Raw genomic sequence first — 115343 nt, 5'->3', positions numbered from 1 at the left:
TGTCTTTCATCTGGCTTCTTCCCATTGCTTGGGTAGTTCTGACCAGTTTTCGCGGTGAAGGAACAGCTTATGTAACCTATTTTATCCCTAAAACATGGACAATTGATAATTATGTTAAACTCTTTACCAATTCTTCCTTCCCTTATGGACGTTGGTTTTTAAACACATTTGTCGTAGCAACTGCTTCTTGTATTTTATCAACCTTCATTACGGTTGCCATGGCCTATTCACTCAGCCGTATCAAATTCAAACATCGCAACGGCTTATTAAAATTAGCCTTGGTGCTTAATATGTTTCCGGGTTTTATGAGCATGATTGCTGTTTATTATATCCTAAAAGCGCTCAATTTGACACAGACCCTGACATCTCTCGTGCTTGTTTATTCGGCGGGGGCTGCTCTGACCTTTTATATCGCCAAGGGGTTCTTTGACACGATTCCCTATTCACTTGATGAATCTGCCATGATTGACGGAGCAACACGCATGGATATTTTCTTCAAAATTACCCTGCCACTCTCTAAACCAATCATTGTCTATACAGCACTTCTAGCTTTCATTGGACCTTGGATTGACTTTATCTTTGCACAGGTCATTCTGGGAGATGCGACAAGCAAGTACACCGTAGCTATCGGACTCTTCTCTATGCTGCAGCCTGACACCATCAACAACTGGTTTATGACTTTTGCAGCCGGTTCTGTCTTGATTGCTATTCCAATTACTCTGCTCTTTATCTTCATGCAAAAATATTATGTTGAAGGTATCACTGGCGGATCCGTCAAATAGAATTAATAAGGAAATATTGTTATGACAACGTTGAAACTTGATAAGATTTATAAAAAATATCCAAACAGCAATCATTATTCAGTTGAGGATTTTAGCCTTGACATTAAAGATAAGGAATTCATCGTCTTTGTCGGTCCTTCCGGCTGCGGCAAATCAACCACACTTCGAATGATTGCAGGTCTTGAAGACATTACAGAAGGAAAGTTCTATATCGATGACAAGCTCATGAATGATGAGGCGCCTAAAGACCGTGATATTGCCATGGTTTTCCAAAATTATGCCCTTTATCCTCATATGACAGTTTATGAAAATATGGCCTTTGGACTGAAACTGCGCAAATACAAAAAAGACGAGATTGATAAGCGCGTGCGCGAAGCCGCTCAAATTCTTGGACTAAGTGAATTTCTTGACCGTAAACCTGCCGATCTCTCGGGCGGGCAGCGTCAGCGGGTAGCCATGGGGCGGGCAATTGTTCGCGATGCCAAAGTCTTCTTAATGGATGAACCGCTCAGCAACCTCGATGCTAAACTGCGGGTTTCTATGAGAGCAGAAATTGCTAAAATTCACCAACGTATCGGCGCTACAACCATCTACGTAACTCATGACCAGACCGAAGCTATGACTCTAGCAGATCGCATTGTCATCATGAGTGCCACTCCTAACCCCGATAAAAGCGGTTCTATCGGCAGAATTGAACAAATCGGAACACCACAGGAGCTCTACAATGAACCGGCCAACAAATTCGTAGCCGGCTTCATCGGCAGCCCGGCCATGAATTTCTTCGAAGTAAAAGTTGAAAAAGACCGACTGATCGGTCAAGACGGCCTCAGCCTTGCCCTTCCTCAGGGGCAGAAAAAAATCCTTGAAAGTCAAGGCTATCTTGGTAAAACAGTTATCTTTGGCATTCGCCCGGAAGATATTTCCGGTCAGCAGATTGTTCATGACACCTTTCCAAATGCTAATGTTACAGCTGATGTTCTGGTATCAGAACTTCTGGGCAGTGAAACCATGCTTTATGTGAAATTCGGCAATACTGAATTCACTTCCCGTGTTGATGCCAGAGACAGCTACAATCCAGGTGACAAGGTGACATTGACCTTTAATGTCGCTAAAGGCCACTTCTTTGATACGGAAACTTCAGAACGAATCCATACTTAAACAATTCAAAATAGCTTAACAGTTATAAAAGCAGGATAAAACTTGGGAGATAATCCCAAACTTTATCCTGCTTTTTGCCTATCATATTTTTAATACACAGGCTGACTTCTCATCCTGTTAAAAGAGGGGGTAAAGCCCCTTCTCAAAACCTGTCCTATCAGCACTGCGGGTCCTGTTTGTATTAACCAGTACTGCCTTTTATTCTTCTACAATTTTGATGTCTGCCCCCAGATGGGTTAACTTTTCAATAATATCAGAATAGCCTCTCAGAATAAATTCAATATTGGAAATCACCGTTTGTCCCTTGGCAATAAGACCGGCCGTCACCAGAGCAGCACCCGCGCGCAGGTCAGTCGCCTTCACCGGAGCTCCCGTTAATTCATTGGGGCCTTCGTAAACAATCTGGCCGCCCAAGACAGAAATACGAGCTCCCATTCGTGCCAGTTCCGCAACATGATTGACACGTTTTTCATAGATTGTGTCCCGAATTTTACCGCGGCCGTGAGCCTTTAATAAGAGAGGCGTAATGGGCTGCTGCAGATCGGTTGCAAAGCCAGGGTAAGGAGATGTTTTAAGCGACACAGCTTTCAGTTCTCCCTGTTTTTCCACAAAGATACTGTCTTCTTCGATGGTCATGCGCACGCCCATTTCTTCCAGCTTTGAAATAAAGCTCTCCAAATGTTCGTACAAAACATTAGTAATTTTGACCCCCTCGCCGATAGCAGCTGCCATAGCAATGTAAGTCCCTGCTTCAATGCGGTCAGGAATAACCTGATGGCGGGTGCCATGAAGGCTCTCAACGCCTTCAATAGTGATAATATCAGTCCCTGCACCGCGGATATGTGCTCCCATATTGTTTAAAAGGGTCGCAATATCAATGATTTCCGGTTCCCGCGCAGCATTTTCAATAACTGTACGTCCCTTGGCCTTGCTGGCCGCAATCATGGTATTAATGGTTGCTCCGACACTGACCGTATCCATGTAAATGTGAGCACCCTTGAGCTCTCTGCCTTCGGTAGAAAGGCGCATCGCTTCACCTTCATAGGAAACGACCGCTCCCATAGCTTCAAAAGCTTTTAAATGCAGGTCAATAGGACGGGGCCCCAAATCACAGCCCCCCGGCAGACCGACAACAGCTTGGCCAAAACGCCCCAGCAAACCGCCATAAAAATAGTAAGAGGCCCGCAGACTGTTAATCTTCCCATAAGGCATAGGAATGTCCTTTACACCGCGCGGGTCAATTTTAAGACTGTCTCCCTCGCGCTCAATGCTGGCTCCCATTAAAGTCATGATATCAATCAAGCTGTCAACATCACTGATAGCCGGAACCCCATCCAAAGTCACAATATCATCTGCCAAAATAATGGCTGGAATCAGGGCAACAACACTGTTTTTAGCTCCTGAAACAGCCACTTCTCCCTTTAAAGGGCGTCCGCCGTTAATAACAATTTTCCGCATACAATCAAAACTTTCTTTAATCTTTAACTAGAATTCAACTAATCTATTTTATCACATCTTAAGTCACATTTCAAATTAACTAAATCATTAAAAAAATATGAAAACTTTTTCATGCACAAAAAAAGCAGGTGCTCCTGCTTTAGCTTGAAGAAAAAGTTTGATACTTCCTTAGGTGATGTTGGACGGCAGCGACTTCCTAAGGAATTCCATGCCGAAACTTTGAGCCACGGTCTCAAAGTTTCCGACTGTCAGAATTAGCTAAAATTCACCATTTCTGACACTTTCATCACGGCGGAAGTATCCTTTACCTAACTCGTTTGCGTTCAGGGAAATTTATATGGTAGTCTGCAGACTTTTTTGCTGATCAAGATAGGCAATTAGAGATTTGTCTACAGTCTGAAGCAGGGAGTCCTCCCTTTCAATCTCAATTATGAAGGGCCTGCTTGAGTTTATCTACTTTATCCACTCTTTCCCAAGGCAAATCAATATCTGTACGCCCAACATGTCCGTAAGCTGCTGTCTGACGGTAAATAGGCCGCTTGAGATCAAGCATTTTGATAATCCCTGCCGGACGCAAGTCAAAAATCTGGCGCACAGCGGCTTCCAATTGACTTTCAGGAACTGTTCCAGTTCCAAAAGTATCGACACGGACAGAAACAGGCTGGGCAACGCCAATGGCATAAGCCAGCTGAACTTCTGCCTTCTTAGCCAGACCTGCTGCCACAATATTTTTAGCGATGTAGCGCGCTGCATAAGAAGCCGAACGGTCAACTTTTGTGGCATCCTTGCCGGAAAAAGCTCCGCCGCCATGGCGGGCATAGCCGCCGTAAGTATCGACAATAATCTTACGTCCCGTCAAACCAGAATCCCCTTGAGGGCCGCCGATAACAAAACGGCCTGTCGGATTGATGAGATACTTGGTTTTGCCATCAAGATATTCAGCGGGAATAACAGCCTTAATAACCTTATCAATGACATCTCTGTGAATGTCTTCGTTTCTTGCTTCAGGATCATGCTGCGTGGAGATGACAACCGTATCCACACGAATTGGTCTGTCGTTTTCGTCATACTCAACTGTCACCTGACTCTTGGCATCGGGCCGCAGATAAGCAATCTCTCCTGATTTTCTCAGCTCTGCTAATTTTCTAACCAATCGGTGAGCCAGTGAAATCGGCAGAGGCATAAGCTCCGGTGTCTCATCAACAGCGAAACCAAACATGAGCCCCTGATCACCAGCACCAATCAAGTCAAGTGCGTCTTGTTCATCATGGCCGCGTACTTCAAGCGCTTCATTGACTCCCTGAGCAATATCCGGAGACTGCTCTACCAATGACGGATGCACCCCAACCGTTTCTGCTGAGAAACCATAATCGGTATCTGTATAACCAATCTCAGCAATGGTATCACGTACTATACGATTAATGTCCACATAGGCTTTGGTAGAAATTTCACCAAAAACATGGACAGAACCCGTATAAACAACCGTTTCAGCAGCCACATGGGCATCGGGATCCTGTGCTAAGATAGCATCTAAAATAGCGTCTGAAATCTGATCGGCAATCTTATCGGGATGTCCCTCAGATACTGATTCAGACGTAAACAGCTTACGTTCTGACATAAAATGTCCCCCTTTTAATAATATAATTGCAATGAATCTTGTTGATAGTTTAATTGTCAAAACAAAACTGCTACCTTCTTGATTCCATTGCTTTTACAGAGAAATAAAAAAATTTCTCTTAATGATAGCGCAAGAAAATCCATGTCTGTTGATCCCAACGAGTTACGACGTCACAAGTCAAAATTCGATTTTAATCTTGGCTTGCGGCTAGTAAGCCCCTTAGGAAAAATGCCATAGGATTTTCCATCGTTTTATGGCAAGTCAGCTTGCTCATAAAACTTAGCGAGTTAAAAAGTTACAAAGCACTGATTTGCAGCGTCGATAAAGGCCTAGCAAGTTTGGATTAGCTGTCCTCAATCTCTGACCTTATCTATCGGTACAAATCACCTTTTCGGGACTCATTAACTTTACCATTGTACCATAATTAGCCCTAAAAAAGTCATATTTTTTCCAATTACCGGGCCATAATTTTTACTAATAACAATCTTTTCAGCAATTTCAATAAAAAAGATTTAGCCCTGTTCATGCAAGACTAAATCTCTGCCCTATGAATTTTTAAATCAGCTTGGCTGTCAAAGTTTTTTGACTATGCCTGATTTAATTGGATACTAGCACAAAAAAGAGCCAGTATGCCTACTGACTCTTTAGGAGATTTATGAAAAGATACGCTCACTGTTTGAGCTTTAGCTCTTACAGTGACGGATACCGAACAGTGTTCGGTAAAAGTTTTTACGATAGCCGTTGCTGCTTTAGCAGTTTACGAATATCTATGCAAAGATGTCCCAAGAGTCAGGTTCGCAGAACCGTAACGAGTGGATGACATCTACTGCTAGGATTCCTATTGCTAGGATGATTATAGTATAAGAATAATTTCTTAATTCTTCCTTAAACTTTTCTTTCACAAACCTTAAAGCATCACAATTAATTAGCATTTGAAAAGCCTTTGAAGCCTTCTGGAGTTCCCTTGTTGAGATGCTTGATGGAGTCGCTTCCCGGAATAGGCGGCAGACCAAAGGAGCCTTCCGTCGTAAAGGCTTGCAGTAAGCCAGGTGTCCAGTGTGCTTTTTCCAGCTGCTCAGGAGATATTTCATGGGCAATAGTATCGCCCTTGCCCTCATCAATCTTCTTACCAAAGAGAGGATCTACAATCGTGCCGCGGCCAACCGCAATCAAATCCGTGTAGTTCTCAACAGCATCCTTAGCAGCTGCTTCCGAGAAGACACCGCCGACAACAATCAGCTTGGTCTTATCATCCAAAATGTCTTTGAAGTATTCTGCAAAAGAACGTTCAGCACCCTGCGGTTTAGAAGCGTAGCCATTCCACAAGGAAAGGTGAATATAATCCAGATCATTTTTAATAACTTCTTTGATCAGAGCCAATGCATCCTTATAGGTATAGCCGACCGTGTCCCCATGAATTTCTTCGGGACTGATACGGTAGCCAACGATGAAATCATCGGGAGCATACTGGGCAACCACGCGCTTAACTTCGTGAACAACCGCAAGCGGAAAAGCCATCCGTTTTTCAAGAGAACCGCCCCACTTATCCGTTCTATGGTTTGAAAAGGCCGAGAAAAACTGCTGAATACCGTAGTGATTGGCTCCGTGAATCTCCACACCGTCAAAACCGGCATCAATAGCCCGCTTAGCAGCGCGGCCAAAGTCTTTGATAATCTCTTCAATTTCTTCACCGGTCATTTCCCGAACAGGATACGGTAAGAACGAAAAATCCAAAGCCGACGGTGCCAGAACGTCTTTGCCTTTAGCAGCACGGCCCATGGCCTCACGGCCGCCGTGATGAATTTGCAAAATAGCCTTATTGCCGTCTTTCTTCAGTGCCTGAGCAATTGATCTGATAGACTCTAAGTGCTCATCATCATAGATGCCCAGCTGTTCTGGAACACCAGCCGGTGTACACGGTCCGCCGGTTTCGCTGACATAGTGATACTCCGAAATCAGGAGCCCTCCGGCCTGTGAACGTGCCTTATAATAATCCAGTGTATCCTCAGAAGCAAAACCGCCTTCCTTGCCTGAGAAAGTCAGCATGGGCGGCAGAACAATGCGATTGTGCACTTTGGCACCATGACGAAAAACCACCTCATCTGTAAGTTGGTGAACCATTTTCTTTTCCTCCTTTTTATAACTGTGCGAAAGCGTTTTCTCACTTTTATTATAGCACTAAAGAAGGAAAAAGGCGGGTAAAAACAAGAGCAGGACATGAATTTTCCGGCCTATTAAAGAGGCAGGTCTGGGAAATAATATAATGAAAAATCACAAACAGCCAGTCCTAGAAAAACGGCTGCATGATAATGCTTCCTCTTTTTTTACCTCCTATGATTGCAGCAAAAGATGGTGCTGTGACCCCACAAGCGTCTATTTATGCTACAATAAGAGTAAGAAATTCGCTAGCGGTTGAGGTTAAATGATGAAAACTTATGAGAAAATTTATCAGGTATTGGCTCAGGCTGATGATTTTGTAACAGGAGAGGTTTTGGGAAAAGAACTCGATATTTCTCGGACAGCTGTCTGGAAGGCTATCCAGACTTTAGAAGGTAAGGGACTTGTGATCGAGTCTGTTAAGAACAGGGGGTATCGCTTAATCTCGGGTGATCTTTTTTTGCCGGATGAAATTGAAAAAGCAACCGGGCTAAAGGTCTTTTTCAATGAAAAAAGCACCTCTACCCAGTTAGACGCTAAGGCTGGAATGGAAAAAGGCGATCCCGTGCCGGCTCTTTATTTGGCTCCCAGCCAGAAAGCTGCCAGAGGGCGCTTCAGCCGGCAGTTTTTCACCCCTGAAACGGGGGGAATTTACATGTCCCTGCACCTGCGTCCCAACCTGCCCTTTAAAGAACTGCCTGCCTATACGCTCATGGTGGCTTCCAGTCTTGTAAAGGCCATTTCAAGGCTGACCGGCATTGATCCTGAAATTAAATGGGTTAATGACATTTACTTAAACGGTAAAAAGATCGCCGGGATTTTGACTGAAGCTGTCTCTTCCATTGAAACCGGGCTCATTACAGACGTCATCATCGGTATGGGCATCAATTTTCATGTCACTGATTTTCCTGAAGAACTGCAGAGCAAGGCAGCCAGTCTTTTCTCAGAAAAGCCCACCATCACGCGCAATGAGCTCATTTCTGAAATCTGGAATATTTTCTTTAATATTCCTAAGGCTGATCTGATTAAAGTTTACAAAGAAAAATCACTCGTCTTAGACAGACAAGTGACCTTTGTTGAAAATGATGTTGCTTACAGAGGAACAGCTGTAGATATCACTGACTCAGGACAGCTCATTGTCCAGCTGGAAAATGGGGAAGAAAAAATCCTTAACAGCGGAGAAATCAGTCTTTCTTCTTGGTAGCCGCCAGCACAGCCTTGGTAAACTTAGTGATGAGATAGGTCTTGCGCAGACTGCGAAACAGCAAAAGCCCCCAAAAGCCGGCCCAAAAATACTGGCCGTCTAAAACGGCATTGTTCAAAAAAATCGTTTCAGTCACGGTTATCAGCACCATGACAGCAAAGTCTTGTTTTAACATATCCTTATTGTACCAGAAAAAGAGAACTGATACAAAAAGATTGTACATCATGCCGTGTTTCTGGTCTTCGCTCAAAGCATACACCCTATTCCGTATTTTCATAGATTAAAATAGATTAATATACGCAAAAAAGCCGGTGAATTCCAAAATATTCACCGGCTTTTGTACATGTCACTCAGCCCTGTCCAGCAGCTTTGGGCTGAGTCTGCTTTGTTTCACAAACAGATGTACAGGTTCTCCTCATTCTTCTTCCAGACTAATCTTATCTGCCAAGAAGTCAAAACCTTCCGGAATAAAATCAGCTTCTTTTTCAGTCTTTTCTTGGTCAGTCTTATTGGCTTTGATGCTCTGGGCAAATTCACTGCGGATAGCATTGAAATCAGCCCGCGGGACAGCCATTATTTTAGGCGAAAAACCAGACGCCTGACTCATGATATTGCCAAATATGTCGTTTAGATTGGAACGCTTCATGACCTGCTCGGCATTAAAAGCAGCATCAAAAGCTAAAATCGCATTTTCACTGTTGGCAAGGACAGGTTCAGACCCCATCAAAAGAGCACGATCCTGGAATGAGATACTGTCTAAGATCTCATTCCAAGAGCTTTTCAGAGCATCCAGATATTGGCGGGACTTCTGGCTGTCTGCCACTGTTTCCTGCATGATGGTCATAACCTTTTCCTTATCTACCTTGTAGCGGAAAGTCTTGGTCTTTTGTACCTGAGGTTCCTTGGCAGGGTCTGCTTTTTTAACAGACTGCAGCGCTTGTTTTAACTCTTTAACTTCTGCTTTTAATTCGTCAATTTCCTGAGCAATGTTGGCTGGAAGTTCCTGTGTCTGCGCTTCTTTTTCCTCTTCACTCAGGCGAATGGTCATCATTTCCGCATAGATTTTAGGATGCGTTCCATTTTTTATTTCCGGCAGGCTCTTAGTCACGACATCAATCATTTTGAAAACAGCATCCTGCGACAGGGATAAATTATCCTGAAAGGCCTTCCCTTGATGCGTATTTTCACCGCCTGACTGAACAACCAAAATATCTCGGAGATAATTGAGCAAGTCTGTCGCAAAACGGCTCATGCTTTTGCCGCTGTCAAAAATAACCTCCAGATCATTCAAAGCCTGACTGGTATCATGATTCAAGAGGTCTGCCACATAATGATCCAAAGCATTCAGACTGATGCTGCCGGTAATTTCCTCAGCTATTTCCAGCGACACCTGCTGATTGGCAGTCAGGCTGAGAGCCTGATCCAAGATAGAGAGCGCATCCCGCATTCCGCCTTCAGCACGTTTAGCAATCAAGCTGAGAGCTTCTTCATCAAAGGTAACCCCTTCTTTTTGAAGAATCCCTGCCAAATGTTCCTCAATAGCCTTGGTCTTGATTGTTTTAAACTCAAAACGCTGTACCCGTGACAAAATGGTGGCAGGAATCTTATGCAATTCAGTTGTCGCCAGAATAAAAACGACATTTTCCGTCGGTTCTTCAAGCGTTTTTAACAGAGCATTGAAGGCACCGGCAGACAGCATATGAACTTCATCAATGATGTAAACCTTGTAAGTGGCACGGCTAGGCGCATAGGTTGACTTGTCACGGATTTCCCGGATTTCATCAACGCCATTGTTTGAAGCCGCATCAATTTCGATGACATCTTCAAGACTTCCATTGGTAATATCGTGGCAGATATCACACTGATTGCAGGGTTCCCCGTCTTTTTGATGAGGACAGTTCATGGCCTTGGCAAAAATCTTGGCGGCACTGGTTTTTCCTGTTCCCCTAGGCCCCGAAAAAAGGTAAGCATGGCTGATCTTGCCTGAGGCAACCGCCTGCTTTAAGGTCGTTGCCACAACTTCCTGCCCAACCATCTCATCAAAAGTCTGGCTGCGATACTTCCGATAAAGCGCTTGATACATTAGTTTTTCACTCCAAACATGTCAAAATTCCAATCGCTTGCCTTAATCAGCTCAGCAACAAAAGCTTCCAAATATTCCTGATCGACAGCATCATAATCAGCTTTCAAATGAGAATCCAAATCAAGCACACCGACCATTTGTCCATCTGCTGCCATAGGCACCACAATCTCACTCATGGCAGCTGAATCACAGGCTATATAGTTAGCATGCTCAGTGACATCATCCACAATGAGCGTTTGGTTTTGCTGAGCAGATTCTCCGCAGACGCCCTTACCCAGCGCAATACGAACACAGGATACCTTACCCTGAAAAGGCCCCAAAACAAGCTCGGTTCCATCAAACAGATAAAATCCTGTAAAAACGGAATTAGACAAGGTCTGTTTTAAAAGCGCACTGGCGTTAGCCAGATTGGCAAGTGCATTACGCTCATTAGCAAAAAGCGCTTTAGCCTGAGCCAGCATAAGGTTGTAATTTGCGATTTTTTCTTGTTTGTTCATAGTTTCTATTATAACAAAAAACAGCTTTGGGAGCGAATACTAAGAAAACTTTGATTGAGATAACAGAAATCATTTTTTACTAGCTGTTCTGTAAGGTTAAAGTTAGCAAAAGATGAACTTTTGAGAATGTCTTAACTGCTTAAATAACTATAAAAAGAAGATTGGCCTTTTTCTCCAATCCTGATTTATATTAAAAAAACACGTTTAGTGAGCAGTTTCAATCCTATATTGCTCATCTTCCACCAGCACAGTTTGACTGTTGGTCAGCTTAAGAAGGTTTAACTGTCCGCCGTAAGCTTCTGATGTCTGCTCGCTGGCTTCTTCAAAGGGAAATTCTTCCCAATGCGGCAGGACAGAAAAATCAACTAGACCCAAGGCAGCATAATCCGTCAAATCAGGTGCCAGATGCTTATCATCCATGATTTGGCTGTAAGAAATATCACTGGAGGCAATAATAGCACCAGCTGATTCGCTGATATAAACCAGACCTTGGTCGATTCGTTCACGAATCAGAGGCAGTAAATTCTTTCTTTTTAATTCCTGCAAGAGATAAAAAGTATTACCGCCTGAAATATAGAGACAAGGCGTTTGTACAATCTTTTCCCGCACCTCAGCCTCTGTTGCTTCTGCTATATCCAGCAAGTCAATGTCAAATTGCAAATCTGCAAAAACCGCCTTACCCTCATCAATATAATCTGTATACTCTTCTACATTTCCAGCCGTGGGAATGAAAAGCACTTTCTTTGCCAGTTTGTGCTGAGCGACAAAATCTGCAAATAAAGGCCGCACTTTTGCAAAATAAGAGCATAGGAATAATGTTTTCATGAATTTTCTCCCAGTCATGTTTTTTAAATTTTTTTCTCCAGTTCCAGCAGATATTTTTTGCGCTCCGTTCCGCCGCCATAACCGCCCAGACTGCCGTCACTGGCAATAACGCGGTGGCAGGGAATCAAAATAGCAATCTGATTGGCTCCGTTAGCATTGCCGACAGCTCTGACCTTATTGACATCACCTAACGCTAGAGCTAAATCTTTATAGGTAAGAGTTTCTCCAAGCGGAATCTTACGGAGCAAGTCCCAGACCGCCCGCTGAAAGGCTGAACCGCTAAGGTGCAAAGGAATGGTAAAACCTGTAAAGGTTCCGGAAAAATAAGCAGCCAGCTCTTGTTCCAATTGCTGTAAAAGAGTATTGCTTCCGTGGATGATTCTTGCATTCAGTCTGCTGCGCAACCGCTCGATTTCTCTTTCCAGGCCTCGCCGATTGTCGAATTCCAAGAGATAGAGATAAGCCTCGTCTGCCAAGGCCAGCATCCGTCCAATTGGTGTCGTGATAAAGCTAGCTGTCAGTACTTTAACCGTTGTTTTTTTCGCTGGGTTTCCCATAATATGACTGAAAGCGTCATTAAAACCGCTAGGTGATTGATAGCCCATGGCTAGCTGCTGCTCAATGACTGTCTGTCCATCCTCGATATTTTTAAAAGCCAGTCCCATCCGACGGGCACGCGCGTATTGAACAAAGGTCATATCGTAAACCTCCTTGAATTTCCGTCGAGCAGTCGCCGAATGAATACCCAGCTTCTTGAAATCTTCTTCCCTCCATCGCTTCTCAGGTTTGGCTTCAACAGCCGCTACGAGCAGTCTAACTTCTTCGGGAAGCTGATGCGGAAATGACAGAGGTTGACAGATTTTGCAGGGACGATAGCCAGCCAGAAGTGCTTCTTCTGCTTTTTCGTAAAAAACACAATTTTCAAACTTGGGCTTTCTGGCTCGACAGGTCGCATGACAGAAAATTCCCGTTGTCTTAATAGCCACAAAGAAAATCCCGTCAAACTGCTTGTCTCGTTCCAGCAAAGCCTTATAATAACGCCCTTTTAACTGTTCATTTTCTATCATTGCAATCTCCTCATTCATCAATTTTTGTTATTATACCCTAAAATAAGGTGAATGACTTCCGAAAAATAAACAAGTAATTTAAGAGACTAAAACCAAAGAACAGACCTTCATCTTTTAACACAAAATAGTTCAATTAGTGATTACTGTCTGGCAACCATATAGCAAACCCAAGCTGCCTGCCTTTGATCATCCAGCAAACGCAGGCCTATTTTAGTCAAATAATTGACAAAAGCGTCTCTTTCTTTCAAGTCTGGCAAATAATAATTGATTTTGCTTTGCTCGCAAGCTATGAGGAAGAGCCCATCATTTGTCAGCACGCGCTTGATTTCAAGCATTGCCTGAGTCAAATCTGGCCAATGAAAATGCGTCTGGAAGGCACAGATAAGGGCAAAGGAATTATCAGGATAAGCCAGCTGACTGACATCCATGACTTCAAAAGTGATGTTTTCTTGCCGGTAACGCTGCTGAGCTTGGGAAATAGCCTCTGTAGAGATGTCCAAGCCCTTGACTTGGCTATTTGGGAAAAGTTGGCCAAGGTAGGCAGTCGACGCTCCATTTCCAACCCCAATATCCAAAATATTCTCATAAGATTTTTTAGGAAGCACTGACAAAGCCCATTGTGCCATGGGTAAGTATGCCTTATTCCAAATCCTCATCATGATCCTGCCAACAAAACCTGACGGATGTTTGGACTGGCTAATGAGATACTTGAGCAGAATATAACTTACTACTGCTAAAACAAAAAGAATAAGAATTATTTTTAGCATCAGTAGCTCTCCTTACAGTCTTTCTTAGCTTGCTGCGTACATTTTCTAATAAAGTCAGTTCTGATAAAGGTTTTGTCATGCTTTTCTGCCTACATTTTTTTAATTTGCACTTTCATTATAGCAAAAAATCACCCTTGACGGGCGATTCGCTTAACAAGTTATTTTTCTTTTTCCCCACCGCTTCCAGGCAGCTTCCACCTCGTTTTTTTAGTCAGGAAATAGCCAGCAAGCCATAATAAGATAAAACCAACTTCAACTCCTAAAACATGAATTCTGTCGGTAGAATTTAATTTCCATAAAGGAGAAGCTATTGAATAAGAACGGTGAGAAAATCTCGTCTTCAAACCAATCATAGCTGTGTTTAAACCAATTGTTGCATGGCATACTAAAATCAGGAAGGCCAAGATCGCTAAAAATTCAAAGACTTGATAATAATAACGATCAGCTTCTTTTGGACTTGCCAAGAAGGTATTATAAAACAGGTAAATAATTGCTATTCCAATATTCAAGGCGATAGGAACCAGAAAATCTGATAAAAAACTCCCATCCCAAGAAAAAGCATATACAAACCAAAAGCCAAAGTAAAATACCGCACCATAAACAAGGCATGTAACTAAACATCCAAGAAAGGCATGTGTTTTCAAAAAATGTCGCATTTAATTTTTATACCTTATAAAACTAGAAAAAAATTGCAGCTTGTTTTTAGTTGTTGCTGCTTTGTATCAATATGTCATTCATCAAAGGTAAACATGGCTGATCTTGCCTGAGCCAGCATGAGTTTGCCATTTGCGATTGTTTCCTGTTTGTTCATGGTTTCTATTATAACAAAAAAAACGCCCTCAGGGGCGAATTTTTCAAGACAAAGATTTGGTGCGGCTAAAAGGAAGCGGACAAAAACTGTACTTTCGCAGTCTCAGTCTTACCAAGCCAGCTTATTAGCTGCAGCATCCTATCTTATTCTTCTGTGCCAATAAGCTTGTCTCCAACGATCGCTGCAAGAATACCGCCAACAATCGGTGCACAGATGAAAATCCAAACTTGGCTGAGCGCTTCGCCGCCGACAAAGAGAGCAGGCGCTAAGCTGCGAGCTGGGTTAACTGAAAGGCCGGTAATATTAAGACCAATAAGGATCATCAAAGTCAAAGTCAGACCAATGACAATACCAGCGATTTTTCCGTTTCCCTTGCTTTCAGATGTCACCGTTACAATCACTAAAACAAAGATAAATGTTGCGATTGTTTCAAAGAGAAAACCTCCCAAAGGTGTGACACCATTTGCTAAGGCGTTTTGTCCAAGTCCAACCTTATCAAGAGACATACCTGAATTTGTCATCAGGAAGAAAACGGCTGCTGAAGCAACAATAGCTCCAACGACTTGTGCCACGATGTAGTTGACCAATTCTTTAGCATCCATACGCTTGTTAACAAACATAGCGATAGAAACGGCCGGATTGAGGTGAGCACCTGAAACTGCTCCGATCGAATACGCTGCTGCCACAATGGATAGACCAAAAGCAAGGGCAATGCCAAGGTGGCCGACTCCTCCGCTTCCTACGCCATTACCAAAAACAACTGTTCCCGTACCGGCGAAAACAAGGATAAACGTTCCAATTAATTCAGCAAAAAATTTTTTCATTTTCATGTCCTTCCCTAAATGATATGTTTAAATACAAACCTATTATAGCCTCTCTTTTCTGATAATTCAATGGATATGGCTTGAAAATACAATAATTTTACAGAAAATCCGTTTTCAAAATCTTTTGACTGCTGCTGTCATAAAAAAATCACTCTTTCGAGTGACTTTTTCAGCTTAATAGTACTCACCTTGACGGTAATTCCATGAGTTAAAGGTGTCTGATAAATGCATCATGATTTTATCAATATCAAGCCCCTTACGGATAACAACAGGGCATGGCTCTACTGAGCGGCTGCCGGCTCCCTGTTCAGGAATTAGTTTACCATCAGTATCAACCATTGAGACCATAACACCTTGTTCATAACGCGTTTCCACAGTTTTATCCGGTTGGATAGACGCTACGTAATCATCGGCTTCGATAACAAGGTCAACCATTGACTCGATACGCTCACCGATACCTTCAACTTTACCGCGATTTCCTTTGCCTGATGGGTTAGCTGAGGAAGCATAGACCATGCGGCCTTCTTTTTCCCACATTTCCTTGGCAATTTGTTCGCCAGCCACGCCGAATTTAATAACAAAGCAAGATGTTCCGCGAACGTCTGTCATCAATTCTTCGCGCCCATCACCGTAAGCTTTCAATTTTTCGTAAGCTTCTGGCTTCCACGGCAGGATACAGCCAAGAAGAATATCTTCATCCCAATGTTTTTGGTAGAAGGCATCAATTTCAGGCGTCAGCTGAGCAAGAGCCCGCAGCTCATCCATGCTGCCGCAGAGGACAACTCCTGGTTTGTTGCGATTGCGCTTTTTAGCTTCAAATTTACGCTCAAGCCCCTTTTTATCTGAAGTCATGATAATGTAGCCAACCTTGGTTGGACAGACGATAACGCCGCCTTCCCCCTTAACAATTTCAAATCCTTCTTGCGAAAGATTGCCATCCCAATGGATATGTTTAGTCATTAGTCTTCTCCATCTAAATTAATAATACTTTTTTATTTTATCATGCTTAATCCCTAAAAGCAATGTTATTTATTGATTTTTCAGAACTTTCTAAACTTTATGAAACAGCCTACTGCCAATAGGCGGGGCGGTTTTTCTCGTATTCAGTAATGAGGTCTTCGTACTGAAGCGTAATACCGATATCGTCCAAACCGTTTAAAAGCTTGTGCTTCCATTCACCGTCAATGTCAAAAGTGAATTCTCCCACCGGAGAAAAGATTTTTTGCTCATAGAGATCAACTCTCACTTCATCTGTCGGTGCCAGCGCAGCTAATTGATCACGGACTTCCTGCGGCTGAACAATAGGCAGGATGCCATTGTTTAAATCATTATTGTAGTGAATATCACCAAAAGAACCCGCTATGATGACCTTAAAACCATAGTCCGCCAAGGCCCAGGCCGCATGCTCGCGCGAAGAACCTGCGCCAAAGTTATCCCCAGTAATCAAGATACTGGCCTTGCGATACTCCGGCTTGTTAAAAATAAAGTCTGGATTTTCTGTGTAATGATGATCCAGATACCGCCATTCGTACATAAGATATTTGCCAAAACCTTTTTTGTCAATTAACTTCAAAAACTGCTTGGGCAAAATTTGATCGGTATCAATATTGTCATTCATTAAGGGAACCGTTGTCCCAGTATAGATTGTAAATTTTTCCATAATTAAACCTGTGCCTCCGGTAACTGACGAACATCCACAAAGCGGCCGGCAATTGCGGCTGCTGCTGCCATCGCAGGGCTGCAAAGATGGGTTTTAGCGCCAACTCCCTGTCTGTCTTCAAAATTGCGGTTGCTGGTTGAGGCGCAGTGCATGCCTTCAGGCACCTTGTCGGGATTCATTCCCAAACACATGGAACAGCCCGGATCCCGCCACTCAAAACCAGCTTCCATAAAGATCTTATCTAAACCAATCTTTTCAGCAGCTCTTTTTACAGGGCGGCTTCCCGGAACAACAATGGCTGTCAGATGCGGCGAAATATGCTTACCAACAACGTACTTAGCAGCTTCTTTCAGATCACTGAGTCTGGCATTGGTACAAGAGCCTAAAAAGACATAACCCAGCTCAATATCCTCAGCTGTCTGCCCCGGCTGCATATCCATATAATGATAAGCACGTTCATCATTCATATCTTTGATTTCAGGAAAGGCCTGACCAAATTCAACTCCCATGGATGGATTGGTTCCCCAAGTCACCATAGGGGCCAGCTCGGAAACATCCATTTCAATGACCTTGTCATACTGGGCATCCGCATCTGAAACCAAGGTTTTCCAATCTGCTACCGCTGCTTCAAAGTCCTTAGGAACACACTCCTTATCTTTAAGATAGTCAAAAGTCTTCTGATCAGGATTCATAATTCCCATTTTAGAGCCAAATTCAATGGACATATTGCAAATGGTCATGCGTTCTTCCATGCTCAGCGCATCAACAGCTTCGCCCACGTATTCGACAACATGGCCGACTCCAACGGCAACACCGTACTTGGCAATCAAAGCCAAAATGTAGTCTTTAGAGTAGACTCCTTTTTGCGGCTGACCGGTGAATTTGACTAATAATTTTTTGGGTTTTACCTGCCAGATAGTCTGTGTTGCAAAAACATGCTCCACTTCTGTCGTTCCGATACCAAAACCGATAGCTCCAAAAGCGCCGTGGGTGGCCGTATGGCTGTCACCGCAGACAATGAATTTCCCTGGCTGTGTTCGACCCGTTTCAGGACCAACCATATGCACAATTCCTTGATGTTCAGAACCGTGGTCCGCATGAGGAATCTCAAATTCAACAACATTTCTGGCAAGAGCATCCATCTGCGCTTTAGAGATGACGTCACGAATGTCATAGATGTTGACGGTCGGCACATTATGATCAAAGGTGCCAAAGGTAAGATCGGGACGGCGGACTTTTCTGCCTGCATCCCGCAGTCCCTGAAAAGCCTGGGGACTGGTAACTTCGTGGATATAGTGCTGATCCACATACATAAGCTGAGGCTCACCTTCTTTTCCTGTTATCACATGGCGTTCCCAAAGCTTATCAAAAATTGATTTTCCACTCATATTACATTCTCCAAACTAAATAAATCACAAAGCAATCGCTAAAAATGCCTAAATACCAAACCAGATGAAAATACCATTTTCTGGTTTTATGGTGAAAGAGGTGACCGCCCAAGGCAGCACCTAAACCGCCCAAACAAAGACTAAGAAGCAAGAGGCTCCTTTCAGAAATCCGCCATTGCTTTTTTACTGCCTTCCTCTTATCAAGGCCATAAAGGCAGAAGACTGCTGTATTCCAAAGGATTAGTACCAACCAAAAATAGAACTGGTCTCTCATAGATTAGCAATAACAGCCGCTATCATTTCAGCCGTATCAGCTGAGCCACCCAAGTCGCGTGTTAGAACACCCTGCGTCAGCGCCTTATCAACAGCATTTTCAATCATTTCAGCACCAGCAATTTCTCCAAAAGAATCACGCAGCATCATGGCAACTGACAAAATCATGGAAATCGGATTGGCAATCCCTTGACCGGCAATATCAGGAGCTGAGCCATGAATCGGCTCGTAAAGACTCGGTCCGCCTTCAGAATGGCTGGCAGATGGCATGACACCAAGCGTACCAGGCAAAACAGAAGACTCGTCTGATAGAATATCACCGAAAAGATTTTCAGTCACGACCACATCAAAGCGCGCCGGATTGGTAATCATAATCATGGCTGCGCTGTCCACCAGCTGATGTTCCAAGGTCACATCTGGATACTCTTTGGACACTTCGTCTGCTACTTTGCGCCAGAGTTTTGACGTTGCCAAGACATTTTGCTTGTCAATGCTGGTTACTTTCTTAGCGCGTCCGCGCGCAATTTCAAAGGCCTTGCGCATAATGCGGCGAATCTCATCAGCAGAATAATCGTTGACATCGCGGGCTGAATCGTCATTCAAGGTATGTTCCCCAAAATAGATACCGCCTGTCAATTCACGTACAACCACAAAGTCAACACCTGCAATACGCTCGGGTTTCAAAGGCGACAGATGTTTGAGAGCATCAAAGATGCGCACGGGACGGATGTTAGCAAAAAGGTTAAGTTCCTTACGAATAGCCAAGAGACCTTGTTCAGGACGAACAGGAGCCTTATCATACTGAGGACTGCCAATAGCGGCCAGCAAAATAGCATCTGCGGATTTTGCCGCAGCCAAAGTATCCTCGGGCAGCGGATGGCCGCTGGCATCAATACCTGCACCGCCGAAAGCTTTAGCCTCAGTTTCATAGGCAAAGCCAGTCTTAGCAGCAACTGCTGCTAAGACCTCTAGGCCAGCCGCCATGATTTCCGGACCGATACCGTCTCCTGCCAGTGTTACAATTTTTTTCATTTTTTCAAACTTCTCCTAGTCGTTGCTTGGGTAATCATGTTCTGAAACTTTATGGCCGATTTCGCCGGCATTTTCTTTTTGAACAAAGGTATTAGCATTAATATAGGCAATGGCACTGGCTTTCAATACGTCAAAGTCCAGACCGGAAGCATTGAAAATCGTGTCTGTATCCACATTTTCAACGGAAACCAGCACACGCGCCTGAGCATCGATACCGTCTGTAACAGCTTCGATATTGTAGCTGTCCAGCTTAACCGTTTGATTGAAGAATTTATCAATGGCATTGAAGATAGCTTCGACAGATCCCTTACCATTGGCAATAATGTCGACTTCTTCCCCATCTCCATTGACCATGATAACCTGTGCTGTAATGGTATCATCTTCGTTTGAGGTCAGTCTCAAATCTTTGAAGTGGAAGCCTTCTGGATTTTCAACACTGGTTCCTGCTACTAAGGCTCTGATATCGGCATCAGTGATATCATGTTTTTTATCAGCCAGCGATTTAAATTTGGCAAAGAGGGCTGCAATTTCAGATTCTTCAAAGTCCAGAGCCAGTTCTTTGAGTTTCTCAACGAAAGCGTGGCGGCCGGATAATTTTCCAAGCGGTAATGAATTTTTCTTAACACCGACCAATTCAGGCGTGATAATTTCATAGGTCAGAGGATTCTTAAGGACACCGTCCTGGTGAATGCCAGACTCATGTGAGAAAGCATTGCCGCCGACAACAGCCTTATTTTTAGGAACAGCGATACCTGAAAAACGCGATACCAATTCAGAAGTATTAACCGTTTCATTGAGCACAATATCAGAAGTGGCCTCATAATAATCCTCACGAATATTGAGCGCTACAGCAACCTCTTCAAGGGCAACATTGCCGGCACGCTCGCCAATGCCGTTGACTGTTCCCTCAACACGGCCGGCACCGGCCTTAATGGCTGCTAAGGTGTTAGCTGTTGCCATACCGAGATCATCGTGGCAGTGAGGACTGAAGATGATTTTGCGGTCAGATCTTACATTTTCAATTAAATGCTCAAAAATATGACCAAATTCTGCCGGTGTTGTAAAGCCGACAGTATCAGGAATATTGATGTAAGTTGCTCCTGCATCAACAGCCGTTTGGACAACTTCGAGCAGGAAATCAAGCTCTGTACGGGTCGCATCTTCCGGTGAAAATTCAACCACATCAAATTTGGAGCAGGCATAGGTCACGTGTTCCTTGATAGCCTCCAGAATTTCCTCTTTGGATTTTTTAAGCTTAAATTCACGGTGAATAGGGCTGGTCGCAATAAAGACGTGACATTGAGGAAATTTGGCATCTTTGAGCGCTTCATAGCAGGCATCAATATCAGACTTAACAGAACGGGCCAGACCAGACACCGCTGTCCTTGTCATGGCTGCTGCGATTTGCTTAACCGCTTCAAATGAATCGGGACTGGCTGCCGGAAATCCTGCTTCAATGGAGGAAATACCCCACTTTTCCAGCTGCTTGGCGATTGTAACTTTTTCTTTTACCGAAAAATTGACGCCGGGCGTTTGCTCACCATCGCGCAGTGTTGTGTCAAGAAATTCAACCTTATGCATAAGATACCACCTTCTAATTTGGAAAATTAAAGTAAAAAACATCTCACTCGGAAAACCCAAGCGAGATGTTTTCTTTTCCCGCTTGGTAAGCCAAACAGGACTAATGCTTTTGCACTAGCCCGCACACCTCAACAACAAAGCGTCATTTCGTGTAAACATTTGACTTTTTTCCTTTCAGATGTAACTTGTTAACATCATACCTTTTTTTAGAATGATTGTCAATATAAATTAAGGAATTTTCTGAAAAATCAAATAATGACTTCCAACTGTTTTTTCAAAAACCAAACAGTCACATAAACAAAGCCTTCTGCATCATTCTGTGGTAATGGGAAGAGAAGGGCAGAACATTCTCCCTTTTCTCCTGTTTGTCTCACCGAATGGCCTGCTTGGTTTCTGCATCAAAGAAATGCCCCTTAGCCACATTAAAGGTCAGCTGAATCTTTTCACCTGGTTCATGGAAATCTCTGGAATCCACCCGTGCCGCAAATTCTGTCTGACCCAATTTGAGGTAAAGCATGGTTTCAGAACCCAATAATTCAGAAACCACTACCTCTGCAGCAAGGCTAGCATCTGGATAGGTTTCCTGAACCAAGAGGCTGCTGGAGATATCCTCCGGACGAATGCCAAAAATAACCTGCTTATTCTTATAACCTTTGGCTTCAAGCAGCTTGAGCTGACCCTCTGTCACCGCTATATGAAGCCCCTCACTATTAACCAGATAGCCATTCTCAATCATCACCTCAAAGAAGTTCATAGCCGGACTGCCGATAAAACCTGCCACAAACTGATTGGCCGGCTGGTTGTAAAGCTCCTGCGGTGTTCCAATCTGCTCCACACGACCGATTGTTCCTGACCCGTCTTCATTCTTGGTTGAGCTCATGATGACAATACGATCTGCCAAGGTCATCGCTTCGGTCTGATCGTGGGTTACATAGATGGTTGTAGAGCCGATACGGCGATGGATCTTGGCAATCTCTGCCCGCATGGACACTCGAAGTTTGGCATCGAGGTTAGAGAGCGGCTCATCCATCAAAAAGACCTTGGCATCCCGCACAATCGCCCGGCCCATAGCTACCCGCTGGCGCTGACCGCCTGAGAGGTCCGCCGGCTTGCGGTCGAGAAACTCGCTCAAACCAAGAATCTGCGCCGCTTCTTTCACCCGCTGATCAATGGCATCTTTGGAATATTTGCGAAGTTTGAGCCCAAAGGCCATATTGTCATAAACGCTCATGTGCGGATAGAGGGCATAGTTCTGAAAGACCATGGCGATATCACGATCCTTAGGCGCCTTGTCATTGACGACTTCACCATCAATACTCAGCTCTCCCTTACTGATATCCTCAAGACCTGCCACCATGCGCAGGGTGGTTGACTTTCCGCAGCCTGATGGACCGACAAAGACGATAAATTCCTTGTCCTTAATGGTCAAATCAAAATCCTCAACCGCATAATGGCTGGTATTAGGGTATTGTTTATAAATGTGATTCAAACGTAATTCTACCATAAGCTTCTCTCTTTACTCCTTTTTAGTCAAAATAAATAGTTTGATCATTTTCAGTGACACGATAGTCCAGCGTTTTCAAATTAATCTCCGCTTTTGCCTCTACCGTTTCAGCTGCGTTACGGCGGGTAATAATCACGGTGTTTTCATCCGGATTTGTAACAGAAATGCTCCCGTCAAGGTCAAAGGCTGCCGACTGATTGCGGTAGGTAAACAGTTTGAGCAGGGCTTTGACAACGGGACGCTCAACTTCTTGTGCAATCTCTTCACTTGTATAATAATGGCGGTTGATATTACGCCCTTCCTTGGTCTGTTCAAGCAGTTCTAAATCATTCCTGCCAGCTAAGAAACCAACATAGTAGACCTGCGGAATCCCCGGCGCAAAGGCCTGTATCAGACGGGCGATAAAATACTTTCTGTCGTCATCGCCGAGCGCTGAATAGTAAGTCGAATTGATTTGATAGATATCCAAATTATTGTATTCAGCTGTTGAATATTTGCGGTTGACATTGGCACCGACTTTATAGAGTTGGTCTGAGGTATAGGCAACTTCCTCGTCTGTCAAAATATCTTTGACATCTACGACACCGATCCCATCATGGGTATCAAGGGTTGTAAATTGTTTCATAGGGCTTTTTTGCAGCCAGTCTGCCAGACGCTCGGCTTTCCCGCTGTAGAGCGAGTAAAGTGTCACCATGGGCAGAGCAAAGTCGTACACAAAATAGTCATGCTCAGCCAGCTTAAACTGGATGGAATAGTGCTCATGGATTTCCGGTAGGATATCAGCGCCGGCTGCCTGCGCCATAGCCTGTACTTTGGAAAGCAAGTCCCAAATCTCAGGCTCGACAAAGAAATCAGTGGTATCAACTTTTTTCACCGCATAGGCAAAAGCGTCTAAGCGAATCAGGTCACAGCCGTTGGCTGCTAAGTGATCAATAGTCTCTTTGATAAAATCCATGGTCACTTGCTTAGTAACATCCAGGTCAATCTGCTCTTCGCCAAAGGTATTCCAAAGATGTTCCTTGCTGCCGTCCGCAAAGACAATTTCCTGTATAGGCGCACGGTCTTTGCGTTTATAAATCAGATCGATATCAGCCTGAGTCGGCCGGCCCTGCGGCCAGAACTTTTCCCAGCGCAAGAATAGATCCGCATAGGCCGAAGCGTCTTTTTTGCTTTGAAAATCCTTATAGTAGGTCGACTGACGCGAGATATGATTGATCATAAAATCAAACATGAGATAATATTTCTCGCCTAAGCGCTTAACGTCAGTCCAGTCGCCAAAGGTGGGATCCACCTCATCGTAGGCAATGGGTGCAAAGCCGCGATCACCGGTTGAGGGAAAGAAAGGCAGCAGGTGCACACCGCCGACAGCCGCACCAAAGTAGCGATCCAGATTGTCTTCTAATTCTTTTAAGTTCTTACCCAGACTGTCTGAGTAAGTAATGAGCATGGTTTGATTTTTAATGGACATAATGAACTCCTCATCTCAATTAGCTCTAATAGTTGAAACCGATAATTTCTGAACCCTTGTTATTCCTTGAGAACGAAGGGATAGGCAATTAGCATCGTTTTTTTCATAAAAGGTCATAGACATTGTCTTTTCGTGATTGATAAAGACTTCAACAGACGATGTGTCTCTTACAATCTCAATTTCCAAACCCGCAGCACTCAAATCACTAACATCAAGGCTGCGGCTGTTCAAAATCGGATTTTCCAGCCCCTTAATCGCATAGCCAAAACTATCTCGGCTTAAACTCAGCAGCTGCTCATCAGCATTGTAAGTCAAACTGATTGAAGCCCTGCCGTCTGCCTGTAAAGGGTAGAGCAATTCCCATGAAGCATCTCTCGAAATGGTCAGCTCAATGAATTGCTGAGGGCAGACAATATCCTTAAACTCCAAAGGATGATCCGGTGTCAGCTGCCCCTGCCACTCTTTAACTGTCTCACAGTAATCATAGAGCTGCGGAGCCGGTTCTTGACAGAGTCTGAGATTTTTCACACTCAGCTTCCTTGGCAGGGTCATCATACCGGCCCATCTATGACCTAGGTCATGTGTCGGAATATTGCGCTGCCACATCTGCATCCAGGCAATCATCATGCGTCTGCCGGAATCATCCAAGCAGGTCTGCGGCGCATAAAAATCCAAACCGCCGTCAATCTCATGATAATTCTCAACACGTAATTTACCGCTTTCCCAGTCAAGTTCTCCAATAAAAGCTACAGTCGAATTCAAATTTTGATAAGCATGGTCTTGTGCTTTCATTTCAATCGGCGATACCAGAAGCACCCATTTATCATCCAACTGGAATAAATCGGGACACTCCCACATAATTCCTTGTTCTGCCGTACCTTCTAAGAGAACCGACTTAAAGGTCCAGTCTTGAGTATTGTCCGATTGAAACAGTAAAATCTGTCCTCTGCTGTCATGCGTTTTTGCAGCAACAACGGCATAATACCGGCCGTCTTGGGCAAATATTTTAGGGTCTCTGAAGTCTGCGATATCCGCAATACCTTTTATATGAGAATCTGCAATGACAGGATTCTTAGGTGATTTTTCAAAAGTAATGCCATCTGAGGAATAAGCTATACACTGAGTCTGCTTGATCTTTCCGTTTTGATTGATAAAACCGGTGTACATGAGAACCAGCTGATCGTCAGCAACAACTGCACTGCCTGAAAAACAGCCGTCTCTGTCATAAGACTCATCCGGCGCCAGAGCTACAGGCAAGTCTTCCCAGTGGATTAAATCTTTTGACTTGGAATGACCCCAGTGCATGGGTCCCCAAACACTGCCATAAGGATAAAATTGATAGAAAAGATGATAGTCACCTTTATAATAAACAAATCCATTGGGATCATTTATCCATCCAATCGGTCCCATGGCATGAAACTTTTCTCTGTAGCGGCTGTCCACCTCACTTTTATGCTCTTGGATATACTGATTAGCTTTGTCAATAATTTTTCCCATTTAAGTCTCCTATTTGATACCTGTTCCAGAGCTGCCCAAACCTTGAACAATGTATTTTTGAGCAACCACATAGACGATAATCAATGGGATAGTGGAAATCGTCAAAACAGCCATAACTTGGTTGATATAAACAGGCTGAGTGGTATTAATGGTTGTGATCGCTACCTGCATTGAGAATTTTGACGAATCTGTCAGAACCATCAACGGCCAGATATAATCATTCCAGCTGCTGATGAAAGACAGGACGCCGACAGTGGCTACTGCTGGTTTTGACATGGGCAGCATAATTCTAAAGAAGGTCTGTACGATTCCTGCTCCATCCATACGGGCTGATTCAACGATTTCTTCAGGAATGGCTATAAAGAAATTTCTAAACAAATAAATATTGAAAACACTGGCCATTCCCGGAATAATAACCGCTAAACGGTTATTAACCAGCCCCAGAGTATTAATGATGGTAAACTGCGGAATCAGTATGGTTTCCATCGGGATAATTAACAGCCCCAACAAGAGACCAAAAAGGATCTTTTTCCCGCTAAAATCAATTCTGGCAAAGGCAAAACCTGCTAAAGCATTGATGATAATGGAGCCCAGAGCAAAGGTTACTGAATAGAAAATACTGTTGCCCAAATAAGTAAAGATACTGAAACGGCTTAAGATTTCCTGATAAGGCTTGAACCAATTTGCCGGATTCAGACTTGGCAAAAAGGCCTTCCATGAAGTTAAATTATTATAAACATCAGCTTCCAATTTCATGGAAGAAACAATCATCCAAACCATTGGAAACAAGAACAAGAAGGCCAAAAGAGTCAGCAGGACATATTCTAAAATTTTAACAGATTTGGTTTTCATGATCAGTCATCCTCCTTTAGCACGCGTCTTTGTACAAGGGTAATAAGGCCAATAACAGTCGTAAAGACTAAAGCGATTGAGCTTGAATAACCAACCAAACGATCGGTGAAACCTTTTTGGTAGATATAATAAACCATTGTCATCGTTGAGTTCATTGGTCCCCCTTGGGTCATAACCATTGGCTGTACCAGGAGCTTGAAGGCTGAAATCAAGGTCGTCAGCAAGACAAACAAGGCTGTCGGTTTTAACAATGGCAAAGTGATGTAGCGAAATTGCTGAAATTTTGAAAAGCCGTCAAGTTCCGCTGCTTCGTAAACATCGTGAGGAATATTTTGCAAACCGCCAAGGAACAAGAGCATTTGATAGCCGGCTCCCTGCCAGGCCGAAACCAAAATAATCGCATACATGGCTTGTTTAGGACTTGTCAGGAAAGGCTGCGAAGCAATGCCAATACGGTTCAGTAAGGCATTAAGCAACCCATTGTTGGGATTTAGCAGATACAGCCAAAGAATTGAAATGACAACAAGTGACATGACTACCGGTGCAAAGAAAGCAACTTTGAAAAACATATTTCCCTTGCGGGGTTTATTAATAATCAAGGCCATGCCAAGAGCCAATCCCAGCTGAACAGGAATAATCCAGACAACAAATTTGGATGTATTTAAAATACTCTTAAGAAAAATCGGATCTTGTGCAAGCTTGATAAAATTATTTAAGCCGACAAACTGCTTGGCATCCGGTGTCAGCAAATAATAGTTGGTAAAAGCATAGTAGAAAACCATGCAAACCGGAATCACCAGAAAAATCAAAAGCAATATCAAGGCAGGCGACAAAAATGCATAACCCAGCAAATTGTTTTTTAACTTATTATTTTTATACATTCATTTACCCTTTCTAAATGGCAGATAAAACAGCTTTTTAAATGCTGCAGCTCAATCTGCTATCGGTGTTATCAGTCCAGAGCATCGTCAATCGCCTGCTGCATTTCTTTAGCCTTTATATCAAGTGCTTTTTTAACATCAGGATTTTCTTTATAATAACTGATATCCTGCATAGCCTGCTGAAAGGCACGCGATACTTGCGGATAAGCCACAACAACCGGGCGAGCATGGCCGGACTTTTGATTTTGCTCCATCAAGAAAACCATTTCTTTAGGAACTTCATCTTTAATTTCTTTTATCGTAGATTTGCGAATAGGCAGACCGTTGCTGGCCAAACTGATTAATTTACTTGACTGAGTGCTGGTTGCGTACTTGACAAATTCTGCCGCAATTTTAGGTTTGGCTGATTTTGAAGTCACTGCAATCTGCCAGCTTCCCGTCGGTGAAACCAGCTTTTTCGTTTTATCTGATACCGGATATGGCAAAATGCCGTAATCAACGTCTTTATAGTTTGAAGCCATATCGGTAATCGTCCATGAACCGCTTAGAAGCATAGGATAAACCTCTGTTTCAAACCCTTTTTCCACCGGGCTGATGGTTGTATAACCCTTCCTAACCAGATTTTGGATAAATTCGACTGCTTCCACTGTTTTTTGGCTGTTAAAATAGCCTTCTGCCTTTGTTCCCTTGCTGTTAACAACGGTGCCCCCGTTTGACCAAATGAGCGGCATATAGGCGTATGGCAGCATCTCATCGATAGAATTCAGTTTGAAATCAATGGCAGGTCTTTTGAAATGTTTTTTCAGCTGTTTGCTGATGGCATTAAATTCTGACCATGTCCACGGATCATCAATGGTTGGCAGTTTTGATAAATCAATGCCTGCTTCTTTAAACATTTTTTTATTGTAGTAAACACCGACACTGGACTCTGAATAACCAAAAGCGTAGAGTTTTCCTTTGTAAGTTCCCTGCTGCTTGATACTGTCTAAAACATCATCCATATTGGCATCTTTGACATATTTATCAAGCGGGATAATCACTTTTGCATGGGCATACGCAGCTGTATTGGGACCATCTAAGGTGATAACATCCGGCAAATTATCAGCTGTTATAGCCGCATTGACCTTGTCTTCATATCCGCCGCCGCTGCCGCTTCGAGGAATGTATTCTGTAACGGCTTTGTACTCACCCTTATGTTCCTTATTAAAACCGCTGACAATCTCCTTCCAAGCCTTTCCTTCTGCAGTTTCATCTGAAAACTGAACCCAGATTTTAATGGTATTGGGGTCTGAATTTGTTTTTTGATTTTTCGTTCCTCTGCCGCATCCTGCAAGGGATCCCAGCACAAGAGCAGAAACTGCTGCCAACCCAACTAATCCTTTACGCATGGCGTTCCTCCTGACTTATTTTTTGGAAACGTTTCAATTTTTGGTTAAAAATAAAAGAGAACTTTTTTCTAAAAATGGAAACGTTTCAAATACAAGTAAATTATAAGCGCTTTCATTGTTTTTGTCAAGCCCCTTTTTTTCTGAAATAACTTTTATTTTTTCGTGGTTCCTCCCTCCTTAAACTGAACAGGAACGATAACTCTTTTTTCTTCTGAAATGCCATTTATCAAATTCAGCAGCAGCTCCACAGCTGACTTGGCCAAAAGATCAGTCGACTGACTGATGGTCGATAAAAAATAATCTTGATCAATGGCTGATTTCAAACCGTCAAAACCAATGATTTGATAGTCTTGCGGTGCTTCTTTACCCAGCTTTTTCAGCACTTTCATCACAGTCAGAGCCATAAAGTCATTAACAGCAAAAATCCCGTCAATTTGCGGATGATCTAAGAAAAATTTTTCTAGCTTACCTTCCAAATCTTCAATAGGTTCCAGTAAATCACACTTTTCTACTCTAAAGCCCGCCTGTTTACTGTAGGCATAAAACCCTTTTTTGCGGTTGGTTGTTTCATTTTCAAACTTATTTTTACCGCCGATATAAGCCAGATGCTTGGCACCTCTCTCAATCAAATTTTGGGCTGCCAGCTGTCCGCCCAAAAAATTATCTGACGTGACATAAGGAATCTTTTCGGAGAAATGCCGGTCAATACTGACAAAGGGCAGATTGGTTGACACATACTGGTCAATATCGGAGTAGGTAATACCGATAATCCCGTCAACCTTATTGCTCTTTAGCATTTCAAGATATTTGATTTCATTTAGGGCATTTTCTTCAACATTGCAAATATAAAGCCTGTAGTCAAATTTGCTTAAATTCTTTTCGGTATAGTAAGCAAATTCTGAAAAAAAGGGGTGCCAAATTGTCGGAATGAGCAGTGCAACAGTATTGCTTCTATTGGTCTTTAGTCCTCTGGCATATTCGTCCGGCTGATAATTGAGCTCTTTGATAGCGGCTTGTACTTTTTGATAAGTGCTGTCTTTGACCCTGACTCCGTTAATGACACGTGAAACAGTTCCGACACCGACTCCTGCCAATGCGGCAACTTCTTTCATCGTTACTTTCATAGCTTACCCCACTTCATTTTAATATCTTTATTGTAGCACTATCAGAAAGCGTTTTCTAGTTTTTTTATTCTTTTTTCACTGCCGCTTCCACTTTGCTGCCAAGCAAAAAGAGGATGGTCAAAAAGTCCAACCTCCCCAATTAGAGTTCATTTTAGCATCATAAGGCAGCAGTTGAGAAGACGAACTTTTTATTATTTGTTGAGTTCTCCCCACTCCCTTTGATTAAGAATCTTTTAAAATGCTGGCAATTTTGGTGTTAATCAAATCAATAGCTACCACATTAGAGACGCCTTCTGGGATAACAATATCGGCATAGCGCTTGGTTGGTTCAATAAACTGATGGTACATGGGTTTAACAACTTCCATATACTGCTCAATGATACTGTCAAGACTTCTGCCGCGCTCTTCCATATCGCGCTTGATGCGCCGGATGATGCGAATATCATCATCAGTGTCCACAAAAAGTTTGATATCCATCAGATCACGCAGACGTTCATCTTCCAAAACCAAAATGCCTTCAACAATAAAAACATCTTGGGGTTCCTGCCGATAGGTTTTGTCACTGCGCGTATGCAGCGTATAATCGTAAATAGGAATATCCACCGGACGCCCCGCCTGCAGCTCTTTGATATGTTCAATCATCAAATCCGTATCAAAAGCCAAAGGGTGGTCATAATTGGTCGTCACACGCTCTTCAAAGGTCAAATGGCTCTGATCCTTATAATAAGAATCGTGTTCAATCATCGCGATTTTAGCACTGGGAAAGTGAGACAAGATTTCCCGTGAAACGCTGGTTTTCCCTCCGCCGGAACCGCCTGTAACACCAATAATAATCGGTTTTTCTCGCATAATAAACAATAAGGACACTTAATCAGCCAAATTTTTACGATTAAAACTTGGAAAAGCAGCATTATGGCGCTCATCAGCTGCATCAGCCTTCCAAAAAATTAAGCTTTTGCCCTTCTTCATTCCTTTCTTTTACTTCACTAAAATATCTTCCTATCTATTTTACACTAAATCATGTTATAATGAAATAAAAATTTAAAGAGCCGGAGGCAGCCTATGCTTAAACTTGGTATTATCGGAACTGGATCTATTTCCCATCAGTTTATTGAAGCCGCTGAACTGTCGCAAAACTATCAGCTGACAGCTGTTTATTCCCGCAGACTGGAAACGGCGGAAAACTTTTCTGCCCGTTACCATGATGTCTTTTGTTATGAAAATCTAGCTGATTTTTTCAAACACGATTTTGATGTCCTCTATATTGCCAGCCCAAACGCTCTTCACTTTGAACATGCAAAGGCGGCCTTGGAAGCCGGTAAACATGTTATCGTCGAAAAGCCTGCTTTTTCAAGACCGGAAGAACTGGCTGAGGTGATTCAGCTGGCAGCTGATCAGAAACGCTTTTTCTTTGAGGCAGCCAGAAATTACCATGAAGCATCACTGACCGTTATCAAGGACTTTCTGGCTCACAAAACTGTCATCGGTGCAGATTTTTCCTATGCTAAGTACTCTTCCAAAATGAAGGATCTGCTTGACGGGAAAATGCCCAATGTCTTTTCAGACAGATTTTCAGGCGGTGCTCTGGTTGATTTGGGAATTTACCCTATCTATGCTGCTTTGAAGCTCTTCGGCAAGCCAAAAAGTGTCAACTATACTGCGACCCAGCTGGAAAACACGGTTGATTTAAATGGCAATGGCAATCTGATTTATCCTGATTTTCATGTGTCTATTAGAGCAGGGAAAAATTACAACACCTTGGAATATGCTGAAATTTATACGGCAGAAGGTACCTTGCTGCTCAATCATATCCAAGGCATCAGCTCTGCTGTTTTCCAAAAACATGACGGCACTCGTGAAAAGCTGGCTCTCCCTGAAATCGAGCACCTGATGCTGGAAGAGGCCGAGGATTTTGCTCAAATGATAGCAAATCCGGATGAAACACTTTATCAAACTTGGCTGGATGACGCAAAATCTGCCAGCCAGATTCTTTACCAAATGCGCCAGAGCGCTGGCATTATATTTGAGGCGGACAAACGATGAAAACACACTTTCCAGCAAGCTGGCAGGATAAACTCCAGCAGCTCCACTTTGCAGACTTTACCCAGATTCAAGAAGAGGCCTTTGAACCCATCAAAAATGGGCAAAACTTTCTGGGCATCAGCCCCACAGGAACCGGTAAAACACTGGCCTATCTCTGGCCCAGTCTGTTAAATCTTCAGGCTAAAAAAGCACAGCAGCTGCTGATTTTAGCACCCAACAGCGAATTAGCCGGACAGTTGTTTGAAGTCACTAAAACATGGGCCGAACCCCTTGGCCTGACAGCCCAGCTTTTCCTGTCGGGCTCCAGCCAAAAACGGCAAATTGAGCGGTTAAAAAAAGGCCCTGAGATTCTCATCGGAACACCGGGCCGGATCTTCGAGCTGGTCAGACTGAAAAAAATCAAAATGATGGCTGTCAACACCATCGTTCTGGATGAATTTGATGAGCTGTTAATTGATTCCCAATACCAATTTGTTGAGGGTATTACCAACCGTGTCCCGCGCAGCCACCAAATGATTTATATGAGCGCTACCAATAAACTCAAGCAAGACGCTCTGGCAGAAGACACCCTTACGGTTGATCTGTCCGATCAAAAATTGGACAGTATTTCTCACTATTACATCACTGTAGACAAACGGGAGCGTGCAGAACTCCTGCGTAAGCTGTCTAATATTCCTGATTTTCGGGCCTTGGTCTTTTTCAATAACCTATCTGATCTGGGAGCCAGCGAAGAACGCCTGCAATACAGAAATGTCCCAGCTGTCTCACTGGCCAGCGACATCAATGTCAAATTCCGCAAGGTCATTCTTGAAAAATTTAAAGACCACGAATTAGCTTTACTGTTAACAACTGATCTAGTCGCACGCGGCATTGATATTGATGGCTTAGAGTATGTTATTAATTTCGATCTTCCCCGCGACAAAGAAGCCTATACCCACCGCGCCGGACGCACAGGCCGTATGGGAAAAACAGGTGCTGTTATCACCTTTATCACTCATAAAGAAGACCTGAAAAAACTGAAAAAATTTGCCAACGTTTCAGAAATTTTCTTAAAAAATCAAGTTTTACGTTCAAAATAAAAGAAGTACATAAAAAATGCTGGAACAAACGTTCCAGCATTTTCAATTAATTCCCTGCTCTCTTTGTTAACGTATTAACTGTTGAAAAGAGTTCAAGCCAAATTATCAATGACATCCTGCAAATGAGAGATAGCTTCTGCAGGTAAGGCAGATTTTGGATTCTTTTGATTGAACGATTCCAGATATTGCAGGCGCACCTTCATCCGCTGACGGATAATTTTAACGTAAGCCTGGTCAAAATTAGGAACTTTATAGTCAGATGAAGCCAGATATTCAAAGCCTTTGACAGCACCGAATGGCTTAAATTCTGCCGTACCGTCTACAACCTGTTCAATCACGCTTAAAGAAGTTTCTTTAGGAATCTTTTGCCCTAAGTAAGAACCGGTATTGATAATATAGCACTTAACGCCTGATTCAAACAGGTGCTGGAATTTCAGATAATCTTCCACCAGCGGATAAACGCGGAATGGGTTGGCATAAGGTTCGATAATCAAGGTGTCCAGACTGTCTGAAGTATTTTCAGCTGTTGAACGTGTCGTAATCAGGGTACAGCCCATCGTTGAAGCCATGACAGGATCAGTGATTCTGATGAGCGGTGGCAGAGAATCATCTTTCATAATCCAAAAGATTGATTGAATAGGATCATTAATGCGGTCAACACGGTTTGGTGTTGAGAAGCGCGATTTGATCGTCCGACCGTTACCATTGCGGACATCTTCTGTTACCAGACGAAGATGGCCTTCCTTATCCAAAGCAGCACCGCAGTTTTGAACAGTTACAAAATATTTTTGTTCTCTGTGTCCTGCCGGATAATCACTGGTCTTATCAAAATAGGATGGTTCGAGAGCGATTGTTGAGCCATCCTCTTCTGAAATGACAAAAGCATCGTCGTGCAGCACATTAATATTGTATTTACCGTCGTGCTTTGCATGCGTCAATGTTGATTTACCAGAGCCAGACAGGCCGAAGAACGAAGCTACATGCGGTTTCAGACCTTCTTTTTCAAAAATTTTCAGACCGCCGTGGCAGGCAACAAATTTGTTCCGATTGGCAGTACCCCAAGCCAAGGTCAGCGTAGCTTTCTTCAATTCGCCAAAATAGTGAAGGCCCAGAATAGCCGCACAGTTGTGATTGGTGTCAAAGTAGACCAAGCCATCCGGATAGTCTGGGTGGCTCCATTCCGGATCTGAGAAGATATAAATATCCGTCTCTTCATAGCGTTTAGAGTTTTTCAACCGCGCACGGTAGGTATCATTCAGCATTTGAAAGTTTGTCAGCCATGAATAAAGATTATTAATATCATCCTGCGGAACCATCAAATGAGCACGGAGCATGAAGGCTTCATCAAGACCTACAATAGAATCTGCCCGGTAAAAAGTGCGGTGTCTGGCTTGGAAAATCGCTTCACGCACAATTTGCAAAATTTTAGCGTCTTCTGCGCTGTCACGTCCAAAAATCCGACGAGCTTTAGCAGTCCGGCCGACAATGCCGCCTGAATTCTCCAGCAAGATTTTCGCATCCCGAGGAAGGCCCAAATCTTCGGCATGAGCAACAGGCGAATCTAAAACAATAGTATTGGGAGCCTTAGCAGCTAAGCGGTAAGCTTCTGCCAGCCCCTTTAGAGAAACCACGTGATTTTCATAAAAAGCAGTTTCGATAGTTGTCTTTAATGCTGAAAAATAGGGATTATTTTTGCGCATAGACTCTTCTGAAAAATGTTGTCGTGTGACCATTATATTCCTCCTCAAAATATTATCTTTTACTATTATATCACATTTTTATGTAAACGTTATCATTTTTTTGAAAATTAAATGAAACTCAGCAAAAACCGAGTTTCATAAATGTCTATTTGATATCGAATACAACCGATTTAATTCTAGTCATAGCTTCTATAGAGTATTTAACACCTTGGGTATTGACACCTGATTTTTTAGCACCCAAGAATGGGAAGTTATCTGTACCGCGCTGTGTCTTATTATTGATATGAACCGTACCGACTTCAAGCTGCTCTGCAATTTTGAAAGCCAGTGGATAATCATTGGTGAAGACAGCACTTTGCAAGCCAAATTCAGATTGGTTAGCAATGTGAACAGCTTCTTCAGCCGAATTGACACGGATAATTGGCAGTACCGGACCAAATGGTTCTTCCCAAGCCAAGCGCATGTCCGTTGTGACATTGTCAAAGACTGTCGGATAGATTGTATTGCCCTCACGCTTAATATCTGTAAGAGCTGTTGCTCCTTGTTCTTTGGCATCAAGGATAAGGCCTTCCACATAATCAGCAGCCTTTGTATCGATCAATGGCGTGATATCAGTATTATCTTCCGGCAAACCAACAGTTAAGTTAGAAACTCGCTCAACAATAAGCTCAGCCAATTTATCTGCAACGCTGTCCATCACAAGCACGCGCTTAACAGCTGTACAACGTTGGCCTGAGTAGCCAAAGGCACCGTCAACGATATTTTTAGCCGTCAGATCAAGATCTGCATCTTCAAGCACGATCGCTGCATCTTTACCGCCAAGTTCAAGCATAATTGGACGCATACCTGCCAAACGGCCGATATTTTCACCAACCGGTGTTGAACCCGTAAAGTTGATAAAGTCAACAGCTTTATGCTCAACAATGTAATCACCGATAACAGAACCGCGGCCGGTAATAGTATTAAAGACACCAGCCGGAAGCCCAGCTTCTGCAAAGGCTTCTGCCAAAAGAAGGCCTGAAATAGAACCTTGCGTTGGTGGCTTAAAGGCAACAACATTTCCTGTGATCAGCGCCGGAGCAATTTTTGAACCGGCAAGGTTCACTGGATAATTGAAAGGTGAGATCGCTAAAACAAGACCCACTGGTTCACGGCGAACCACGGCAATTTTTCTCTTGCTGGCAGCTTCAAAGCTTCCGCCTTCAAGAACTTCACCTTGTGTACGAACGCCTTCAGCAGCCGCAAATTCCATGATTTCTACTGTACGTGTCACCTCACCTACAGATGATTTAAGTCCTTTAGCAATTTCCTTGGAAAGGACAGACCCGATTGCTTCTGCTTTACTTTGCAAAATGTCAGCTGCTTTGCGGATATAGTTAGCACGCTCTACATAAGAAAGCGCACGCCAAGCCGGGAAGGCAGCCTTAGCTGAAGCATAGACATAGTCTACTTCATCAGTGCTCATAGCAGGAACAGAACCAAGCTCTTCACCTGAAGCAGGAGCGTAAATTTTAATCTCATCTTGGGAAAGTTTCCACTCACCATTGACATAATTTTTATATTGTTTTGTCAAAGTATATCTCCTTTTTACTATAATATCCTTATTTTATCATTTTTTTAATTTTTTTCAATCTTTTGCTACGATAAAATTCAGAAAATTAAGACAAAAATATATCATTTCCTCTTATTTCCTCTCAAAATGAAATGATTCAGCAGCCTTTTAAAGCCCTGAGCAAAAAACGAAAGCTATACACAAAAAAGACTGGAAATGGTATTTTCCAATCTTTTTCGTGATTAATCAAAATCAATATATTCTTTTTCAAGTTCAAGGACTTCTTCCATGGTAGCACATTCTGTAAGAGCGCGCTGTGCCAGTTCTTGCATCTTAACAGTATCCAATTTCTTCATGAGACTGCGTGTGCGCAGAACGGAAGTGGCACTCATTGAAAATTCGTCCAGTCCGATACCAACCAGCAATGGAACAGCAGTTTGGTCACCAGCCATTTCACCGCACATACCAGCCCATTTGCCTTCAGCATGTGCCGCTTTAACAACACGGTCAACCAAGCGAAGGATAGATGGATTATACGGCTGATAGAGATATGAAACTTGTTCGTTCATACGGTCAGCTGCCATGGTGTATTGGATGAGGTCGTTTGTACCGATAGAGAAGAAATCAACTTCTTTGGCAAATTGGTCAGCCAGCATAGCTGCTGCAGGGATTTCAATCATGATACCTACTTCAATGTTATCAGCAACTTCAACACCCTCAGCAAGCAATTTGGCTTTTTCTTCTTCAAGGATTCCTTTAGCTTTGCGGAATTCAGTAACAAGAGCTACCATTGGGAACATGATACGCAATTGACCATGCACTGATGCACGCAGAAGCGCACGCAATTGTGTACGGAACATTTGATTGCCCGTTTCTGAAATCGAAATGCGAAGCGCACGGAAACCAAGGAAAGGATTCATTTCTTTTGGCAAATCGAAGTAAGGCAATTCCTTATCTCCGCCGATGTCCATTGTACGCACGACAACCGGTTTGCCGTTCATGCCTTCAAGTACAGCTTTGTAAGCTTCATACTGCTCATCTTCTGTTGGGAAGTCTTGAGAATCCATGTAAAGGAACTCTGTACGATAGAGACCTACGGCTTCAGCGCCGTTGTTGTTAACTCCTTCAACATCTTTAGGCGTACCGATATTAGCAGCCAATTCAAAATGTTTGCCGTCAGCAGTTACAGTTTCAGCATCTTTAAGGAGAGCCCATTCAGCCTTTTGTTTAGCATAAGCTTCACCGGCTGCTTTGAATTCTGCCACTTGTTCATCAGTCGGATTAATAATAACCTGACCAGTGATACCGTTAACAGCGACAAGATCTCCGTTTTTAACACGTTCAGTGATATCATTTGTACCAAGCACAGCAGCAATTTCAAGCGTCCTTGCCATAATAGCTGAGTGGCTGGTACGGCCGCCGATGTTAGTTACAAAAGCTTTAACAAAATTAGCATCCAGCTGAGCCGTATCAGACGGCGTCAAGTCATGCGCGATGACAATTGATTCTTCGCTGATAGTTGCCGGATTTGGCAGCTCAACTCCCAAAAGGTGAGCCAAAACCCGCTTAGCAACGTCACGAATATCTGCTGCACGTTCCTGCATATAGGGGTTATCTTCCATGTTTTCAAACAAAGTCACAAACATGTCTGTTACTTCTTTAAGAGCACTTTCAGCGTTGACTTGTTTTGCACGGATGGTTTCTTTGATTTGACCGATCATTTCCGGATCTGCAAGAACCATCAAATGAGCGTCAAATACAGCTGCAGCTTCTTCGCCAAGGGTATCTACTGCTTTTGCACGGATAAGAGAAAGCTCGTTTTGAGAAGCTTCTAGAGCTGCATCCAAACGAGCTTCTTCGGCCTTTGTATCTTCGACAGAAACTGTCTCAAAGGACAAATCCGGCTGGACAAGCAGATATGCCTTAGCAACGGCAACACCGTCAGATGCTGCAATTCCTTTAAGCATTTCTGTCATATCTTTATGCCAATCCTTCTTTAGTCATTGTTTCATCAATAGCTGCGATTGCATCATCAGCATCTGCACCTTCAGCAGTGATTGTAACGTCTGCACCTTGACCAACACCAAGGCTCATAACGCCCATGATTGATTTAAGGTTTACAGCTTTTCCTTTGTAATCAAGTGTAATATCTGAAGCGAATTTACTTGCTGTTTGCACAAGCAAAGTAGCTGGGCGTGCGTGAATTCCTGTTTCTGCAACAATGTGAAAATCTTTTGAAGCCATAGTATGGTTCTCCTTTTAATATGTGTTTTTTTGAATTATCCTAATGATAACCCTTACAATTTTAGATTATAGCATATTGAAATGCGATTTTCAAGAACTAAAGTCACAAATTGGAAGAATAATGCAAATCATTTTCAATAATTTACAGGGCTTTTTTACGAGAATTATCGCTGCTGCCACGGCACCCTGCCAACACCTGATACTTCCTGTTTGAAAAATACCGGACAGCCTGTAAAGTAAAAAAAAATGAAATAATGACAAATGTCATAGTGTCCGCCGCTTCCAATGGATTCGGAGCTGAAAATGGCTTCTGAGTTTCTCTTTTCAGTTTTAAAAGCTATTTCTTTTTTGTTTTGTCTTTAAAGGAAGCAGCCTGCTTACGGAGTTCAGTGACAAACGGAGCATCAATTTCTTTGAACTTGCTGTAATTTTTTAACAGACGGCGCTGATTAAAACGCAAGGGCCGAATATTCTTGGCGTGCAAAAAGTCATTCAGATGAAGGTGAAATTCTGCCAAACGCTGACTGAAAAGCTCTGCTTGCTGCGCTAAATCATCAATTTCCTGCTGGACAGATTCCCTGATATTTTCCTGCTCTTTTCGAATATAGTCTTCCAAGGTAAGAGCAACTTCATGAAACTGAACAGTATCTGCTGCTGTCCAGATAAAATCAGACAGCATTAGAAAAGCGATTAGGGCAGCCCACCAATCATCGATTCTAAGCACAAGTGCCATGACACTCGGCTGAATCAAGCGAACAAGAATGACAATCCCAACTCCCCAAAAAAGAGAAATCCCAGGAGCAATCCTTCCTTTTAGATTGCCAAATTCCTGACTGTAATCCCACAATTTCATGTGAAAGAAGGTCTCTAAAAACCAGCCGGCAAAATATTCAAAGGCTGTTGCAATGACAATACCGCTCAAAAAAAGGCCGAGCAGATGATCTTGAAAAGGTTCGATAAAAATCAAAACAGTAGTTACTGCAAAACCATAGACCGGGCAGTAAGGCCCAAACAAAAAACCACGGTAGTCAAACCGCCTGTCCTTAATAGAACAGTAAACCGTCTCCCACAGCCAGCCTATAAAGGAATAAATAAAGAAAAGAAAAACCACATCCGGAAATGAGTAGGGCATAAACAGCCGCCTTTCTTGCTAATATGCCAATATTATACCTCTTTCATTTATTGATGCCAAACAAATAGCTAAGTTTGCTATCCATTCCTAATCAACTTGGCGAAAGCGGGAGCGAAACAGTCCAGCGGCTTGCTTGAATCAACTTCCTTAAAATAAAAAAGCAGAGGAGAAATCAAACGCTTTGAATGCCTGATTTCTCTCCACTTCCCGTTTTTATAAATTGTCAGCCAGCACTTTGGCAAAGGCACTGGTTGAATAAGACGGAGCATCTCCTGCCAAATCTGCAGTAAAACAGCCAGCTGCAAAACTTTTTTCAAGAGCTGATTCGATCAGCTCAGCCGCTTCTTTCCAGCCGATATAATCAAAAAGCATACAGCCTGATAGAAGCAAGGAACAAGGATTGGCCTTATCCTGTTCGGCAATATCCGGAGCAGTACCATGAGTTGCCTCAAAAATAGCATGACCGGTTTGGTAGTTGATATTAGCTCCTGGTGAGATGCCAATACCGCCAACCTGTGCTGCTAAGGCATCACTGGCATAGTCCCCATTGAGATTCGTCAGGGCAACCACTTCAAAGCGCTCAGGCTTCAAAAGAATCTGCTGCAGGAAATTATCGGCAATAATATCATCAACAACCAAACGGCCTGAGGCAAGTTCAGCAGCATATTCCTCTTGAGCCAGTTCATAGCCCCACTTTCTAAAGCCGCCTTCTGTAAATTTTTGAATATTGCCTTTGTGCACCAAAGTAACCCTGCTCAGCCCTTTATCCAGTGCATAGTCAATAGCTGCGCGAATCAGACGTTTGCTGCCTTCAATAGAAATCGGCTTGATCCCAATACTGCTGCTCTCAGGAAAACGGATTTTTTGAACCTGCATTTCGTCTTGCAAAAAGCCGATAACCTTTTGAACTTCTGCTGTACCTGCTTCCCATTCAATCCCTGCATAAATATCCTCCGTATTTTCACGAAAAATGGTAATGTCTGTCTTTTCTGGGTTTTTAAGCGGACTGGGAACACCCTTGAAATAGCGGACAGGTCTGACACAGGCAAAGAGATCCAATTCCTGGCGAAGAGTAACATTTAATGAACGAATACCGCCGCCAACCGGTGTCTCCAAAGGACCCTTTATCGCAAGCAGGTGACTCTTAATCGTTTCTAAAGTCGCATCCGGCAGCCAAACGTCCTTTTGATCAAATGCCTTTTTCCCGGCCAGAACTTCCAGCCATTCAATTTGTCGTGTTCCTTTATAGGCTTTGTCAACAGCCTGATCAAAAACAAATTTAGCATTTTTCCAGATGTCACATCCCACACCGTCTCCTTCAATATAAGGAATAACGGGGTTAGCAGGAACTTGCAATCTTCCACTTTCAAATCTTATTTTTTCTGCCATTTTATCTCCTTTCTAAAGGAATATAGTTTAAATTCCTTCTGCCAGCATAGCGAGAACGCGGACGCAGCAGCTTGTTATCTCTTTGCTGCTCCTGAATATGGGCGATCCACCCTGCCATCCGGCTCATTGCAAAAATCAGGGTGAAGATGGAACTGTCAATTCCTAAAACATGATAAACGGTTGCGGAATAAAAATCAACATTGGGAATGAGATTTTTGATTTCTTTCATGTAACGCTCAACTTCAGTAGACAGCTGATACCAGATGGCTTCCTGAGTTCCCCGTGTCAGTTCTCTGGCCATTTCCCGCAGGTATTTTTCGCGGGGGTCCTGCTTTTGATAAACACGGTGGCCAAACCCCATTATTTTTTCCTTGGAATTGAGTTTTTCCTGCAGATAGGCCCCCACATCACCACGGTTACGAATCTCCTGCAGCATCTCAAAAACCCGTTCATTGGCACCGCCATGAAGCGGTCCTTTCAGCGTTCCAATAGCAGCTGTCACACAAGAATAAATATCAGACATAGTAGAAGCACAGACCCTGGCAGCAAAGGTTGAGGCATTGAGCTCATGTTCAGCATGCAAAATAAGGGCTCGGTTCATGGCTAAGCTTTCAAGTTCATTGGGAATGCTGCCTCTTAGCATGTACAGAAAATTCTCAGCAAAACCAAGGTCGCTTCGAGGAGCAATCGGGGACAGCCCCTGACGCAGCCTTGCAAAAGCTGCAATGATAGTTGGTATTTTAGCCATCAGCTGCATACTTTGGTCATAAACAGCTTCCGGCGTTCGTTCTTCAGCTCTTAAATTGTAGACACCCAGTAAACTGACTGTTGATCGTAAAACACTCATGGGATGCAGGTGCTGCCGCGACTGAATCAAAATGCACTGCTCAATGGCATCACTGATAGCATAATTGCTGCGCAGCCTTTTTTCAAACCGTGCGAGTTCTGTCTGACTGGGCAGGCCAAGGTTCCAAAGCAGGAAAATCACTTCTTCAAACTGAACCTGATTTTCCATCAGCTCAGCAATATCATAACCTGCATAGGAGAGTTTGCCATTCTCAATCGCACTGATCCTGCTTTCACAGGCAACCGTATCCTTTAAACCTTTTGTTTCTGCCATAGACTAACCTCCCCTTAACTTTTTACGAACAACCATGGGAAGAATCCCTCCATTTTCATAATACTGAAGATCGGCATCCGCATCAAAACGAAGGAGTGCCTGAAATTCCTTTACTCCTTGGTCCGAAACAGCTCTGACTGTCACTATGTCATGTACCTGAGGTTTTTCAGGAAGAACAACCGTGTAAGTCTCGTATCCTGTTAATTGGAGACTGGCTGCAGTCTGTCCTTCGAGAAACTGCAAAGGCAAAATTCCCATCATGACCAAATTAGAACGGTGAATACGCTCGAAGCTTTCTGCCAAAACAACTTTTACACCTAAAAGACTGGCTCCCTTAGCTGCCCAGTCGCGGCTGGAACCCATGCCGTAATCTTTCCCTGCGATAACAATCGTGGAAATGCCTTCCTTCTTATAATTCATGGCAGCTTCATAAACTGGCAGGATAGTGTCTTTGTATTTCGTGTAGCCGCCGATTTTACCATCAGCCAGTTCATTTTTGATGCGAATATTGGCAAAGGTTCCTCTCATCATGACCTCATGATTGCCACGCCGGCTGCCGTAAGAGTTGTAATCTGCATAAGCAACGCCCTTTTCCTCCAAATAACGGGCGGCCGGGCTGTTGCGGGCAATATTCCCTGCAGGCGAAATGTGATCGGTAGTGACCGAATCGCCAAATTTAGCCAGCACTTTCAAGTTCGTCAAATCTGCTGCAGCAGCTGAATTGTTTAAATGCTCAAAATAGGGCGGATTTTGGATATAGGTCGATGCTTGGTTCCACTGGTAATTAGCTGAACTTTCGGTTTGAATCTGATTCCATTTTTGACTGTCAGAAAAAACTTGGGCGTACTCTTTGGCAAAAAGCTCAGCAGTGACATACTTGTCAACATAAGCCATGACTTCTTCCTTGGCAGGCATCAGATCTTCTAAGTAGACCGCCTGATTATCCTTATCGTAACCCAAAGGTTCGCTTGTCAAATCAATCGCGGTGCTGCCGGCCAAAGCATAGGCAACAACCAAGGGCGGGCTGGCTAAAAAGTTAGCCTTTACCAAGGGATTGACCCGGCCTTCAAAATTTCTGTTTCCTGAAAGAACGGCACTGACAAGCAGGTCATTTTCTTGAACGGCTTGAGCAACCGCTTCTGGCAGGCTGCCTGAATTGCCGATGCAGGTTGTGCAGCCGTAGCCGACCAAATGGAAGCCCAATTTATCCAGATAGGACTGTAGGCCGCTCTTTTTCAGATAGGCCGTGACAACTTTAGAACCTGGTGCTAGAGAGGTTTTAACTGACTTAGACACACGGAGTCCGCGTTCCACGGCTTTTTTGGCCAAGAGACCTGCAGCCATCAGAACATAGGGATTGGAGGTGTTGGTGCAGGAAGTAATGGCCGCAATAGCAACATGTCCGGTCTTTAGTTCAATATCTTCATCTTCAAAATGGGCAACCGCTGTTTTATCTAACTCCCTTTCACTCAGGCCAAAGCCGCGGACACCCGCTTCCCGCACAAGGCTGGCCTCGAATTCTTCTTTTGCCCGGCTTAATTCGATCAAATCCTGAGGACGTTTTGGTCCCGCAATGGAAGGCTTAACAGCCGACAGATCAATTTCGATAATCTTCGTATAAGCTGGCAGTGTGTTAGTGTCATGCCATAAGCAGTTGCGCTTAGCATAGGCTTCTGTCAGAGCAATGTGCTCTTTTGAGCGGTTGGTTAACCTCATGTAATTTAAGGTTTCCTCATCAATTGGAAAATAACCGCAGGTTGCCCCGTATTCCGGCGCCATATTCGCGACTGTTGCCCGGTCGGCTAAGGAAAGTTCTGCCAATCCGGGACCAAAAAATTCCACAAATTTTCCAACCACATTTTCCATGCGCAAAACCTGTGTCACTTTAAGCGCCAAATCTGTTGCTGTCGCTATTTTAGGGAGCTGTCCGTAGAAGCGCACACCGATAACCTCCGGAACTGGGAAATAGGAGGCTTCTCCCAGCATGGCGGCCTCAGCTTCAATGCCGCCGACACCCCAGCCAAGAACACCAATTCCGTTTATCATTGTTGTGTGGCTGTCCGTGCCAAACATGGAATCCGGATACAAAAGTCCATCTTTTTCAATAATAACATCGCTGAGAAATTCAATATTAACCTGATGGATGATGCCAGTTGCCGGCGGTACCGCCCGGTAATTTTCAAAAGATTTTTCAGCCCATTTTAAAAACTCATAGCGTTCATTATTGCGCTGAAATTCCAAATCAATATTATGTTCAAAGGCTTCCTCACTGCCGAAGAAATCAACCTGAACGCTGTGATCAATAACCAGATCCACCGGTATTTCAGGATTAATCAAATCAGGGCTGCCGCCATTTTTAACAATGGCATCGCGCATGGAGGCTAAATCAACGACAACTGGAACACCTGTAAAATCCTGGAGAATAACACGGCTGGGTTTAAAAGGAACCTCCCCTTGAGGATCATTGGGGTCATAATGGAAAAGAGAATCCATGTTATGTTTTATAACATCTAAATCGTCATATCTCCTTAATAAACTTTCAATTAGAATTCTGATAGTGTAAGGAAGGCTCTCAAGCTCTGCATTATAATCTTTAGAGGCTTTTACTAAATCAATGTAATGGTAGTTTTGCTCATTAAGAGAAAAAGTCGATGCATAATTAACCATAATAACTCTCCTTTTTGTCTGAATTAATTAAAATTATACAATTTTCTGAATCATTAAGCAAACACAAACTTGCATTTTATGTTATAAAATATGACATATACTGCGTTAACAGTCAAGATGGGCTAAAAACACTATATCTTGTGGATTTTTATAATAAGCCCACTATATTTTGTGTTTTTTCAAGCAAATTTTCTTGCTTTTTTTCTTAAATTTAGATATGCTAGTAGGGCAACTTGTAAAAAAGTAAAAAATTTTAGGAGGGAAAAATGGCTAAAATAACTGTTTTTTCAAAAAATAACTGCATGCAATGCAAGATGACTAAGAAATTTCTGGAACAAAACCATGTTGACTTCGAAGAAATTAATATTGACGAACAGCCAGAGAAAATTGACTACGTAAAAAGCTTAGGATTTACTGCTGCTCCTGTTATTGAAGCAGGCGATATGGTCTTCTCAGGTTTCCAGCCTGCCAAATTAAAAGCCCTTGTCTAATATTTTGAACATCAAATCAGCAGCCATCTGCAAGGAACAGCATAAACGTTTCCGCTGCTGAGCAAAAATCACCTTAAAGCAAGAGAGTGGACAAAAATCAAAGTCGTGATAAAATCACGATTTTGATTTTGTCGTCCCACCTCCGCATAGTTGATTAGGATTTGATATGAACTAACCTTCATAGAATTAGATATCCAATCAGCAGTGGTTCATTGGTGCTGAAGCACCTAATGAACTGTGCAGGGGCAAGACTAAGTTGGGCTAGCCAGCAAGTCTTACTCCCAACCACTGCGTCAAACTGCTATATCTTAAATGGTTAAAAGAAGCAATATTTTTGTTCCACTCTCTCTTCTAAGAAATTAAGAAATATAAGAATAGGAATTTATAGATGAGTCTTAAAAATCTCGGCGATGTCTCTTACTTCCGCCTCAACAATGAAATTAACCGCCCCGTCAACGGACAGATTCCGCTTCACAAGGACAAGGAAGCTTTGAACGCTTTCTTTGCTGAAAATGTCCGCCCCAACACCAAATCCTTTGACAGCATTACAGATAAGATTCGTTTTCTGATTGAAAATGACTATATTGAATCAGCTTTTATTGCCAAATACAGACCTGAATTTATTGAGGAACTTTCTCAGTCTCTTTATGACTGTGATTTTCACTTTAAATCATTTATGGCTGCCTATAAATTCTATCAGCAGTATGCTCTCAAAACGAATGACGGCGAAGCCTATCTTGAAAATATCGAAGACCGTGTTCTCTTTAACGCTCTTTACTTTGCGGACGGCAATGAAGAGCTGGCACACGATCTGGCAATGGAAATGATTGCTCAGCGCTATCAGCCGGCAACGCCAAGCTTTCTCAATGCCGGACGCAGCCGCCGGGGTGAATTGGTCTCTTGTTTCCTCATTCAGGTGACAGATGACATGAATTCTATCGGCCGTTCTATCAATTCAGCTCTGCAATTGTCCCGTATTGGCGGCGGTGTGGGCATTTCTCTCAGCAATCTGCGTGAGGCCGGGGCTCCGATCAAAGGTTTTGCCGGAGCAGCTTCCGGTGTCGTTCCTGTCATGAAGCTCTTTGAAGACAGCTTCTCTTATTCCAATCAATTGGGGCAGCGCCAAGGTGCCGGGGTTGTTTACCTCAATGTCTTTCACCCAGATATCATCCCCTTTCTTTCTACTAAAAAGGAAAATGCCGATGAGAAGGTTCGTGTCAAGACCCTGTCTCTCGGTGTTATCATTCCGGATAAGTTTTATGAACTGGCTCGCAAGAATCAGGACATGTATCTCTTTAGTCCTTACTCTGTTGAACGTGAATACGGTGTTCCTTTCAGCTACATTGATATCACTGAAAAATACGATGAATTGGCAGCCAATCCCAACATTATCAAAACCAAGATTCGTGCCCGTGATTTAGAAACGGAAATTTCCAAACTTCAGCAGGAATCCGGCTATCCCTACGTTGTCAATGTGGACACTGCCAACCGCGCCAATCCGATTGACGGCAAAATTATCATGTCCAATCTCTGTTCTGAAATTCTTCAGGTTCAGACCCCAAGCCAAATCAACGATGCCCAGGAATTTGTCAAAATGGGAACCGACATTTCATGCAATCTTGGTTCCACAAATGTTGTCAATATGATGGCTTCTCCTGACTTTGGCCGTTCTATCAAAGCCATGACCCGTGCGCTGACTTTTGTCACGGATTCATCAAGCATTGAAGCTGTGCCAACCATCAAGCACGGCAATGCCCAAGCCCACACTTTCGGGCTCGGTGCCATGGGACTTCACTCTTACTTGGCTCAGAACCATATCGAATACGGCAGTCCAGAATCTATCGAGTTTACCAATATCTATTTCATGCTCATGAATTACTGGACTTTGGTAGAATCAAACAATATTGCCCGTGAGCGGCAGGAGACCTTTGTTGGTTTTGAAAACTCAAAATACGCTGATGGCTCTTACTTTGATAAGTATGTCACCGGCCAATTCGTGCCGAAATCTGATCTTGTCAAGGAACTTTTCAAAGATCACTTCATTCCTCAGGCTGCTGACTGGCAGGCTCTGCGCCAAGCTGTTATGAAAGACGGACTTTACCATCAAAACCGCTTAGCCGTGGCTCCAAACGGATCTATTTCCTATATCAATGATGTGTCTGCTTCTATTCATCCAATTACGCAGCGTATCGAGGAACGCCAAGAAAAGAAAATCGGTAAGATTTACTATCCTGCAGCTGGTTTGTCAACGGATACCATTCCTTATTACACATCTGCTTACGATATGGATATGCGCAAGGTTATTGATGTCTATGCGGCTGCGACCGAGCATGTCGACCAAGGTCTATCGCTCACACTCTTTATGCGCAGTGATATTCCTCAGGGCCTCTACGAATGGAAAATAGAAAGCAAACAAACAACCCGCGATCTGTCCATCCTTCGCAACTACGCCTTTAACAAGGGGATCAAGTCTATTTACTATATCCGTACCTTCACTGATGACGGCGATGAAATCGGCTCAAATCAATGTGAAAGCTGTGTGATCTGATGACAGATATCTTTAATAATTGTTTAAACAGCAAGTGGGCACCAATCTATTTCATAACCACTTTGAGTTGTACAACTTTGATTACTTGCTATGCTATTAAGAATGGCTATAATCTTACATATGGTCCCATCCAACTTACTAAAGCTTAATTTAGTATTAATGGTATATATAATTCATAGGAAAAATTAATTATGACTACTTATTACAAAGCAATAAACTGGAATGCTATCGAAGACGTTATTGATAAATCAACTTGGGAAAAATTGACCGAACAATTTTGGCTGGATACACGGATTCCGCTTTCCAACGACCTGGACGACTGGCGCAAGCTGTCAGCCCAAGAAAAAGACCTTGTCGGTAAGGTTTTTGGCGGTTTGACACTGCTTGACACCATGCAGTCAGAAACGGGTGTTGAAGCCATTCGTGCTGATGTGCGCACACCGCATGAAGAAGCCGTTTTGAACAATATTCAATTCATGGAATCAGTTCATGCCAAGTCTTATTCATCTATTTTCTCAACCCTCAATACAAAATCAGAAATTGAAGACATTTTCGAGTGGACCAATAACAACGAGTACCTGCAAAGAAAAGCTGAAATCATCAACGAAATTTATCTTAAGGGCAATCCTCTGGAAAAGAAAGTGGCCAGTGTTTTCCTTGAAACCTTCCTTTTCTATTCCGGTTTCTTCACACCGCTCTACTATCTGGGCAACAACAAGCTGGCTAATGTAGCTGAGATCATCAAGCTGATTATCCGTGACGAATCGGTTCACGGCACCTATATCGGCTACAAATTCCAGCTCGGTTTTAACGATCTGTCTGAGGAAGAGCAGGATAAATTCCGCGACTGGATGTATGATCTTCTTTATCAGCTGTATGAAAATGAAGAAGGCTACACAGAAACCCTTTACGACGGTGTCGGCTGGACCGAGGAAGTGAAAACATTTCTGCGTTACAATGCCAACAAGGCACTGATGAATCTGGGACAGGATCCGCTTTTCCCAGACACAGCCAACGATGTCAATCCTATCGTCATGAACGGTATTTCAACCGGAACCTCCAACCACGATTTCTTCAGTCAGGTCGGAAACGGCTATCTCCTCGGTACGGTTGAATCAATGCAGGATGATGATTACAATTACGGTTTATAAAAAACTGCCAAGATGACGCAGCAAGCTTGACTGGGCGGATTGACTCAAACTAGTGTCTAAAGCTCGGCTAAACTGCTACTAATAATCTTATTTAAAAACCAGAATTGCTGTTCTGGCTTCAGGCTGCAGACTACCATATAAATTCCACGAATGCAAACGAGTTTAAAGGATACTCCCGCTGTGATGAAAGTATCAGAAATGGTGAATTTAAGCCAATTCTGACACTCGGAAACTTTGAGACCGTGGCTCAAAGTTTAGGAATGGAATTCCCTGGGAAGTCGCTGCCGTCAGACATCATCTAAGGAAGTATCAAAGAAAAAGGACTTTTTCTTCAAGCTAAAGTCAGAATTGCTGTTCTGGCTTTTTTTCTTGTCTTATGCCAAAATAAGACGGCCGTTTTTAGCAGCACCGATTTCCTTTTAGTTTTTGTGTTATAATGAAAACGAATCTTTCAGCGGAGGCACGGTATGATTTTATTCTTGATTATGATGGAGCGGGCAGGCCTGATTATTTTGCTGGCCTATGCTTTTGTGCATGTCCCCTTCATCAAGCAAACGCTCAACCATCCTGAGAGCAAAAAACATCAGCTGATTTTACTGCTCCTGTTTAGCTTTTTCGCAATTATTTCTAATTTTACCGGTGTGGAAATCCAATCTAATTTAGCCATTGTCAATCAAACTCTGGGCAAGATTGCCCAGCATTCTTCTGTCGCCAACACTCGGGTGCTGACAATCGGTGTTGCCGGCTTGATCGGAGGGCCTGTTGTCGGGATTTTCGTCGGTGCCATCTCGGTTTTGTTTCGCTACTGGCAGGGCGGACTGGCTCCCTACATTTATATTATTTCCTCGCTCTTAATCGGTCTGTGCTCAGGCTGGCTGGGCAAATATTTCCGCAGGGAGCGGTCTATGGTCACTGTCAGACAGGCTATGTTTGTCGGAATGTCCATGGAAGTTTTGCAGATGCTCTGCATCTTGATTTTCAGCTCTGACTTTCATCAGTCTTGGGAATTGGTTCGCTTTATCGGCCTGCCCATGATCTTTGCCAATACGTTGGGGGTGGGAATTTTCATTTCCATCATCACCTCAACCCAGCAGCTGGAAGAACAGGCCCGAGCTGTACAGACACACGATGTTCTAAAACTGGCCAATGAAACCTTGCCTTATCTGCGGCAGGGGCTCAGTTTCCAGTCCTGCCAGCCGGTTGCCGAAATTATTCACCAATACATGCGGGTTGCGGCTGTCAGCCTGACTAACAGAGACACCATTTTAGCCTATGTCGGAGCGGGCGCCGATCACCATGTTCCCAATATTAAAATTTTAACGAAACTGGCCAAACGCGCCATTGAAACAGGAAATATCTGCATTGCTAAAGACCGCAGCGAAATCGAATGCGATCATGAAGGCTGCACGCTGACTTCTGCTATCGTCATTCCCTTGAAAATTCAAAATGAAACGGTTGGAACACTGAAACTCTATTTTTCAGGCCGCCACAAAATGAGCTATGTCGAGCAAGAGGTTGCTGAAGGTCTGGGCAATATCTTTTCAACACAGCTGGCTCTGGGCCAGGCCGAAGCGGCTGCCCATCTGCTGCAGGACGCCGAAATGAAATCCCTTCAGGCTCAGGTCAATCCGCACTTCCTCTTCAATGCTTTAAATACTATTTTAGCCCTCATTCGCATGGACGGCGAAAAAGCCCGCCACCTCCTCAAAGAGCTCAGCAAATTTTTGCGGGCCAATCTGCAGGGGGCTCGCCAAAATGTCATTCCTTTGAGCCAGGAAATCATGCAGGTCAACGCCTATCTCGCTTTGGAAGAGGCACGATTCCCGGACAAGGTACACTATCAAATACTGGTTGATGAAAATCGAGACGGCAAGGTATTGATTCCGCCTTTTACCTTGCAGGTCTTGGTCGAAAATGCCTACAAGCACGCCTTTAAACAGTCTAAGACGGACAACCATCTTCGCGTCACTATTGAGCGCAGGGAGCAGAAGCTTGAGATTGCAGTTGAGGACAACGGTCAGGGCATTCCAGCTGAAAAACTGAAAACTCTGGGCAAGGTTCAGCAGGAATCAGCTGAAGGCTCAGGCTCCGCCTTGGAAAATCTCTCCCGCCGTCTGACGCTCATCTACGGACACGAAGCCAGCCTTAATTTCCAGTCATCACCTGACGGAACAAGCGTTTATATCACTGTTCCCCTAACAGAAGAAAAAGAAAACGAAGCATGAAAGTATTGACCTTGGCGATGAGCCTTCGGCGGAGTCACTTGCTCTGCCTATAAATAGCAAGTTCACGGACCTAGCTTATGAATTGATAATAGAAAAAAGAGACTGTAAGTTGTACTGACCAATCGTTAGATTCTTTGTCTAACTGTTGGGGCAGCACATATCCAGCCTCTTTTTCAGTAATTACTTGGAAACGTCACCTGCGTTTCCCACAATTAATCAATTAATAGCAATATAGCGCCGATTGCCGCTGAAGGCCATATAAGAAATCCAGGTAAGACCATCGGAATGCAAGACCTTATCATAATTAACAGTCTGTCCCGCATCATAATAGGCAATTTCCGGACTGGACCGCTTTGGTTCAGCCTTGATAGAAGAACGTTTGGTAAAACGATAACTGCCCTGAGATGGAATAGATGGTTTTACTGCTGTGGGTTCTGTTTTATAACCCCCTCCTTCAAAGCCGTAATACTCTTCTAAACTCAAGCCAGACTGATAAATTTCCTTAGCTTCTTTTCCTATATAACGGATATGCCAAGCCTCAGGCATATAACCTGTCACTGATTCTTTTCCTGGCTGATAGCGAACCACAAAACCATAATTGTGAGCATTGTTTTTAAGCCAGTTGCTTGCTGATGCATCTTCCAAAAGATTGCCCGACTTATCCGTCAAATCAAAAGTCAATCCTGTCTGGTGTTCACTGTAACCCGGTCTTGCTGAATAGCGGTCTGCAGCAGCCTGACCATCTCGGTTAACATAATTTTGGTACAGGTTTTTTTGATAGTTATATGTTCTAAAACCACTGTAGGATTTTCCAACATTGTAACCTTTGGCAATCATGTCATCTCTGAGCCGGACAAAAGCGGCTTTAGCCTTGGGATTTTCACCCGGGTTATAGCTGGCGGATAAAGGATACTTTTTATTAACAATGACAATTTCATCGTATTTACCTTTAACACTATAGTAGGAACCATTATAGGTTACAGATTTTGCGGCTGGAGCTTGAGCTTCAACAGTCGTTTTAGCCGCAGCAACTCCTGCCATGCTGCCATCTTTTTGAACATAGTAAAGATGAATATTATACTCGCCTCGATTATTTTTGTGCCTGCTGATAGCAACGCTTACCTTATAGCTATTATTAGACTGGCGCGCAGCATCATACCAAACAATATCATCTTGCCCGTTTTGCGTGCTCCAAACAGGCACTTTTACTGCCGTTACCCCCTTGGTAGATGATACATTTGTCACTACAACAGTGAAGCCTTGGGCTGAACGTTTTTCAACACTTATTTTACCGCTGACTTTATCGACTGCCGGCTTCGTTTTCGAAATAGGATCCAGCTGAACATAGCGGCGAATTCCGCTGTAGGAAATATAGCTCAGCCATTGGTATTTTTCTGCCTCTAACACCCTGTCATAATTGATTTTCTCGCCTTTTTCAAAGGTAAATTCAGTTCTGGCAGACAGCTTGGCTTGATTTTTAACATTAACCCGATGAGTGAAGGTGTAAGCCCCCTGAGAAGGGATAGCTGTTGGGCTTGGAGCTTCTACCTTTGTCTGCGTGCTAGTCACGCCTTGAACCCTGCCGCTTGGTTCCAGATAATAAAGATGGATGTGGTAAATTCCGCGCTCATTCTTATGATTCTTGATATTAACAGCTAACTTATAATTTCCATCAGCCTGTCTAACACTGTTATACCAAACAATGTCATCTTGGCCGCTTTTATCAGTCCAGACAGGAACCTTGACAGCTCTTATCCCATTGCTGTCAGAAACATCCGTAATGAGGACATCAAAACCCTGACTTGTTTTATTTTGAATAGTAATCTTGCCTGAAACTTTGACATCTGCCGGCTTTTGCGGTTGCGGCTGAGCTTGCACCAACTTACTGATGGCAGCATAACGGCGAATTCCGCTGTAAGAAATATAGCTCAGCCATTGATAGCCGTCATTTTCTAAAAGCCTGTCATAATTGACCTGATCTCCTTTATTAAAATAGAATTGCGTTGGAGCGGCTGCTCTCGCCTCATTTTTAACATTGGTTCGCTCTGAAAAGGTGTAACGTCCTTGAGCCGGAATTTTTTTCGCCGATGATGGCTGAGGTTTTGCTGGTGTCTTAGGAGTTTTCTGAGACAGCTGGTTAATGGCTGCATAGCGGCGAGTTCCACTGTAAGAAACATAGCTTAGCCATTGATAGCCGTCTTGATTTAAAACACGATCGTAAAAAATCTTATCACCGGCATTAGCATAAAATTGAATTGGAGCTGAAGCCCTGGCTTCATTTTTTACTGGCGTACGTTTCGTATAAACATAGTTTCCCTGATTAGGAAGCTGTTTTGCAGGAGCAGCTGCAGCAGGCTTATTAACAGTAACAGCTTTAACAGTTTTTGCCGCTTGTTCTTGCTTCTTAATGTCAACTTGAGGAGAGTCTGCCGCTTGTTTGACTTGCCTAACGGCTTGATTAACTTGATTGGCGTTAGTTGAATCAGCAGCGCGAGCAGTGTTACTTTGAGCTGGCAGTGCCGCTTCTTCAAGGTTTTCATTGTCAGTAACATCAGTATCTGAAGTATCAGCAGTATCAGTAACATTAGTAACATTAGTAACATTAGCGCTGGAATTCGTATCAGCTGCTTCTGTTAGAGGTTCTGATGTGGTGACTGCGGTTGCTGTACTCTGAGAAGCAGTTGCTGCAGCTGTATTATCTTCTAAAACGGTGGTTTCTGATTGAGAGACAGACGCTGCTGTCTGTTCATCCGCAAAAGCCATGCCGCCAAAGCAAAGAAGGGAACCGATTAAAACCGATGCTGCTCCAATGGCATATTTCCGAATAGAAAACCGCTGCTTTTTAACAGCAAACATTTCTTTTTTCATTATAACTCACCCGCTTTCTTTGTTATAATCTTTTCTAAGCATAAACTATTCATTTATGCGGTATAAGAAAATATGGCTAATAAATGACTAAGATACTCTGTAAGCAGAGAAACGCTCTGATGACACTGTAGAACCCTTCTTTGATTCGCGTCACTTTGGGATAATTATTAAAAATATGATGATTTTTGCGCACTTTTACAGTGAAATACAAAGAGAAGGAATGAACTAATTCACAGCATAGTCTTTTACCTCCTTACACGACTATTTCTCCAAAACTGATTGTTACAATAATTTCATTTTTATTACGTTTTCTTTACTAATATTGTATCACTTAATGGCAGCGTTTTCAACAGTCAGTATTAAATGACCTTCTATTTAAAGCGCATTTTTGCAGATACTTCAGAACTCTGCCTTCAGGACGCTTTCTATGTTATAATAAAACAGCCATCTGTAAGATTATATCTTCTTCAAAGAGAAAGGAAAAAATCATGAAAGTATTGGTCGTTGACGATGAGCCTTTGGCGCGCAATGAACTCATTTATCTGCTCCATAAATACGATGAACACCTCTCCATCCAAGAAGCTGATGATATTCCTTCGGCTCTGACCCTGCTGCTGCAGGAACATTACGATGTCGCCTTTTTAGACATCCAGCTCAGGGATGCTTCAGGCATGACTTTAGCTGAAAGTATCAATAAAATGCCGGATCCGCCCCTCATTATTTTTGCGACAGCCTATGATCAGTACGCCATTACGGCTTTTGAAAATAATGCCCGCGACTATCTGTTAAAACCTTATGAGCCTGAACGCTTAAAAGCAGCTATGGACAAGGTCAGACAGAGCCTTAGAGCAAGAGATAATACAGGGGGTGAGCAGGCGCAGCCGCTAGCCTATCCCATCAGCGAAGAAGACCGCATCTATATGGTTCAGGCCAGCGATATTATCATGATTGAAGCTCTGCAGGGCAAGACCATTATCCATACCAGTCAGAAGCAATACGAATCTCACGATTCCCTGGCCTATTGGCAGGAAAAGCTCCCCAGCGAACAATTTGTCCGCGTTCACCGCTCCTACCTTGTCAATTTGCAGATGATTACGGTCGTCGAACCTTGGTTTAATCAGACCCTGCGGCTCACTCTTGCTGACCATTTAAAAGTTCCTGTCAGCCGGGCCAATGTCAAATCCTTAAAAGAACGCTTAGGTATTACTTCCTAAACGTTCTTTTTTGCAAAAGCATGCTGCTTATCTCCCTTATGCAGCCATTCATATCCTAAATCAGACCATTCATTTTGAAAACGGCTCAAATCCTCTTTTCATTGTTATAATAAAGCCATGTAAGCGTTTAAATAACTAAAAATAACTCAAGTCCTACATTGCTAAAGGAGGATTAGCTATGATAACATTTTTGGGAGGCATAGCACTGCTGATTATTGGGTACTTTACCTACGGTGCTTATATCGAAAAGAACTTTCAAATTGACACCGAAAGAAAGACCCCAGCCGAAGCCTTGAGGGATGGCTATGATTTTGTCCCTATGCCCAAGTGGAAAAATGCCATGATCGAACTGCTGAACATTGCAGGAACCGGCCCTATCTTTGGTCCTATTATGGGAGCCTTGTACGGACCTGTCGCTTATTTATGGATTATTCTAGGCTGTATCTTTGCAGGAGCTGTCCACGATTACATGATTGGAATGATTTCCTTAAGAAACAAGGGAGCCTTCCTGCCTGAACTTGCCAGCCGTTATCTGGGCAAATCCATGAAGCTGGTCATCAATTTATTTTCTATGCTGCTGCTTATTTTGGTCGCAACAGTATTTGTTATAACGCCGGCCAATTTGATCGTCAGCATTCTCCCCAAAGGTCTTATTGGACTGCCATGGGTTGTTGGTTTTATCTTTGTTTATTACTTGATTTCAACGGTACTGCCTATTGACCAGGCACTGGGTAAGGTTTATCCTATCTTCTGTGTAATTTTAATGGTCAGTACAGCTGCCATTGCTTTTCGTTTGGTAACTGGCGGCTTTGATTTACCTAATCTGACAGTACATACTTTTAGAAACATGCACCCAACAGGATTAGCTATTTTCCCTGCCCTCTTCTTTACGATTTCCTGCGGAGCTATTTCAGGCTTCCATGCCACACAGGCACCGATGGTTTCTCGTACCACCATTAATGAACGCGAAGGCCGCTTTACCTTCTATGGCATGATGCTGGCTGAGGGTGTCATTGCTATGATTTGGGCTGCTGCTTCTATGAGTCTTTTCGACGGTAAAACACTGTCTCAATTAATCGCTGCCGGTACTGCTTCTGCTGTTGTTAACAAGGTTATGATTATGCTGCTGGGCAATATGGTCGGAACCATTGCTATTATTGGTGTTATTGTTTTGCCGGTCTCTTCAGGACTGTCTGCTTTCAGAAGTTTACGGACTATCGTTGCAGATTATCTGCATATCAAGCAGGACACTCTTCCTAAGATTTTTGCCGTCACTATTCCGCTTTATATCATCTCCTTCATCTTAACAAAAGTAGATTTCAATTTGCTCTGGCGCTACTTTAACTGGGCTAATCAAGTAACAGCTGTTATTGGCCTTCTGGTAGCAACACGCTATCTGGTCTTGAAACGCCGGAACTTCTGGGTTACTCTCATACCGGGTATCTTCATGCTCTATGCAGTAGTTGTCTATATTCTCAGTGAGCCTTTAGGCTTCCACATGGGACTGTCAAGTCTGACCTATCTTTTAGGAGCGTTGATTACGGCTGTACTGACAGCACTCTTCTGGCATTCCGGACAAAAGCAGCTGCATCGCTTAGACCCCGAATCATTCCTGCTGAATGACCAACGGCCTATCAGTTACTACACTTCTCTGGACACGTAACAATCTATATAAAAACAGATTCGGAATCGTCTCTTTAAAATAACGATTCCAAATCTGTTTTTTTGTACCTAATAGCCTAAGCCTTCTCAATCTGATCTGCCAGAGACATCATCTCAAGCAGGCTTTGAGCTGTTTCATAGCCCTTGTTGCCTGTTTTAGTGCCTGCTCGCTCAATAGCCTGCTCAATGTCCTCCGTTGTCAAAACGCCAAAAATTAAAGGAATGTCACCTTGCAGATTAAGCTGACCGATACCTTTGGCAACTTCATTGCAGACCAGTTCATAATGGCTGGTTCCTCCCCGGATCACGCATCCCAAAGTTAGGATGCCATCATACTGCCGGCAATCAAGAAGTTTTTTGGCCAGATAAGGAATTTCAAAAGCCCCGGGAACCCAGTAAACATCAATAGCTTCCTTAGCTATCCCGTGACGTTCCAGATTGTCCTTGGCTCCTGCCAGCAATTTGGCAGTGATAAATTCATTAAAACGCGCAACAACGATGGCAATTTTCTTTTCCTTGGTTGAGTGAAACTGTCCTTCAAATACTGTCATGTTTTTTATCCTTTCTCAGACTTGAATATCGTGATGAAATTTTTCTTTTTTCGTTTTAAGATAGGTAATGTTTTCCTTGCGGGCCGGAACTTGCAGGGGAACCCTTTCAGTTACTTCTATACCGGCAGCCTTAAGCTGTCTGACCTTATCAGGATTATTGGTCAAAAGTCTGACTTTTTTTAATCCCAGATACTCTAAAACAGTCTTGGCAAAATCATAGTGCCGCTCATCTGCTGCAAAGCCCAGCTCTAAATTTGCATCATAGGTGTCAAGGCCTGCATCCTGCAGCTGATAAGCTTTGAGCTTATTTTTCAGCCCGATGCCGCGCCCTTCCTGCCTAAGATACAAAATCGCACCGCTGCCTTCTTTTTCAATTTCTTTCATGGCTGCTTCTAACTGTTCACCGCAATCGCAGCGCACGGAAGAAAAAATATCTCCGGTAGCACATTCTGAATGAATGCGAAACAGCGGAGCTGTTTCCTCAGCGAGATTGCCCTTGGTTAAAAGCAGATTTTCCTTACCCTCCCCATCTTCAAAAAGGGTCAGGTCAAAATAACCGCAGCGGGTAGGCAGAGAAGTTTTGACTGCCCCTTGAAAGCGCAGATAAACAGCCAGCTCTTCAATAGAAATCAAGGGCATTTGCCATTCTTCAGCAAGTTTTTCCAAATCTTCTCGCCTTGCCATATGACCGTCTTCCTTAAGAATTTCACAGATATAAGCAGCGGGTCTGCTTCCAGCGAGACGCGCCAAATCAAGAGCACCTTCTGTATGACCGCGCCGCTCCAAAACGCCCCCATCTTTTCCAATCAAAGGAAACATATGTCCGGGCCGTTTGAAATCAAGAGCTTTGCTTTCCTCCAGCGAAAGAGCCTGAATGGTTTTCGCCCTGTCAAAGGCCGAGATGCCTGTTGACGTCGTATTATGATCGACACTGACCGTGAAGGCTGTGCCAAAGGCATCTGTGTTTTCTGCAATCATATCAGACAAATCCAGCTGCTCCGCTATTTCCTTTGAGATAGGAGCGCAGATGAGGCCGCGTGCCTTCTGAGTCATAAAATTGACCTTCTCTGCACTCACCAGGCTGGCCAAACCGACCAAATCGCCTTCGGCTTCCCGATCAGCATCATCCGTCAAAATAATCAATGCCCCTTCTTTGAGCCTTTGTATGGCTGCTTCAATTTTTTCAAACATGGCGTCTCCTTTCAATACCTGTTTGGGCTTTAATGTATTTCCCTAAAATATCCGTTTCAATATTAACCCAGTCCCCTTCTTTTAACTGACCGAGATTCGTTTTATCGCGGCTGTGCGGAATCAGCGATACTGTAAAGCGCTCCTCATCACAGGATACAACCGTCAGACTGACACCGTTAACAGCGACTGAACCCTGCGCAATGATTTCCCCCTCATGCCCCTGAGGGCAGGAAAACGTTAAAATCTCGGCATTCCCCAGTTTTTTCTTATCCAGCAGCTGGCTCTGGGCATCAATATGTCCGGTCACAAAGTGTCCTTCAAAGCGTCCGGCAGCTGACAAGGCGGGTTCAATATTGACGGTATTGCCAATATGCTGATAGCGTAAGTTGGTCCTCTTAAAAGTCTCCGGCATAATATCAACAACAAATTCTCGGCCTCTTTTGGCAACACAAGTCAAGCAGGCACCGTCAACCGCAATACTGTCACCGATAGCTATTTGTTCAAGAAAGCCAGCAGAAACCTGACAAGTCAGGCGAACCCCCTGGCTGTTTTTGCTCAAATGGCTGATTTTTCCTTTTTCTTTAATTAATCCTGTAAACATGGATCCTCCTTTCTTTTGGCAGACAGCCGCCAATCCTCACCGACCTGCTCTAAGGACAAAACTGACAGGTGAGTGAGCCTTTGGGACATTCTGGAGCTGCTCATGCTGGCTAAGGCATCTCCTCCTAAAAGGACAGGTGCTAAGTAAAGCAGCCATTCGTCCCAGAGATTGGCTTCATAAAAAGCATCATGGATACGGCTGCCGCCTTCAACATAAAGAGACTGAATGCCTTCTTCAGCCAGCTTTTTGACAACTTTAGCCACCGTCCAGTTACTGTCACAAAAAACGGTGACATGATCGGGCAAGTTTTCTGCTGACCTTTGGCTGAAGAGATAAACTGGGGCTTCATCATTGGTAAAAAGCTGAAGCTGTCTCTGTTTGAAGAGCCGCCCACGCCTGTCTAATACAACACGAATCGGCGGAAAAAGACTGCTCTTTGTCCCTAGAAGTTTAGGGTCATCCAGCAAGGCTGTCTGGCTGCCAACCAAAATGGCCTGATAGTCATCGCGTTCCCGATGGACTGTTTCGATAGCCTTCTTACCAGTCAAAGCGGTCCGCCTGCTTTTAAAAGCAATTTTGCCGTCTAGGCTCATGGCACTTTTTAGAACAATATATGGCCGCCCGCGCTGGTAAAAATGATTATAGTAAGGATTGAGAGCCTCCGCCTCTTTTTTCAGCAGACCAACATCAACCGTTATTCCCTGCTGTTCTAAAAATTGCCGGCCCTTACCTGCGACCAGCGGATTAGGATCCAGCTGGGCAATGACAACGCGTGCGATTCCTGCCTGAACAATAATATCAGTGCAGGGTGGCTGCTTGCCCTGATGATGGCAAGGCTCAAGCGTCACGTAAAGAACAGCTCCTCTTAATTGTTCCGCATTTTGACAGGCCATTATGGCATTGCGCTCGGCATGGCCGTCGCCATATTTTAAGTGAGCTCCCTCCGCAATGACCTGATTATTTTTAACGATAACAGCTCCAACCAGAGGATTGGTGTAAGTCTGACCTTTTCCCTCCTTGGCCTTGGCAATCGCCAGAGCCATAAACTGTTCATCCATACTGCCTCCTTTTCAGCACAAAAAGCCCCGTAACATCGTACGGGGCACCTAAGGTCTACAGTCATAAAAGATATACAGAAATAATTCACTGCTGAGTCATGAAAATCATCCTGTCTTTAACAAGAAGTCCGGAAGGCTCTAAGTTAACGAACTTTAGCCACCTGCCTCTCAAAGCATTAACCTTGACAGTTTCTGCAAAACCATCAGCTCCTGGAAAACACGCCTGTGACAGAAAATTTCTGCCTAGCTGCGAAACTTCTTGTATGTAAGAATACCTAACTCTTTAACAGTCAGGGTATCCCTTAACAGGCTTGGACAGCCATTTTATCTTGGGCAGGCCCGGCCTTTTCTTTTATTTTCTTCTCCCATCCAGACTATACTGTCGGTTCCGGATTTACACCGGATCAACCGCTCTCGCGGCTCACGGACTTCAAGCACAGCTTGTCACCGTCGGTCGGGAATCTCACCCTGCCCCGAAGAAATTAATCTATTCAATTGCCTAAAGAATACCACTCCAACAGCAATTTGTCAACACTTAAGCAAACACTTCTTTTAAAATGGCCAGACCCTGATCCAGTTCTTCTTTGGTTAAGGTCAAAGGCGGTAAAAGTCTGATGACATTGCTGCCTGCGGTAAGAACGATCACCCCCTTAGCACGCGCAGCAGCAACCAGCTGGCCTAAATCTGCGGTCGTCTCAATGCCAATCATACAGCCCAGTCCGCGCACTTGAGTGACCTTGGGATTATCGGCCAATACAGCTGTCAAGCGGTCTTTAAGATAAGTACCGTTAGTCAGTGCCCTTTCCAAAAAGCCCTCTTCTTTTAAGACTGTTAAGCTGGCACTGGCTGCTGCCATGGCTAATTTATTACCGCCAAAGGTTGAACCGTGACTGCCGTAATCAAAAGCCGCTGACAGTTTTGATTTTCCTACCATCGCTCCGACAGGAACGCCGTTGGCCAAACCCTTGGCCAGTGTAAAAATATCCGGCTCAATACCGTAGTGCTCAAAGGAATAGAGCTTGCCTGTCCGGCCCATGCCTGTCTGAACCTCATCAACAATCAGCAATATATCCTTTTCCTGACAAAAGGCAGCCAAGCTTCTTACAAAATCTGCCTCAGCCGGCTGAACACCGGATTCTCCCTGAACCAATTCCAGCATTACCGCGGCCGTCTCTTCAGAAGACAGCTGTTTCACACTGCTAAGATCATTGTAATCGGCATAAAGAAAGTTAGGAACACCCTGACCAAACCCCTCTTTTATCTTGTCCTGACCGGTAGCAGACATAGAACCAAAGGTCCGCCCATGAAAGGAGTCTTTAAAAGTGATGATTTCCTGCTTGCCTGTCGCCTTGCGGGCAATCTTGATAGCAGCCTCATTGGCTTCGGCTCCGCTGTTGCAAAAGAAGGCCAGATAATCGCGATTGCCGATTAGTTTTTCTGCCACCTCTTCCTGAAGAGAATTCTGGTAGAGATTAGGAGTGTGCCAAATACGCTCGGCCTGTGCCGCCAGAGCTTCTTTCACCTGCGGATGAAAACCTAAATTGGTCACACCGATGCCCGTCGAAAAATCAAGGTATTTTTTGCCCTCTGCATCAAACAAATAATTTCCTTCTGCTTTGACGAATTCAATAGCAGCTCTTTTATAATTTTGAAATAGTTTACTCATTCTTGTCTCCTGTCACCGCCCAAAGTTCTAGTTGATTGTTTCTTTGTCGGCAGCACTTTTTAGCCTTTATGAATTAAGGTTCCTTCTGTCAGATCATCACCGATCAAAACCTGTGCAACCCCTGCCTCAACAGTCTTTGCGGCACTTTCAATTTTAGGAATCATACCGCCCGTAATCACACCCTCAGCAATCTTTTCAGGAATCTGATCAATCCTTAATTCCGGCAGCACCTGTCCCTTTTCCAAGACCCCTTTGACATCTGTCAGAAGGATTAGTTTTTCAGCTGCCAGAGCAGCAGCTACCGCCGTAGCCAGATAGTCAGCATTGATATTGAGCAAATCGCCGTTCTGAGAATAGCCTAAGGAAGCCAAAAGCGGAATCTTCCCCTCATCTAACAATTGTAAAAGAGGAGCCGTTTGAATGCTGGTGACTTCTCCTACATAACCATAGGTATCCTTATCCAGAAAATCAGCTCTGATCAGCTGCCTGAGCTGTGAGGTCAACTGCAGAGTAGCAAGGCCTGACTGAGTGAGTTTGTCACTTAAATCCTTGCCAACAATATCTAACAGGGCCTGACTGACCAGCTTCATGTCCGACTGACTGGTTACGCGCAGCCCCTTGACTTTTTTGATGGGAACCTTGTTTTCCTCCATGAGCCTGTTGATGGCAAAACCGCCGCCGTGAACGATAACGATGGCCTTGCCGGCATCTTTCCAAGTCTTTAGCTGTTCAATAAAACTTGACGTCAGCTGTTGGCTGGCGACACCGCCAATTTTAATAACGATAATTTCTGACATATAAGATACTAAGTCCGACAAAAACAGTAAAAATGCAGCAGAACAGCTTTTTATCAAGCAGTCTGCTCAATTCTTAAGTTTTAGCGGGTCCAATTCCTTCCTAACAAATTTACAGTCTCCCTTGCGGCAGAAAATCTTAGAAAAATCTAAAAAGCACGAAATAAACCGACTCTAAAAGATGCATTTCTCCGCCTAATTGAAGAGTGCAGTTCAAAGATGTGCTTTTAGGTTCTGTAAAGGGCATTGATTTTCACATAATCATAAGACAGGTCACACCCCCAAGCGGTACCTGTTTGTTCACCGGCATGCAGGTCAATACTGATCTTAATCTCATCAGCCTGCATGATATCCTGCATCTCTTCTTCATCAAAACTGACTGGGCTGGAAGCCATCATAACAGGAATATTGCCCAGATAGATATCAATATTATCCACAGCAATATCCGCTCCGGCATAGCCCACTGCTGCTAGAATCCGGCCCCAGTTAGGGTCTTCACCGAAGACAGCTGTCTTAACAAGGCTGGAACCGACTACACTCTTAGCCATCATGCGGGCATCTACTTCGTTGGGAGCATTGAGCACTTCAGCTTCTATGAGCTTGGTAGCTCCTTCGCCGTCCTTGGCTATTTTCTTCGCCAGCTCTTGCATGACAAAATGCAGCATGCTCGAAAACTTATCAAACTCCGGTGTCCCCGGCAAAATCTCCTGATTTAAGGTGCAGCCGTTGGACATGACAAGGACCATATCATTGGTTGAGGTATCGCCATCAACTGTAATCTGATTGAAGGTTGTTTCCACATTTTGGCTGAGGGCCAGCTGCAGTGTTTCACTTGAAATAACAGCATCACAAGTGATGAAGGCCAGCATGGTTGCCATATTAGGATGAATCATGCCCGAACCCTTGGCGACGCCTGCCATAGTGACCTCATCGCGGCCAAACTGCTCGGTGACAGCTACTGTCTTGGTCTGCGTATCAGTAGTCAAAATCGCTTGGGCAAAATCATCTGAATTCCCATTGACAACAATTTTTGACAGCCCTTTTTTCAAGGTCTCCATGGGCATAAGATCACCAATGACACCTGTTGAGGCAACACCGACAAGGTCACTATCGATACCCAGCTTTTCTGCTGTCCACTGCTGCATGGTCTGGGCATCTTCCATGCCTTGCACACCTGTACAGGAATTGGCAACGCCTGAATTCACAACCAGGGCCTGCATTTTTTGTGCCTTCTTGACTGCATTTCTGGTTACAATCAAGGGAGCAGCAATGACCTTATTGGTCGTATAGACACCGGCAACACTGGCCGGAACTTCTGAAACAATCCAGCCGAAATCTTTTTTCCGCTTTTTAAAGCCTGCATGTAAACCGTCTGCCGAGAAACCCAGCGGACTGGCAATATTTCCATCAATAACTTTCATAACTCAACTACTAAGAACCTCAAAAACAATCTAAGAGCCTGTTGCAAGCCTAAAGCAGCTAATGGTGAATTCCTGTCTCGCTTTAGTCGTCAGCAGGTCTGTACTCCTAGGTTTTCGGATTCTATTCCTTTCTAAACTCATCCAATTTCAGTCTTATAAATAGCTGGGAGACGTCAGCAGACCTTCTGTCTCATCAAATCCCATCATGAGATTGAGATTTTGAATGGCCTGACCGGCCGCCCCTTTAACCAAATTATCAATAACAGATACGACTGTTAAAACGTTAGTCACTTCATTATAGGCAAAACCAATATCGGTAAAATTAGAACCAATGACATTGTGCAGCTCCGGAAGATCCTCCTGCATACGGACAAAGACCTTGTCCGCATAGCAGGCATCATATATCTGATCAATCTCAGCTTTAGCTAAGGGTTTCTTTAACTTAACATAACAGGTTGCCATAATACCGCGGTTGACAGGCAAAAGCGACGTTGAAAACTGCAGATGCTGCAAGTCTTTGTCAAAGAGCTGCAGCTCCTGAACAATCTCAGGGATATGCTGGTGGCGGTTCAGTTTATAGGTCACATAATTATCATGCACATTGACAAAGTGGCTGGATTCTGATAAAGCCTTGCCGGCTCCTGTCAAACCTGACTTGGCATCCACGATGATACTATCTAAATCAACTGTACCGGCCTTAATCAAAGGCAAGAGAGCAAGTTCGGTTGCTGTCGCATAGCAGCCGGGATTGGCAATAAATTTCTTGCCCTTAACATCAGTGAATTCAGCCAGTCCGTAGGTAAATTTATCCAGATCTGACTGTTTGGCAGGTGTTTTTTTATACCATTTTTCATAAGTCTCAGCCGGCAGGCGGTGATCGCCGGAAATATCAATGACAGGAAAATCCGCAGCAAGGAAGTCCTTAGCCAGCTCCTTAGCAACACCGCTGGGTGTGGCAAAAATAACCAGGTCCGCTTCACTCATAATAGCTTGACTGTCAAAGGATTGGATTTTCAGATCGCAAACCCCTTGCAGGTAAGGATAAATATCAGACAATCGTGTTCCAATCTCCTTGGTTGCATAGACTGATACAAGTTCTGCTTCCTTGTGATGATTCAAGAGACGAACCAATTCTAATCCGCTATATCCTGTAATACCAACGATTGAAACTTTCATGCTTAATCTCTCCTTTACTGAATATGTTGATTATTGTATCGTATATTTATTCATAAGTCAAGATAAAAATGAATAAAATACAAAAAATCTGCTCAGACATAAAAGTGAGCAGATAAGAAAAATCAGCTGTAATAAAGTACTATACTCAATTAAAGGCCATAAGCAAGAGATAGATGGCAGATGGAAGATTATTCAATATATGAACCAGCATCGAGTCCTTAATATTGCCGCGGCGCTGATAAGCCAGATAAAGTACGGCACCAAGACAGGCATACATCAGAAACTCAAAGACCGTTGTTGCATGAGGAAAAGCAAAGACAGCAGTGGTCACAACACCGGCTAACAGTTTATGATCATGCTTAAAGAAGAGATGATCCGGAAAGGCACGATAGGCCAACTCCTCAATAATAGGACCAATAATCCCTACCGCAATAACATATAAGAGGGTGTATAAAAAGAAACCGCCGGCAAAGAAATTGCTTAAACTTAGCAGGCCAGCATCATTAGCTGTTGTGGTCTGGCCGCTCAGCTGCTGGTTCAATAAAGTTCCTCCAATCCCCACAACACGCGCCAGCAAAAAGAAGAAAAGGGCAAATCCGAAGTCCTTCCAAGTGAATTTTTGCTGGGCAACAGCCGCATCTTCATGCTTCTTATGCGCCTTCCACAAGAAATAAATAATGGCGGCGATAAAGACAATATAAGCAATTCCCAGCCCCCATTTAAGCGGCAGAGAATATGCGAACTGCCTCTGCAGCAGAATCATGGGAATAATATTGCAAAGCAAAGAGAGCAAAATAAGGCCGATAACTTTTAAAATATTAATGATTAACTTCATAAAAATACGCTTTCTATTTATAATACGCTTTTGTCATTTTAAACTGCATCCCCATAATGTAAAGATGGATGACAGCTGCCACCATAAGACCGGTCAGCTCAACTTTTTGCAGGGCAAGAGACAGCAAAAACAAGGCCAAATAGATTCCCGGCAGGATAATACCGCTTAGGTTCATGACAATTTCAAAGGATATCTTGTAATTGGCTTCCAGTTCTGCCTCATCCATCTGCATAACATTGTTCTTTAATTCTTTCAGCGTCGGAACTAAAGGCATGTTAAGATTGCGGATACGATTGTAAACCTTGAGCACATAGGTCTGCAGGGCGCCTGATGCCATCGCCGCCAGAAAATCCAGAATAGGGAAAAATAGTTCAGCATAGCTGTCCGCAAATATCAGCTTATAAGCTAAAATTACGCTAAGGGCAGCCGAAACACCGCTTACTCCTGCATAAATCACTGCGTAGGAATGCCTTTTGTTCATCGTCCGGTAGAGTTCTTCCGACTCGTCATCGGTACTTTTTTGGTAATCTTTATAGGCTTGCAGCACTTGAACGATGTAAAAAATACTGAGAACAAAGGCAATGACAAATAAAATTCGCAGGCTGACAAGAAGAATCTCTGTCAATTCTTTCTGGGAGAGCGGCAGTTTTTGATTGGAATCATGAAAATAGCCAATCAAAGCTCCCCCCAGACCGCCGATCGAAGCACCTATGAGCAATCTTTTCCCGGCTCGTTTAAAAGTTCCCTTTCGTTTCTTAACCATCCTTCTTATCCTCCTCTAAACGAAAAACTTCTTCTACCGGCTCATGGAAAATTTTAGCAATCTTCATGGCAATCACAACGGAAGGAGTGTATTCATTGCGCTCAATCAGACTGACTGTCTGGCGGGATATACCTGCCAATTTGGCTAGCTCTGTTTGATTGATTTCTTCTCTGGCTCGCAATTCCTTAAGCCTGTTCTTCAATATGAGAGCCATAGGCCTTCCTCCTTTGAATAACTATCTAATAATTTGCCGCCGTTTGGTTGCCCAGATAACACCGGCCAAAGACAGCAGCAGCCATATCAGAAGAACCCAGAAGGTCTTATCTGTCAGCTGATAGCTTGACCAGTCTGTACCGGCTCTTGAATAAGCCCCCATATAAGTATAGTCAATAACTTTTTCCAATCCTTTATCCATCATCGAAAATAAAGGCAGTAAAAATGTCACCATCATAACCGGCATGGCCAAAATCGCTGCACGAGTCTGGCTATTTGTCAAAAGAGCCACCATCAAAAACAAAAGAAAAATAGTAAGGGACATCAAAAGAATGCTAAGTACATAAGGCAGACCCAAGTCAGCAAAGTCAACTTCCAAATAGAATATCAGCAAAAAGATATAAAGAAGATTCAGGATAAAAGGGATAAGTAAACTTGCCAGTACATACTCCCAGCTCTTGACACCTGCTAAACGAAGGCTGCGCTGATTGTTTTTTTCAGCCTCTTCAGCCACCAAATTCGGCATGACATAGCCAAGAAAAGATGGGATCATTGGTAAAACGAGGTATAAAATGATTTGATTCATATTTTTCAAATCTTTATACACGAATTGATAGAGCAGAACCATAACAAAAGGCATGATAATATTAACGACAATCTGCTTATTGGCAAGCATCATTTCTTTTCGGCTCCATAAAAGGGCGCGCATTCGCTTAAACATTTAATTTACCTCCTGTCAGTGAAATGAAGATATCTTCCAAAGTCGGCTCGCAAGAATGAATGGTTTCAATTTCGTCCACTTGCTCCAGCTGAGACAGCTCACTGTAAGGCAGCTCTTTTTCCTGCCCATCAGCATACAGAACGCGAACACGCTTGTCTTGATAATACTTCTGAATCAAATCTTGGGGACGTCCCGTTTCGACTAATTTTCCTTGATAGAGAAGGGAAACACGGTCGCAAAGAAGCGTTGCTTCCTGCATATCATGTGTAGTCAGAAAGATGGTTGTTCCCTCTTCCTTCAGCTCCAAAAGCCAATCGTGAATCATACGCGATGTTGCCGGATCAAGCCCGCTGGTCGGTTCATCTAAGAAAAGGAATTTAGGACGGTTAATGAGGGCCCGTGCCAAAAGCATGCGCTGTTTCATTCCTGTTGACAGTTTTTCAGCAGGTTTATTGCGGCTTTCATATAGCCCTATGCGCTGCAGCAGTTCGTCAACGCGGCTGTTAGGAACTCCGTGCCACTTGCTGTAAACTTGGATATTTTTATAAAGCGTCATCTTCTCATAAAAACCACTTGTATCACTGACAATCCCAATCTGCGCCAAGTCGTCACTGCTTAAAGCAAGAGCTTCTTTCCCAAAAATCTTTGCACTGCCGGAATTGATCAGCAGCTGTCCTGTTAAAATATTAATCGTTGTCGTTTTCCCAGAGCCTGACGGCCCTAAAAATCCGAAAATCTCACCTTCTGCTATCTCAAAAGAAATGCCATCCAAGGCCGTCTGGTCCCCAAAACGTTTGACCAAATCTTTGACTTCAATAATATTTGTCATTCTAAACCTCCTTACCCTAACCGCAGTTTAAAACTGCCGATTGTTTTTTAGCTGCTAAAAACAGACGAAAAACCTTTTGACAGTCTTAGTGTAACATATCTTATTAAATTTGACAATAATAATAGTCAAAAAAACTATAATAATGGTCAAAAAACCAAGGACTGCTAATTGTCCTTGGTTGGAGTTATTAAAGGTAAGCTGATTTCCACTTTAGCACCGCCATGTTTATCATTTGACAGTTCAAGGCTGCCGCCATGCAGGCGAACAACATTATCAGCAATAGTCAGGCCTAAACCTTGATGATTTGCCTGCGACCTGCTCTTATCATCTTTGAAGAACTGCTGCCTTCCTTTCTTTAAGGCTTCTTTAGAAAACCCTGCTCCGCTGTCCAGACAGGAAATCAGTACTGCTTGGCCCTGCAAACGATAGCTCAGCTGCAAACGGCCTCCCCGCGGACTGTGTTCCACCGCATTGGAGACAATGTTCATCAAAGCGCGTTTCAATAATTCCTTATCCCAATAAGCAATAAGCTGTGCACCAGCCAAAGCATTGAGAAACTGCACTTTGATGGCTTTTGCTGCTGCAAGGGCTTGAGTATCCTGAGAAAATTCTTCTAAAAAGGCTGCAAGGTTTATGTTTTCAGGATGGAAATCCTGCAACCGTCTGTTTTTAGCCAGATAGGACAATTGCTGAAGATAGGCCTCTACCTGTCCAATATTCTTCAAACTGTACTGAACAAATTCCTGCTGCTTATCAGACAAGTCTGTGCTCTTTAACAACTCGGTATTGCCGCGAATGACAGTTAAGGGTGTCTTGATGTCGTGTGTTAAGGCAGCTATTTGATCTTGCTGTTCCTGTTCCAATTGCCAGCTGTGCATCAGGGAATCTCTCAAGGCTGTCCGCATGGTGTCCAAACTCTGTAAAACTTGATTAAATTCCTTAACATTAGATGATTGTATGATAAAGTCCAAATCTTGCTTGGCAATTTTCTCTGTAGTGGCAATAATCGGAGACAGCTGCCGCTGAAGTCTGCGGGCAAAGAGAATTGTCACTAAACTAAACACAAGCAAGGTTCCCAGTCCCGTCAGAATAAGGAATAACAAGCTCACACTAGGCAGGTATCTATTCATCCAAGGAATGGAATAATGAGCTTTTAGCTGATAGTTGACAATAGCAATCTCATTTTTAGGCTTCAAAATCATAAAGTAGCCGTAATCGCTAGGGCTGACAGATTTCTTTGAATAGCTGGCCAGGGCTTGCTGCTGCAGCTTCTTCGTCATCGTGCTTTCTTTGATTTTGCCGTCTTTAGTCAGCAAAAGATAGGTTGTATCTTTAGGCAAACGATTGGCTTTAAACCTACCAGTTTGCTTAATTTCCTTGTCTAAGCGCTGAAGCTTCTGCTCTGTTTGATTGGCAGGAATGACAAGGTTAGTATTAAGGCTGACAACAAAAGCAAGCCAAAATAAGCACAAGGAAGCAATAAAAGCCAGACTGACTGTTGCAAAATACAGGGTAAAAATCATTTTTAAAGAACGACTTGATTTTTTCATTTCCATTTATAGCCTATCCCCCAGACCGTTTCAATGGGTTTTAGCCCTTCATTTCTAAACTTAGAACGAATATTTTTAATATGCTCAGCAATAGCTGCCGGTGTTCCTCTTTCTTCATAACCATACAAATAATCATAGAGCTGCTCTTTTGAAAAGACTTGGCCGCGATGTTTAGCCAAGTGTTCGCAGATCTCATATTCTGACTTAGTCAAGTCCAAGACTTGGTCACTAACCCTCACCTGCTTGCTGGATAAATCAAAATAAACATCTCCCAAAAGCAAGGTTGCATGTCGCTCACGCTTTTCACGGCGCAAGTGAGCATTGACACGCGCAAGCAGCTCCTCTACACCAAAGGGTTTAACCAGATAATCATCCGCTCCGTAAGCTAGCCCTGTAACAATATCAGCTTCCTGCGCCTTAGCCGTCAGAAAAAGAATGGGACAGTCCACCAAGGGACGAATCTCTCGGCAGAAGCTCAGCCCATTCACATCCGGCATCATAATATCCAGTAAAATCAAATCATAGCGTGCTAATTTCGAACGGTCAACCTGTTTAGCACTCGTGAAAGTGTCTGCTAAATAATTCTGCAGCTGCAAGGTATTTTTTATCAGAGCCAAAATATCTGCATCATCATCAATTGCCAAAATGCGTGTCATACTAGGAAACCTCCTTCACTAGGATAACATATTTCATTCAAGATTACTTCGCCCTTGCCATCTGTCAAACCAAAAAAGACTGAAAAATAAACCAAGCAAAGTCGTTGGGAAGGCCACTTCCAGCCATAGGAGAAGCTGCTGAGCAAAGACAGGATTTTTATCTGGATATTGCAACATGTTAAACCAGGTGTCCATCAACCGTGCTGGCCAAGCACAAGGAACAAATTGCCAAATGCCATCACCTAAGCCTGTTAGAAGCAAGGCTGAAACTAGGACTTCAAAAATCCCTAAGCCAATTGTTGCACCACTGCCAAATAAAAACGCAATTAATAGATGAAGCAAATATAAGATAGCTGTTGACGCCAATAAAAACAGTCCCACATAAGCATAAAAGACAAGATAAGGGACATCTGCATCGGAGCGATACAAGATTCCAAAGATAGCTAAAGCTAAACAGATAGCAACAATTTCCATCACGATAAGACTGACAAACTTTACAAAATAAAGGATTTTTCGTTGACTACTTGCTAAGACAGTTTGAAAATGGCCAGCTTCCGCCTCTAATTCAACGGCTTTGCTGCAAATAACAGCAATGACTAACGGAAAAGCAATTCCCAGCATCTGTAAATAACCACTCGTAATACTTGCCCAAGAATAAGCAGGTGTCACCAGACCAAAGACAGCCGTTAAAACAGCGATACCAGTTGGTAAAAGTACATGTATCCAAGGCAAAAAGGTATGATTATATTTCAAAAACTCTGCCCAAATCAATTTAACCATTACTTAACCTCCTGTTTTTCAAACCAAAGAGCCGTTAGCCAGGTCAGCCCTGCAAAGAGGACAAGCGCCAGAGTTAAGCTGAGCATAACAGACCAGTTGCTAGTTGCTAATAGCGGTGCCGCAGCTTCTGAACCAGCTTTCAGTCCATTAGGATATATTTTCATAATGGGGATCATCAATCGTATCCCCCAAGCATACGGGCACAACAACCAATAAATGGTCGTCGAACAAATAACTCCCAAAATAACATTAGCTGTGAGATTGATCAACAAGGTGACAATTAAACCCAATTTCTTTGTCAACCATAAACAAAATGGGAGCTGCCAAAGCACACTGAGCAATAAGGCCATAGAAGCAAGAAGCATTTGGCTAATAGGATAAGTTTCTCCAGCGTTAGGAAAAACAAAATATTTCAACAAGACTAAAACAAAACAATGCAAGAAACTGCTCAGGGCCAAGTAATAAGCCAAAGTCATAATCTTACACGTCCAAAACTTTCTTAAGGAAATTGACAAGGGAAAGACTGCCCGATAATGTAACTTTTTTTCTTCATAAGTATTTACTAAAGCAGCAAATAAGGTCAGGAGCCCCGGTAAAATCATGACATACCACCAATTATAAGCATTCGTAATCAAATATTTAGGCACAATAAAACCGTGTATCACTACCAATAGCGGTCCAAAAATCAGTAATTTTTTTGCCATCGTCCGCTTCAGTTTTAACCTTTCTGCCTGAAACATTCCCAGCATTTCACTCACCTCCCCGATACTTCATGACAACATCAGTAAAGAGCTTTTCCAAATTTTCACCGTGATGAATCTTATCTTGATAGCCAAGCACACCATTGGCAATAATCCCGATATGATCTGCTGTCATCTGAATTTCAGATAAGATATGACTGGAAATAATAACTGTAATCCCTTGTTCAGGAAAGGAACGAATAAGCTCACGCAGTTCCTGAATACCAATAGGATCAAGTCCATTGGTAGGCTCGTCTAAAATCAAGAGCTTAGGATGGTTAAGCAGAGCAATCGCGATTCCCAAGCGCTGTTTCATCCCCATGGAAAACTGACCAGCTCTCTTTTTACCTGTATTGGTTAAGTCCACTATTTTTAAAACTTCATCAATGCGGCTGTCGGGTAAACCCAGCATCAGGGTTCTTACTTTTAGATTTTCACGCGCTGTCAAGTTTTCATAAAGCGGCGGCGATTCAATCAAAGCACCGATATTTTCTAAATCCTTGCGGCTCCAATCATGTCCGTCAATCAAAATCTGGCCAGATGTCTTTCTCAGCATTCCTGTGACCATCTTTAAAGTTGTTGATTTGCCGGAACCATTGGGACCTAATAAGCCATAAATAGATTGACGCTCAACTTTCAAATTTAGCTGATTAACTGCTGTTTGCCGACCAAATTGTTTGGTTAAACCTTTTGTCTCTAGCATATAATCCATTATTATACTGTCCTCCTTTTCTGTTTCCTAGTATAAAAAACAAATTTAAGGATTTTATAAGGAAAAGAAAAAATCGATAAACTAATAAAAATAGAACAATAGAAAAACCCAAGTCCAAATGGACTTAGGTCTTTTTATTCCTAGAAATGTTAACCCGCAAAGCTGTTCCAAATAACAGCGATAAGGAGGGCCGGCAGGAGATTGGCGACTTTGACCTTTGTATCGAAGGCCAGATTAGTGCCGACACAAAAGATAATCGCATTGCCCACAAGGGCTATACCATCAACGGCCTGACTTGTCAGAAAATTTCCCGCTAAAGCTGCTAAAAGCGTGACACCGCCCTGAAAAACAGCTACCGGAATGGCTGAAAAGATGGCGCCTCGGCCTAAGGAAGCTGACAAAATAGCAATGATAATCAAATCCAGCACACCCTTAGCCAGCAAAATAGAAGCATCGCCGTAAATACCATCTTGAATAGAGCCAACAACAGCCATCGCTCCGACACAGACGGTGCAGGTTGCTGTGACAAAGCCGTCAACAAACTGACTGTCTCCTTGACTGCCTGTTTTGCGTTTGAGAAAATCACCGAACTGCTCGATGCGCGCTTCAATCTGGCAGAGCTCACCGAGAACAGCACCAAGAGCCATACTGATAATCAGCAGAAAACTATGACCGCTTTGAAGATGATTGTTATCAACCGCCATCATTTTCCCCAAAACACCGGCAATGGCTAAAAAGATGACCGCTACACCCGTTGCCTGCATCAGGGTTTTCTGCAGCTGGGGTTTGAGATGGTTTTTAAATCCCAGCCCCAAACCGCCGCCAACTATAATCAAAGCAACATTCATTAAAGTGCCCAATGCTAATTCTCCTTATCAGAGATGATCAGCGACAGCGGCCAAAAGCTCTTGAATAGCTCCGGCGTCTGATCCGCCAGCCATAGCCATGTCAGGTTTTCCGCCGCCGCGGCCGGAAACAATTGGTGCAAGTTCCTTAATCAAATTGCCGGCGTGAACAGCCTTGTTCTTGCTGGCAACAAGAACGTTAACCTTTTCACCGATACTTGCTGCTAAAACAAGAACGTCTGAATAGTCTTTTTGCTTCCACTTATCAGCAAAGGTGCGCAGGGCTCCGACATCAGAGACCTCAACTTGGCTGGCAATGTAGCGAAGACCGCTAGCTTCCTTGACATCTTTGAAAATATCGCCGGCTGCAGCGGCTGCTGCTTTTTCTTTGAGCTCTGTATTTTCTTTTTGCAGCTGATGGAGCTGTTCTTGCAGGGCAGTAACCTTGCTTGTGACCTGATTCATTTGCGGCACTTTAAGTGTTGCAGCAATTTCTTTCAGGGCATCTTCTTCCTCACGGTAAGCCTCAAAAGCTTCTTTGCTGGTTACGGCAAGGATACGGCGGGTTCCTGAACCGATACCTTCTTCTTTGACAATCTTGAAAAGGCCGATCTCAGAAGTATTTTTCAAGTGGGTACCGCCGCAAAGCTCAACAGAATAGTCACCGATAGAAACGACACGGACTTCTTTGCCGTATTTTTCACCAAAGAGAGCCATGGCTCCCATTTTCTTGGCTGTATCAATATCTGTCTCAATAGTCGTAACCGGAATAGCCTTCCAAATCTGTTCGTTGACCTCTGCTTCAATACGACGCAGCTCTTCAGCCGTCACAGCTTCAAAATGAGTAAAGTCAAAGCGCAGGAAACCTTCTTCATTGAGAGAACCTGCCTGAGTGGCATGATTGCCGATGACATTGTGCAGAGCTGCGTGGAGCAAGTGAGTGGCCGTGTGATTTTTCATGACCCGATTGCGGCGGTCATGGTCAATTTCTAAATGATAGACTTGTCCTGCTGACAGGCTGGCTAAGACATCAACTGTATGCAGAGCCTGACCGTTAGGTGCTTTTTGCACGTCTGTCACGCGGGCAACCGTGTCGCCCTGATCATTCTTGATAAGCCCATGGTCAGCTACCTGACCGCCCATTTCAGCGTAGAATGGCGTCTGAGCAAAGACAAGAAGTGCTTGACCTTCTGACACAGCTTCGGTACGTTCATTGTTGGCAATGATAACTGAAAGGGTACTGTCTAAAGCCTCTTTTTCATAATTAAAGACTGACTTCTCAGTGATGCTTGAGAGGGTTTCGTTTTGCATACCCATGGAGCCGCCTTTGACAACGCTGGCGCGAGCCCGCTCCTGCTGCTCTTTCATAGCAGCTCTAAAGCCGTCGTGGTCAATCTTAAAGCCTTGATCCTCAGCCAATTCCTCGGTCAATTCTACCGGAAAACCATAAGTATCATAGAGCTTGAAGATATCTTGACCGGCAAGCGTATCTTTGCCAGCTTTTTTGAGTGCAGCCAACAGCTGATCCAGATGGCCTGATCCGGCATCAATGGTACGAGCGAAGGTTTCTTCTTCACGCTTGACAATTTTTTGAATGAAATCCTGTTTTTCCAAGATTTCAGGATAATAAGACTCCATAATTTGACCGACAGTCGGCACCAGTTTATAGAGGAAAGGCTCATTAATGCCCAGACGGCGGCCGTGCATGACAGCCCGGCGCAGCAAGCGGCGCAGGACATAGCCGCGGCCTTCATTGCCCGGCAGTGCTCCATCACCAATAGCAAAAGCCAGCGAGCGAATATGGTCGGCAATGACTTTAAAGCTCATGTTGTCACCATCCGGATCATACGTTTTGCCGGACAGCTTCTCAATCTCACGGATAATCGGCAGGAAAAGGTCCGTTTCAAAGTTTGTTTTAGCCCCTTGCATAACGGCAACTAAGCGCTCCAAACCAGCGCCCGTATCAATGTTTTTGTGCGGCAGTTCCTTGTACTCGGAACGCGGAACAGCAGGGTCTGCATTAAACTGGGACAGCACAATATTCCAAATTTCGATATAGCGGTCATTTTCAATATCTTCAGCCAGCAGACGAACACCCATATGATCCGGGTCAAAGTCTTCACCACGATCAAAGAAAATCTCGGTATCCGGTCCTGAAGGTCCGGCACCGATTTCCCAGAAATTATCTTCAATCGGAATCAAGTGGCTGGGATCCACGCCGCATTCAATCCAGCGGTTGTAAGAGTCCTTATCATCCGGATAGTAGGTCATGTAGAGCTTGTCTTTAGGAAAATCAAACCACTCGGGGCTGGTCAAAAGCTCAAAGCCCCATTTGATGGCATCATCGCGGAAATAATCGCCTACTGAAAAATTGCCCAGCATTTCAAACATGGTGTGGTGGCGGGCAGTCTTGCCGACATTTTCAATATCATTGGTCCGAATGGCCTTTTGAGCATTGGTAATACGGGGGTTCTCAGGAATTACCGATCCATCAAAATATTTCTTCAGCGTTGCTACACCTGAATTGATCCAAAGCAGCGTTGGGTCGTTGACAGGGACCAGATTAGCCGATGGCTCGATGGCATGATCTTTAGATTTCCAAAAGTCCAGCCACATTTGACGTACTTGAGCACTTGTTAATTGTTTCATTTTATATAAATTCCTCTCTTATTTCGAATTATTTTCAAGTTCCTTGACATAGTCAATCGCAATAACAAGCGAGATAACTAAGTCTGAATAGGCCTCATCATAAACCTGAATATTGTAGGTTGAAGCCAGTTTAAACCACTCCTGCGAAATTCGGGCGATGACCTGACCCTCATGCAGCAATTCAAAATCCATGTCCCAAAAACTGCCCTGAACCGTGATACCTAAATGATCAATGCTGTAACGGGGTTTAAAAAGGGTCAGTTCTTTCCTGATGGTAAAACTCTCACCATTGGCCATACTGACATCAAAGGCAGCAGGGAAGGCAAAAACCCGTTTTTCAATTTTACTGACGAGATTGCCCATCATATCCTTAACCGTAAAGGTCTTGGGAATCTTAAAGAGACTTCCTTCTACTTGGTAGCAGTCTATCCCCAACTCATCACTGATGGTGAATTTGCCGGCCATAGACCACATTTTTTCTTTAATTTTAAATTCTTTTGCCATGGATTTGTCCTTAAATAAAGACAAGTCCATCAAACGAAGGGCGACAAAACCGCGGTACCACCTTCATTCAATGAACTTGTCATTCTTATTTTCCTATTCAATTTAACAATCAAGCAGCAAGATCTTTCGCTCTGCATAGCTCGCATCAACCGCTATTTTTCTGAGGCAGAGGGATGAAAAATCAATTCTTGATAGGTCAATTATACTGTCTTTTGCAGCATTCGTCAATCCTTACGGACTTATTCTGACGCTGTCGTTTCAGCATCTGTCGTTTGGTCAGCCGCTGCTGTTGTTGCGTCATCGCTTGAAGCAGCTGTTGTCGTTGTCGAAGCAGATGAGTCACTTGCTGTTGCATATTGTGAAAGAATATCGCTGAAAGCTTTGTCTTTAACTTTCACATTAGCCTTTTTAAAGGCTTTGCCGATAACAGCATTGCGGAAATTAGTATCTGTCAGTTTTTGATTGATGATAATTTCTTTCAGGCGCTTTTTGTAAGCTTTCCAATCAGCGTTTTTATTCTCTTTCTTAGTCACCTTGACAATGTAATAGACAGGCTTATAAGTAGAAGAATCTGTTGTTGTGATAACGTCAGATACACCATCTTTATCAAGTGCTAAGGCAGCTGTCATAACTTGGCTGGGCAGATCTGTTGAGCCTGAATCAAAGGTATACTCCGTCTTATCGCCCTTCGTATTATCTTTGGCAATTTTAGCAAAGTCTGCACCGTCTGCTTTGGCATCTTCCAAAACAGATTTGGCCTTGCTTTCATCATCCAGCTGGATAACCTGAGCCGTTACTTCCGGTTTGTAATCCTGATAGGCAGCCTTGTAGCTGGCGTCTGTCAGCTCCTTTTTAGCCTCTTCTTTCACTGCATATTCTAATAATTTTTCAGAACGAATTTGCTTTTTGTAAGTTTCCTTAGTGTAGCCGCGAGAAGCCAGAATACTTGAGAAGGAATCACCGTAATATTTTACTGCTTCGTTGTAAGCCTTGGTTACTTCTTTGTCAGATACCTTGTCTCCGTATTGTTTTTCAAAGACTTTTGAAACGATAAGAGACAGCACAGCTTGTTTAGAAGCGGTTGATTCTTTAACTTCATTATAAAAGTCTGAGACAGTGATGGTGTCACCTTTCATCGTAATGATTTTGCTGTTTTGTGATGTCTTGGAACAAGCCGCCAATGTGACAACAGAAAGCAAGGTAACAAGTCCTGTAACAATCGTACGTTTTTTCATTCTTGATAAACTCCTTTTTGTCATTAACCCTTTTATTATATCATAATTTCTTAAAGATGACTTAATCAGGCAGTCTGGCTCCCTCGCTGTTCTTGCGAATCATGAGCAGGCCGTCGCCAAGCGGCAAGAGACTGGCTGTCAAACTAGGATGTGTCAAAGTTGCATCAAATAACTTCTGCAGGCCGCGATAGATGGCTCTCTGACTGCGATGAATTTCTGCGATGGGCTTGGTTACATCGCCTCCCTGAAAAACATCATCCAAAACAACAAGACCGCCAACAGCCAGACGCTCTAAAACAGCCGGCAAAAAAACAATATACTTTGATTTGGCCGAATCCATAAAGACAAAATCATAGGTCTCATCAAGGTTCGCTAAAATATCCGACGCTTCCCCCTCAACAAGACGAATCTGCTTACGGCTGTCGTATTTCGCAAAATTAGCCTTGGCCAGAGCAATCATTTCAGGATTGCGGTCAATCGTTGTAATCTCGGATTCAGGAGCATTTTCAGCCATTAACAGTGCTGAAAAACCGATAGCGGTGCCAATTTCCAAAATTTTTGAAGGCTGCAGGACCTGCATCAATAAACGAAAATAGGCCGCTGTTTCCTGCGGAATAATCGGTATGTTTTCCCTGCGGGCAAAATCTTCCAATTCCGCTAAGGCACCATGGTTTTGCTGCTGACGTTCTCGCATAAATGCAAGAACCGCTTCAGAAACGATGGGCCGGCGCATATTGCGGTTGGCATTTTTACTGTAAGTTTTAATCATAGTTTTTATTATAACAAAAAATGAGGGGCAGAGCAGTGAAAATCATTTCATAAAATCGTCTGCCAGACCTTTTTACATGCGCTCAAAAACAATGTAACTGTGTCAGAGCCCAAAGATTTTCAATTTTGTGATTGATAGGCGAACTTGGCTGAACCAAATTGATGGATTGAATGCCTGCATTTTCAGCGACTTCAGCATCCAGACGCCTGTCACCAATATAATAAGTGTGCTCCTTGTTTAAAGCGTATTTTTCCAGCAGATAAAAAATCCCTTGCGGGTGCGGCTTACGCTTAAAACCTGACACACTTGTCAGCACCTCGGTAAAGTAGTCTTCAATGCCTAATTCTGCCAGCACCGCCTTGGTTGAGGCTCCCTTGTGGGTATACATAAATTGCTCAATGCCCTTTTCTTTTCCCCACTGCAGGGTTTCTTTGGCAAAGGGCAGCAGCTTAATTTTGTCATCACGTTTTTGCTGTTCTTCTGTGAAAAAGGCCTTGAGCTCAGAAGACTTAAGCTTCTGCTGCTTAGCCACCTCATCTAAAAGCTGTCCCACAGATTCCTGCAAAATATAACGTCGAATAAAATCAGCCTCAAAAGGCAGATGATACTGCTTATAAGTCTCATCCAAAGCTTCCATAATCGCATCGTAAGAATCAATCAAGGTTCCGTCCAAATCCCAGATAAAAGTTGTCTGCGGCATCGTTCCTCCCAGTTTCTCATCCAATAAATATTATCCTTAAACGGACCTTTTCATTATAACAAACACCGTCAAAAATCGCTAGAAACAGTACAAGAAAACCGTTTCCAGCGATTCTTTATGTGATTACATTTGCCGGTATTTCAAAGCCTTTCTGGCTCTTCCAAACAAGATTATGCTGTTTTGCTTACTTATACACGCCTCTTTCAACCAATTTTTCCAGCTCGGTCAGACGCTTCTCAAAAACCTGAAAGGCCGCATCCAGATAGTCACCCTTGGTCATATCAACACCTGCTTTGGCAATGACCTTAAGCGGATAGTCTGAATTCCCCGCCTTGAGATAACTGAGATACTTATCCTTATCTTCCTGACTGCCGTGCACAATCTTATGCGCAAGATAGCTGGCAGCAGCAAAGCCAGTCGCATACTGATAAACGTAGAAATTATAGTAAAAATGCGGAATTCTGGCCCATTCATACTGAATTTCCGGATTGTCTTTTTTAGCCAAGCCGTAATATTTTTCATTTAAATCAGCGTAAAGGCTGCTCAGATAATCGCTGGTCAGCACCTGTCCTGCTTGAGCTGCCTGATGGATCAGCTGTTCAAACTCAGCAAATTGACTTTGCCGAAAGACAGTTCCCTTGAAACCATCCAGATAATGATTGAGAATGGCAAAACGCTCTTTATCATCTGTCACTTCTTGTAAAAGCGTTTCTGTCAAAATATTTTCATTGGTGGTTGAGGCAATCTCAGCCAGGAAAATAGAATAATCTCCATAAACATAGGGCTGGTTTCCACGAGTAAAGACCGAGTGCAGCGAATGCCCTGTTTCATGAACAAGTGTAAACAGATTGTCCAGCGTGTCCTGCCAGTTGAGCAGGATAAAAGCATTGGTGTCATAAGACCCGCCCGAATAAGCGCCTGAGCGTTTGCCCTTATTAACCTGAACATCAATCCAGCGTTCTGTAAAGACACGGTGCACGCGCTCTGCATAATCTTTGCCAAAAATGGCCAATACTTCTTGAGCCTTTTTCAAGGCTTCATCATAAGTAAAACTCATATCTGTCTTTGATAAAGGCGTGTAAATATCATACATCTTAAGGTCATCAAATCCCAAAATCTTCTGGCGGAGTTTAACATAGCGCCTAAGCAGGGGAAGATGCTTATTAACAGCTTGCAGCAAGGTGTCATAGACACTCTCTGGGATAAAATTACCAGCCAGTGCAGCCTCACGCGCACTTGTATATTTTCGTGTTTCAGCCTGAAAATTGTGAACCTTAACATTGGTTTCTAAAGTCTTAGCATAGGTGTGCTGAAACTGCTCATAAACGCTGTAATAAGCTTGGTAAGCAGCCTTTCTGACCGTGCGGTCTTTAGATTCCATCAAGGTGATAAAATTGCCGTGTGTCAGCTCAACTTCCTGATTCTGCTCGTCTAAAACTGTCGGAAAGGCAATATCCGCATTATCCAGAATTTCAAAGGTTTCACCGGCCGATCCGAAAATTTCACCGGCAGCAGCCAGCAGTTCTTCCTCTTTATGAGACAGGACATGTTCCTTTTGCTGAAATAGTTTTTCAAAGAAATGGCTGTAAGCTGCCAGCTGAGGACATTCCGCTAAAAAGCTCTGATATTCTTCTTTGGACAGCTGCATAAATTCAGGCTCGTAAAAGGCAAAGGTCTGGTTAAATTTAGCCGCCAGAGTCACTGCTTTGGCCTGAAATTCTTGATATTTGGCGACTGTCGTGTCTTGGTCATTTTTCATGGAAGCATAAACATAGACTTTTTCCAAGCGGCGGCTTAAAGCCAAGTACTGCTCAGTAATTTCTAAGAGCTTTTGACCTGAATCCAAAAGATGGCCGGCGCCCGTTTTCGCCTTTTTTAAATCTGCGCCAAGCGCCTTTTCTTCCTTTTCCCAATCCCTGTCCTTTGCAAAAATGGTGGTCAAATCCCACTGATATTTTTCTTCAATATGCTTACGGTTATCAGACATAAGGTAAACACCAAGAACACTTAAAAACGGCCGGAAGACAGGACATGCTCAGGATTTTCATGCTTGCAGCAAGCTGCCTAACTTTCAGCCGTCCGACCCGTGTTCTTTTCCTTTCTGCTAATGATATGATTACTCCTCATTTTATCATAAAAAGCGGGCGGATACAGTGTTTGAACAGTCTTATTTTCTTGATGCTGGTAATAGCGGAAAAAAGCTGCGCAAAAAGGCTCTAGGCTGGTCTGAATTTGACAAAAACCATCCTTTGCCTCAGGCGGTCTGACCTGCGGAAAAAAGTCAGCATCCGACTGCACTATCAGACTACGTCCTTGTGAATAAGCCAGTTCCTGCCGGCGCAGCCAGCGCGGATTGCCCGCCATGAGCTGCTTTTGAACCGCCAAGCCAACCTGCTGATGCTGCTTAACCTGATAGGAAAGCAAGTTTTGCCGGCGGTAGGGCAGACGCAAAAAATTCATGATATTGGCAGCAAAGGAGCAAGTCTTAGTCTGATAATGAACCTTGCCAAAAATATCTTCGTAAATCAGATACTTGAGACGCAGGCAATGCCTGTCCAAGTCTAATTCCCACAGATGAAAACCCATATTCTGTGAAAAATAAAGCAGCTGCTTCTGCAAGCTGGACAGACGTTTAGTCAGCCACAGCTTCTTTCCCAGCAGCCACAGCACCTGAAAGCCATTGTTTTGATAGGCCTGCGTCCGCTCACGCAGGCGGTCTTCGGACAGACGTGAACACTGCACTTCCAGCGCCAGCTTTTCATTAACCAAAAGATCCGCAATCTGTCCCAATTGGGGCAGAACCTGCTCCACGGCAACCTGCTCAGTCCTTGATAAAGCCGTATAAAGCTCCGCCTTAAGAGACAGATGCTCTGCCGACTCATTCTCACTGTAAAACCGGCAGTTCTGAAGGCTGACATGGGCAAAGTGCGGCCGCATAACAGAACCGTTCCTAAGACGCACCGCCTCTCCGCAAGCCGGACAGGTAAAGCGCTGTTTAAGAGGAATAGTCTCAGCCAAATTAATCAAATTTCCCTGCTCATCAAACGCTGCTAACATAAACGACCTCCTACCTATTTATACGAAAAATAAATCCGGGACGAGAGCAGCAAGAAAAAGATGAACATAAAAAGACTGATGTTTACTTGGTAAAACGTTCCAGCCTGACAAATTAAAACCATGCTTTTCCCATCAATAAAGGCTGATTCAGATCTTATCAGCCTTTACAATTCAATTTTATTGACGGCAGTTTTTTGCAGAGCTTCTTCATAAGCTTGATAAAAGATTGGCGCCAGTACAGTATTCCTTTTGCCGCTGTCATAGAGGCACTGACAGACAAAAAACAAGTCAGGCAGATTATTATGCAGAGTCATAATCTTTCGACTCAAAATATTTTTGGCGAACATTCGTTTCATGAGCGGTGCAGAAAGCCATATCGGCAGTCGGTAAGGCAGGCAGTCCTGGTGGTAATGGCTCAGGATGACACCCCTGCTCTTCACCATCTTAATGGTCTCTCTAACGGCCCTAACAGCTTGGGAGAGCAGCCGAGTGGAATTCATTAGATTTTCGGCGGCTTGACTGGGATTCTTAAGATCGGCATGAGCAGCTATGGTGGAGATAACACCGGCATTAATGGCCATGTGCAGCCAAATCCACTCCAGCATATCGTAGGGCTTTTCCAGCTGGATCTGACAGCTGGAAAAGAGTTTTTCTAAATCCGTATAGTTGGAAATCCCAGCTTTGTTCTTCTCTTCCAGCATAAAATGATCAAAGACACAGGCAGTCAGCTGCTTGTCAGAAATTCTTCCCCCAGCTACGGGATAGCCCAGAATATAGTCACGTCCTTTCATCAGCTCATCTAAGGAATGCCTATCCTGCCAAATCCCACACGCCAGCAAAATCGTACCGGAAATCTGATTTTCCTGCAAGTAATCGATAGCTTCCCTAATCTTTCCTTCAGGAAGACTGACAAAAATAAAATCATAGGCCTTTTGACTTTGTTTCTGGACATGGTAAAGATCCTGCACATGTGAGCTGGTCTTACGTTTTCTGCCGTCTAAGAGGTCTACATCCAGAGCGGCAAGCTTTGTTCGACTGCTGCTGTCACGAATATAGTGCTCAACCTGATGACCTGCCTTTTCAAATAGATAACCGTAAGTTGCTCCGATAACGCCCAAACCGACGACTAAAACCTTCATGTGCTTTTTATTTCCTTTCTGTAACGTTTTTGCTTATGGTTATACCAGACTAGAACCAACAATAAACTTAAGCTTTGAGCAACAGCCACTCTCACTGCCATCAGTTCATCACTGCCGGATTCTGACAACACATGCAGCAGATTGACGCTGCTGTTATTGATAAAATGCGCCATCATCGCCATATAGAGACTGCCGGTCAGTTTAGTCATGAATGTAAAAGTAAATCCTACTAAAGCAGAGGCTGTGATATACACTATCGTTTGAACAACTGTTTGCACCGGCGTTGTCTCGCCATCAATCAAACTTCTGATAGGAGCCATCACATGCCAAAGGCCAAAAAGGATCGAGGACAAAATAGCGGCCATGATAAAACGATACTTTTCGTCCAGCAACCTTTGAAAAAGCCCGCGAAAGATACCTTCCTCCATAATGACATTAATGATATTGCCAGCTATGCAAAGCAAAAAGAAAATGGGGGCTGACTCTTTTTCAATATTTTTATCTACATTAAAAATACTGACATAGACCTCTAAACCTTGGAATTTCCCTCGGCCAGTCAGAGCAGCAATTTCTGCACCGTAAGCCAAAGCAAAGACAGCAAGGCTAAAAACCAATCCTCCTATGAGATTCTTCCCAATACCTCGTTTAGAAAATCCCTGCTGCCGCAGACTGAAACCACGGCTTTTAGCTGCCCAAAAGAGAATTGCGATCCCGGCTAATTTATGAACAAAAGCCTCACCCCAGACTGTCTGATCGGTCCGCAAGACAAAGTATTCCAAAATACGGCAGGCAAAACAAAGCCCATAAATCATCAGGATAAAAGACCACAGTTTTAATTTAGAGTTAATAACCATAAACCCTCCGCTCTTTTAACGGTGCTGACGTTTTTGAATCAGCTCATTGATTTCCTTTGCTTCCTGATTGAGATCAAAAAGATCCAAAATCTGAGACACGGCATACATGATCAACCCAATCAGAACCAGCATCAGCCACTGATTCCAATTGAAAACAAGTCCCAAAAGGCCGGTCAAGCCCTCTATCACTGCTATATCCAGCAAAGCCTGCCAAAGAAAAGAAGTCAAAGCTAACCGATGTGTTGCTAATATCGTGAGATGAATGAGGATATTTAAAAGGAGTACCTGAAAAACAGAGACCAGATACAGCCAATGCGCTCCTAGACAGAGTGCTACTAAGGCGACCAAAAGCAGCGACAGCCCTGTGGTTGCAAAAATATTGATAGACCATTTTTTCATCTGTCCTCTCCTCCTCTTAACGTTTCCTTGACAGCCTGCAAGTAACTGCGGTTGACAATCAATTTTTCGCCATTATCCAAAGTTGCTTCCATGCGGCTGTTGAAGAGCGGACGCATACTTGCCAGCCGATCGATGTTGAGCAGGCAGCTCTTAGAGATTTGCACAAAACCATACTTTTCCAAATCAGCATTCAGCTGATAGAGGCGCAAATCCGTCTGATAAACCGCATCCGCTAAATAGACAAAAGTCTTTTTATCTACGCTTTCGATATAGTAGATGTCCGAAAGATTGACCAGATGTTCCTCACCATCCAGATAGCATTTGAGCTGCTTATCAACCGACTCTAAAAAACGAAGAATGCGGCTGACCAATTCATCTTTTTGCCTATAAGTAAGCTGAACAGCTGTATCGTTAACGGACGGGTCTTGCTTAATTGTTAATTTCATAGTATCACCTGCCATCCATTATAGCATAGCCGAGAGCAGCAAAAATCCCGCATCAACCAAGATGCAGGATAGAGAGACTGAGATACATTGTTTACGAGTGTAGGAATCTTTCAACATGGGCAGACTGCCTATGCAGAAAACGCAAATTAAGCAGCAAAAGAGGAAAAATCAGGACTGTCAGTGCCAGCAAAAGCAGCCAGTTAAGTGTCTGAGAAAAACAAAACAGGGCAATACTTAAAACAAGTAAGGGAAGCGTCACTACCGCTGTTATACTGCCCGGTACCCAAGTTCGAAAATGGATGGCTTGACCAATATGCGAAAACAGATGAAACGTATGGCCCAATGTAATAGCTAAAACTAGCTCCGGTATCTTGAAAAGAATGCCTACAAGCAGAATCAGACTAGCCGAAACAAATTCTTCCAAAATGAGGGCAGCCATTGTTTCTGCAGAAGGATAATGCGCCCTGCCTGAGACAAATAGCTCATTGGCAAACTTGGGATCCTTCTTTTTCTTAGCAATCCATGGACAGACTAAAATAATCTCTTCAAACTCATGAATCATAAAAAGCGTTATAGCAATAAAAGCGAATAAAGCTGGTGTCATTCTTTTTCTCCCTTGCAATAATGGATTTTTTTATACTGCTTCAGCGTTTTGCCAGTCCACTTTTTAAAAGCACGCAGAAAGGCAGATTTTTCTGAATAACCTACCAAATAAGCAATGTCATCAACTGACATAGATAAATCAAGATAGGAAAAAGTCATAAATTTTTGCATTTGTATAACTTCATCCTTAAAAGTTGTGTGCTCAGCAGCTAATTGACGCTGTAGGGTACGGCTACTGAGACCCAACCTGCTAGCTATTATTGCCAGAGAAAATTGACTGCTGGGAATGGCAGATAACAGTTCTGTCTGAACTGCCTGGGTTAAGCGGCCAGCATGATCAAGCTGAGACAGTTGCTGATTAAGACTTGGTTCCAAATGATACCACATGACATTATTTTCAGTGATAAAAGGTTTTTCAAGATCGGTCTTAGATAACACCAACAGATTTCCGGCAGATTTTTGCGGCAGAATTCCAGCTTCATTTTCAAGAATGCTTCCATAATCATAGGGGGAACTTATCTGGCGAGGAAGAATCAAGGTTCCTGTTCCCGTCCGTAAAAGACTTAACAGAAGCATCTGCTCCTGCAGCAATAACATCCGAGGAAGCGGCAACTGTGATGAAAAATAGGCATAGTTTACAGTAACTTCATCCTTTTTTTCGTGAATCTGTACCTTTACTGGTCCAATCAGGCTTTTATATTTTGAGAAGCGCTGCAGGGCTGTCCAACCATCAGGACTTGATAAAGCTGCAAAAAAGGCCGGTACGAACATCTTAATATTTTCAATCCTGCTCAATGCCAATATAGCTTCATCCGTAATGAGTTTATCCAAAGTCGCCATAAAACGATAATAATCCTGAGCATTATAAACAAGTTCTTCTTGCCATAGCTTGTTGGATAACTGTGCTCTCTGTAAAATCAGCCTAATGTCTATTCCCAATTCTTTCAAGAAGCTCTGAAATTGTTTCGTAATAATAAGTTTCATAGTTCTATTGTCTAAAAATAACAACCTCAAGTCAAACTCTTGACGACCAGCCAATCAAATACCTTGGCAGGCAAGATTGTATGCAGAAAAACAATTACTTTGCCCCCACGACCGACAAGATAGCGCGGTTTTACCCGTTTAGCATTGACGATTTTGATTATCTTTTTTGCTACAATATCAGGTTCAGAAACAAATTGGCCTGTGTACATTCTTTCTATGCTTCTAGAGACCTTTCCCGCTGTTTCTTCATAAGCACCGCCAGCTGCGGAAACTTGTAAATTTTCTGTGGCAATCTGACTCCAAGGTGTCTTAATATTGCCTGGCTCAATAAGAACAACTTCAAGCCCAAATGGCCTTGTTTCCATACGAAGACCATCAGACAAAGCTTCAAGAGCATATTTAGAGGCATGATACCATGATCCCATAATAGTTGTTATACGACCGCCTATTGAGGAGATATTGATAATACGCCCTGATTTCTGAGCTCGCATATAGGGAAGAATCTCCTGAGTCAAACGAGCCAGACCAAAAAGGTTCACTTCAAATTGCTTTCTAGCATCCTCAAGAGAAACATCCTCAACCGCACCATAGACAGCATAACCTGCATTATTAATTAAAATATCAAGCTTCCCTTCTTTTTCAAGAATTGCTTCTGAGACTTGTTTAATCGTCTTCTCATTTGTGAGGTCTAGGTAAATCGGATGAACACCAGCTTGTTTCAGATTTTCCATTTTTTCCAAATGTCTGGCCGCGCCATAAACCTTGTGTCCTTCCTTAGCTAATCTTTTTGCTGTCAGATAGCCAATTCCTGAAGAAGCACCTGTCAGTAAAATCACTTTAGACATCTTTTTCTCCTTTTACAAATGATTATAGACCAATTGACACCTTTCTGTATAGGACAATCAACGACACCTTAACGACAATTAGCGCCCAAAAAATCCCGCATCAACCAAGATGCAGGATAAGGCAACTGAATTACAGGCTTTTCTGTCAACTAAATAGTTAAAACAGTGCAGATGCTGTTTGTGATAAACGTGCAAAATCTTTTAGAATGGGCTATAAGTCCGATATTTCAGCCCCATAAATGCTGTATAAACAGCCATCTGCCTAGCTCTTTTAAGCACAGGAATCGTTTATTTTAATTTATCTGCAAACTTTTTGACAAGCCTTTGTCATAGTAGTATAGTTACTCTGTTGACACAAATAGGAGGTAAAAGATGTTTCTCGCCCTAAAGGAAATGAAGCATGAGAAGGTTCGCTATGGGATGGTTATTGCCATGATTACTCTCATCACCTATCTCATCTTTATCATGACTAGTCTGGCCTTGGGCCTGGCCCATGAAAATACTGCTGCTATTGAGTCTTGGAAAGCCAAAAGTATCCTGCTCAACGATAATGCCAATACGACCTTGCGCCAGTCACTCTTGACCAAGAGTCAGGTAAAGCCTTACAGTAAAGACAAGGATAAGGCTCAAATCGGTGAAACGACTGTGATTGTGACAGCTGATGGTGCGGATAAAAAGTCGGCAACTTTTGTCGGGATTAAACAAGACCAATTCATTGCCCAAGACATGACCATTTCTAAAGGGCGCCTCTTTAAAAGGAATTATGAAGTTGTTGTCGATGATTCTCTGGCTGAAGACGGCTATGAGGTAGGCGACAGCATCAAACTCAACGGCTCTGATAAAACCTTTACCATTGTAGGCTTTACCAAAGGAGCCAAACTCAATATTTCTCCGGTTGTTTACGGACAGCTCACAGACTGGCAAACCCTCAAAGGGACAAAAGATTTTGCGGCCAGCGCCATTGTCTCTAAAGATGCTGACCTCAAGATTGACAAAGATGGCGTCAAATCTTACACGATTGATGCTATGATCCAAAAGCTCCCCGGATATTCGGCACAAAATGAGACCTTTATCTTTATGATTGCTTTCTTGATGGTTATCTCTTTGGTTATCATTTCGGTCTTTCTTTATATCATTACTATCCAGAAGATTAATAATTACGCAGTACTCAGAGCTCAAGGGGTTCCTGCCGGGCGTTTGATGAGCGCCACACTGGCTCAGTCCTTCCTACTGACTGTGGCCGGACTTGTGATTGGTATTGTCCTGACGGTTGCAACTGCCATAGCTATTCCTAACAGTGTCCCTATGACCTTCCAGCTGGATCTCTTGTCTTTGGTGTCGGTCGGTATGATTGTCATGGCTCTGCTGGGATCACTCATTCCGATTCGTATCACCGCTAAAATTGATCCTACAAGCATCATCGGAGGTTAAGCATGGCAGTTTTAACATTAAAACAGATTAATAAATATTTTGGCCAAGACAGTGCCCGTGTTCACGTCCTTAAAGATCTGGATTTCAGTGTTGACAAAGGACAGCTTGTTCTGGTACTGGGACCGTCCGGCTCCGGTAAGAGTACCTTCCTGACCATTGCAGGCGGTCTGCAGACACCGGACAAGGGCAGTATTTCAATCAATAATCAGGATATGCTCAAGCTGACACCCAGGCAGCGAGACAGCCTGCGTCTCAACAAGATCGGCTTTGTCCTGCAAAACTATAGTCTGGTTCCTTATTTGACCGTTATGGAGCAGTTTCAGCTGGTTGATCGCATTAAAAAAGGGGGCAATATCAGCCCAGATGCCCTGATTAAGCTCCTCAAACAGCTTGATATCTACGCGTTAAAAGACAAGTATCCTGACCAGCTCTCCGGCGGTCAGCGCCAGCGCTTAGCCATTGCTCGGGCACTTTACACCCAACCAGAAGTTGTCCTGGCTGATGAGCCGACGGCTGCACTGGACAGTGAACGGGTCAAAGAAGTCGGAAAATTGCTGGCTGATCTGGCTCATCAAGGCGACAAAGCTATCGTTATTGTCACTCATGACAGCCGTCTGCAGGCCTTTGCAGATAATATTTACCATCTCAGCGACGGCGTTCTGGAAAAAGGATAGGAAAAAGCTCTTAGAATGAACTGCACCCCAAAAGTTAGACAGAAAATCTAATGATTGGGGTGCTTTTCTTATGAAATTAAGTTATGAAGATAAACTAAAAATATATGAGCAGAGGCAAAATGGGGTTTCATGGTCCCATCTTAGTCGACAGTATGATATTCAGATTTCCAATCTCACCTACATGGTCAAACTCATGAACAGGCATGGTGTTGAGACGGTTAGAAAGGGTAAGAACACCTACTATCCGCCAGAATTAAAGCGAGAAATGATCGATAAAGTTCTGCTTGAGGGCCAATCACAAGGTCAAGTTTCTCTTGATTATGCTTTGCTAAATCGCGGTATACTTCCCAATTGGATAGCACAATATCAGAAAAATGGCTATACTATTCTTGACAAACCAAGAGGAAGGATACCGAAAATGGTTGACCGGCAGTAAGATATGACATCTGCAGGCGGTAAATTTGTCCGCATGGCTATCAATCCAACTAATATTGTGCCAGTCGGATCAAGATTGAATTAAACAAAAAGCACCTAGCTCTTTTTAACTTGATTTTGTTCTTGTAATACCTGAAAAATGGTAGTTTTCAACGTCTCAATAACGATCTGGCTTTCTTTCGTTGAGCGGTTTTCAACAATGGATTGAATGTTGCACAAGACACAGGCCGCATACATCTCTGCAAGAATGGCTCTGCCGTTGACATGACTGAAAGTCTGCAAAAATTGTTCCTTAAACAAGGTTAAAAGATGGGCTTCTAAGCCAAAGTCTCGGAATTCAGGATCCAGTAAGAGTTTGATGACATCCTTGTGCGGCTGGTAAAGCTGGTTTGAGAGAGTATCAATGACAGTCACAAAGTCTTCCGGTTTCTCAAAGGTCTGCTTCATGTAAGGACGGATCTGTTCAATGATTTCCTCAGAAATAGCATCAATGACCTCTTTCTTATTATCGTAATGGGCATAAAAGGTTGAGCGGCTGCACTGGGCTTCCTTACACACAGCATCAATTGTGATGTCTGAAAAATAATGGCTGGCTAAGCATACCAGCATAGCTTTTTTGATATTTGTTTTTGTTTTGATAATTCTGCGATCCATACTAATTTTTCCTACATTTCGCCTGATTTTGTTCGATAAACGACATATCGCACAAATTGTACTGTATGATAGTGTTACTATTCATTATACTTGTCTTACACCAAAAATGAAAGCAGGCAGTTAAATGAGATTTACAGGCAATAAACAATTTGATTTTCAAATTGAGCGCTTCACCTCTCCTTATATGGAGGATCCGGAGGTTTTAAAAGACCGTCAGACGGTTGGTTCGCACATTTCTGATTTTACAACTTGGCGTCAATGGTGGCAAGGCAGAGCTTATTATTATGAAAAGATGGGAAAACTAAGAATCGCATCCAGCTATTACAAGGCCGCTATGTTTTACCTCACCATGGCAGATAGAGAAAGAGAAGAGCTCTACCAAGGCTTCCTGAGGAACTTTTATGCCAGTTTTACTGATTTCGATTACGACAAAGATCAGGTTCCTTATGAAAAAGGCTTTCTGCCAACCCTTCTCTTGAAAAATCCCAAAGCACATCGCACGCTCTTGGTCTTAGGAGGTTTTGATGGTTTTCTGGAAGAAATCGCTGGCTTCTTTGCTGACATGAAAAACACAGACTATAATATCCTCATTTTCGACGGGCCAGGACAGGGCAACACTATCAGCCAAGGGCTGCACTTTAGTCCAGACTTCCACAAACCTGTCTCAGCCGTTTTGGATTATTTTCATCTAAGCAAGGTTGATGCGCTGGGTCTGTCTTGGGGAGGTCTCCTCGTCATGGAAGCAGCCGCCTTTGAAAAAAGAATTCGTAAGGTCATCGCCATGGACATTTTTTACACCCCCATGGACACCCTCAAAATGAATCTGGGCAAAGCATCTTACTCCAGCCTTTCCTTTCTGCTCAATCTAAGAGCCAGACCGATTGTCAATTTCCTTGTTAACAGGATGGCTGAGAAGGCAATTGATTTAAGATGGGAACTCAACAACGGTTACATGCTGACAGGGGAAACCAATCCTTATGATCTCTTAGTCAACCTCAAACGGCACAATGCCAGCCAATTCCTCCCCCAAGTCACTCAAGACTGTCTGCTGCTGGCTGGGAAAGAGGATCACTATGTTCCCTACACGCGCATCGCCGATATCATGCTGGAGCTGTCAAATGCCCCAAGCATTCAGGCTAATCTTTTTACCAGCGAGAGCGGCGGCGAAGAACACTGCCAATTTGGACGCATGGATTTGGCTTTTAGAGAGATCAAGCATTTTCTTGACCTGACATAAGTACAGTTGCCTTGATCGTCAAAAAGTACATGCTGGCAGACTTTCTCCCCACCGCTGCGTCGAACTGTTATAGTTAAAATAGTTGAAAAGAGGCAGGACTTTCCGCTCTCTTGGTCTTAAAGTCTGCTGGCTGCGGCCTCATCTACAACGACTACAGCATCAGGATGCTTTTGCAGGATGCTAGCCGGCAAATCCTCGGTGATAGGACCATTAACCATACGATTGATTGCGTCAGCCTTTTGCTCACCATAAGCCATAAGGACAATGGTCTTAGACTTCATAATGGAAGCTATCCCCATAGAAATGGCCTGAGTCGGAACATCCTCCGGTTTGTCAAAAAAGCGGCTGTTGGCTTCAATGGTGCTGGGACTTAAGTCCACAACATGGGTGGTACTGTCAAAAGCAGTTCCCGGCTCATTAAAACCAATGTGACCATTGCGGCCAATCCCCAAAATCTGAAAATCGATAGGGTGCTTTGCAATCAGTTCTTCATAGCGCTGGGCTTCCGCCTGTAAATCAGCTGCCATGCCCTTGGGCAGAAAACTGTCCTTAAAAGGTTTAGCGGCAAAGAGATGCTGCTGCATGAAGTAAGCATAGCTTTGAGGATTGTCGGCAGACAGACCAACGTACTCATCCAGGTTGATGCTGGTCAGTTCAGACAGGTCCAGCTGGCTGTTGACGATTTCCCTGTAAAAAGTTGAGGGAGTGCTGCCTGTTGCTAAGCCTAAGGTTTTAGCGCCAGCCGCTAATTTTTCTTTGAGGAGGGCAAAAACAAGCTTTCCCCCTTCTTCTTGATTCTTTACAGTAATGACTTTCATGAAAAATCTCCTTTGGTCTATACCAGTTATCTATCTTTATTATACGGTATAGACCAATTTTTGTCAAGTTCCCATTCTCAGCCAGCCATAAACAATCGAGCCTTGCTTTTCTTCCATTAACAAAAAAACCGAAACAGAACAGTCTCAGTCTTTTAGCATAGCAGGCTGCTTGATTACAGTGAAAAGAGCTGGCCGATAAGATAGGTGGCAAGCATGGTCAAAAGACCGATAGAAACATTGCGGCGCATGGCAGGTCTAATGGGAGCATCTCCCAGACGGGCGCTGACATAGCCGGTAATCAGCAATGCTGCTACCACAACTGCAACCGTTGCAATAATCCGAATGTTTTCTGGAAACAGCATGATAGCTGCTGTCGGAAACAAGGAACCGATGATAAAAGAAATGAAACTTGACACAGCAGCATGCCAGGGGTTGGTAAATTCACCAAATTCAATCCCGTATTTTTCTTCAACCAAGGTCTTAATGGGATTGTTAAGAAAAGCCTTGTTGACCAGAAGCTCTGCTGCCGTCTCGCATTCGCCCTTGATTAGATAAACATTGTAGAGCGATTTTCTGGCAGCAACCGGATCGCTCTTTAACAGCTGCTGCTCGCGAGCAACCGCTGCCTGCTCCGTGTCTTTTTGAGTGCTGACACTGACATATTCTCCACCTGCCATAGAAAAGGCGCCCGCTAAAATAGCTGAAAGACCTGATAGAAAAATAATCCATAAATCAGCTGTTGCACTGGCAACACCAATAACCACACCGGCAATAGAAATGATACCGTCATTAGCTCCCAGTACCCCTGCGCGCAGAATATTCAAGCGCTTTGAAAAATTTTGTTCCTGTTTCATAGATAGCTCCCAACTATTTTGTCTTTAAAATCTGAATCAACTAGAATCTGTCACATTTCCCTTTGATTGCAGATTTTTTATGACTTGTTTATGAACACTATTATTATACCTTGCATTTTAAATCCCTACAAATAAAATTTGCAAGATGACTGAAAATCTATCTCATGTTATAATGGTAAAGCTGAAAAAGTGAATACTAGAGGAATAATATGAATACAACTGACTTTGATTTTGACCTGCCCGAAAATTTAATTGCCCAAACACCGCTCAAACAGCGCGACAGCTCCAAACTGTTGGTCATTGACCATAGGAGCAAGGCCATGAAAGACACCCATTTTGACCATATCATTGATGAGCTCAATCCGGGCGACGCCTTGGTTATGAATGACACCCGTGTGCTTCCTGCCCGGCTGCACGGTGAAAAAGCTGAAACGCACGGTCATGTAGAACTGCTGCTCTTAAAAAACACTCAGGGAGACCAGTGGGAGGTCTTAGCTAAACCCGCTAAACGCCTCAAAGTCGGCAGTCGGATTTCTTTTGGTGACGGCCGTCTAAAAGCTACCATCAAAGAAGAATTGGATCATGGCGGACGTATTGTGGAGTTTTCCTACGATGGTATCTTTTTGGAAGTTTTGGAAAGTCTCGGGGAAATGCCCTTGCCGCCTTATATTCATGAAAAATTAGCGGACCGTGATCGCTACCAGACCGTTTATGCTAAGGAAAACGGCTCTGCTGCTGCACCGACAGCCGGCCTCCATTTCACAGAGGAACTTTTGAACAAAATCGAAGCCAAAGGTGTGAAATTAGTCTACCTGACTCTGCATGTGGGTCTCGGGACTTTCCGGCCTGTTTCCGTTGACAATGTGGATGAGCACCAAATGCACTCTGAATTTTACAGCCTGTCTCCGGAAGCTGCCCAAACGCTAAAAGATGTCAAAGCACAGGGCGGACGCATTGTAGCAGTTGGAACAACTTCTATTCGCACCTTGGAAACCATCGGTAATAAGTTTGCCGGTCAAATTGAAGCCGACTCCGGCTGGACCGATATTTTTATCAAGCCGGGCTACCAATTTAAGATTGTTGATGCCTTTTCAACCAATTTTCATCTGCCCAAATCAACTCTGGTTATGCTGGTTTCAGCCTTTGCCGGACGCGAATTTGTCTTAGACGCCTATCAGCATGCCATTGACCAACACTACCGTTTCTTTAGTTTTGGCGACGCCATGTTTGTCAAATAAAAAATACCTCAAAATGAATTCCTTGCCAAAAGTCCGACTGACAATTGGAAGATTATTCATCTTGAGGATTTTTCTTTTTTATAAAGAAAGACTCTGCTTATCCCAAACCGGCTGTCCGGTATAGTGTTTGACCTCTTCCTGCCCCGTCAAAACACGAAGAGCACCATTGGCCATGGCTGTCATTTCAAATTCACCGGGATAGGTATAAATCGGAGCTATCCAGCCACAATAATCCCTCAGCTGGGCCACAAGATTATCATTATAAACCATACCGCCGCCAAGCAAAACAGCCTGAATATCTCCTTTTAAAACAGCTGCCATCTGGCCGACTGTCTTTGCTATCTGGTAAATCATGCTGTCCCAGACCAGTTTGGCTTGGGAATTGCCAGCCTGTGCTGCTTCGAAGACAGCTTTAGCATCAGATGTCCCAAGCAGGCTCATCAGACCGCCTGTCTTTGTGCATAGTTTTTTTAAGTCGCTGATCTGAGCACCCTTTTCCAACAGTTCGATAACTGAAGCTAAAGATAGACTTCCCGAACGTGTTGGCGCCATCGGTCCTTCACCACCTACAATATCAATGCCATCGATCATTTTCCCTTTTTGGTGGGCAGACACCGAGATGCCGCCACCGATATGGCAGACGATGTAATTGACATCCTGATAGTTTTCTCCTTGCTTCTTAGCGTGCTGCAGGGCTGTTTCTTTCAGGTTGAGCGCATGAAGATGGCTGGTTCGATAAACTCCTCTAACTCCGGTCATTCTGGCTAAATCTTGATATTCATCCGTATCAGGCGGATTGACAACATAGGCCGGACAGGCAGCCTCTTGGGCAAAATAACGTGCCAACTGCGGTCCTAAATTTGCTGGATGCTCAACGCCGTTGGCTCCAGTTTCAGCATCTTGATAGAGCTTGTCATCAATAAGATAAACACCCCCTGCAAGCGGCAGCAGCCCGCCGCCGCGTCCAACCACTGCATCAAAATCGGTCAAAGCAATATTTTCTGCTGCTAAGGTCTTTTCGATCAAAGATTTTCGATAGTCCAGCTGCTGGCTGACATGCTCAAATGCTGCTAATTCTTGACTGTCGTGGCTGACATTTTTTTCAAACATCATTTGGCTGCCCTTGAAACAGGCAATCTTCGTTGAAGTAGAACCTGGATTAATAGCCAAAATGCTATACTCAGTCATCACAATCACCTGCTTCTAATACATGGCACGAACGGCTGTCAAAGCAATATTGCCAACCAATTCAGACACTGGTGCACTGCGTGAACAGTCGCTGATAACCTTATTCATGCCGGTAATCATTGGTCCGTAGGCATCTGCATGAGCAAATTGCTGAACCAGTTTAACTCCGATATTGCCGGCATTTAGGTCTGGATAGATAAGGACATTGGCTTTGCCGGCAACCCTTGATGTGCCGGAAATTTTCTTGCTGGCTGCAGCTGGACTGACAGCCGTATCTAATTGAAATTCACCTTCGATTTGCAAATCGGGGCGTTTTCCTTGTGCAATTCTCACAGCCTCAGTGACCTTATCAACCAGTTCTCCGCTTCCGCTGCCTAAAGTGGAGTAGGAAAGCAGGGCACAGCGCGGCTCCCAATCAAAAAGAGCCTGCACCGCTTCACAAGCAGAAATAGCAATACCGGCTAAATCCTGAGCATCAGGGTTTTGGCAAACAGCAGCATCACCAAAGGCCAGCAACTGTCCCTCCGAACCAGCAAAACCCGGAATATCCATAATTCCACAGCTGGAAACAGTCTTAATGCCTTCTTTTAAGCCAAGGATACTCTGACCGGCCAGAATAATATCGCCGGTCGGATGAGAAATCCCGGCAAAAGCGGCATCAGCCTTGCCAATAGCTGTCAATACCAGCGCATAATACAAAGGATCCACTATACGGCGTTTTAGAGATTTCCCTTTGAAAATGGCGTAAGGATAGTCAGCATACTGACTCATTAAGTCTTCCTGCAGGCTTTCATCTGCTAAATCATAAATATCAAAAAGCGATGCATCAAGTTCGTTTTCTTGGCAGAACTCTTTAATAGCTGCAGGATTTCCTACCAAAAGAGGATGAATGCAGCCTGCCTTAGCCGCTTCAAAAGCTGCCTGCAGCATTTTGCTGTCATCAGCTTCAGGAAAGACCATTCGTGCCGGTCTTTCCTTAGCTTTATGATAAATTTTTTCCATAACGTCCATTGCCATCACCTACATTTCTGCTTCCACCGCTTTCACCAAATCAGCAATTGTTTTGAATTTTGCAGCTTCTGAAATGGGAATCATGACATCCAGTTCATCTTCAATGTTGGCAATGAGACTGACCATCAAAAGCGACGATGCTGCCAGTTCTTCTTTAAAATGAGTGTCTAAAGTCAGCTCGCTTTTGTCCTTGTTAAAAGCTTGTGCTACTAATGCAAGTACTTCTTGTTCCAATTCTGACATCTTATTTCCTCTTTTCTATTTGGCTTGTGCTAAAAATTCTTCATCAACTTCAAAGGCGACCATCTTGTAACCATCACGCGGCACAATAATGGCATGCACGGGAACATTTGGCAAATGGGCCTCCATGAAATCACGGTTTTTCTTTTTAACACCTTTGATAATACAGTTAAAATAGGCGCCCTCTTCAATTTCAACAGAACCATAAGCATAGGGTTTCATGTCATCATTGACCGGCTGATGGGTCATCATACCGGGCAAAAAGAAGTCAATCATTTTGCCTTTCCCTGAAATTTCCACCCATTTCATATCATGCAGCTCTCCGCAGGCATTGCAGGTCAGAACCGGCGGAAATTCAACCGCTCCGCAGCCAGAACACTGACGGCCCAATAATTTCCCTTCATCTAAAGCGTCATAATAGGTCTTTACAATTTTTTCCATCATCTTACCTCACTTTTTCATAACGTTCTTAAAATCGTTGCAGACAAATTCTGACCGCCGCCAAAGCCGCGTAGCATGGTTGTTTTTGGCAGCTTTTTAACTTGACGCTCACCGCATTCACCGCGCATTTGCTTAACAGCTTCGTAAACATCTGCCAAACCAGATGCTGCATGTGCATGGCCAAAAGATGTTCGGCCGCCATTGGTGTTTATTGGCTTATCACCGTCAAAACGTGTACGGCCCTCTAAAACATATTTATAGCCGTCTTTTTTAGGAAGATAGCCTGCAATTTCAGCAGCATCCAAGTGCGATGTAATGACAAAATCATTTGCAAAGAACAGATCAATTTCGCTCGGCTTGACACCTGTCAAAGTATAGATCTGACGGTAGGCCTCACGGGTAGCCCGGCGTTCCAAATGCGGATTTGAAGCTTCCAGTGCTGAAGACCCTGTTCCTAAAATTTCAATCGGATGGTCTGTGTATTTATAAGCCATCTCCGTTGGACAGACAATCACTGCAGCTGCTCCTTCGCTGCGTTCTTCCAGACCGCTGACACGCATATAATCGCCAATTTTAGGATTAAAGGGTGACTGCATGTACTGCATGGCATCTGACATCCCTTTTTCTTTAGCAATGTCTTCATAAGTGATCTGCAGTTTTGCTAAGGGGTTCTTAGAGGCATTGTAACGGTTATTGATGGCCATGGCACAAAGAACATCGTCCATTGTTTTCGCATCCAGCTGATGATCACGCGCATAAAGAGCTGCCAAATCATCAAAGACTGTGTACATTCCGGCCTGCATGCCTCTTGTATAAGCACGGTCGTAGATGTATTTAAGCGAGGTATTAAATTCTTCCAGAGTAAATTCACGTCTCTTATGGGCAGGCTGTCCTTCAACCGGCAGGCTCGCTCCCATATCAGCAGATGCTGAAAGCACCAGATCGTATTTACCGGAAGCAACTGCCATAGCAGCAATTTCAAGAGCCAGGTAACCCGTGCAGCAGGCTTCCGAATGGTGCATGGAGCCTTTTCCTTTCATGCCAAACCAATTGGCTACCTGCATATTAGGCGTAATATATTCCGATACAAAATTAGGATTGGCTTGCCCGTGAAAATAATAGTCGATATCCTTAGGCTCAACGCCAGCATCCTTCATTGCTTCAATCGCAGCATAGCCAAACAGTTCCCCTTCTGTTAATCCTTCAGTTTCAGGACTGCCCAGAATTTCCATGAATGGCGTGCAGCCAACACCAATAATTGATACACTTCGGCCATAGGGCTTTAAAGTTGTACGGTTCATAACACCTTGATGTTCCATAATCTTACCTCTTTTAATTATTTTTTTGTTTTCTCAGATACCATTTAGCCGTTATCATCGAAACGATAATGGCGGTCAGGTAAAAAACGGGCAGGCCTTTGAGCCATATGATGATTGCCTCCTGACTTAAGGAATGGCTTTGCCAATTTAAGATAAAAGTAATAGAAGTCACATTAACCAAGGCAATCAGGATTAATGCCCCCGCCATCTCTGGCAGTTTTATTTTCTTAGCGATTTCTTTTCCCCAACTGTCCAAAGGCAGAAAGCTGGTCAGAAACATAGCAATCGCAAAGCCTTCAATGGTTGGAATGACAAAATTAAAAATTCCCGGCAATTGTTTTAAAAGAATCAGCGAAACCATACTCAAAGCAACAGATACAGCGGCATTCATCGCAATGTTAAATTTAAGTTTTGCCATCTCATCCCTCCCCTTCATAGTTTGATTATAAGTCTTCTGTTTTATAATTATTTAGTATCATCTTACGAAAATATTAAAAAAGATGTTATAATTCTTGTAGAATACTACAAAGGTGACGGTCATGCGTTTAGATAACATTATTACAGCCTTAACCAAGGAAGATATCCATATCGTCCAGTTTGGCAATCTGCAAATTAACATCAGAGATTTTCTCGAATGCGGCTGGGAACAAGCCCTCAGCGAGCATTGCATCGGCAAACTGTATATTATTCGGGAACCATTTTCTCAACAACCAGCAGCCGTAAGAGAGGAAGAACTCACTTTACTGTGCCTGCAGCCCGAAGAAAAAACTCTTGCTGCACTCTGCCACTACTTTCCTAAGGCTACTGTTATTTTGGTTGAAAATGATCAAAACCTCAGGCAGGTCACAGAAATCATTAAAAAGCAGCTGCACATTAACTATGTAGCGCTTGAAAGGCTTGAAGAAGCCTATCATGCCGTTTTTTCCGGCGCTAATTTTCAAAATTTAGCTGAAATCGGCAGCCGCATCTTTGGCAATCCTGTCTTTATTTTAGACAGTTTGGGCAACTATATTGCTTTTCCGCCGACTGATAAAAATGAAATTGACATCATTCAGCAGGAAAGACAGCGCGGCCATATTCTAAAAACTGATTTGGAACAGTTAAAACAATTAAAAGTCGATCAAATCCTGCAGGAAACAGGCAAGCCCTATCTATTTGAAAATCCTATTTTAAAACACCGAACTCTGGTTGATTTTATTCGGCTCAACGGGACTGTGCTGGGGCGCCTGATGATTTTTGAACAAAACCGTCCCATAACAGACGAAGATATGATTGTTTTTATGCACTTTTCGCGCTTAGTGGCTCTTGCTTTTACGCATGACCGTAACTATTTGATGAATAAGGAAGCCTCCTATTCCTATTTTCTTCAGGCCTTGGTTGACAGACATGATGCTAAGATTGCCGTTTCCAATCGGCAAATTGAAAAAATGAAATTAAACATACTCAACTACAAGCGCGTTCTGGTTGTCTCTTTCATTGATCAAAAGACTAATGAAACCAACCGTCTGGTTATCGCCCAGCAGCTTCAAAAACTGTTAACCAATGCCTTGTACATGTTTTATGAAAATAAATTGGTCTTCTTGGTTTCGGGACATCAAAAAAACTTCCTTCAAAAAAACACCGAAGAGCTCTTGCTGTTTTGTAAAACGGCTAACCTGCATCTGTCAGCCAGCCATATCTTTTATGACTTCACATTGTTTAGGCAAATGTTTCAGCAGGCCAGTCAGGTAGATCAAATCGTTCAGAAATATCATTTACAGGGGCACCTTTTTTCTTACCGCTACCTCAGCAGCCTCATTACTCTTGATTTGCATCGAACCAGCCACCCTGCTTTTATCCATCCCGATATTTTAGAGCTGCTGGAACATGATCAGGCCAAAAACAGTCAGCTGCTGGCGACTTTGGCTTATTACATTTTATTTAATCAGGAAATTGACACCATTGCTCAGTGCATGTGGCTTCACGCCAATACTCTTCGTTACAGGATCAAGCAAATTAAAAAAATTTTACAAAATGATTTAAAGGACTGGCTGCTTCTTAAAACCTACTACGATTCACTGGTCCAGCTCTTTCAAGTCGGAGATATCAGCAATCAGGACTGGATCCTTAAAAATGATTTAAATTATTTATAAAAATAAAAAATAGGGCAGGCCTACACGATTGACTGCTAGTCAATAGGTCTGTCCTTAATTTTTTATTGTTTTAAAAGCTCGGCCAGTGCCTGTCCTGCCATGCGGCCTGAGTTAACCGCAAAGCCCATCGAATTGCCCGGGAGTGTAAAGTTATAGCTGTCTCCATAAATGGTGTTGGCATCTGAACCCGCACTGTAAAGTCCTGGAATGACTTGGTCATCTTCTCCCAAGACCTGGCAGCGGGCATTGATGCGCACACCGCCCATGGTGCCATAGGCACCAACGTAATATTTACCTACCAGATAACCGCCTTCACCTGTTAAAGGATGCAGGAATTTTTCATCTTTGAAGAATTTTTCATCTACGCCCTGAGCACAGTAACGGTTGTAGTTATCTACTGTCTCTTGAAGTTTATCGAGCGGAATAGTCAGTTTGTCAGCAAGTTCTGCAAGATTATCAGCAGTGATAATAGCTTCATAGCCATTTTCTTTGGCCTTAGCAATGTCTTGATCAATCATATGAAAGCCCTGAACAGGATGCACCAAATCAACAATATCCGGACCTTTTTCCTGATAGTTTTTCAGAATTTTTCGGTCCATAATACAGTAAGCATAATGACCGGGCTGCAAATTAATAGCATTGCCTGCAAAGGTCGTATTGCCCATCAAGCCTTCATTCATAAAACGCTCACCGCGCTGATTGATCAAAAGATTAGGCTGGCGAAGAACACCGTCTGCAATCATGTATTCCAAGTTATGCGGCAGCACAAAAATGATTTCAGAAGCCAGACCAAATTTTTGAGCACCAGCCTTCCACATCATTTTAAGCCCTTCACCCGTGATACCGGGAACATTAAACGTATAGAAGTTTTCATTTAATTTGTAGCCGAATTCCTCTTCAATCATCTGAGGATTGGAGCCAAAACCACCTGTTGCCACGACAACGGCTTTAGCATGAGCAGTGATTTTCTGACCGTCCTTACTCCTTGCCTCTAGGCCTGTAACGTTACCATTTTCAAGCAGCAAATCATCCACTGGCGTATTAAGATAGAAGCTTATTCCCAGTTCCTTGGCACGCGCTGTCAAGGCCTTATTCATCGGCGCTGCAGCACCAGGACCAATTTTACCGTCATTGTCAACAATATGCCAAGTGGCTTCTGATTCCTTGAAATAGCGGAAGGCACCGGCAAATTTGACCCCCATCTTTTGCAGCCAGTCAATGGTATCACTGGATAAGCTGAAATAAGTCTCCACTAAATCACTGTCCACACGGTAGTGGGTGTATTCCATTTGTTTGGTCAAGGCTTCCTTGACAGAAATGTCATTAAACATCGATTTTTGAATTTTAGTATCGATCCCCAGCGGTCCCATTCCCATGTTGGCTGTACCGCCTGTCATTCCTTGTTTTTCAAAAACAGCAACCGATAAGCCCCCTTCCGCAGCGGCAACGGCTGCAGCCAGACCTGCAGGGCCTGCGGCAACAACAGCAACATCCACGCTAATATCTCTGTCAGACAAATCCAGATTTTCTTCCAAGCCTGCTTTTTTCAGGGCATCTTTAACCGCATCCATAATAGCATGCGAAGACACGGTTGCGCCGCTGACAGCATCTACTTCTGCTGACTGGCTGGCAACAATACGCCCTGGAATAGTGCCGGCTGCGTTGTCCGGATAGGCAGGTGATCCATGATCCCCTAAAACCCTAACTTCCTTAATTTTATGATCAAAGATTTCTACTTCAACATCATAGTCTCCGTGCTGTCCTTGACCGCATCCCTTATACTTACCATCTTTTAATACAGACATTGCTCTTCCTCCTGCATCAAATAAATTCTTTTAGTCAATGCCATCATATCACAGAGGAAAAATAATTCTTTTGTAATTTCTAATAAAATTACAGCAGTAATACAAATTTTTTTGTATCTTTTTAACAAAAGCATATCTCCAATTTCTTAGAAAATGCCCTTATGTTTTTCCGATCTGAAAAGCTGTTTGAAATAGTCTTTTCGTGGAGACAAGTCTTCTGTGATTCTTTCCAAACAGCTTTTAAATCATTTTTTGCAGTCGCCTTAATAATTGCCACCTAAAAACAGTTTCTAAAGGCTGTACTGCTCCTTCATCTGAAGTTTTTTGGGGGAACAAGAGTAATGATGACTGCGATTTGCTGTGAATTATCAGAATAATCTTTACAATATAATATCATTATATCATTGCTATTTTTATTTTATTAAAAAATTCTTAAAGCCATTGCCGACTGAAAATAATTCTGCTAAAGTAATCACCGTCAGCTGAAATAAAGGCGGCAAATACAAAAATGAAAATTAAAGGAGAATTTTTATGAACACAGCAACATTAGACACAGTAGCCTTTGATAACTTTGAAACAGCAGGAAATGATTACCTTGAGAGTGTTGAAGGTGGAGGCTGGGTTCTTGGAGCTGCCGGTGCAATACTTGGCGGACTTGGCGGTGGTTTGCTCGCCGCAGGCTCTGGTGCCGATGCTACAGGTGTTTGGGGCGGTGCCATTAGCGGTGCGGTTGCCGGCGGCTTAGGAGGATTGGCAATCACAACTCCTATTTCACCAGTTTAATTGGATCGGAGATGATCAGAATGCAATCTGTAATTTTAGGATTGATTGGACTAGTTTTTGGAGCATTAGGACTTGGTCTGCTATGCTATAGTTTTTCAGGCAGCTGGATGATGACAATCGGCGGCGCCATAATTGGCGGACTTTTAGCCGGATTTGCTGGATATTCTATTCACACCCCTATTTCCTGGTTATAATTTCTGTGAAGAATAACTGACAATAATATCAGTTATTTGGGCACACTTTGTCAAGTACAATGGGTAATAAAAAACTAAGCCAGACAGGACCCCGATTGGTCCTGTCTTTTTTTCTATTCTCCCCTTGTTTTCAAGAAATTTCTTCAGCGCTTCAACATCCTCAGGCTGTTCTCTTTTTTCATGATAATCCCAACCTTCCAACATTAGATAAAAAACAGGCACTTCATTTTTGGAGTGCCTGTTTCTGTGAACAGTTAATTTGCATTGGAAGTGTCTTTTTACTCTTCGCCTTTCAGTGCCAATCGTCCGCCAAAGCTCATTATAGGCAGTCAATTAGCAGTCCCTTAACTGCTTTTATCCTTGATAGGCAGTGTTTATGCAGATGTTGGGGAGTTATGATAATTTTACATAAACAGCTTAATTCATACCCCGAATAGCCACGGAAGCCGGTTTGGTCTTAACACTGATGTCATCAATCAGCCAAAAATAGAGACGGCTTCCATCATTCATAGTCAGCGGAATGACCTTCCTGCATTTTTTTCCTGCTACCGAAACCTTTTCCATATTCGGATAAGCAGAGCAGCCCCAGGCATAAACCGATTTAAATTCGGGAAATGTCCCCTTCTTTTTCAGAGATTCCTGCAAATCTGACCGCAGTGTCTTTTCATCGGAGCGGTCCTTAGAAAAGGCGCACATCAGATTTCTCTTCCCAATATAGTAATATTTTCCATTCTTTTTATACATTTCGATGCTTTCCAATTTCGGGCATAAATAGAACTTATTCTTTGCCTGATAGGAGTCCTTTTTAACCGATTTTGGAGCAGGAGCGTAGAATATGACACAGGCTGAATCTTTGTTTTCAAAACGGTAGATTTCTTTGTAACTGCCCGAAGACACCTTTACTTTTTTGAGAACATCTTCCAGCGTAGGATAGCCTTTGGCAAAAAAGTCTTTGGTATAAGTCATTGTTGCCTGATTATTGCCTTGGATAGGTTGGGCTGACAAGTCAGACTTCTTCATGTTCATAAACAGACTGCCGTAAACCATGGCATAAACGAGTACAGTAACTGCAATAAATGTTTTTGTCGCAATGAGCTTTGGATATTTCCGCAAGAGGACTATCATAAAAACCCATACCAAAATAAAAAGACAAATAAACAGTATTCTTTGAGTGTTCACCGTTCGTCCAAAATTGATGCTGACTGCCACACTTAATAACTGTAAGCCAATTATTAAGAAGCTCAGCCTCAGGACAGTGTGAACCTTGTGACTTTTTTTCATCATAACCCCCAAAACTAAAAATGAAAACAATGCTTAATTGTGATTTCGCAGAAAGCGATCTTACAGTCCCACCTTCTAGTAATAACTAGCAGCATCAGCGCAACGACCTGGTATTTTGATTTTCAAAGAGTCTTAGTCATCTCCGCCGCTGGTCCTAGCCTAGTCGAAAAGAGGCAGAATTGTTATTTCGGCCTCTCTCCTTTTTCTTAGCTTCTACAATTCCTTGCTGATATAATCTTTAGCATTCATGGCAGCATGGCGGCCCGAATTGACATTGTGAGCGCAGGCTGAACCGCCCAAAGTTATTGTGTAAACGTTTCGGTACTGCATGGTGCTGTCCATTCCTGAGATGTAAAGGCCAGGAATTTTATCAAAATGATCATCAATGACTTCAAATTTTCGGTTGGAACCGACACCGCCGATACCAATCAGATTTGACGGATCAAGCCGGGCAATGTAAAACGGTCCTTCTTCAATCGGAATCAGCATATCTGCATCTTTGTTGAATTCTTCATCCTTGCCTTGATGGCAATAGCTGTTGTAACGCTTCATGGTGTCAATAAAGGTTTCCTTAGGAAGATTGAAGTGCTGAGCCAAATCTTCAATGCGGTCCTCTTTATACAAAGAGTCGCCGTCATTTGTCCTAACCGCTTCCTGCAGAATTTCTCCGGCATTTTCAATATCCTCAGTAATCTGATCGTAAATAGCCTGATTAAAGATCTGGTAGGTATTCTTGGTAGACTGAATGGCCATTCTTTGATAAAGCAGATTGTACTTCTTGACATTTTCATTGACCAAGCGTACCCCTTCCTGATTAACCCAGACGACCGGGCCTCCTGAAGGCAGAGCCATAAAGCCATTGATAGGATCAATGTAAAGGTGAACACCTTCATGCGGAAGAGCCATAATGTAGTTCATCATGAATTCCGGTGATTCCAAAAGCATGTCTTTGGCACCCAGTGACATGGCCATCTTGTAGCCATCACCGGTATTGCTTGGCATAGAGCAGTAATGAAGATTTTCAGTCTGCCAGCCTTGTTTGGCAATCAGTTCTTCACTGTGGCCCACTCCGCCAGTAGCAATTAAGGTAGCCTTAGCCTTGATTTTTAGAATTCCGTCCTTATTTTTAGCATAAGCTCCTAGGACTTTGCCATCCTCATAGATCAAAGCTTGGGCACTTGTTTCCAAAAGAAATTCAACTCCCAAGTCATCGGCACATTTCTTCATGTAAGGAACATAACCAATGGAGGCAAAGCCGCCCTTGTACCAGTGGAAGGTCGGAAATTGACAGGTGCCGTGATAATCGTCTACTGAAGTCAGCTGAACACCGTGATCCACCAGCCAATCAATGTTATCAGCAGAATTATTAACCAAATCAACCCAGAAGGATCCATCTACACGATACTGTCCAAGTTCAGCCTCCCGCGCAATGATTTCTTCTTTATTGGCGTGAATGCCTGCTGCCTTTTGCATCTTGGTATTAATACCAAAGATGCCTTCAACACCGCCACCGTTTCCGGCTACAAAAGGCATTTTTTCAAGAACCGTTGTCTTTAAGCCAAGCTCTGCTGCCTGCACAGCTGCTGCCAGACCGGAAATACCTGCTCCAATAATGAGAAAGTCCGTTTCCATTTCCTGATCAATTTTTTCAGGAACTGCACGCCACTCACTGTAATCATTCTGTGAAAGGCCAGCTTTTGCTGAAGGCTGCTCATCAGCTGTGTCCTTAGTAGCTGCGGAATAATGAAAATCAGCCGCATTTCCCCCAGCTTCAGTGATAACATCGCTGACAGCTTTAATCAGACCTTTTGAGGTAGAGGTAGCACCGGAAATCGCATCAACATCCAGTGTCTGCTCATCAATCATTTGCTTGGTCAGACGCTTGATAACTGTATCTTCTAAACTATCCGCAATAATGTCCTTTTGAGGATTAATCGCTGTAATTTTATCATCTTTAATCACAACTTCATAGGGTGTTGTGTTGCCTTCATAACCTTGAGCAATTACCTGATAAGTCCCTGATTTTAACTGAGCCATAATAATCAATCCTTTCAATATAATAAAGAATAATTTTAACCAATTTTAACGACTGGTTTAATCACAGAACCATTGGCAGAATCCGCAAAAGCTTGATTGATGTCTTCAAAATCATAATGTTTAACGAGTTTGTCAATTGGGAAGCGGCCTTGCTTGTAGAAAGATACTAGGCGCGGAATAAACAGCTGCGGAACAGAATCGCCCTCAACCACGCCAATCAGAGATTTACTGACAGACATAATTTCAGCGTGAATATCAATAGGCATCTCAGGTGTTAAGCCTACCACAGCCAGTGTTCCCATAGGAATTAGAGCCCGTAAAGCAGCACGCACAACGGATGGCACGCCTGTGCTATCAAGTCCGTATTCGGCACCGCCACCTGTGATTTCCTTGATCCGCTCTTCAATATCTTCTGTTTGGCTGTTAATGGTATGAGTTGCGCCAAGTTCCTTGGCCAGGGCCAGGCGGTTATCATGGATATCCACCGCAATAATATTGGCACAGCCTGTTAATTTGGCTCCCATAATGGCGGATAAGCCTACAGCTCCCGCTCCGTAAATAACGATAGACGTTCCAAACTCAGGCTTCAAGCGATTTAAAACCGTACCGCTGCCTGTTTGCAAGCCGCAGCCCAAACCTCCCAGTAAAGTGAGGTCCACATCCTTATCCACCTTTACAACACTGGTTTCTTTGACAACAGAATAGGTGGCAAAAGAAGCTTGTCCAAAGAAAGTCGATAATTCTTGGTCCCCCTGCCTCAAAGGTGTCGTCTGATCTGCAAAACGCCCGCCAAAATTTAAGGAGCCGCTGCTGACACAATTGGCCGGGTGCCCCTTGAGACAGTTAACACAGTGATTGCAGTAGGCAAACGATAAAACCACATGGTCGCCTGGCTCAACACTTGTGACAAACTCACCCGTCTTTTCCACAATACCGGCGCCTTCATGTCCCAGCACAACCGGATAAGGTGTCATGCCAATGTCTCTTCCCAAGACATCTGTGTGACAGACACCGGTAGCTACGATTTTGACTAAAACTTCATCTTCCCTAGGTTCTCTCAGTTCTGCGTCTTCAATCCGCAAGGTTTCACCTTGCCGGTGTGTTACGACAGCTTTTATTTTCATAAACTTCACCTCCTGCCAAAATCTTATGAATGTGCGCTTTGTAAAATAGTTTCCCTCCTTTCTCTGCACATTGTATACGTTTTCACATTAAGTTTATCATTTTAGCAGCTAAGACTCAATCAATAATCGCATATGGCAGGCTTTTTTACACTCTAAAAATTAATCCCCCATTTTATCAACAGCCGCCCCAGAACTTTTATTACCCTTCAAAACAAGAAGGAGACAGCCGTCGGCACTATTTCATCCTTAGCTCGTCTCCTCCTCTAAATATTTCTTGAAAAATGCAAGCGTCTTTTGCCAAGAATCATTCGTGTCAGACATAATCTTGCTCTATTCAAATATTTAATAGCGGCTATCAGACCTATAAATGGCCAAAAAATAAACTTGACTGAACATATCAATCAAGTTTTATCCGTTAATTGCGGTTGACGCGATGCCATTCATTGATAACATAGGTAAGCTGGCACAGCTGTGAATAGCCCACCCCATTGACCTCATCATTTTCAGATGTCACGCCGCCCAAGCCTGCTGTATAAAGTGCAATCAAATAAGGTGTTTGTTCATAGACAACGGCATCAATATTGAGCGCTTCACGGACATAACCCGGTTTTTGGCGGATGTCTATATCGGGAAGGTACGTTTCATAGTAAAGCCCCGGAAAAGACTGCCCCAAATAGTTAAGGATGTCAGCGTATTTATCTTGATGTTTCCAAAGATGGTCCAGCACCTGAATGTAATAGTCCGTCGTCGTTTTATTGCCATTTTGGTCAATTGTCTTAATGTCGCCTTTGGACTGACCGTAGCGTTTAAACATGGGATAAACCTTGTCAAAACCGCCCAGAGCCTTAGCCATAGCATAGGCGGGAGTATTTTCAGAATAGATCAGTGAATATTCCTGCATCTCAGGAATGGTCATATCATCACCAAACTGGTTGCGGTAAGCCTGATATTCGCCGATATATTCATATTCAAGATCCGTAATGTCATAAGGCTCTTCCAAGGAAAGTTTGCCTTTCTCTACAGCATCTACCGCCAGCATATTCAAAGGCAGTTTATAGGTTGATCCTGCCGTCATTGGCTGCGTCTCATTCATTGCAATCACTTCACCGGTCTTTGTATTCTTGTAAGAAAAAGCAATGCAGGAATGGTCAATTCCCATTTCATCCAGATAAGTCTGAACGACCTGAGGAAGAGTCAAATTAGCATAATCATAGTGCAGTCCGATAGCATCCATGGTCGCTGCATCAGCCTCCATGACAGCTTGTTTTTCTTCTGCTGTTTTTTCAACTGCCTGAGGGGGAGTTTTCTTGCTCCTATGGTCATTTTGTATGGTACTGGTTTCACTGAGACTGGACGAGGTTTTTGCCGATGAAGACCCGTTTTGCTTGATAATATTTTTAGGCTGTAAAAGAAAGATGCCTGTCAGCACTGCCAAAGCAAAAACAAGTCCTAATACCACCGATATTATTAATTTTTTTCTATTCACAATTTTCTCCTGCTTACCATTATAAAGGACTGGCAGCAAAATGACAAGTCTATTAAAAAAGTTTCTTTAATATTTCAGCTGCTTTTAATCAAGCAAGAGACCCATTCTATCCAACTGTGATCAGAAAAACAGGGACCTAGGCAAAATGCCCAGATCCCTACTAAATGATGGCGGAAAAATTATTTATTTGGCTGCTGCATAGAGGTCAGCAACTTTGTTTCACTCCTCCGTGCCATCGGCTAGCCGCTCAATGTCACACGGAAAATACTATTGCATTTTCCTAGAGGACTGACTAACTGCAAAAGGTGAAAGTATCGTTCCCCTTTTGCAGTGTCGCCAATTCACCTGTTCAGAATTATTTTGCAGTAGCTTCTGCATAAAGGTTAGCCACCTTGTTCCAGTTAATGATGTCAAAGAAAGCTTTGATATAGTCCGGACGAACATTGCGGTATTTCAGATAGTAAGCATGTTCCCAAACGTCAAGAGCTAAGATTGGCTTCAAACCTTGTGAAATCGGTGTATCTTGATTAGCTGTTGACATTACTTCAAGCTTGCCTTCTGCGTTGACAACTAACCAAGCCCAGCCTGAGCCAAAGCGAGTTGTTGCTGCCTGAGTGAAAGCTGTCTTAAATGCTTCAAATGAGCCAAAAGCTTCATCAATTGCTGCGGCTACTTCTTTAGTAATTTCTGTTTTTTCTGGTGACAGAAGTTCCCAGAAAAGCGCATGGTTAAGGTGTCCGCCGCCGTTGTTAATAAGAGCCTGACGAATATCTTCTGGAATTTGCTGAACATCAGCCAAGAGCACTTCTAAATTTTCACCAATTTCCGGATGTTTTTCAAGAGCTGCATTAGCATTTGCCACATAGGTAGCATGGTGTTTATCATGATGAAGGGTCATTGTTTCTGCATCAATATAAGGTTCCAAAGCATCGTAAGCATAAGGAAGATCTGGTAAAATAATTGCCATGTCAATTACCTCTTTTCTTTTTTATACATCATCATCATATCGTAAAAACATAGAGCTTACAACTATTCTGCTCATTGTCTTTCATGTGCCATCTTCAAGATGGCCATATCAAACAAATAGTCCTTATCATAGACGCCTCTTTTTATTTGATAATCCGCATCAACAAGATAAACCATGGCCTTCTTAAGAAAAGGCAGGGACAGGCTACGGCTGTCTCTGACAGCAAATTTAACTTGATAGGGGTTGACTCTTCGGCCTATCATATCAGACAGTGCTGCCACTATTTGCTGCTCTGTTTTTCCTTGACTGCCCAGCAGTTTAACTTGGGTAAACATGCGAAACTGCCCTAGCATAACAGCAATCAATTTGATTTCATCTTCTCCCTGCAGCCGCAAATCACGGATTAGATCACGCGCCTCATCCACCTTTCCCAATAAAACCAGCTGCGTCAGATCAAAAATATTATCCTGCAGCGTTTTAGGAATGGCCTTATGAATATCCTGGCCTGTCACCTGACCGCCAGCCTTATAGGACTTTAAGAAGCTTAGATTTTTATTGACCTCACTAAAATCAAAACCTGACTTAGCAAGCAGTTCGTCAAAAGCGCCAGCCTCAAAAACCAGACCTTCCCTGTGAGCAAGCTTTTGAAAATAGGTTCGAAGCTCCGCTTCCTTTAAAAGATTGGCTTCAAAAATCTGAGCATCTCGCTTCAGTAATTTAACCAAGCGTCTCTTGCCGTCCAATTTCCCAGAAGCACAAAGGATTAGCTTTGTACTTGTCAGAGGATTTGCTAAATAAGCTTCCAGACGCTTCAATTCTTTATCATCGAGATAAGATTTTTTAGCCGTCGTGATATCAGCAATATTATCAAAAATGACTATTTTCTCATCAGCAAAAAAAGGCAGGCTCTCCAAATCCATTTCAGCATCCTGATAAGCTGTTTCAGCCATATCAAAATAAGAATAATTCAAATCACTGGGGTCAAAGCCGATCTGATTCAAAAAAAGCTCTTTCATCTGGCTGTACTGTCCCAAATCTTCCCCCGTTAAAACAGTAATCGGAGGCAGCTTATCCTTTTTTAAGCTTTCAATCATTTCTATAGCAATCATATTCTTATTATAACAGAATTTTATTGAGAGTATGGTATTCAAATAAAGGCAAGCACAAAAAGCTCTATGTCCAAAAAACTAAAAAGAGCTACCTTATTTCAGGTAACTCGGTTAAATTGAATACTATTGTCTGGTGAGACGTTTTAATTAATAACATTGGACTTCTGTCACAAACTCTTATGAGAAATCCTAATCATTATTATTGCTGATTCGTTGGTGTTTGCGGCTGTACAGGCGCAGCTTGCTGATTAGTTGGTGTCTGCGACTGAACAGGTGCAGTAGGCTGTGCTGCTGGCTGCTGCGGAGCCTGTCCTTGATAAGGATTAGGCGCTTGCATCGGCTGAGCTGGCTGTACGGGTGCCTGATAAGGTTTTGTTGGCTGACACAGCAAAATGGTATAGAAAATCTCTGCGAACCCAACAAGAACAAATACAATAGCACGTAGGAAAGGCACAAGTAACAGGAATGAGAAGAGTATTGCTCCTATCGGAACAAAGATAAGTGACCAATGGAATCCGGCATCACGCAAGCGGCGAACAGAAATAGCTAGGTTCGGCACTAAAATTGCCAAATAAAAGAGAAGAACAAGAATTGAAAGAATAATAATATCAACAGTAAAAAGATTTGGTGTCGTATCAACCACTAAGGACTCAATGTCTCCAATGTCTCCATTGTAAACCTTTCCTATATATTCATAATAATTTAAATAATAAATGGATGTAATCGCAGACATGAAAGGCAACACAATCAAGGCATTGCACAGAACTGTCCACCAATAATCCGCTCGATTGGTTCGGCCTGTAAAGTTAACATAATTTGTCCAGAATTTTTTATAAGCTGTAAACATAGATAAACTCCCTTACTATTTTTTACTCTATCAGAATACCACAATTTCCGCAGGAAAACAAGAACGCTTCTATTTCCCGCTTGCTGCCCCAGCAGTATGGCAGGTTCTTGTCATATACTTTTCAAAAATCGGCTCTTGCCTGCTCTCCCTACAGGGGAAACAGTCCTTAGCAAAAAAGCTAATCAAGTACATTTACAGACTGAACTGACCGCAGTCAGTTCAAACAATGGTGCAGCACTGGCAACCATCTTCTCTTAGTTCACTGTTTCAAGTGTCCAATTTTTAATTCCTGTAAAGCGAAGGGCACCTTGCTGATCCGTCCGATAAATCTGGCTTCTAATCTTAATTAAACGTTTCAACGTTTCTTGATGCGGGTGCCTGTATCGGTTATTTTTCCCTGCAGAAATAAGGGTTGCTTGAGGCTGAATCTGCCTTAAAAACTTAGCAGAGGAAGCGCCTTTAGACCCATGATGTCCTGCTTTTAAAACATCGGTTTTTAGATTAGGGTAGGCTGCCATCAGCTTGTCCTCTCCTTCTTTTTCCAAATCACCTGTAAAAAGAAAGCTCAAATTCAGAAGCCTGCCATAGAGAACCACAGAATCATCATTGCTACCATCTCCGGTTTTAAAAGGATAAAGCACCTGCAGCTGACTGCCCATGATAGGCAGCCTGTCTCCAGCCTTAAGAACACTTATTTTCACCTGCAGCTTTTTTAGTCTGGCTGCAAAATCTGTATCGGTCAGACTGCCGGAACTGACTAAGACTTGTCCGATTTTAAAAGCCTTTGCGACAGCTTCCATATCTCCTATATGGTCAGCATCTGTGTGCGTGAGAACCATTTGATCAATTTTACTGACGCCGCGGCTTTTCAAATAAGGAATCAGAGTTTTCTCAGCATTGGCGTCGCTCATGCGCCGCTGCCACTCTGCTGATTTAGAAAAAAGCACCCGTCCTCCCACATCAATGAGAATTGTTTTTCCCTTGATATCTCGTAGAAAAATACTGTCCCCCTGTCCAACATCAACCACGGTAACCTCATTGGTCGGGGGATTTTTTGTTACCAAAAACAGAAGAACAAGAAAAACACTAAGCACAGCAGCCAGCAATCCTTTCTTCCGATAATCGTAGAGCAGTGCCAGAGCCAGCAAAATAAGCACTAATATCCACAAAGACGGTTTACCCAAAACAAAAGGACGGCTGAAAATCTGATTAATATGAACAATAAGCCGCTCTAAAACGATGAAAAATAAATTAACATTTGTCAATAAGATAAAAGGCGATAGGAAGAAAGCAATTGTCAAAACCGGCAGGATAAGACCGTCAAAAATAAGGGAAAAAAGCGCTGTTAGAAAGACAGACAAAGGCTGAAAACTGCTAAAATACCACATCAGAAGAGGCAGGATACCTAAAGTCAGGGCCAGCATCTGAGCACACCATCGCTTTGGCTGAGATAGACGCTGAAAATCAGCCATGCCTAAAATAAACGCATAGGCAAAACTGAGCACTCCGCCTGCTGTTAAGAGAAAATGCGGCATGATAAAAAACATAGTAAACAGGGTCACTGCAAAATTGTCCATCTTTGTAAGACCAAAATTAGACAGATTCTTCTGCAGCAGGCTGCGGACAACAGATACTGAAAAGCCTGTTAAACCAGCATAAACCAAGGAAAAAGGCAGCTGCAGCCAATTCATATAATCCCGCCTCACCCCTAAACGCAAGCCCAAATAGCGAAAATTACCTATAAAAAAGCCAACCTGCATGCCCGAGA

Annotated in this window: 103 protein-coding genes, 1 pseudogene and 1 riboswitch (2 of these 105 cut by a window edge); of the genes and pseudogenes, 19 read left to right on the top strand and 85 right to left on the bottom strand. The window is 43.3% G+C overall.

Annotation, left to right across the window (positions count from 1 at the left end):
* Window positions 1-782, top strand: partial view of a sugar ABC transporter permease gene (locus BMI76_RS03155; RefSeq protein WP_027975649.1) — the 3' portion only. It extends 55 nt beyond the left edge of the window; the window shows 782 of its 837 coding nt (coding positions 56-837); its start codon lies beyond the left edge, outside the window; its stop codon occupies window positions 780-782.
* Window positions 783-803: 21 nt separating this feature from the next.
* Window positions 804-1940: an ABC transporter ATP-binding protein gene (locus BMI76_RS03150; protein WP_075346152.1), complete on the top strand. Its 1137-nt coding sequence runs from the start codon at window positions 804-806 to the stop codon at window positions 1938-1940.
* Between the two features lie 198 nt (window positions 1941-2138).
* On the opposite strand, the gene BMI76_RS03145 is transcribed toward BMI76_RS03150, so the two are convergent.
* From BMI76_RS03145 to BMI76_RS03135, 3 genes are all read right to left on the bottom strand, one after another.
* Complete coding sequence (locus tag BMI76_RS03145) at window positions 2139-3398, bottom strand: UDP-N-acetylglucosamine 1-carboxyvinyltransferase (protein WP_075346151.1); 1260 nt, start codon at window positions 3396-3398, stop codon at window positions 2139-2141.
* Window positions 3399-3822: 424 nt separating this feature from the next.
* The gene (gene metK / locus BMI76_RS03140; protein WP_075346150.1) at window positions 3823-5016 is read right to left on the bottom strand and encodes a methionine adenosyltransferase; all 1194 of its coding nucleotides are present in this window, start codon (window positions 5014-5016) and stop codon (window positions 3823-3825) included.
* 921 nt (window positions 5017-5937) lie between these two features.
* Window positions 5938-7137: an NADH-dependent flavin oxidoreductase gene (locus tag BMI76_RS03135; RefSeq protein ID WP_075346149.1), complete on the bottom strand. Its 1200-nt coding sequence runs from the start codon at window positions 7135-7137 to the stop codon at window positions 5938-5940.
* A 304-nt stretch (window positions 7138-7441) separates the two neighbouring features.
* Between BMI76_RS03135 and birA the strand changes: the two genes are divergently transcribed.
* The gene (gene birA, locus BMI76_RS03130) at window positions 7442-8377 is read left to right on the top strand and encodes a bifunctional biotin--[acetyl-CoA-carboxylase] ligase/biotin operon repressor BirA (protein WP_075346148.1); all 936 of its coding nucleotides are present in this window, start codon (window positions 7442-7444) and stop codon (window positions 8375-8377) included.
* Here the strand turns inward: birA and BMI76_RS03125 are convergent.
* The 22 genes from BMI76_RS03125 to udk all read right to left on the bottom strand — a co-directional run bounded on the left by BMI76_RS03125 (window position 8358) and on the right by udk (window position 30748).
* A complete protein-coding gene (locus tag BMI76_RS03125) occupies window positions 8358-8552 on the bottom strand; it encodes a DUF3272 family protein (protein ID WP_075346255.1) in 195 nt (64 codons plus the stop codon). The genes birA and BMI76_RS03125 overlap by 20 nt on opposite strands.
* Window positions 8553-8792: 240 nt before the next feature.
* Window positions 8793-10460, bottom strand: coding sequence for a DNA polymerase III subunit gamma/tau (dnaX, locus tag BMI76_RS03120; RefSeq protein ID WP_075346147.1), 1668 nt, complete (start codon window positions 10458-10460; stop codon window positions 8793-8795).
* A complete protein-coding gene (locus BMI76_RS03115) occupies window positions 10460-10957 on the bottom strand; it encodes a GAF domain-containing protein (RefSeq protein WP_075346146.1) in 498 nt (165 codons plus the stop codon). Before BMI76_RS03115 ends, dnaX begins: the two co-directional genes overlap by 1 nt.
* A 204-nt stretch (window positions 10958-11161) precedes the next feature.
* Window positions 11162-11782, bottom strand: a complete 621-nt coding sequence (locus BMI76_RS03110; RefSeq protein WP_075346145.1) for a Type 1 glutamine amidotransferase-like domain-containing protein — start codon at window positions 11780-11782, stop codon at window positions 11162-11164.
* A gap of 23 nt (window positions 11783-11805) precedes the next feature.
* A complete protein-coding gene (locus BMI76_RS03105; RefSeq protein ID WP_075346144.1) occupies window positions 11806-12849 on the bottom strand; it encodes a bifunctional transcriptional activator/DNA repair enzyme AdaA in 1044 nt (347 codons plus the stop codon).
* 140 nt (window positions 12850-12989) lie between these two features.
* A complete protein-coding gene (locus BMI76_RS03100; RefSeq protein WP_075346143.1) occupies window positions 12990-13616 on the bottom strand; it encodes a class I SAM-dependent methyltransferase in 627 nt (208 codons plus the stop codon).
* A gap of 158 nt (window positions 13617-13774) precedes the next feature.
* Window positions 13775-14260 (bottom strand): hypothetical protein, encoded by a 486-nt coding sequence (locus BMI76_RS03095; protein ID WP_142355031.1) that lies wholly within the window; start codon window positions 14258-14260, stop codon window positions 13775-13777.
* 310 nt (window positions 14261-14570) lie between these two features.
* Window positions 14571-15251, bottom strand: coding sequence for an MIP/aquaporin family protein (locus tag BMI76_RS03090; protein ID WP_075346141.1), 681 nt, complete (start codon window positions 15249-15251; stop codon window positions 14571-14573).
* A 174-nt stretch (window positions 15252-15425) separates the two neighbouring features.
* Entirely contained in the window at window positions 15426-16211 is a 786-nt protein-coding gene (locus BMI76_RS03085) for an L-threonylcarbamoyladenylate synthase (protein ID WP_075346140.1), read from the bottom strand.
* A gap of 109 nt (window positions 16212-16320) precedes the next feature.
* Window positions 16321-16911 carry a 3-isopropylmalate dehydratase small subunit gene (gene leuD / locus BMI76_RS03080; RefSeq protein ID WP_075346139.1) on the bottom strand — a complete coding sequence of 197 codons (591 nt, stop codon included), beginning with the start codon at window positions 16909-16911 and terminating at the stop codon, window positions 16321-16323.
* A 2-nt stretch (window positions 16912-16913) separates the two neighbouring features.
* Complete coding sequence (gene leuC, locus BMI76_RS03075; RefSeq protein WP_075346138.1) at window positions 16914-18299, bottom strand: 3-isopropylmalate dehydratase large subunit; 1386 nt, start codon at window positions 18297-18299, stop codon at window positions 16914-16916.
* 1 nt (window position 18300) lies between these two features.
* Complete coding sequence (locus BMI76_RS03070; protein ID WP_075346137.1) at window positions 18301-18573, bottom strand: DUF1294 domain-containing protein; 273 nt, start codon at window positions 18571-18573, stop codon at window positions 18301-18303.
* Window positions 18570-19604 carry a 3-isopropylmalate dehydrogenase gene (gene leuB, locus BMI76_RS03065; RefSeq protein ID WP_075346136.1) on the bottom strand — a complete coding sequence of 345 codons (1035 nt, stop codon included), beginning with the start codon at window positions 19602-19604 and terminating at the stop codon, window positions 18570-18572. The genes BMI76_RS03070 and leuB overlap by 4 nt, the downstream gene beginning before the upstream one ends.
* A 15-nt stretch (window positions 19605-19619) precedes the next feature.
* On the bottom strand, window positions 19620-21185 hold the full coding sequence (locus BMI76_RS03060) for a 2-isopropylmalate synthase (RefSeq protein WP_075346135.1): 1566 nt from the start codon (window positions 21183-21185) through the stop codon (window positions 19620-19622).
* A 370-nt stretch (window positions 21186-21555) separates the two neighbouring features.
* The gene (locus BMI76_RS03055; RefSeq protein WP_075346134.1) at window positions 21556-22689 is read right to left on the bottom strand and encodes an ABC transporter ATP-binding protein; all 1134 of its coding nucleotides are present in this window, start codon (window positions 22687-22689) and stop codon (window positions 21556-21558) included.
* Window positions 22690-22711: 22 nt separating this feature from the next.
* On the bottom strand, window positions 22712-24157 hold the full coding sequence (gtfA, locus tag BMI76_RS03050; RefSeq protein WP_075346133.1) for a sucrose phosphorylase: 1446 nt from the start codon (window positions 24155-24157) through the stop codon (window positions 22712-22714).
* 15 nt (window positions 24158-24172) lie between these two features.
* Window positions 24173-25654, bottom strand: a complete 1482-nt coding sequence (locus BMI76_RS03045; RefSeq protein ID WP_075346132.1) for a glycoside hydrolase family 32 protein — start codon at window positions 25652-25654, stop codon at window positions 24173-24175.
* Between the two features lie 9 nt (window positions 25655-25663).
* Window positions 25664-26506 carry a carbohydrate ABC transporter permease gene (locus BMI76_RS03040; RefSeq protein WP_075346131.1) on the bottom strand — a complete coding sequence of 281 codons (843 nt, stop codon included), beginning with the start codon at window positions 26504-26506 and terminating at the stop codon, window positions 25664-25666.
* Window positions 26507-26508: 2 nt separating this feature from the next.
* A complete protein-coding gene (locus tag BMI76_RS03035) occupies window positions 26509-27387 on the bottom strand; it encodes a carbohydrate ABC transporter permease (RefSeq protein ID WP_075346130.1) in 879 nt (292 codons plus the stop codon).
* Between the two features lie 71 nt (window positions 27388-27458).
* A complete protein-coding gene (locus BMI76_RS03030) occupies window positions 27459-28775 on the bottom strand; it encodes a sugar ABC transporter substrate-binding protein (protein ID WP_075346129.1) in 1317 nt (438 codons plus the stop codon).
* Window positions 28776-28927: 152 nt separating this feature from the next.
* A complete protein-coding gene (locus BMI76_RS03025; RefSeq protein WP_075346128.1) occupies window positions 28928-29899 on the bottom strand; it encodes a LacI family DNA-binding transcriptional regulator in 972 nt (323 codons plus the stop codon).
* A gap of 222 nt (window positions 29900-30121) precedes the next feature.
* Window positions 30122-30748, bottom strand: a complete 627-nt coding sequence (gene udk / locus BMI76_RS03020; protein ID WP_075346254.1) for a uridine kinase — start codon at window positions 30746-30748, stop codon at window positions 30122-30124.
* Between the two features lie 213 nt (window positions 30749-30961).
* Here udk and BMI76_RS03015 point away from each other — a divergent pair, with 213 nt between their 5' ends.
* Both BMI76_RS03015 and BMI76_RS03010 read left to right on the top strand, forming a co-directional pair.
* A complete protein-coding gene (locus tag BMI76_RS03015; protein WP_075346127.1) occupies window positions 30962-31942 on the top strand; it encodes a Gfo/Idh/MocA family protein in 981 nt (326 codons plus the stop codon).
* Entirely contained in the window at window positions 31939-33021 is a 1083-nt protein-coding gene (locus tag BMI76_RS03010; protein WP_075346126.1) for a DEAD/DEAH box helicase, read from the top strand. Before BMI76_RS03015 ends, BMI76_RS03010 begins: the two co-directional genes overlap by 4 nt.
* Before the next feature lie 92 nt (window positions 33022-33113).
* Here the strand turns inward: BMI76_RS03010 and BMI76_RS03005 are convergent, their stop codons facing one another.
* The 8 genes from BMI76_RS03005 to acnA all read right to left on the bottom strand — a co-directional run bounded on the left by BMI76_RS03005 (window position 33114) and on the right by acnA (window position 44825).
* Entirely contained in the window at window positions 33114-34754 is a 1641-nt protein-coding gene (locus BMI76_RS03005; RefSeq protein WP_075346125.1) for a phosphoenolpyruvate carboxykinase (ATP), read from the bottom strand.
* 112 nt (window positions 34755-34866) lie between these two features.
* On the bottom strand, window positions 34867-36294 hold the full coding sequence (locus BMI76_RS03000) for an NADP-dependent glyceraldehyde-3-phosphate dehydrogenase (protein WP_075346124.1): 1428 nt from the start codon (window positions 36292-36294) through the stop codon (window positions 34867-34869).
* A 221-nt stretch (window positions 36295-36515) separates the two neighbouring features.
* Window positions 36516-38249, bottom strand: coding sequence for a phosphoenolpyruvate--protein phosphotransferase (gene ptsP, locus BMI76_RS02995; RefSeq protein WP_075346123.1), 1734 nt, complete (start codon window positions 38247-38249; stop codon window positions 36516-36518).
* Window positions 38250-38253: 4 nt separating this feature from the next.
* Entirely contained in the window at window positions 38254-38517 is a 264-nt protein-coding gene (locus BMI76_RS02990; protein ID WP_003089104.1) for a phosphocarrier protein HPr, read from the bottom strand.
* 337 nt (window positions 38518-38854) lie between these two features.
* A complete protein-coding gene (locus BMI76_RS02980; RefSeq protein WP_075346122.1) occupies window positions 38855-39649 on the bottom strand; it encodes a putative ABC transporter permease in 795 nt (264 codons plus the stop codon).
* 213 nt (window positions 39650-39862) lie between these two features.
* Window positions 39863-41038 (bottom strand): NADP-dependent isocitrate dehydrogenase, encoded by a 1176-nt coding sequence (gene icd / locus BMI76_RS02975; RefSeq protein ID WP_075346121.1) that lies wholly within the window; start codon window positions 41036-41038, stop codon window positions 39863-39865.
* 1 nt (window position 41039) lies between these two features.
* Window positions 41040-42158, bottom strand: coding sequence for a citrate synthase (locus tag BMI76_RS02970; protein WP_075346120.1), 1119 nt, complete (start codon window positions 42156-42158; stop codon window positions 41040-41042).
* 3 nt (window positions 42159-42161) lie between these two features.
* The gene (acnA, locus tag BMI76_RS02965) at window positions 42162-44825 is read right to left on the bottom strand and encodes an aconitate hydratase AcnA (protein ID WP_075346119.1); all 2664 of its coding nucleotides are present in this window, start codon (window positions 44823-44825) and stop codon (window positions 42162-42164) included.
* A gap of 266 nt (window positions 44826-45091) precedes the next feature.
* On the opposite strand from acnA, the gene BMI76_RS02960 reads away from it, so the two are divergent.
* The 4 genes from BMI76_RS02960 (at window position 45092) to BMI76_RS02945 (ending at window position 51240) form a co-directional block, all read left to right on the top strand.
* Window positions 45092-45316 (top strand): redoxin NrdH, encoded by a 225-nt coding sequence (locus BMI76_RS02960; RefSeq protein ID WP_075346118.1) that lies wholly within the window; start codon window positions 45092-45094, stop codon window positions 45314-45316.
* Between the two features lie 388 nt (window positions 45317-45704).
* Window positions 45705-47864: a class 1b ribonucleoside-diphosphate reductase subunit alpha gene (nrdE, locus tag BMI76_RS02955; RefSeq protein ID WP_075346117.1), complete on the top strand. Its 2160-nt coding sequence runs from the start codon at window positions 45705-45707 to the stop codon at window positions 47862-47864.
* Between the two features lie 191 nt (window positions 47865-48055).
* On the top strand, window positions 48056-49015 hold the full coding sequence (nrdF, locus tag BMI76_RS02950; protein WP_075346116.1) for a class 1b ribonucleoside-diphosphate reductase subunit beta: 960 nt from the start codon (window positions 48056-48058) through the stop codon (window positions 49013-49015).
* Between the two features lie 467 nt (window positions 49016-49482).
* Complete coding sequence (locus BMI76_RS02945) at window positions 49483-51240, top strand: sensor histidine kinase (protein ID WP_075346115.1); 1758 nt, start codon at window positions 49483-49485, stop codon at window positions 51238-51240.
* A gap of 216 nt (window positions 51241-51456) precedes the next feature.
* Here the strand turns inward: BMI76_RS02945 and ldcB are convergent, their stop codons facing one another.
* Window positions 51457-54108 (bottom strand): LD-carboxypeptidase LdcB/DacB, encoded by a 2652-nt coding sequence (gene ldcB, locus BMI76_RS02940; RefSeq protein ID WP_075346114.1) that lies wholly within the window; start codon window positions 54106-54108, stop codon window positions 51457-51459.
* 488 nt (window positions 54109-54596) lie between these two features.
* Between ldcB and BMI76_RS02935 the strand changes: the two genes are divergently transcribed.
* Together BMI76_RS02935 and BMI76_RS02930 are read left to right on the top strand one after the other, a co-directional pair.
* Window positions 54597-55322 (top strand): LytTR family DNA-binding domain-containing protein, encoded by a 726-nt coding sequence (locus BMI76_RS02935; protein ID WP_075346113.1) that lies wholly within the window; start codon window positions 54597-54599, stop codon window positions 55320-55322.
* 178 nt (window positions 55323-55500) lie between these two features.
* Window positions 55501-56985, top strand: a complete 1485-nt coding sequence (locus BMI76_RS02930) for a carbon starvation protein A (protein WP_075346112.1) — start codon at window positions 55501-55503, stop codon at window positions 56983-56985.
* Between the two features lie 76 nt (window positions 56986-57061).
* Here BMI76_RS02930 and ribH read toward each other — a convergent pair whose 3' ends face one another.
* The 33 genes from ribH to BMI76_RS02765 all read right to left on the bottom strand — a co-directional run bounded on the left by ribH (window position 57062) and on the right by BMI76_RS02765 (window position 88270).
* On the bottom strand, window positions 57062-57535 hold the full coding sequence (gene ribH / locus BMI76_RS02925; RefSeq protein ID WP_075346111.1) for a 6,7-dimethyl-8-ribityllumazine synthase: 474 nt from the start codon (window positions 57533-57535) through the stop codon (window positions 57062-57064).
* Window positions 57536-57550: 15 nt separating this feature from the next.
* On the bottom strand, window positions 57551-58726 hold the full coding sequence (locus BMI76_RS02920; protein WP_075346110.1) for a bifunctional 3,4-dihydroxy-2-butanone-4-phosphate synthase/GTP cyclohydrolase II: 1176 nt from the start codon (window positions 58724-58726) through the stop codon (window positions 57551-57553).
* The gene (locus BMI76_RS02915) at window positions 58719-59327 is read right to left on the bottom strand and encodes a riboflavin synthase (RefSeq protein WP_075346109.1); all 609 of its coding nucleotides are present in this window, start codon (window positions 59325-59327) and stop codon (window positions 58719-58721) included. Before BMI76_RS02915 ends, BMI76_RS02920 begins: the two co-directional genes overlap by 8 nt.
* The gene (gene ribD, locus BMI76_RS02910) at window positions 59312-60385 is read right to left on the bottom strand and encodes a bifunctional diaminohydroxyphosphoribosylaminopyrimidine deaminase/5-amino-6-(5-phosphoribosylamino)uracil reductase RibD (RefSeq protein WP_075346108.1); all 1074 of its coding nucleotides are present in this window, start codon (window positions 60383-60385) and stop codon (window positions 59312-59314) included. Before ribD ends, BMI76_RS02915 begins: the two co-directional genes overlap by 16 nt.
* Before the next feature lie 353 nt (window positions 60386-60738).
* Window positions 60739-60870, bottom strand: a riboswitch (FMN riboswitch).
* 50 nt (window positions 60871-60920) lie between these two features.
* Window positions 60921-62051: an acetylornithine transaminase gene (locus BMI76_RS02905; protein WP_075346107.1), complete on the bottom strand. Its 1131-nt coding sequence runs from the start codon at window positions 62049-62051 to the stop codon at window positions 60921-60923.
* 59 nt (window positions 62052-62110) lie between these two features.
* On the bottom strand, window positions 62111-62848 hold the full coding sequence (gene argB, locus BMI76_RS02900) for an acetylglutamate kinase (RefSeq protein ID WP_075346253.1): 738 nt from the start codon (window positions 62846-62848) through the stop codon (window positions 62111-62113).
* A gap of 224 nt (window positions 62849-63072) precedes the next feature.
* A complete protein-coding gene (gene argJ, locus BMI76_RS02895) occupies window positions 63073-64266 on the bottom strand; it encodes a bifunctional glutamate N-acetyltransferase/amino-acid acetyltransferase ArgJ (RefSeq protein WP_075346106.1) in 1194 nt (397 codons plus the stop codon).
* 153 nt (window positions 64267-64419) lie between these two features.
* Window positions 64420-65442, bottom strand: a complete 1023-nt coding sequence (gene argC / locus BMI76_RS02890; RefSeq protein WP_075346105.1) for an N-acetyl-gamma-glutamyl-phosphate reductase — start codon at window positions 65440-65442, stop codon at window positions 64420-64422.
* A 145-nt stretch (window positions 65443-65587) separates the two neighbouring features.
* Complete coding sequence (locus tag BMI76_RS02885) at window positions 65588-66277, bottom strand: CPBP family intramembrane glutamic endopeptidase (RefSeq protein ID WP_075346104.1); 690 nt, start codon at window positions 66275-66277, stop codon at window positions 65588-65590.
* A 13-nt stretch (window positions 66278-66290) separates the two neighbouring features.
* A complete protein-coding gene (locus BMI76_RS02880) occupies window positions 66291-67040 on the bottom strand; it encodes a DUF3169 family protein (protein ID WP_075346103.1) in 750 nt (249 codons plus the stop codon).
* Window positions 67033-67254: a helix-turn-helix transcriptional regulator gene (locus BMI76_RS02875; RefSeq protein WP_075346102.1), complete on the bottom strand. Its 222-nt coding sequence runs from the start codon at window positions 67252-67254 to the stop codon at window positions 67033-67035. Before BMI76_RS02875 ends, BMI76_RS02880 begins: the two co-directional genes overlap by 8 nt.
* 21 nt (window positions 67255-67275) lie before the next feature.
* Window positions 67276-67974, bottom strand: coding sequence for an ABC transporter permease (locus BMI76_RS02870; RefSeq protein ID WP_075346101.1), 699 nt, complete (start codon window positions 67972-67974; stop codon window positions 67276-67278).
* Window positions 67967-68803, bottom strand: coding sequence for an ABC transporter ATP-binding protein (locus BMI76_RS02865; RefSeq protein ID WP_075346100.1), 837 nt, complete (start codon window positions 68801-68803; stop codon window positions 67967-67969). The genes BMI76_RS02870 and BMI76_RS02865 overlap by 8 nt, the downstream gene beginning before the upstream one ends.
* A gap of 164 nt (window positions 68804-68967) precedes the next feature.
* Window positions 68968-70359 carry a HAMP domain-containing sensor histidine kinase gene (locus BMI76_RS02860; RefSeq protein WP_075346099.1) on the bottom strand — a complete coding sequence of 464 codons (1392 nt, stop codon included), beginning with the start codon at window positions 70357-70359 and terminating at the stop codon, window positions 68968-68970.
* Window positions 70350-71009: a response regulator transcription factor gene (locus BMI76_RS02855; protein WP_075346098.1), complete on the bottom strand. Its 660-nt coding sequence runs from the start codon at window positions 71007-71009 to the stop codon at window positions 70350-70352. The genes BMI76_RS02860 and BMI76_RS02855 overlap by 10 nt, the downstream gene beginning before the upstream one ends.
* A gap of 33 nt (window positions 71010-71042) precedes the next feature.
* Window positions 71043-71789, bottom strand: a complete 747-nt coding sequence (locus BMI76_RS02850) for a lantibiotic immunity ABC transporter MutG family permease subunit (protein ID WP_075346097.1) — start codon at window positions 71787-71789, stop codon at window positions 71043-71045.
* Window positions 71789-72538: a lantibiotic immunity ABC transporter MutE/EpiE family permease subunit gene (locus BMI76_RS02845; RefSeq protein WP_075346096.1), complete on the bottom strand. Its 750-nt coding sequence runs from the start codon at window positions 72536-72538 to the stop codon at window positions 71789-71791. The genes BMI76_RS02850 and BMI76_RS02845 overlap by 1 nt, the downstream gene beginning before the upstream one ends.
* 1 nt (window position 72539) lies before the next feature.
* The gene (locus BMI76_RS02840) at window positions 72540-73241 is read right to left on the bottom strand and encodes a lantibiotic protection ABC transporter ATP-binding protein (RefSeq protein ID WP_075346095.1); all 702 of its coding nucleotides are present in this window, start codon (window positions 73239-73241) and stop codon (window positions 72540-72542) included.
* Window positions 73242-73390: 149 nt separating this feature from the next.
* Complete coding sequence (locus BMI76_RS02835) at window positions 73391-74089, bottom strand: DUF554 domain-containing protein (RefSeq protein ID WP_075346094.1); 699 nt, start codon at window positions 74087-74089, stop codon at window positions 73391-73393.
* A gap of 27 nt (window positions 74090-74116) precedes the next feature.
* Window positions 74117-76735 (bottom strand): alanine--tRNA ligase, encoded by a 2619-nt coding sequence (alaS, locus tag BMI76_RS02830; RefSeq protein WP_075346093.1) that lies wholly within the window; start codon window positions 76733-76735, stop codon window positions 74117-74119.
* 18 nt (window positions 76736-76753) lie between these two features.
* On the bottom strand, window positions 76754-77239 hold the full coding sequence (locus BMI76_RS02825) for an LURP-one-related/scramblase family protein (RefSeq protein ID WP_075346252.1): 486 nt from the start codon (window positions 77237-77239) through the stop codon (window positions 76754-76756).
* Window positions 77240-77478: 239 nt separating this feature from the next.
* Window positions 77479-78474 (bottom strand): peptidylprolyl isomerase PrsA, encoded by a 996-nt coding sequence (gene prsA / locus BMI76_RS02820; protein WP_075346092.1) that lies wholly within the window; start codon window positions 78472-78474, stop codon window positions 77479-77481.
* A 61-nt stretch (window positions 78475-78535) separates the two neighbouring features.
* Window positions 78536-79243 carry an O-methyltransferase gene (locus BMI76_RS02815; RefSeq protein WP_075346091.1) on the bottom strand — a complete coding sequence of 236 codons (708 nt, stop codon included), beginning with the start codon at window positions 79241-79243 and terminating at the stop codon, window positions 78536-78538.
* Between the two features lie 82 nt (window positions 79244-79325).
* A complete protein-coding gene (locus tag BMI76_RS02810; RefSeq protein ID WP_075346090.1) occupies window positions 79326-79943 on the bottom strand; it encodes an HAD-IA family hydrolase in 618 nt (205 codons plus the stop codon).
* A gap of 184 nt (window positions 79944-80127) precedes the next feature.
* Window positions 80128-81930, bottom strand: coding sequence for an oligoendopeptidase F (pepF, locus tag BMI76_RS02805; protein WP_075346089.1), 1803 nt, complete (start codon window positions 81928-81930; stop codon window positions 80128-80130).
* A 77-nt stretch (window positions 81931-82007) separates the two neighbouring features.
* Window positions 82008-83000 carry a competence protein CoiA gene (locus tag BMI76_RS02800; RefSeq protein ID WP_075346088.1) on the bottom strand — a complete coding sequence of 331 codons (993 nt, stop codon included), beginning with the start codon at window positions 82998-83000 and terminating at the stop codon, window positions 82008-82010.
* Window positions 83001-83164: 164 nt separating this feature from the next.
* Window positions 83165-84139, bottom strand: coding sequence for a ketopantoate reductase family protein (locus BMI76_RS02795; protein WP_075346087.1), 975 nt, complete (start codon window positions 84137-84139; stop codon window positions 83165-83167).
* Entirely contained in the window at window positions 84136-84993 is an 858-nt protein-coding gene (locus BMI76_RS02790; RefSeq protein ID WP_075346086.1) for a CPBP family intramembrane glutamic endopeptidase, read from the bottom strand. Before BMI76_RS02790 ends, BMI76_RS02795 begins: the two co-directional genes overlap by 4 nt.
* Before the next feature lie 15 nt (window positions 84994-85008).
* Window positions 85009-85392, bottom strand: a complete 384-nt coding sequence (locus tag BMI76_RS02785; RefSeq protein WP_075346085.1) for a hypothetical protein — start codon at window positions 85390-85392, stop codon at window positions 85009-85011.
* The gene (locus tag BMI76_RS02780; RefSeq protein ID WP_075346084.1) at window positions 85389-85838 is read right to left on the bottom strand and encodes a LytTR family DNA-binding domain-containing protein; all 450 of its coding nucleotides are present in this window, start codon (window positions 85836-85838) and stop codon (window positions 85389-85391) included. Before BMI76_RS02780 ends, BMI76_RS02785 begins: the two co-directional genes overlap by 4 nt.
* A gap of 91 nt (window positions 85839-85929) precedes the next feature.
* Window positions 85930-86442, bottom strand: coding sequence for an HXXEE domain-containing protein (locus tag BMI76_RS02775; protein ID WP_075346083.1), 513 nt, complete (start codon window positions 86440-86442; stop codon window positions 85930-85932).
* On the bottom strand, window positions 86439-87425 hold the full coding sequence (locus tag BMI76_RS02770; RefSeq protein WP_075346082.1) for an AraC family transcriptional regulator: 987 nt from the start codon (window positions 87423-87425) through the stop codon (window positions 86439-86441). The genes BMI76_RS02775 and BMI76_RS02770 overlap by 4 nt, the downstream gene beginning before the upstream one ends.
* Before the next feature lie 26 nt (window positions 87426-87451).
* The gene (locus BMI76_RS02765) at window positions 87452-88270 is read right to left on the bottom strand and encodes an oxidoreductase (protein WP_075346081.1); all 819 of its coding nucleotides are present in this window, start codon (window positions 88268-88270) and stop codon (window positions 87452-87454) included.
* A gap of 372 nt (window positions 88271-88642) precedes the next feature.
* Between BMI76_RS02765 and BMI76_RS02760 the strand changes: the two genes are divergently transcribed.
* The 3 genes and pseudogenes from BMI76_RS02760 to BMI76_RS10635 form a co-directional block, all read left to right on the top strand.
* The gene (locus BMI76_RS02760) at window positions 88643-89701 is read left to right on the top strand and encodes an ABC transporter permease (RefSeq protein ID WP_075346080.1); all 1059 of its coding nucleotides are present in this window, start codon (window positions 88643-88645) and stop codon (window positions 89699-89701) included.
* Between the two features lie 2 nt (window positions 89702-89703).
* The gene (locus BMI76_RS02755) at window positions 89704-90375 is read left to right on the top strand and encodes an ABC transporter ATP-binding protein (protein ID WP_075346079.1); all 672 of its coding nucleotides are present in this window, start codon (window positions 89704-89706) and stop codon (window positions 90373-90375) included.
* A 70-nt stretch (window positions 90376-90445) separates the two neighbouring features.
* A pseudogene (locus BMI76_RS10635) lies at window positions 90446-90796 on the top strand (IS3 family transposase); the annotation flags it as partial.
* A gap of 110 nt (window positions 90797-90906) precedes the next feature.
* Here BMI76_RS10635 and BMI76_RS02745 read toward each other — a convergent pair.
* On the bottom strand, window positions 90907-91464 hold the full coding sequence (locus BMI76_RS02745; RefSeq protein ID WP_075346078.1) for a TetR/AcrR family transcriptional regulator: 558 nt from the start codon (window positions 91462-91464) through the stop codon (window positions 90907-90909).
* 124 nt (window positions 91465-91588) lie between these two features.
* Between BMI76_RS02745 and BMI76_RS02740 the strand changes: the two genes are divergently transcribed.
* The gene (locus tag BMI76_RS02740; RefSeq protein WP_075346077.1) at window positions 91589-92701 is read left to right on the top strand and encodes an alpha/beta fold hydrolase; all 1113 of its coding nucleotides are present in this window, start codon (window positions 91589-91591) and stop codon (window positions 92699-92701) included.
* A 116-nt stretch (window positions 92702-92817) separates the two neighbouring features.
* On the opposite strand, the gene nagB is transcribed toward BMI76_RS02740, so the two are convergent.
* Both nagB and BMI76_RS02730 read right to left on the bottom strand, forming a co-directional pair.
* On the bottom strand, window positions 92818-93519 hold the full coding sequence (gene nagB / locus BMI76_RS02735; protein ID WP_075346076.1) for a glucosamine-6-phosphate deaminase: 702 nt from the start codon (window positions 93517-93519) through the stop codon (window positions 92818-92820).
* Between the two features lie 173 nt (window positions 93520-93692).
* A complete protein-coding gene (locus tag BMI76_RS02730) occupies window positions 93693-94373 on the bottom strand; it encodes a VIT family protein (RefSeq protein ID WP_075346075.1) in 681 nt (226 codons plus the stop codon).
* 209 nt (window positions 94374-94582) lie between these two features.
* Here BMI76_RS02730 and queA point away from each other — a divergent pair, with 209 nt between their 5' ends.
* Window positions 94583-95611 (top strand): tRNA preQ1(34) S-adenosylmethionine ribosyltransferase-isomerase QueA, encoded by a 1029-nt coding sequence (queA, locus tag BMI76_RS02725; RefSeq protein ID WP_075346074.1) that lies wholly within the window; start codon window positions 94583-94585, stop codon window positions 95609-95611.
* Between the two features lie 78 nt (window positions 95612-95689).
* Here queA and buk read toward each other — a convergent pair whose 3' ends face one another.
* From buk to BMI76_RS02695, 6 genes are read right to left on the bottom strand one after another with little or no spacing between them, the layout of a single operon-like run.
* On the bottom strand, window positions 95690-96799 hold the full coding sequence (gene buk, locus BMI76_RS02720; RefSeq protein ID WP_075346073.1) for a butyrate kinase: 1110 nt from the start codon (window positions 96797-96799) through the stop codon (window positions 95690-95692).
* A gap of 15 nt (window positions 96800-96814) precedes the next feature.
* Window positions 96815-97810: a phosphate acyltransferase gene (locus BMI76_RS02715; protein WP_075346072.1), complete on the bottom strand. Its 996-nt coding sequence runs from the start codon at window positions 97808-97810 to the stop codon at window positions 96815-96817.
* Between the two features lie 9 nt (window positions 97811-97819).
* Window positions 97820-98053 (bottom strand): acyl carrier protein, encoded by a 234-nt coding sequence (locus BMI76_RS02710; protein WP_057490764.1) that lies wholly within the window; start codon window positions 98051-98053, stop codon window positions 97820-97822.
* A 15-nt stretch (window positions 98054-98068) separates the two neighbouring features.
* Window positions 98069-98494: a Zn-ribbon domain-containing OB-fold protein gene (locus BMI76_RS02705; RefSeq protein WP_075346071.1), complete on the bottom strand. Its 426-nt coding sequence runs from the start codon at window positions 98492-98494 to the stop codon at window positions 98069-98071.
* Between the two features lie 14 nt (window positions 98495-98508).
* Window positions 98509-99810: a thiolase family protein gene (locus BMI76_RS02700; RefSeq protein WP_083623639.1), complete on the bottom strand. Its 1302-nt coding sequence runs from the start codon at window positions 99808-99810 to the stop codon at window positions 98509-98511.
* Between the two features lie 13 nt (window positions 99811-99823).
* Window positions 99824-100228, bottom strand: coding sequence for a hypothetical protein (locus BMI76_RS02695; RefSeq protein ID WP_075346070.1), 405 nt, complete (start codon window positions 100226-100228; stop codon window positions 99824-99826).
* Window positions 100229-100349: 121 nt separating this feature from the next.
* On the opposite strand from BMI76_RS02695, the gene BMI76_RS02690 reads away from it, so the two are divergent.
* The gene (locus BMI76_RS02690; protein WP_075346069.1) at window positions 100350-101942 is read left to right on the top strand and encodes a CdaR family transcriptional regulator; all 1593 of its coding nucleotides are present in this window, start codon (window positions 100350-100352) and stop codon (window positions 101940-101942) included.
* A 62-nt stretch (window positions 101943-102004) separates the two neighbouring features.
* Here BMI76_RS02690 and BMI76_RS02685 read toward each other — a convergent pair whose 3' ends face one another.
* Entirely contained in the window at window positions 102005-103747 is a 1743-nt protein-coding gene (locus BMI76_RS02685; RefSeq protein ID WP_075346068.1) for an FAD-dependent oxidoreductase, read from the bottom strand.
* A 531-nt stretch (window positions 103748-104278) separates the two neighbouring features.
* Here BMI76_RS02685 and BMI76_RS02680 point away from each other — a divergent pair.
* Together BMI76_RS02680 and BMI76_RS02675 are read left to right on the top strand one after the other, a co-directional pair.
* Window positions 104279-104530 carry a hypothetical protein gene (locus tag BMI76_RS02680; protein WP_075346067.1) on the top strand — a complete coding sequence of 84 codons (252 nt, stop codon included), beginning with the start codon at window positions 104279-104281 and terminating at the stop codon, window positions 104528-104530.
* Between the two features lie 20 nt (window positions 104531-104550).
* The gene (locus BMI76_RS02675) at window positions 104551-104724 is read left to right on the top strand and encodes a hypothetical protein (RefSeq protein ID WP_257615234.1); all 174 of its coding nucleotides are present in this window, start codon (window positions 104551-104553) and stop codon (window positions 104722-104724) included.
* Between the two features lie 417 nt (window positions 104725-105141).
* On the opposite strand, the gene BMI76_RS02665 is transcribed toward BMI76_RS02675, so the two are convergent.
* The 8 genes from BMI76_RS02665 to BMI76_RS02630 all read right to left on the bottom strand — a co-directional run.
* Window positions 105142-105849 carry a hypothetical protein gene (locus BMI76_RS02665; RefSeq protein WP_142355029.1) on the bottom strand — a complete coding sequence of 236 codons (708 nt, stop codon included), beginning with the start codon at window positions 105847-105849 and terminating at the stop codon, window positions 105142-105144.
* A 369-nt stretch (window positions 105850-106218) separates the two neighbouring features.
* Entirely contained in the window at window positions 106219-108042 is a 1824-nt protein-coding gene (locus BMI76_RS02660; protein WP_075346063.1) for an FAD-dependent oxidoreductase, read from the bottom strand.
* 35 nt (window positions 108043-108077) lie between these two features.
* Window positions 108078-109166, bottom strand: coding sequence for an NAD(P)-dependent alcohol dehydrogenase (locus BMI76_RS02655; protein WP_075346062.1), 1089 nt, complete (start codon window positions 109164-109166; stop codon window positions 108078-108080).
* A gap of 415 nt (window positions 109167-109581) precedes the next feature.
* The gene (locus BMI76_RS02650; RefSeq protein WP_083623637.1) at window positions 109582-110652 is read right to left on the bottom strand and encodes a serine hydrolase; all 1071 of its coding nucleotides are present in this window, start codon (window positions 110650-110652) and stop codon (window positions 109582-109584) included.
* Between the two features lie 355 nt (window positions 110653-111007).
* Window positions 111008-111619 carry a superoxide dismutase SodA gene (sodA, locus tag BMI76_RS02645; protein WP_075346060.1) on the bottom strand — a complete coding sequence of 204 codons (612 nt, stop codon included), beginning with the start codon at window positions 111617-111619 and terminating at the stop codon, window positions 111008-111010.
* A gap of 71 nt (window positions 111620-111690) precedes the next feature.
* The gene (holA, locus tag BMI76_RS02640; RefSeq protein ID WP_075346059.1) at window positions 111691-112728 is read right to left on the bottom strand and encodes a DNA polymerase III subunit delta; all 1038 of its coding nucleotides are present in this window, start codon (window positions 112726-112728) and stop codon (window positions 111691-111693) included.
* Window positions 112729-112927: 199 nt separating this feature from the next.
* Window positions 112928-113575, bottom strand: a complete 648-nt coding sequence (locus BMI76_RS02635; RefSeq protein WP_075346058.1) for a DUF805 domain-containing protein — start codon at window positions 113573-113575, stop codon at window positions 112928-112930.
* A gap of 254 nt (window positions 113576-113829) precedes the next feature.
* Window positions 113830-115343, bottom strand: partial view of a DNA internalization-related competence protein ComEC/Rec2 gene (locus tag BMI76_RS02630; RefSeq protein WP_075346057.1) — the 3' portion only. 709 nt of this gene lie beyond the right edge of the window; only the last 1514 of its 2223 coding nucleotides appear in the window; its start codon lies beyond the right edge, outside the window — the gene reads right to left on this strand; the stop codon is at window positions 113830-113832.

The organism is Streptococcus sp. 'caviae' (assembly GCF_001937065.1).
Lineage (GTDB): Bacteria > Bacillota > Bacilli > Lactobacillales > Streptococcaceae > Streptococcus.
Note: the sequence above shows the minus strand (reverse complement) of the source record. Positions and strands in the feature narration are given on the sequence as shown.

Excerpts from the sequence above, each read along its gene's own strand:
- BMI76_RS03150 (WP_075346152.1), top strand. The coding sequence starts at position 804 with ATGACAACGTTGAAACTTGATAAGATTTATAAAAAATATCCAAACAGC.
- BMI76_RS03145 (WP_075346151.1), bottom strand. The coding sequence starts at position 3,398 with ATGCGGAAAATTGTTATTAACGGCGGACGCCCTTTAAAGGGAGAAGTG.
- metK (WP_075346150.1), bottom strand. The coding sequence starts at position 5,016 with ATGTCAGAACGTAAGCTGTTTACGTCTGAATCAGTATCTGAGGGACAT.
- BMI76_RS03135 (WP_075346149.1), bottom strand. The coding sequence starts at position 7,137 with ATGGTTCACCAACTTACAGATGAGGTGGTTTTTCGTCATGGTGCCAAA.
- birA (WP_075346148.1), top strand. The coding sequence starts at position 7,442 with ATGAAAACTTATGAGAAAATTTATCAGGTATTGGCTCAGGCTGATGAT.
- BMI76_RS03125 (WP_075346255.1), bottom strand. The coding sequence starts at position 8,552 with ATGTTAAAACAAGACTTTGCTGTCATGGTGCTGATAACCGTGACTGAA.
- dnaX (WP_075346147.1), bottom strand. The coding sequence starts at position 10,460 with ATGTATCAAGCGCTTTATCGGAAGTATCGCAGCCAGACTTTTGATGAG.
- BMI76_RS03115 (WP_075346146.1), bottom strand. The coding sequence starts at position 10,957 with ATGAACAAACAAGAAAAAATCGCAAATTACAACCTTATGCTGGCTCAG.
- BMI76_RS03110 (WP_075346145.1), bottom strand. The coding sequence starts at position 11,782 with ATGAAAACATTATTCCTATGCTCTTATTTTGCAAAAGTGCGGCCTTTA.
- BMI76_RS03105 (WP_075346144.1), bottom strand. The coding sequence starts at position 12,849 with ATGATAGAAAATGAACAGTTAAAAGGGCGTTATTATAAGGCTTTGCTG.
- BMI76_RS03100 (WP_075346143.1), bottom strand. The coding sequence starts at position 13,616 with ATGCTAAAAATAATTCTTATTCTTTTTGTTTTAGCAGTAGTAAGTTAT.
- BMI76_RS03090 (WP_075346141.1), bottom strand. The coding sequence starts at position 15,251 with ATGAAAAAATTTTTTGCTGAATTAATTGGAACGTTTATCCTTGTTTTC.
- BMI76_RS03085 (WP_075346140.1), bottom strand. The coding sequence starts at position 16,211 with ATGACTAAACATATCCATTGGGATGGCAATCTTTCGCAAGAAGGATTT.
- leuD (WP_075346139.1), bottom strand. The coding sequence starts at position 16,911 with ATGGAAAAATTTACAATCTATACTGGGACAACGGTTCCCTTAATGAAT.
- leuC (WP_075346138.1), bottom strand. The coding sequence starts at position 18,299 with ATGAGTGGAAAATCAATTTTTGATAAGCTTTGGGAACGCCATGTGATA.
- BMI76_RS03070 (WP_075346137.1), bottom strand. The coding sequence starts at position 18,573 with ATGAGAGACCAGTTCTATTTTTGGTTGGTACTAATCCTTTGGAATACA.
- leuB (WP_075346136.1), bottom strand. The coding sequence starts at position 19,604 with ATGAAAAAAATTGTAACACTGGCAGGAGACGGTATCGGTCCGGAAATC.
- BMI76_RS03060 (WP_075346135.1), bottom strand. The coding sequence starts at position 21,185 with ATGCATAAGGTTGAATTTCTTGACACAACACTGCGCGATGGTGAGCAA.
- BMI76_RS03055 (WP_075346134.1), bottom strand. The coding sequence starts at position 22,689 with ATGGTAGAATTACGTTTGAATCACATTTATAAACAATACCCTAATACC.
- gtfA (WP_075346133.1), bottom strand. The coding sequence starts at position 24,157 with ATGTCCATTAAAAATCAAACCATGCTCATTACTTACTCAGACAGTCTG.
- BMI76_RS03045 (WP_075346132.1), bottom strand. The coding sequence starts at position 25,654 with ATGGGAAAAATTATTGACAAAGCTAATCAGTATATCCAAGAGCATAAA.
- BMI76_RS03040 (WP_075346131.1), bottom strand. The coding sequence starts at position 26,506 with ATGAAAACCAAATCTGTTAAAATTTTAGAATATGTCCTGCTGACTCTT.
- BMI76_RS03035 (WP_075346130.1), bottom strand. The coding sequence starts at position 27,387 with ATGTATAAAAATAATAAGTTAAAAAACAATTTGCTGGGTTATGCATTT.
- BMI76_RS03030 (WP_075346129.1), bottom strand. The coding sequence starts at position 28,775 with ATGCGTAAAGGATTAGTTGGGTTGGCAGCAGTTTCTGCTCTTGTGCTG.
- BMI76_RS03025 (WP_075346128.1), bottom strand. The coding sequence starts at position 29,899 with ATGAAAGTAACGATGAAAGAAGTTGCCGCATTGGCAGGAGTCGGTGTC.
- udk (WP_075346254.1), bottom strand. The coding sequence starts at position 30,748 with ATGCGAGAAAAACCGATTATTATTGGTGTTACAGGCGGTTCCGGCGGA.
- BMI76_RS03015 (WP_075346127.1), top strand. The coding sequence starts at position 30,962 with ATGCTTAAACTTGGTATTATCGGAACTGGATCTATTTCCCATCAGTTT.
- BMI76_RS03010 (WP_075346126.1), top strand. The coding sequence starts at position 31,939 with ATGAAAACACACTTTCCAGCAAGCTGGCAGGATAAACTCCAGCAGCTC.
- BMI76_RS03005 (WP_075346125.1), bottom strand. The coding sequence starts at position 34,754 with ATGGTCACACGACAACATTTTTCAGAAGAGTCTATGCGCAAAAATAAT.
- ptsP (WP_075346123.1), bottom strand. The coding sequence starts at position 38,249 with ATGACAGAAATGCTTAAAGGAATTGCAGCATCTGACGGTGTTGCCGTT.
- BMI76_RS02990 (WP_003089104.1), bottom strand. The coding sequence starts at position 38,517 with ATGGCTTCAAAAGATTTTCACATTGTTGCAGAAACAGGAATTCACGCA.
- BMI76_RS02980 (WP_075346122.1), bottom strand. The coding sequence starts at position 39,649 with ATGCCCTACTCATTTCCGGATGTGGTTTTTCTTTTCTTTATTTATTCC.
- icd (WP_075346121.1), bottom strand. The coding sequence starts at position 41,038 with ATGGCAGAAAAAATAAGATTTGAAAGTGGAAGATTGCAAGTTCCTGCT.
- BMI76_RS02970 (WP_075346120.1), bottom strand. The coding sequence starts at position 42,158 with ATGGCAGAAACAAAAGGTTTAAAGGATACGGTTGCCTGTGAAAGCAGG.
- acnA (WP_075346119.1), bottom strand. The coding sequence starts at position 44,825 with ATGGTTAATTATGCATCGACTTTTTCTCTTAATGAGCAAAACTACCAT.
- BMI76_RS02960 (WP_075346118.1), top strand. The coding sequence starts at position 45,092 with ATGGCTAAAATAACTGTTTTTTCAAAAAATAACTGCATGCAATGCAAG.
- nrdE (WP_075346117.1), top strand. The coding sequence starts at position 45,705 with ATGAGTCTTAAAAATCTCGGCGATGTCTCTTACTTCCGCCTCAACAAT.
- nrdF (WP_075346116.1), top strand. The coding sequence starts at position 48,056 with ATGACTACTTATTACAAAGCAATAAACTGGAATGCTATCGAAGACGTT.
- BMI76_RS02945 (WP_075346115.1), top strand. The coding sequence starts at position 49,483 with ATGATTTTATTCTTGATTATGATGGAGCGGGCAGGCCTGATTATTTTG.
- ldcB (WP_075346114.1), bottom strand. The coding sequence starts at position 54,108 with ATGAAAAAAGAAATGTTTGCTGTTAAAAAGCAGCGGTTTTCTATTCGG.
- BMI76_RS02935 (WP_075346113.1), top strand. The coding sequence starts at position 54,597 with ATGAAAGTATTGGTCGTTGACGATGAGCCTTTGGCGCGCAATGAACTC.
- BMI76_RS02930 (WP_075346112.1), top strand. The coding sequence starts at position 55,501 with ATGATAACATTTTTGGGAGGCATAGCACTGCTGATTATTGGGTACTTT.
- ribH (WP_075346111.1), bottom strand. The coding sequence starts at position 57,535 with ATGACAGTATTTGAAGGACAGTTTCACTCAACCAAGGAAAAGAAAATT.
- BMI76_RS02920 (WP_075346110.1), bottom strand. The coding sequence starts at position 58,726 with ATGTTTGAAAAAATTGAAGCAGCCATACAAAGGCTCAAAGAAGGGGCA.
- BMI76_RS02915 (WP_075346109.1), bottom strand. The coding sequence starts at position 59,327 with ATGTTTACAGGATTAATTAAAGAAAAAGGAAAAATCAGCCATTTGAGC.
- ribD (WP_075346108.1), bottom strand. The coding sequence starts at position 60,385 with ATGGATGAACAGTTTATGGCTCTGGCGATTGCCAAGGCCAAGGAGGGA.
- BMI76_RS02905 (WP_075346107.1), bottom strand. The coding sequence starts at position 62,051 with ATGAGTAAACTATTTCAAAATTATAAAAGAGCTGCTATTGAATTCGTC.
- argB (WP_075346253.1), bottom strand. The coding sequence starts at position 62,848 with ATGTCAGAAATTATCGTTATTAAAATTGGCGGTGTCGCCAGCCAACAG.
- argJ (WP_075346106.1), bottom strand. The coding sequence starts at position 64,266 with ATGAAAGTTATTGATGGAAATATTGCCAGTCCGCTGGGTTTCTCGGCA.
- argC (WP_075346105.1), bottom strand. The coding sequence starts at position 65,442 with ATGAAAGTTTCAATCGTTGGTATTACAGGATATAGCGGATTAGAATTG.
- BMI76_RS02885 (WP_075346104.1), bottom strand. The coding sequence starts at position 66,277 with ATGAAGTTAATCATTAATATTTTAAAAGTTATCGGCCTTATTTTGCTC.
- BMI76_RS02880 (WP_075346103.1), bottom strand. The coding sequence starts at position 67,040 with ATGGTTAAGAAACGAAAGGGAACTTTTAAACGAGCCGGGAAAAGATTG.
- BMI76_RS02875 (WP_075346102.1), bottom strand. The coding sequence starts at position 67,254 with ATGGCTCTCATATTGAAGAACAGGCTTAAGGAATTGCGAGCCAGAGAA.
- BMI76_RS02870 (WP_075346101.1), bottom strand. The coding sequence starts at position 67,974 with ATGTTTAAGCGAATGCGCGCCCTTTTATGGAGCCGAAAAGAAATGATG.
- BMI76_RS02865 (WP_075346100.1), bottom strand. The coding sequence starts at position 68,803 with ATGACAAATATTATTGAAGTCAAAGATTTGGTCAAACGTTTTGGGGAC.
- BMI76_RS02860 (WP_075346099.1), bottom strand. The coding sequence starts at position 70,359 with ATGGAAATGAAAAAATCAAGTCGTTCTTTAAAAATGATTTTTACCCTG.
- BMI76_RS02855 (WP_075346098.1), bottom strand. The coding sequence starts at position 71,009 with ATGACACGCATTTTGGCAATTGATGATGATGCAGATATTTTGGCTCTG.
- BMI76_RS02850 (WP_075346097.1), bottom strand. The coding sequence starts at position 71,789 with ATGGTTAAATTGATTTGGGCAGAGTTTTTGAAATATAATCATACCTTT.
- BMI76_RS02845 (WP_075346096.1), bottom strand. The coding sequence starts at position 72,538 with ATGCTGGGAATGTTTCAGGCAGAAAGGTTAAAACTGAAGCGGACGATG.
- BMI76_RS02840 (WP_075346095.1), bottom strand. The coding sequence starts at position 73,241 with ATGGATTATATGCTAGAGACAAAAGGTTTAACCAAACAATTTGGTCGG.
- BMI76_RS02835 (WP_075346094.1), bottom strand. The coding sequence starts at position 74,089 with ATGAATGTTGCTTTGATTATAGTTGGCGGCGGTTTGGGGCTGGGATTT.
- alaS (WP_075346093.1), bottom strand. The coding sequence starts at position 76,735 with ATGAAACAATTAACAAGTGCTCAAGTACGTCAAATGTGGCTGGACTTT.
- BMI76_RS02825 (WP_075346252.1), bottom strand. The coding sequence starts at position 77,239 with ATGGCAAAAGAATTTAAAATTAAAGAAAAAATGTGGTCTATGGCCGGC.
- prsA (WP_075346092.1), bottom strand. The coding sequence starts at position 78,474 with ATGAAAAAACGTACGATTGTTACAGGACTTGTTACCTTGCTTTCTGTT.
- BMI76_RS02815 (WP_075346091.1), bottom strand. The coding sequence starts at position 79,243 with ATGATTAAAACTTACAGTAAAAATGCCAACCGCAATATGCGCCGGCCC.
- BMI76_RS02810 (WP_075346090.1), bottom strand. The coding sequence starts at position 79,943 with ATGCCGCAGACAACTTTTATCTGGGATTTGGACGGAACCTTGATTGAT.
- pepF (WP_075346089.1), bottom strand. The coding sequence starts at position 81,930 with ATGTCTGATAACCGTAAGCATATTGAAGAAAAATATCAGTGGGATTTG.
- BMI76_RS02800 (WP_075346088.1), bottom strand. The coding sequence starts at position 83,000 with ATGTTAGCAGCGTTTGATGAGCAGGGAAATTTGATTAATTTGGCTGAG.
- BMI76_RS02795 (WP_075346087.1), bottom strand. The coding sequence starts at position 84,139 with ATGAAGGTTTTAGTCGTCGGTTTGGGCGTTATCGGAGCAACTTACGGT.
- BMI76_RS02790 (WP_075346086.1), bottom strand. The coding sequence starts at position 84,993 with ATGGTTATTAACTCTAAATTAAAACTGTGGTCTTTTATCCTGATGATT.
- BMI76_RS02785 (WP_075346085.1), bottom strand. The coding sequence starts at position 85,392 with ATGAAAAAATGGTCTATCAATATTTTTGCAACCACAGGGCTGTCGCTG.
- BMI76_RS02780 (WP_075346084.1), bottom strand. The coding sequence starts at position 85,838 with ATGAAATTAACAATTAAGCAAGACCCGTCCGTTAACGATACAGCTGTT.
- BMI76_RS02775 (WP_075346083.1), bottom strand. The coding sequence starts at position 86,442 with ATGACACCAGCTTTATTCGCTTTTATTGCTATAACGCTTTTTATGATT.
- BMI76_RS02770 (WP_075346082.1), bottom strand. The coding sequence starts at position 87,425 with ATGAAACTTATTATTACGAAACAATTTCAGAGCTTCTTGAAAGAATTG.
- BMI76_RS02765 (WP_075346081.1), bottom strand. The coding sequence starts at position 88,270 with ATGTCTAAAGTGATTTTACTGACAGGTGCTTCTTCAGGAATTGGCTAT.
- BMI76_RS02760 (WP_075346080.1), top strand. The coding sequence starts at position 88,643 with ATGTTTCTCGCCCTAAAGGAAATGAAGCATGAGAAGGTTCGCTATGGG.
- BMI76_RS02755 (WP_075346079.1), top strand. The coding sequence starts at position 89,704 with ATGGCAGTTTTAACATTAAAACAGATTAATAAATATTTTGGCCAAGAC.
- BMI76_RS02745 (WP_075346078.1), bottom strand. The coding sequence starts at position 91,464 with ATGGATCGCAGAATTATCAAAACAAAAACAAATATCAAAAAAGCTATG.
- BMI76_RS02740 (WP_075346077.1), top strand. The coding sequence starts at position 91,589 with ATGAGATTTACAGGCAATAAACAATTTGATTTTCAAATTGAGCGCTTC.
- nagB (WP_075346076.1), bottom strand. The coding sequence starts at position 93,519 with ATGAAAGTCATTACTGTAAAGAATCAAGAAGAAGGGGGAAAGCTTGTT.
- BMI76_RS02730 (WP_075346075.1), bottom strand. The coding sequence starts at position 94,373 with ATGAAACAGGAACAAAATTTTTCAAAGCGCTTGAATATTCTGCGCGCA.
- queA (WP_075346074.1), top strand. The coding sequence starts at position 94,583 with ATGAATACAACTGACTTTGATTTTGACCTGCCCGAAAATTTAATTGCC.
- buk (WP_075346073.1), bottom strand. The coding sequence starts at position 96,799 with ATGACTGAGTATAGCATTTTGGCTATTAATCCAGGTTCTACTTCAACG.
- BMI76_RS02715 (WP_075346072.1), bottom strand. The coding sequence starts at position 97,810 with ATGGACGTTATGGAAAAAATTTATCATAAAGCTAAGGAAAGACCGGCA.
- BMI76_RS02710 (WP_057490764.1), bottom strand. The coding sequence starts at position 98,053 with ATGTCAGAATTGGAACAAGAAGTACTTGCATTAGTAGCACAAGCTTTT.
- BMI76_RS02705 (WP_075346071.1), bottom strand. The coding sequence starts at position 98,494 with ATGATGGAAAAAATTGTAAAGACCTATTATGACGCTTTAGATGAAGGG.
- BMI76_RS02700 (WP_083623639.1), bottom strand. The coding sequence starts at position 99,810 with ATGGAACATCAAGGTGTTATGAACCGTACAACTTTAAAGCCCTATGGC.
- BMI76_RS02695 (WP_075346070.1), bottom strand. The coding sequence starts at position 100,228 with ATGGCAAAACTTAAATTTAACATTGCGATGAATGCCGCTGTATCTGTT.
- BMI76_RS02690 (WP_075346069.1), top strand. The coding sequence starts at position 100,350 with ATGCGTTTAGATAACATTATTACAGCCTTAACCAAGGAAGATATCCAT.
- BMI76_RS02685 (WP_075346068.1), bottom strand. The coding sequence starts at position 103,747 with ATGTCTGTATTAAAAGATGGTAAGTATAAGGGATGCGGTCAAGGACAG.
- BMI76_RS02680 (WP_075346067.1), top strand. The coding sequence starts at position 104,279 with ATGAACACAGCAACATTAGACACAGTAGCCTTTGATAACTTTGAAACA.
- BMI76_RS02675 (WP_257615234.1), top strand. The coding sequence starts at position 104,551 with ATGCAATCTGTAATTTTAGGATTGATTGGACTAGTTTTTGGAGCATTA.
- BMI76_RS02665 (WP_142355029.1), bottom strand. The coding sequence starts at position 105,849 with ATGATAGTCCTCTTGCGGAAATATCCAAAGCTCATTGCGACAAAAACA.
- BMI76_RS02660 (WP_075346063.1), bottom strand. The coding sequence starts at position 108,042 with ATGGCTCAGTTAAAATCAGGGACTTATCAGGTAATTGCTCAAGGTTAT.
- BMI76_RS02655 (WP_075346062.1), bottom strand. The coding sequence starts at position 109,166 with ATGAAAATAAAAGCTGTCGTAACACACCGGCAAGGTGAAACCTTGCGG.
- sodA (WP_075346060.1), bottom strand. The coding sequence starts at position 111,619 with ATGGCAATTATTTTACCAGATCTTCCTTATGCTTACGATGCTTTGGAA.
- holA (WP_075346059.1), bottom strand. The coding sequence starts at position 112,728 with ATGATTGCTATAGAAATGATTGAAAGCTTAAAAAAGGATAAGCTGCCT.
- BMI76_RS02635 (WP_075346058.1), bottom strand. The coding sequence starts at position 113,575 with ATGTTTACAGCTTATAAAAAATTCTGGACAAATTATGTTAACTTTACA.